Source organism: Rhizobium sp. S163 (assembly GCF_030380805.1).
Classification (GTDB): Bacteria; Pseudomonadota; Alphaproteobacteria; order Rhizobiales; family Rhizobiaceae; genus Rhizobium.
Window position 1 is genome coordinate 1 of the sequence record NZ_JAUDSA010000006.1, and the last position, 113,417, is coordinate 113,417.

At 59.5% G+C, this 113,417-nt stretch carries 108 protein-coding genes, 1 tRNA gene, 3 pseudogenes and 1 riboswitch (1 of these 113 running past the window's edge); of the genes and pseudogenes, 49 read left to right on the forward strand and 63 right to left on the reverse strand.

Translation table 11 applies throughout. The features are described 5' to 3' along the window. On the forward strand, window positions 1-499 hold a 499-nt coding region (locus tag QTL96_RS07735), incomplete at its 5' end, for an ATP-binding protein (protein WP_289727295.1). A gap of 22 nt (window positions 500-521) precedes the next feature. On the opposite strand, the pseudogene QTL96_RS07740 reads toward QTL96_RS07735, so the two are convergent. The 3 genes and pseudogenes from QTL96_RS07740 to QTL96_RS07750 all read right to left on the reverse strand — a co-directional run. Continuing rightward, window positions 522-731 (reverse strand): annotated as a pseudogene (locus tag QTL96_RS07740) (LysR family transcriptional regulator); the annotation flags it as partial. Window positions 732-992: 261 nt separating this feature from the next. Then, window positions 993-1,175, reverse strand: a complete 183-nt coding sequence (locus tag QTL96_RS07745; RefSeq protein WP_289727296.1) for a hypothetical protein — start codon at window positions 1,173-1,175, stop codon at window positions 993-995. A 110-nt stretch (window positions 1,176-1,285) separates the two neighbouring features. Continuing rightward, window positions 1,286-1,495 (reverse strand): cold-shock protein, encoded by a 210-nt coding sequence (locus QTL96_RS07750; RefSeq protein WP_113198021.1) that lies wholly within the window; start codon window positions 1,493-1,495, stop codon window positions 1,286-1,288. A 770-nt stretch (window positions 1,496-2,265) separates the two neighbouring features. On the opposite strand from QTL96_RS07750, the gene QTL96_RS07755 reads away from it, so the two are divergent. Next, entirely contained in the window at window positions 2,266-3,972 is a 1,707-nt protein-coding gene (locus QTL96_RS07755; RefSeq protein WP_289727297.1) for an adenylate/guanylate cyclase domain-containing protein, read from the forward strand. A gap of 284 nt (window positions 3,973-4,256) precedes the next feature. Here the strand turns inward: QTL96_RS07755 and QTL96_RS07760 are convergent, their stop codons facing one another. From QTL96_RS07760 to QTL96_RS07780, 5 genes are all read right to left on the reverse strand, one after another. Further along, window positions 4,257-4,727 (reverse strand): nuclear transport factor 2 family protein, encoded by a 471-nt coding sequence (locus QTL96_RS07760; RefSeq protein WP_289727298.1) that lies wholly within the window; start codon window positions 4,725-4,727, stop codon window positions 4,257-4,259. A gap of 104 nt (window positions 4,728-4,831) precedes the next feature. After that, window positions 4,832-5,158: a nuclear transport factor 2 family protein gene (locus QTL96_RS07765; protein ID WP_289727299.1), complete on the reverse strand. Its 327-nt coding sequence runs from the start codon at window positions 5,156-5,158 to the stop codon at window positions 4,832-4,834. Window positions 5,159-5,171: 13 nt separating this feature from the next. Further along, window positions 5,172-6,155, reverse strand: coding sequence for a saccharopine dehydrogenase NADP-binding domain-containing protein (locus QTL96_RS07770; protein WP_289727300.1), 984 nt, complete (start codon window positions 6,153-6,155; stop codon window positions 5,172-5,174). Between the two features lies 1 nt (window position 6,156). Continuing rightward, window positions 6,157-6,552 (reverse strand): VOC family protein, encoded by a 396-nt coding sequence (locus tag QTL96_RS07775; protein WP_289727301.1) that lies wholly within the window; start codon window positions 6,550-6,552, stop codon window positions 6,157-6,159. A 14-nt stretch (window positions 6,553-6,566) separates the two neighbouring features. Continuing rightward, window positions 6,567-7,310: an SDR family oxidoreductase gene (locus tag QTL96_RS07780; protein WP_289727302.1), complete on the reverse strand. Its 744-nt coding sequence runs from the start codon at window positions 7,308-7,310 to the stop codon at window positions 6,567-6,569. Between the two features lie 136 nt (window positions 7,311-7,446). Between QTL96_RS07780 and QTL96_RS07785 the strand changes: the two genes are divergently transcribed. Both QTL96_RS07785 and QTL96_RS07790 read left to right on the forward strand, forming a co-directional pair. After that, a complete protein-coding gene (locus QTL96_RS07785) occupies window positions 7,447-8,328 on the forward strand; it encodes an AraC family transcriptional regulator (RefSeq protein ID WP_289727303.1) in 882 nt (293 codons plus the stop codon). Between the two features lie 174 nt (window positions 8,329-8,502). Then, complete coding sequence (locus tag QTL96_RS07790; RefSeq protein ID WP_354669119.1) at window positions 8,503-8,655, forward strand: hypothetical protein; 153 nt, start codon at window positions 8,503-8,505, stop codon at window positions 8,653-8,655. 158 nt (window positions 8,656-8,813) lie between these two features. On the opposite strand, the gene QTL96_RS07795 is transcribed toward QTL96_RS07790, so the two are convergent. After that, window positions 8,814-9,482: a hypothetical protein gene (locus QTL96_RS07795; protein ID WP_289727304.1), complete on the reverse strand. Its 669-nt coding sequence runs from the start codon at window positions 9,480-9,482 to the stop codon at window positions 8,814-8,816. 511 nt (window positions 9,483-9,993) lie between these two features. Between QTL96_RS07795 and QTL96_RS07800 the strand changes: the two genes are divergently transcribed. The 3 genes from QTL96_RS07800 to QTL96_RS07810 all read left to right on the forward strand — a co-directional run bounded on the left by QTL96_RS07800 (window position 9,994) and on the right by QTL96_RS07810 (window position 12,226). Next, the gene (locus tag QTL96_RS07800) at window positions 9,994-10,191 is read left to right on the forward strand and encodes a hypothetical protein (RefSeq protein WP_113198009.1); all 198 of its coding nucleotides are present in this window, start codon (window positions 9,994-9,996) and stop codon (window positions 10,189-10,191) included. A gap of 116 nt (window positions 10,192-10,307) precedes the next feature. Continuing rightward, a complete protein-coding gene (locus tag QTL96_RS07805; RefSeq protein WP_289727305.1) occupies window positions 10,308-11,072 on the forward strand; it encodes an SDR family NAD(P)-dependent oxidoreductase in 765 nt (254 codons plus the stop codon). 188 nt (window positions 11,073-11,260) lie between these two features. Beyond that, window positions 11,261-12,226, forward strand: a complete 966-nt coding sequence (locus tag QTL96_RS07810) for a VOC family protein (protein ID WP_289727306.1) — start codon at window positions 11,261-11,263, stop codon at window positions 12,224-12,226. 34 nt (window positions 12,227-12,260) lie between these two features. Here the strand turns inward: QTL96_RS07810 and QTL96_RS07815 are convergent, their stop codons facing one another. Beyond that, window positions 12,261-12,824, reverse strand: a complete 564-nt coding sequence (locus QTL96_RS07815; protein ID WP_289727307.1) for a manganese efflux pump MntP family protein — start codon at window positions 12,822-12,824, stop codon at window positions 12,261-12,263. A gap of 77 nt (window positions 12,825-12,901) precedes the next feature. Beyond that, a riboswitch (yybP-ykoY riboswitch) is annotated at window positions 12,902-12,997 on the reverse strand. A gap of 700 nt (window positions 12,998-13,697) precedes the next feature. On the opposite strand from QTL96_RS07815, the gene QTL96_RS07820 reads away from it, so the two are divergent. The 3 genes and pseudogenes from QTL96_RS07820 to QTL96_RS07830 form a co-directional block, all read left to right on the forward strand. Beyond that, window positions 13,698-14,579, forward strand: coding sequence for an aldo/keto reductase (locus QTL96_RS07820; RefSeq protein ID WP_289727308.1), 882 nt, complete (start codon window positions 13,698-13,700; stop codon window positions 14,577-14,579). A 333-nt stretch (window positions 14,580-14,912) separates the two neighbouring features. Continuing rightward, window positions 14,913-15,122 (forward strand): cold-shock protein, encoded by a 210-nt coding sequence (locus QTL96_RS07825; protein ID WP_112819104.1) that lies wholly within the window; start codon window positions 14,913-14,915, stop codon window positions 15,120-15,122. Between the two features lie 45 nt (window positions 15,123-15,167). Continuing rightward, window positions 15,168-15,428, forward strand: a pseudogene (locus QTL96_RS07830) (mechanosensitive ion channel family protein); the annotation flags it as partial. Window positions 15,429-15,627: 199 nt separating this feature from the next. Here QTL96_RS07830 and QTL96_RS07835 read toward each other — a convergent pair. The 4 genes from QTL96_RS07835 to QTL96_RS07850 form a co-directional block, all read right to left on the reverse strand. Continuing rightward, the gene (locus QTL96_RS07835; RefSeq protein WP_289727309.1) at window positions 15,628-15,891 is read right to left on the reverse strand and encodes a hypothetical protein; all 264 of its coding nucleotides are present in this window, start codon (window positions 15,889-15,891) and stop codon (window positions 15,628-15,630) included. Window positions 15,892-15,909: 18 nt separating this feature from the next. Next, a complete protein-coding gene (locus tag QTL96_RS07840) occupies window positions 15,910-17,247 on the reverse strand; it encodes a S8/S53 family peptidase (protein ID WP_289727310.1) in 1,338 nt (445 codons plus the stop codon). Between the two features lie 76 nt (window positions 17,248-17,323). Next, entirely contained in the window at window positions 17,324-19,105 is a 1,782-nt protein-coding gene (locus QTL96_RS07845) for a heme peroxidase family protein (protein WP_289727311.1), read from the reverse strand. A gap of 530 nt (window positions 19,106-19,635) precedes the next feature. Further along, window positions 19,636-19,758 carry a hypothetical protein gene (locus tag QTL96_RS07850; protein ID WP_289727431.1) on the reverse strand — a complete coding sequence of 41 codons (123 nt, stop codon included), beginning with the start codon at window positions 19,756-19,758 and terminating at the stop codon, window positions 19,636-19,638. A gap of 378 nt (window positions 19,759-20,136) precedes the next feature. Between QTL96_RS07850 and QTL96_RS07855 the strand changes: the two genes are divergently transcribed. Further along, window positions 20,137-20,697, forward strand: a complete 561-nt coding sequence (locus QTL96_RS07855; protein ID WP_354669123.1) for an SDR family NAD(P)-dependent oxidoreductase — start codon at window positions 20,137-20,139, stop codon at window positions 20,695-20,697. A gap of 142 nt (window positions 20,698-20,839) precedes the next feature. On the opposite strand, the gene QTL96_RS07860 is transcribed toward QTL96_RS07855, so the two are convergent. The 5 genes from QTL96_RS07860 to QTL96_RS07880 all read right to left on the reverse strand — a co-directional run bounded on the left by QTL96_RS07860 (window position 20,840) and on the right by QTL96_RS07880 (window position 23,393). Further along, complete coding sequence (locus QTL96_RS07860) at window positions 20,840-21,028, reverse strand: hypothetical protein (protein ID WP_289727313.1); 189 nt, start codon at window positions 21,026-21,028, stop codon at window positions 20,840-20,842. Window positions 21,029-21,165: 137 nt separating this feature from the next. Further along, entirely contained in the window at window positions 21,166-21,519 is a 354-nt protein-coding gene (locus QTL96_RS07865; RefSeq protein ID WP_289727314.1) for a PAS domain-containing protein, read from the reverse strand. 136 nt (window positions 21,520-21,655) lie between these two features. Continuing rightward, complete coding sequence (locus QTL96_RS07870; protein WP_113197998.1) at window positions 21,656-21,970, reverse strand: metalloregulator ArsR/SmtB family transcription factor; 315 nt, start codon at window positions 21,968-21,970, stop codon at window positions 21,656-21,658. Between the two features lie 506 nt (window positions 21,971-22,476). Next, on the reverse strand, window positions 22,477-22,677 hold the full coding sequence (locus tag QTL96_RS07875; RefSeq protein ID WP_289727315.1) for a hypothetical protein: 201 nt from the start codon (window positions 22,675-22,677) through the stop codon (window positions 22,477-22,479). A 446-nt stretch (window positions 22,678-23,123) separates the two neighbouring features. Next, entirely contained in the window at window positions 23,124-23,393 is a 270-nt protein-coding gene (locus QTL96_RS07880) for a BON domain-containing protein (RefSeq protein WP_289727316.1), read from the reverse strand. A 440-nt stretch (window positions 23,394-23,833) separates the two neighbouring features. Between QTL96_RS07880 and QTL96_RS07885 the strand changes: the two genes are divergently transcribed. Continuing rightward, window positions 23,834-24,268 carry a hypothetical protein gene (locus QTL96_RS07885; protein ID WP_289727317.1) on the forward strand — a complete coding sequence of 145 codons (435 nt, stop codon included), beginning with the start codon at window positions 23,834-23,836 and terminating at the stop codon, window positions 24,266-24,268. Between the two features lie 675 nt (window positions 24,269-24,943). Here the strand turns inward: QTL96_RS07885 and QTL96_RS07890 are convergent. Then, window positions 24,944-26,392 carry an aldehyde dehydrogenase gene (locus QTL96_RS07890; RefSeq protein WP_289727318.1) on the reverse strand — a complete coding sequence of 483 codons (1,449 nt, stop codon included), beginning with the start codon at window positions 26,390-26,392 and terminating at the stop codon, window positions 24,944-24,946. 437 nt (window positions 26,393-26,829) lie between these two features. Between QTL96_RS07890 and QTL96_RS07895 the strand changes: the two genes are divergently transcribed. Next, window positions 26,830-28,731, forward strand: a complete 1,902-nt coding sequence (locus QTL96_RS07895) for a potassium transporter Kup (RefSeq protein ID WP_289727319.1) — start codon at window positions 26,830-26,832, stop codon at window positions 28,729-28,731. Between the two features lie 659 nt (window positions 28,732-29,390). On the opposite strand, the gene QTL96_RS07900 is transcribed toward QTL96_RS07895, so the two are convergent. Further along, window positions 29,391-29,681 carry a DUF982 domain-containing protein gene (locus QTL96_RS07900; protein ID WP_354669120.1) on the reverse strand — a complete coding sequence of 97 codons (291 nt, stop codon included), beginning with the start codon at window positions 29,679-29,681 and terminating at the stop codon, window positions 29,391-29,393. A 355-nt stretch (window positions 29,682-30,036) separates the two neighbouring features. Here QTL96_RS07900 and QTL96_RS07905 point away from each other — a divergent pair, with 355 nt between their 5' ends. Together QTL96_RS07905 and QTL96_RS07910 are read left to right on the forward strand one after the other, a co-directional pair. Further along, entirely contained in the window at window positions 30,037-30,174 is a 138-nt protein-coding gene (locus QTL96_RS07905; RefSeq protein ID WP_289727320.1) for a hypothetical protein, read from the forward strand. After that, a complete protein-coding gene (locus QTL96_RS07910) occupies window positions 30,175-30,375 on the forward strand; it encodes a hypothetical protein (protein ID WP_113197989.1) in 201 nt (66 codons plus the stop codon). Between the two features lie 260 nt (window positions 30,376-30,635). Here the strand turns inward: QTL96_RS07910 and QTL96_RS07915 are convergent, their stop codons facing one another. The 5 genes from QTL96_RS07915 to QTL96_RS07935 form a co-directional block, all read right to left on the reverse strand. Further along, window positions 30,636-32,390: a penicillin-binding protein 2 gene (locus QTL96_RS07915; RefSeq protein WP_289727321.1), complete on the reverse strand. Its 1,755-nt coding sequence runs from the start codon at window positions 32,388-32,390 to the stop codon at window positions 30,636-30,638. Between the two features lie 118 nt (window positions 32,391-32,508). Continuing rightward, window positions 32,509-32,859 carry a hypothetical protein gene (locus tag QTL96_RS07920; protein ID WP_289727322.1) on the reverse strand — a complete coding sequence of 117 codons (351 nt, stop codon included), beginning with the start codon at window positions 32,857-32,859 and terminating at the stop codon, window positions 32,509-32,511. A 132-nt stretch (window positions 32,860-32,991) separates the two neighbouring features. Continuing rightward, on the reverse strand, window positions 32,992-34,221 hold the full coding sequence (locus tag QTL96_RS07925; protein ID WP_289727323.1) for a cytochrome c: 1,230 nt from the start codon (window positions 34,219-34,221) through the stop codon (window positions 32,992-32,994). Continuing rightward, complete coding sequence (locus tag QTL96_RS07930; RefSeq protein ID WP_289727324.1) at window positions 34,218-35,984, reverse strand: GMC family oxidoreductase; 1,767 nt, start codon at window positions 35,982-35,984, stop codon at window positions 34,218-34,220. Before QTL96_RS07930 ends, QTL96_RS07925 begins: the two co-directional genes overlap by 4 nt. Before the next feature lie 3 nt (window positions 35,985-35,987). After that, a complete protein-coding gene (locus QTL96_RS07935) occupies window positions 35,988-36,692 on the reverse strand; it encodes a gluconate 2-dehydrogenase subunit 3 family protein (RefSeq protein WP_289727325.1) in 705 nt (234 codons plus the stop codon). Between the two features lie 342 nt (window positions 36,693-37,034). Between QTL96_RS07935 and QTL96_RS07940 the strand changes: the two genes are divergently transcribed. From QTL96_RS07940 to QTL96_RS07950, 3 genes are all read left to right on the forward strand, one after another. Beyond that, complete coding sequence (locus tag QTL96_RS07940) at window positions 37,035-37,499, forward strand: MarR family transcriptional regulator (protein WP_289727326.1); 465 nt, start codon at window positions 37,035-37,037, stop codon at window positions 37,497-37,499. A 175-nt stretch (window positions 37,500-37,674) separates the two neighbouring features. Beyond that, window positions 37,675-39,006, forward strand: coding sequence for a sensor histidine kinase (locus QTL96_RS07945; protein WP_289727327.1), 1,332 nt, complete (start codon window positions 37,675-37,677; stop codon window positions 39,004-39,006). Continuing rightward, window positions 39,003-39,677 (forward strand): response regulator transcription factor, encoded by a 675-nt coding sequence (locus QTL96_RS07950; RefSeq protein WP_289727328.1) that lies wholly within the window; start codon window positions 39,003-39,005, stop codon window positions 39,675-39,677. The genes QTL96_RS07945 and QTL96_RS07950 overlap by 4 nt, the downstream gene beginning before the upstream one ends. Before the next feature lie 581 nt (window positions 39,678-40,258). Here the strand turns inward: QTL96_RS07950 and QTL96_RS07955 are convergent. After that, the gene (locus tag QTL96_RS07955) at window positions 40,259-40,636 is read right to left on the reverse strand and encodes a hypothetical protein (RefSeq protein ID WP_289727329.1); all 378 of its coding nucleotides are present in this window, start codon (window positions 40,634-40,636) and stop codon (window positions 40,259-40,261) included. 296 nt (window positions 40,637-40,932) lie between these two features. Here QTL96_RS07955 and QTL96_RS07960 point away from each other — a divergent pair, with 296 nt between their 5' ends. Further along, window positions 40,933-41,943, forward strand: coding sequence for an iron ABC transporter substrate-binding protein (locus QTL96_RS07960; RefSeq protein ID WP_112941933.1), 1,011 nt, complete (start codon window positions 40,933-40,935; stop codon window positions 41,941-41,943). 322 nt (window positions 41,944-42,265) lie between these two features. On the opposite strand, the gene hutC is transcribed toward QTL96_RS07960, so the two are convergent. Beyond that, entirely contained in the window at window positions 42,266-42,985 is a 720-nt protein-coding gene (gene hutC, locus QTL96_RS07965) for a histidine utilization repressor (RefSeq protein ID WP_289727330.1), read from the reverse strand. Between the two features lie 81 nt (window positions 42,986-43,066). Continuing rightward, window positions 43,067-44,428, reverse strand: coding sequence for a formimidoylglutamate deiminase (locus QTL96_RS07970; protein WP_289727331.1), 1,362 nt, complete (start codon window positions 44,426-44,428; stop codon window positions 43,067-43,069). A gap of 121 nt (window positions 44,429-44,549) precedes the next feature. On the opposite strand from QTL96_RS07970, the gene hutI reads away from it, so the two are divergent. The 9 genes from hutI to QTL96_RS08015 all read left to right on the forward strand — a co-directional run bounded on the left by hutI (window position 44,550) and on the right by QTL96_RS08015 (window position 55,200). Further along, on the forward strand, window positions 44,550-45,812 hold the full coding sequence (gene hutI / locus QTL96_RS07975) for an imidazolonepropionase (protein WP_289727332.1): 1,263 nt from the start codon (window positions 44,550-44,552) through the stop codon (window positions 45,810-45,812). Further along, window positions 45,809-47,344, forward strand: a complete 1,536-nt coding sequence (gene hutH / locus QTL96_RS07980) for a histidine ammonia-lyase (RefSeq protein WP_289727333.1) — start codon at window positions 45,809-45,811, stop codon at window positions 47,342-47,344. Before hutI ends, hutH begins: the two co-directional genes overlap by 4 nt. Window positions 47,345-47,396: 52 nt before the next feature. Further along, window positions 47,397-48,194 (forward strand): N-formylglutamate deformylase, encoded by a 798-nt coding sequence (hutG, locus tag QTL96_RS07985; RefSeq protein WP_289727334.1) that lies wholly within the window; start codon window positions 47,397-47,399, stop codon window positions 48,192-48,194. 60 nt (window positions 48,195-48,254) lie between these two features. Further along, window positions 48,255-49,943: a urocanate hydratase gene (hutU, locus tag QTL96_RS07990; RefSeq protein WP_113197973.1), complete on the forward strand. Its 1,689-nt coding sequence runs from the start codon at window positions 48,255-48,257 to the stop codon at window positions 49,941-49,943. 170 nt (window positions 49,944-50,113) lie between these two features. Then, a complete protein-coding gene (locus tag QTL96_RS07995) occupies window positions 50,114-50,698 on the forward strand; it encodes a HutD family protein (protein ID WP_289727335.1) in 585 nt (194 codons plus the stop codon). 189 nt (window positions 50,699-50,887) lie between these two features. Next, window positions 50,888-51,913 carry a taurine ABC transporter substrate-binding protein gene (gene tauA / locus QTL96_RS08000; RefSeq protein WP_289727336.1) on the forward strand — a complete coding sequence of 342 codons (1,026 nt, stop codon included), beginning with the start codon at window positions 50,888-50,890 and terminating at the stop codon, window positions 51,911-51,913. A gap of 64 nt (window positions 51,914-51,977) precedes the next feature. Next, complete coding sequence (locus QTL96_RS08005; protein WP_112973556.1) at window positions 51,978-52,769, forward strand: ABC transporter ATP-binding protein; 792 nt, start codon at window positions 51,978-51,980, stop codon at window positions 52,767-52,769. Then, window positions 52,766-53,620, forward strand: a complete 855-nt coding sequence (locus QTL96_RS08010; RefSeq protein ID WP_289727337.1) for an ABC transporter permease subunit — start codon at window positions 52,766-52,768, stop codon at window positions 53,618-53,620. The genes QTL96_RS08005 and QTL96_RS08010 overlap by 4 nt, the downstream gene beginning before the upstream one ends. 101 nt (window positions 53,621-53,721) lie before the next feature. After that, window positions 53,722-55,200 carry an FAD/NAD(P)-binding protein gene (locus tag QTL96_RS08015; RefSeq protein ID WP_289727338.1) on the forward strand — a complete coding sequence of 493 codons (1,479 nt, stop codon included), beginning with the start codon at window positions 53,722-53,724 and terminating at the stop codon, window positions 55,198-55,200. A gap of 25 nt (window positions 55,201-55,225) precedes the next feature. On the opposite strand, the gene QTL96_RS08020 is transcribed toward QTL96_RS08015, so the two are convergent. The 5 genes from QTL96_RS08020 to QTL96_RS08040 form a co-directional block, all read right to left on the reverse strand. Further along, on the reverse strand, window positions 55,226-55,756 hold the full coding sequence (locus QTL96_RS08020) for a hypothetical protein (RefSeq protein ID WP_289727339.1): 531 nt from the start codon (window positions 55,754-55,756) through the stop codon (window positions 55,226-55,228). Window positions 55,757-55,871: 115 nt separating this feature from the next. Continuing rightward, window positions 55,872-56,888: a GGDEF domain-containing protein gene (locus tag QTL96_RS08025; protein WP_289727340.1), complete on the reverse strand. Its 1,017-nt coding sequence runs from the start codon at window positions 56,886-56,888 to the stop codon at window positions 55,872-55,874. 506 nt (window positions 56,889-57,394) lie between these two features. Next, a complete protein-coding gene (locus QTL96_RS08030; protein ID WP_289727341.1) occupies window positions 57,395-57,658 on the reverse strand; it encodes a DUF2934 domain-containing protein in 264 nt (87 codons plus the stop codon). A gap of 129 nt (window positions 57,659-57,787) precedes the next feature. Continuing rightward, window positions 57,788-58,867, reverse strand: coding sequence for a Gfo/Idh/MocA family oxidoreductase (locus tag QTL96_RS08035; RefSeq protein ID WP_289727342.1), 1,080 nt, complete (start codon window positions 58,865-58,867; stop codon window positions 57,788-57,790). 1 nt (window position 58,868) lies between these two features. Next, a complete protein-coding gene (locus QTL96_RS08040) occupies window positions 58,869-59,894 on the reverse strand; it encodes a Gfo/Idh/MocA family oxidoreductase (RefSeq protein ID WP_289727343.1) in 1,026 nt (341 codons plus the stop codon). A gap of 796 nt (window positions 59,895-60,690) precedes the next feature. Between QTL96_RS08040 and QTL96_RS08045 the strand changes: the two genes are divergently transcribed. Then, window positions 60,691-61,236, forward strand: a complete 546-nt coding sequence (locus QTL96_RS08045) for a hypothetical protein (RefSeq protein ID WP_289727344.1) — start codon at window positions 60,691-60,693, stop codon at window positions 61,234-61,236. A gap of 81 nt (window positions 61,237-61,317) precedes the next feature. After that, entirely contained in the window at window positions 61,318-62,694 is a 1,377-nt protein-coding gene (locus QTL96_RS08050) for an FRG domain-containing protein (protein WP_289727345.1), read from the forward strand. 404 nt (window positions 62,695-63,098) lie between these two features. Here QTL96_RS08050 and QTL96_RS08055 read toward each other — a convergent pair whose 3' ends face one another. The 3 genes from QTL96_RS08055 to QTL96_RS08065 form a co-directional block, all read right to left on the reverse strand. Beyond that, entirely contained in the window at window positions 63,099-63,287 is a 189-nt protein-coding gene (locus tag QTL96_RS08055) for a hypothetical protein (protein ID WP_289727346.1), read from the reverse strand. Continuing rightward, complete coding sequence (locus QTL96_RS08060) at window positions 63,284-63,505, reverse strand: hypothetical protein (protein ID WP_289727347.1); 222 nt, start codon at window positions 63,503-63,505, stop codon at window positions 63,284-63,286. The genes QTL96_RS08055 and QTL96_RS08060 overlap by 4 nt, the downstream gene beginning before the upstream one ends. A gap of 364 nt (window positions 63,506-63,869) precedes the next feature. Further along, window positions 63,870-63,945, reverse strand: a tRNA-Ile gene (locus QTL96_RS08065). Between the two features lie 335 nt (window positions 63,946-64,280). Here QTL96_RS08065 and QTL96_RS08070 point away from each other — a divergent pair. Further along, window positions 64,281-64,478 (forward strand): hypothetical protein, encoded by a 198-nt coding sequence (locus QTL96_RS08070; RefSeq protein WP_289727348.1) that lies wholly within the window; start codon window positions 64,281-64,283, stop codon window positions 64,476-64,478. Window positions 64,479-64,769: 291 nt separating this feature from the next. On the opposite strand, the gene QTL96_RS08075 is transcribed toward QTL96_RS08070, so the two are convergent. From QTL96_RS08075 to QTL96_RS08095, 5 genes are all read right to left on the reverse strand, one after another. Continuing rightward, on the reverse strand, window positions 64,770-65,096 hold the full coding sequence (locus QTL96_RS08075; protein ID WP_289727349.1) for a hypothetical protein: 327 nt from the start codon (window positions 65,094-65,096) through the stop codon (window positions 64,770-64,772). A gap of 77 nt (window positions 65,097-65,173) precedes the next feature. After that, window positions 65,174-65,884: a hypothetical protein gene (locus QTL96_RS08080; RefSeq protein WP_289727421.1), complete on the reverse strand. Its 711-nt coding sequence runs from the start codon at window positions 65,882-65,884 to the stop codon at window positions 65,174-65,176. A gap of 50 nt (window positions 65,885-65,934) precedes the next feature. Continuing rightward, window positions 65,935-66,210 (reverse strand): hypothetical protein, encoded by a 276-nt coding sequence (locus tag QTL96_RS08085; protein ID WP_289727350.1) that lies wholly within the window; start codon window positions 66,208-66,210, stop codon window positions 65,935-65,937. A 28-nt stretch (window positions 66,211-66,238) separates the two neighbouring features. After that, window positions 66,239-66,718: a DUF992 domain-containing protein gene (locus QTL96_RS08090; protein ID WP_289727351.1), complete on the reverse strand. Its 480-nt coding sequence runs from the start codon at window positions 66,716-66,718 to the stop codon at window positions 66,239-66,241. A 15-nt stretch (window positions 66,719-66,733) separates the two neighbouring features. Then, the gene (locus QTL96_RS08095) at window positions 66,734-67,054 is read right to left on the reverse strand and encodes a hypothetical protein (RefSeq protein ID WP_354669121.1); all 321 of its coding nucleotides are present in this window, start codon (window positions 67,052-67,054) and stop codon (window positions 66,734-66,736) included. A gap of 168 nt (window positions 67,055-67,222) precedes the next feature. On the opposite strand from QTL96_RS08095, the gene QTL96_RS08100 reads away from it, so the two are divergent. Together QTL96_RS08100 and QTL96_RS08105 are read left to right on the forward strand one after the other, a co-directional pair. Then, a complete protein-coding gene (locus QTL96_RS08100; protein ID WP_289727352.1) occupies window positions 67,223-68,332 on the forward strand; it encodes a L,D-transpeptidase in 1,110 nt (369 codons plus the stop codon). A 25-nt stretch (window positions 68,333-68,357) separates the two neighbouring features. Continuing rightward, complete coding sequence (locus QTL96_RS08105; RefSeq protein ID WP_289727353.1) at window positions 68,358-69,842, forward strand: long-chain fatty acid--CoA ligase; 1,485 nt, start codon at window positions 68,358-68,360, stop codon at window positions 69,840-69,842. Window positions 69,843-69,946: 104 nt separating this feature from the next. Here the strand turns inward: QTL96_RS08105 and QTL96_RS08110 are convergent, their stop codons facing one another. The 3 genes from QTL96_RS08110 to QTL96_RS08120 all read right to left on the reverse strand — a co-directional run bounded on the left by QTL96_RS08110 (window position 69,947) and on the right by QTL96_RS08120 (window position 73,482). Continuing rightward, on the reverse strand, window positions 69,947-70,150 hold the full coding sequence (locus tag QTL96_RS08110) for a hypothetical protein (protein WP_289727354.1): 204 nt from the start codon (window positions 70,148-70,150) through the stop codon (window positions 69,947-69,949). A gap of 8 nt (window positions 70,151-70,158) precedes the next feature. After that, window positions 70,159-70,341 carry a hypothetical protein gene (locus QTL96_RS08115; RefSeq protein WP_289727355.1) on the reverse strand — a complete coding sequence of 61 codons (183 nt, stop codon included), beginning with the start codon at window positions 70,339-70,341 and terminating at the stop codon, window positions 70,159-70,161. Window positions 70,342-71,106: 765 nt separating this feature from the next. After that, on the reverse strand, window positions 71,107-73,482 hold the full coding sequence (locus QTL96_RS08120; protein WP_289727356.1) for an autotransporter domain-containing protein: 2,376 nt from the start codon (window positions 73,480-73,482) through the stop codon (window positions 71,107-71,109). Window positions 73,483-73,874: 392 nt separating this feature from the next. On the opposite strand from QTL96_RS08120, the gene QTL96_RS08125 reads away from it, so the two are divergent. Continuing rightward, a complete protein-coding gene (locus tag QTL96_RS08125; RefSeq protein WP_289727357.1) occupies window positions 73,875-74,180 on the forward strand; it encodes a hypothetical protein in 306 nt (101 codons plus the stop codon). Between the two features lie 2 nt (window positions 74,181-74,182). Here QTL96_RS08125 and QTL96_RS08130 read toward each other — a convergent pair whose 3' ends face one another. The 6 genes from QTL96_RS08130 to QTL96_RS08155 all read right to left on the reverse strand — a co-directional run bounded on the left by QTL96_RS08130 (window position 74,183) and on the right by QTL96_RS08155 (window position 80,932). After that, a complete protein-coding gene (locus QTL96_RS08130; protein WP_289727423.1) occupies window positions 74,183-74,479 on the reverse strand; it encodes a DUF2147 domain-containing protein in 297 nt (98 codons plus the stop codon). A 258-nt stretch (window positions 74,480-74,737) separates the two neighbouring features. Then, window positions 74,738-76,741, reverse strand: a complete 2,004-nt coding sequence (locus QTL96_RS08135) for an aldo/keto reductase (RefSeq protein ID WP_289727358.1) — start codon at window positions 76,739-76,741, stop codon at window positions 74,738-74,740. Window positions 76,742-76,796: 55 nt separating this feature from the next. After that, complete coding sequence (ugpC, locus tag QTL96_RS08140) at window positions 76,797-77,882, reverse strand: sn-glycerol-3-phosphate ABC transporter ATP-binding protein UgpC (RefSeq protein WP_289727359.1); 1,086 nt, start codon at window positions 77,880-77,882, stop codon at window positions 76,797-76,799. A gap of 14 nt (window positions 77,883-77,896) precedes the next feature. Further along, complete coding sequence (locus QTL96_RS08145) at window positions 77,897-78,733, reverse strand: carbohydrate ABC transporter permease (protein ID WP_018901638.1); 837 nt, start codon at window positions 78,731-78,733, stop codon at window positions 77,897-77,899. After that, the gene (locus QTL96_RS08150) at window positions 78,730-79,590 is read right to left on the reverse strand and encodes a sugar ABC transporter permease (protein ID WP_018901637.1); all 861 of its coding nucleotides are present in this window, start codon (window positions 79,588-79,590) and stop codon (window positions 78,730-78,732) included. Before QTL96_RS08150 ends, QTL96_RS08145 begins: the two co-directional genes overlap by 4 nt. Before the next feature lie 67 nt (window positions 79,591-79,657). Beyond that, complete coding sequence (locus tag QTL96_RS08155; protein WP_112819054.1) at window positions 79,658-80,932, reverse strand: ABC transporter substrate-binding protein; 1,275 nt, start codon at window positions 80,930-80,932, stop codon at window positions 79,658-79,660. Between the two features lie 86 nt (window positions 80,933-81,018). On the opposite strand from QTL96_RS08155, the gene QTL96_RS08160 reads away from it, so the two are divergent. From QTL96_RS08160 to QTL96_RS08180, 5 genes are all read left to right on the forward strand, one after another. After that, entirely contained in the window at window positions 81,019-81,930 is a 912-nt protein-coding gene (locus QTL96_RS08160) for a helix-turn-helix domain-containing protein (RefSeq protein WP_113197951.1), read from the forward strand. 133 nt (window positions 81,931-82,063) lie between these two features. Then, on the forward strand, window positions 82,064-83,908 hold the full coding sequence (locus QTL96_RS08165; protein WP_289727360.1) for an IlvD/Edd family dehydratase: 1,845 nt from the start codon (window positions 82,064-82,066) through the stop codon (window positions 83,906-83,908). Window positions 83,909-84,104: 196 nt separating this feature from the next. Further along, a complete protein-coding gene (locus QTL96_RS08170; protein WP_289727361.1) occupies window positions 84,105-85,265 on the forward strand; it encodes a fumarylacetoacetate hydrolase family protein in 1,161 nt (386 codons plus the stop codon). 155 nt (window positions 85,266-85,420) lie between these two features. Further along, window positions 85,421-85,705, forward strand: a complete 285-nt coding sequence (locus tag QTL96_RS08175) for a hypothetical protein (protein ID WP_289727362.1) — start codon at window positions 85,421-85,423, stop codon at window positions 85,703-85,705. A 167-nt stretch (window positions 85,706-85,872) separates the two neighbouring features. After that, complete coding sequence (locus QTL96_RS08180; RefSeq protein WP_112941962.1) at window positions 85,873-86,310, forward strand: helix-turn-helix transcriptional regulator; 438 nt, start codon at window positions 85,873-85,875, stop codon at window positions 86,308-86,310. 141 nt (window positions 86,311-86,451) lie between these two features. On the opposite strand, the gene QTL96_RS08185 is transcribed toward QTL96_RS08180, so the two are convergent. The 5 genes from QTL96_RS08185 to QTL96_RS08205 all read right to left on the reverse strand — a co-directional run bounded on the left by QTL96_RS08185 (window position 86,452) and on the right by QTL96_RS08205 (window position 91,354). After that, window positions 86,452-87,633 (reverse strand): M20 aminoacylase family protein, encoded by a 1,182-nt coding sequence (locus QTL96_RS08185; protein ID WP_113010691.1) that lies wholly within the window; start codon window positions 87,631-87,633, stop codon window positions 86,452-86,454. A 105-nt stretch (window positions 87,634-87,738) separates the two neighbouring features. Further along, window positions 87,739-88,518, reverse strand: coding sequence for an amino acid ABC transporter ATP-binding protein (locus QTL96_RS08190; RefSeq protein WP_113010690.1), 780 nt, complete (start codon window positions 88,516-88,518; stop codon window positions 87,739-87,741). Continuing rightward, complete coding sequence (locus QTL96_RS08195; protein ID WP_289727363.1) at window positions 88,515-89,447, reverse strand: amino acid ABC transporter permease; 933 nt, start codon at window positions 89,445-89,447, stop codon at window positions 88,515-88,517. The genes QTL96_RS08190 and QTL96_RS08195 overlap by 4 nt, the downstream gene beginning before the upstream one ends. Next, the gene (locus tag QTL96_RS08200) at window positions 89,444-90,334 is read right to left on the reverse strand and encodes an ABC transporter substrate-binding protein (protein ID WP_289727364.1); all 891 of its coding nucleotides are present in this window, start codon (window positions 90,332-90,334) and stop codon (window positions 89,444-89,446) included. The genes QTL96_RS08195 and QTL96_RS08200 overlap by 4 nt, the downstream gene beginning before the upstream one ends. Before the next feature lie 39 nt (window positions 90,335-90,373). Beyond that, window positions 90,374-91,354, reverse strand: coding sequence for a nitrate ABC transporter substrate-binding protein (locus QTL96_RS08205; RefSeq protein WP_289727424.1), 981 nt, complete (start codon window positions 91,352-91,354; stop codon window positions 90,374-90,376). A gap of 101 nt (window positions 91,355-91,455) precedes the next feature. Here QTL96_RS08205 and QTL96_RS08210 point away from each other — a divergent pair, with 101 nt between their 5' ends. The 7 genes from QTL96_RS08210 to QTL96_RS08240 all read left to right on the forward strand — a co-directional run bounded on the left by QTL96_RS08210 (window position 91,456) and on the right by QTL96_RS08240 (window position 101,941). After that, window positions 91,456-92,784, forward strand: coding sequence for a PLP-dependent aminotransferase family protein (locus tag QTL96_RS08210; RefSeq protein WP_289727365.1), 1,329 nt, complete (start codon window positions 91,456-91,458; stop codon window positions 92,782-92,784). A 541-nt stretch (window positions 92,785-93,325) separates the two neighbouring features. Beyond that, entirely contained in the window at window positions 93,326-94,162 is an 837-nt protein-coding gene (locus QTL96_RS08215; RefSeq protein ID WP_289727366.1) for a carbon-nitrogen hydrolase family protein, read from the forward strand. Between the two features lie 214 nt (window positions 94,163-94,376). Further along, complete coding sequence (locus QTL96_RS08220; protein WP_289727425.1) at window positions 94,377-95,660, forward strand: extracellular solute-binding protein; 1,284 nt, start codon at window positions 94,377-94,379, stop codon at window positions 95,658-95,660. Between the two features lie 85 nt (window positions 95,661-95,745). After that, window positions 95,746-96,678: a sugar ABC transporter permease gene (locus tag QTL96_RS08225; protein WP_113197945.1), complete on the forward strand. Its 933-nt coding sequence runs from the start codon at window positions 95,746-95,748 to the stop codon at window positions 96,676-96,678. Beyond that, entirely contained in the window at window positions 96,675-97,517 is an 843-nt protein-coding gene (locus tag QTL96_RS08230; RefSeq protein WP_112819043.1) for a carbohydrate ABC transporter permease, read from the forward strand. The genes QTL96_RS08225 and QTL96_RS08230 overlap by 4 nt, the downstream gene beginning before the upstream one ends. A 26-nt stretch (window positions 97,518-97,543) precedes the next feature. After that, window positions 97,544-100,564, forward strand: coding sequence for a glycoside hydrolase family 38 C-terminal domain-containing protein (locus QTL96_RS08235; RefSeq protein WP_289727367.1), 3,021 nt, complete (start codon window positions 97,544-97,546; stop codon window positions 100,562-100,564). Window positions 100,565-100,747: 183 nt separating this feature from the next. Then, window positions 100,748-101,941, forward strand: a complete 1,194-nt coding sequence (locus QTL96_RS08240; RefSeq protein ID WP_289727426.1) for an ROK family transcriptional regulator — start codon at window positions 100,748-100,750, stop codon at window positions 101,939-101,941. A 4-nt stretch (window positions 101,942-101,945) separates the two neighbouring features. On the opposite strand, the gene QTL96_RS08245 is transcribed toward QTL96_RS08240, so the two are convergent. Beyond that, window positions 101,946-102,995 (reverse strand): ROK family transcriptional regulator, encoded by a 1,050-nt coding sequence (locus QTL96_RS08245; RefSeq protein WP_289727368.1) that lies wholly within the window; start codon window positions 102,993-102,995, stop codon window positions 101,946-101,948. A gap of 457 nt (window positions 102,996-103,452) precedes the next feature. On the opposite strand from QTL96_RS08245, the gene QTL96_RS08250 reads away from it, so the two are divergent. Continuing rightward, window positions 103,453-104,589: a hypothetical protein gene (locus tag QTL96_RS08250; protein ID WP_289727369.1), complete on the forward strand. Its 1,137-nt coding sequence runs from the start codon at window positions 103,453-103,455 to the stop codon at window positions 104,587-104,589. An 87-nt stretch (window positions 104,590-104,676) separates the two neighbouring features. Here QTL96_RS08250 and QTL96_RS08255 read toward each other — a convergent pair whose 3' ends face one another. The 4 genes from QTL96_RS08255 to QTL96_RS08270 all read right to left on the reverse strand — a co-directional run bounded on the left by QTL96_RS08255 (window position 104,677) and on the right by QTL96_RS08270 (window position 109,991). Next, window positions 104,677-105,762 carry a glycine betaine/L-proline ABC transporter ATP-binding protein gene (locus QTL96_RS08255; RefSeq protein ID WP_289727370.1) on the reverse strand — a complete coding sequence of 362 codons (1,086 nt, stop codon included), beginning with the start codon at window positions 105,760-105,762 and terminating at the stop codon, window positions 104,677-104,679. After that, a complete protein-coding gene (locus QTL96_RS08260; RefSeq protein WP_112819040.1) occupies window positions 105,755-106,642 on the reverse strand; it encodes a proline/glycine betaine ABC transporter permease in 888 nt (295 codons plus the stop codon). Before QTL96_RS08260 ends, QTL96_RS08255 begins: the two co-directional genes overlap by 8 nt. Before the next feature lie 109 nt (window positions 106,643-106,751). After that, window positions 106,752-107,753, reverse strand: a complete 1,002-nt coding sequence (locus tag QTL96_RS08265; protein ID WP_112941978.1) for an ABC transporter substrate-binding protein — start codon at window positions 107,751-107,753, stop codon at window positions 106,752-106,754. A gap of 195 nt (window positions 107,754-107,948) precedes the next feature. Beyond that, window positions 107,949-109,991 carry an NADH:flavin oxidoreductase gene (locus QTL96_RS08270; protein WP_289727371.1) on the reverse strand — a complete coding sequence of 681 codons (2,043 nt, stop codon included), beginning with the start codon at window positions 109,989-109,991 and terminating at the stop codon, window positions 107,949-107,951. Between the two features lie 218 nt (window positions 109,992-110,209). Between QTL96_RS08270 and QTL96_RS08275 the strand changes: the two genes are divergently transcribed. After that, the gene (locus QTL96_RS08275; protein ID WP_112973582.1) at window positions 110,210-110,455 is read left to right on the forward strand and encodes a DUF982 domain-containing protein; all 246 of its coding nucleotides are present in this window, start codon (window positions 110,210-110,212) and stop codon (window positions 110,453-110,455) included. An 85-nt stretch (window positions 110,456-110,540) separates the two neighbouring features. Here the strand turns inward: QTL96_RS08275 and QTL96_RS08280 are convergent. Next, window positions 110,541-111,750 (reverse strand): annotated as a pseudogene (locus QTL96_RS08280) (MFS transporter). Between the two features lie 104 nt (window positions 111,751-111,854). Between QTL96_RS08280 and QTL96_RS08285 the strand changes: the two are divergent. Continuing rightward, entirely contained in the window at window positions 111,855-112,763 is a 909-nt protein-coding gene (locus QTL96_RS08285; RefSeq protein WP_289727372.1) for a LysR family transcriptional regulator, read from the forward strand. Window positions 112,764-112,849: 86 nt separating this feature from the next. On the opposite strand, the gene QTL96_RS08290 is transcribed toward QTL96_RS08285, so the two are convergent. After that, window positions 112,850-113,417, reverse strand: the 3' portion of a protein-coding gene (locus QTL96_RS08290) for an AraC family transcriptional regulator (protein WP_289727373.1). It continues 41 nt past the right edge of the window; 568 of the gene's 609 nt are visible here — the last part of the coding sequence; its start codon lies beyond the right edge, outside the window; its stop codon occupies window positions 112,850-112,852.

Sequence of the window (113,417 nt, forward strand, 5' to 3'; positions counted from 1 at the left end):
TACGACCGAGCTCGTTCAGAAGCTGCAGGTGGCTCGTCGCGAACTCCAGCTCGAATCCGCCATTGCCAAGCTCGACAAATTCGATCTGCTCATCCTCGATGATCTGGCCTATGTAACCAAGGATCAGGCCGAAACGAGCGTACTCTTCGAGCTCATCTCCGCGCGCTACGAGCGGCGATCAATCATGCTCACCGCCAACCAGCCCTTCGGTGAATGGAACAGGGTTTTCCCCGATCCCGCCATGACACTCGCCGCCGTTGATCGTCTCGTCCACCACGCGACTATCTTTGAGATGAATGTCGAAAGCTACCGGCGTCGATCCGCGATAGAAGCCAAACGCCAGCGTGGTAGGCCCGCTTACTTCGCGACAATGAAAAATGCCGCCGAGACTGACGCTGCGCGACAATCAGAACCCAACGAAGCGCTTGCCAGCGACAATCACGATGATACCGTCGACGATGACCGCGACACTAGAATCTCATCCAGATTGTCGCGCTGATCTCATCCAGATTGTCGCCCTACATGTCGGGATAGTCGCAGAGAAGCGGACGCAGTTTCGGCCAGACGACACTCTCCAGGGCATGATCTGACAAGGTAATTCGTACAGTACCCGACGGCTTGTCCATGATCTCAATCAGTTCGTCGATCTCGGTCTCGAGTTCTTCGATGGGCGAAAGCGATCGGAGTAGCCGTTCCCCGGCTTCCGTCGGAGAAACGCTGCGGGTCGTCATTCTGGGACTTCACTTCCACCGTCGCACCGTTTTTCGCCCACTGGATTGGCGTCGTGGCGCTGCCCGCAATGGCAGCGTATTACGCGTCTTTGCGGAAGAGAAAGCTGCAGGCCGGCTCGTCCAAAGGTGGGCAGGTCCGCTTAGGGCGACTGCGGTCTTCCGCTTCGCGGCAAGCTGCGACATCACACAAATGGATCGCATCCCGATCTCTCTGCATGCGTCCGACGACACCACGTCACTGTAACTGCTACCAAAGCTAACTCAGCGAGTTTGATCCCTCGCCTCGTCGCGAGCGAGCCGTGCTTCTCGAAGCCGTTGGGTTTTGGCTTGTCGTGCTTGTTCTTCGGTCTGAAGTTCCTCGACGGCTTGGCCGTGTGCGAAGAACGAGGACTGGACGCGGTTGAATGCGTTTTCGGCTTGCTGCCTGGATTTGCTCTGGGTCATGAAACCTCCTTGGGTTTCGGGGCTATAAAGTGAAAAGCCGGAGTGTCCGGCTTTTCAAACGCGCTGTTCCATTGCCAGTACATCCGTGGTCAATGGGACTGCACGTTCAATTATGCGGCCTGCAGGTTGCAGGCAGACATCTTGCCGGACTTGGCGTCGCGCTCGAGATCGAAGCTGATCTTCTGACCTTCGACGATTTCGCGCATTCCCGCACGTTCGACAGCAGAGATATGGACGAACGCATCGGCGCCGCCATTGTCAGGCTGGATGAAGCCAAAGCCCTTGGTGGAATTGAACCATTTTACTGTGCCTGTGGTCATGATGAACCCTTTCAAAGCATAGAGTGAGGGACCGCGGAAGCGATGCTTCGCGGACGGTGATACGACTATTTTTGAAAGAGAAGATTCGAATAGAGCGCGGTGCCAATCGCGCGGTAGACAAAGCTCGGCAAGCAAAAGATCGATAAAACCAAAAATAGAGACTTTGCGCACAAAGTCAACCAATAGTTTTTCCCGTTGCCGTTCGGCGCCAACGCATGGTTCGTTCACAGAACAAGGCGGGATGATCGAATCGGGGTCGATAGCAGGCGATATTTTCGCCACAAGAAGTCAAATTACGTAAGTGGCATTGAAGAATTGCGCGCGCAAAACCAAGCTTCTTACAGAGAGCCGCAGCTTCTGCCTTATCAGTAAATATCCGAACGCCGGAGAACGATGTTCGCGCTGATTCCGGAAAATAGCGAGCATCACGAGAGGCGACCTTGTCGGCTGTTGCGTGCGAGGCATATTAATGGCGCAGGCAAGCCATACCGATTTTCCTGCGGCCTCCGCTACTTGATAAGTTTTTCATAAAACGGAAACCCGCGCGGGAGGCCTCGATCAGACGAAGCTGTTATCAGGCGCCAACTCCAGGACGGACTTGATTTCGATGGGTAGGATGACCGTCTCATCACTTTGTTCGCAATTGCTTTTCTGTCACTATACCTCAGTGGCTGCAACGGGCTGCTGATGAACATCGATAGTCTACAATTTGTTGACTCACCCACGGCTGAACAATACCCTGCGAGTTCAGTCGTTAGGCTTGTCCTCAGATGACAGATCCATCTCTTCAGCGGCGTCTTGCCGCCATCGTCGTTGCCGATGTGGTGGGATACTCTCGCCTGATGGAGGCTGATGAAGTCGCGACGGTGGAGAACCTCCGGGTACTCCGTTCCGGCGTTATCGAGCCCGCCGTGACGTTCCACAACGGTCGAATCTTCAAGATCGTCGGCGACGGCTTCCTAATCGAATTCGCTAGCGCATTGGATGCGGTCAAGGCAGCGCTGGAGATACAACGGGCCACCACTGCCACCGAGACCCCGGGAGACCGACGCCTGCTTTTACGCGTCGGCGTCAATGTGGGAGATGTCATCGGCGACGGCTCGGACATCCTCGGCGACGGCGTAAACGTCGCCGCGCGCCTTCAGACGCAAGCCGCATCGGGAGGCATCTGCATTTCAGCCGGCGTCCACGGCGAAATCGTCGGCAAGATCAACGAGCGGTTCTTCGATGCAGGCGAGCGCTACCTGAAGAACCTGACCCGCCCGGTCCACGTGTGGCATTGGCCGGATGCGCTGCAAAGCATATTGCAGCTCCCCGAAGGTCCCTCAATCGCCGTATTGCCGTTCACCAACATGAGCGGGGATGAAGCGGACACCCACTTTGTCGACGGCTTGACCGAAGACCTGATCACCGACCTGTCCCGTACGGCTGGCCTGTTCGTCATCGCGCGCAATTCCGTCTACGTTTACAAGGGCAAAGCTGTCGACGTACGGCTGGTCGCCCAGGAACTCGGCGTCCGCTACGTCCTTGAGGGGAGCGCCAGACGCGCGATGGGGCGTGTCCGCATCAATGCGCAATTGTTCGACGCGCTTTGCGGCAAGCACCTGTGGGCCGACCGGTTTGACAGGACGGTGGAAGATGTTTTCGAGCTGCAGGACGAAGTCAACGCCAAGATCGTCGAAGCCCTCGTCGGCCGGCTGACCGCACCCGCGCAACGCAATCGTCCGAAGAACGTCGAGGCATACGACCTGTGTGTCCGCGCCCGCCTCCTGACGGAAGAGTCACCTCAGACTGAGCGTGAGGCACATATGCTGCTCCAGCGCGCCGTTCAACTTGAGCCGTCATATGCCGAGGCCCTCGGTCTTCTCGCATATAACCGTTGGCTTGCCTGGACTCATTTCGGCGAGCCCGAAGATCCAAACCGGGCGATGGCAGTGACGTTCGCGCAGGAAGCGGTCGACCTGGATCCCAACGACGCAGGCTGCCGATACATTCTGGGGACCATCATGGCCTATGAGCGGCGATGGGAGGAATCGGAGGGAGCCTTCACCAAGGCCCTGGAGTTGGACCCCAACCACGCCGACACCTGGGCCGCCATGTCGGACATGTCCGTGCTTGATGGCAAGGTTGCCGCCGGCCTGGCGCAGATCGAAAAAGCACTGCGGCTCAATCCCTATCCAGCCTGCTGGTACCTTTGTCATCTCGGGCAGGCGCAGTACGCCGCGCAGGACTATCAGGCAGCGAAGGTTACCCTGCGCAGGGAGGAGACCTATCGTACAAACTCACGCAAATTCCTGGCTGCGACGCTCGCGCAGTTGGGCGACGACGAGGAGGCGCACCGGGAAGCAGAATTGTTCCTGATCGCCCATCCCCATTTCACGATCGACCATTGGCTCAACTCCCAGCCGCTCCGCGACACAGATGTGGGAGACCACTTCGCCGATGGCTTCCGCAAAGCCGGCCTGCCGGAGAGGTGATAGCGGGGGAAGTCAACGTCGAGATGGCAACCTCCGCAATGATCGCAAATTTGACCTATTCAATTATCAATTACGGCATTGGCAGAGAACCACTCTCCGCCGCTTCCCGTTATGGCGCAGACGCGGCCGATGCGGAGAGGTAGACATGGCGCCACTCCACGCCACCATAAGCCTATGTGCCACCCGGCTAAACAGATTGCTGCAGCGTCTGTTTGGCTATTGAACGAAGCGATATGGAGATGGAGACAGTGTCTCGCCGCCGCCTTGAGCACAGACAAAGTATGTTAGATGCCGGAAAGAACTCCGATGTCGCCGGAACGCCAGATATTGTCGACCGTGTTGCGGGTGATGACCCAGATGTCGCCGCTCCTCTTCAGTTCGACGTCGTAGCGGTTCTTCATCAGGTAATGACGTGAGGGATCGCTGCGCGGAACGTGCTGCGCCTCGACGAGAACATTCATGCGTGCCGTGTCGCCATCGATCGTCATCCGCGGATTGCTGACGGAATGCGTGGTGTCCAGGGCGGCAAGCGATGTGGTCAACGCCGAGACGATGACATCCCGGCCCTCGATCACAGGATAGTCGAAGCCGGCCTTGGCGGCAGCCGGTCGGAAGTCGGAGACGGCATTTTCCGCCAAAGATGACACGAGGAGATTGTTGTCGCGAAGATCGATACCGGCGGCGAAGCGATAGAGAGCCTCGACGACGGCCAGTCTGTCTGCTGCGTCCTGTGCGAATGATGGCGATGTGGTCATGAACGTGTTCCTTGTCGTGCCGGAGGCCTGCGGAATGCAGACCGTCACCGGCGTGGGCGCGCTGGGCGCCAATGGTTGTGGTTCGATAGGACTGATGGGGTCTGCTATTCGAGATCGGCGTCGATGCGCTCGATCAGGCCGGTGGAATTGATCGCAATCTTCAGGATGCCGATCTCGTGTCCGAAATCGCCAGTGAAATCGAGCCGGACGCTCGAATGGACGGTGTCCAGTTCCTCCATGGACAGCAGCTTGCTTCTGGTGTTGTAGCCGACGAAAAACCGCTCGAGGTACTGGCGGACACCAGCGTGGCCAATGAAGGCGTCGCCGACCGAGATATCGTCAATGACGGCGTCGGTTGCGAACAGGGACAATGCCCCTTCGACGTCGAAGGCATTGGCGGCCGCGATGAAGGATTCGACGAGCTTTCGCATGGTGCCGGCTTCCTCAGCCATCGTTGATCGAGGTGTCGGCGATGGTCTGCGCAAAGCCGGCGCCGAACAGGGCCGCGGGCGTCTGGAAACCGGGCCGGACTTCGCCGCCCAGCACACGTAGTCCGGCCTCGGCTGCCGCCATCGCCGTGAACGTGTAGCCGTTGACTGTATCCAGGACGGAATGTGTGACCTTTCCATCCGCGCCGGTGACTTCGACGGACGCCTGATAGCGGTTCGCCAGCCTCTCCTCTTCACTCGGGCCGTCTGGAAGTGTCGAAAGATCACCCTGTGGGAAACCGTCGCCAGTGACATGCACAAAGGTTTCGACATCGGGAACGCCCGTCGCCCGCCAGATGGTGATGAGGTCGGGCAGCGTGACCGGGAAGCAATCGACCTGACCCTTGCCGAAATCGAATTTCCGAATGCCGTCGGCGGCAATGGCGACAAGCTCGCCGTCCACCCGCGCCAGGGTCTCGACGGTGACGTTCTCCATGGCGCTGATCGCCGATCCGCGTGACAGTCCGCCCGCCACATGCAGCGCGATCCTAATTTTGCGAGGGTCGTTCACACGCGACACCGCATGTCCCGCGAGGCTTCCGAGCATGGCGACGCTTCCGCCGCCACCCGGCATGAGCATGACACCTGCAGCCTTCGCTTTGTCGTCCAAACTCTCGGCCAGACGATAGCTGTCGAGTTCGGCGGCGGTGTCGAGATAGTGCACACCGTTACGAATCGACGCCGTCATGAGGGTGTTGGCTGTGCGCATAAACGGACCGGCGCAGTTCAGTAGGACCGAGATGCCGGCCAGACCGGCATCGATCGCTCCAGCATCGTCGAGACCAAAGACGCGGTATTCGACGCCGAGTTCTGCAGAGAGCTTGAAGAGGGTCGCTTCGTTGCGGCCGGCGAGAACAAGCGGCATGCCTGCTTCCTTCGCATGCTCCGCCGCCATGCGGCCGGTATAGCCGGTCGCGCCGTAGATCATCAGTTTTTTCATGTCAGTGCTGCCATTCCTTGTAGACGAATTCGAGGCTGTAGCCGTCCGGATCACGGACCTGGGCGGCGTAATAGCGGGGGTCGTAGTGGAGCTGTGCTCCCGGCGGATGGATTTCCGAGGCGCCTGCCATCATGGCGGCGGCGAAGGCTGCGTCGACCTCAGAGATGCAGTCGGCGACGAAGCCGAGATGAGCTGCGCGGCCTTCGACCACGCCTTCGCGGAGCCAGACGAACACCCGGCCGTTCGCGCCGAACCCTTTCAGATCCGGATGACCGGGAGGGCCGTTCTTCCCCTCGTAGTCATGGGCGTGAACGATGCCGAGCGGGGCAAGCGCCGCCTCGTAGAAGGCGATCGAGCGATCGATGTCGCTGACGGAAATGAAGACATGGTCGAGCATATCGCTCTCCTTGTTCAGATGATGTAGCCGCCCGCGACCTCGATGTTCTGGGCGTTGATCCAGCGGTTCTCGGAAGACAGAAGGCTTGCGACGACGCCACCGATCTCTTCAGGCTCGCCGACGCGGCCGAGTGCGGTCTGGCCTGCAAGCATCGCCTCGAACTCGTCTTTCAGGCCGCCGCCGAGTTCAGTGCGGATTGCGCCGGGCGCGATCGAGTTCGCCCGGATGCCCCGCTGGCCGAATTCCTTGGCCATGTAGCGGGTCAGGACTTCGAGACCACCTTTGAAGGAGGCATAGGGCGCGACGCCTGCAGTCGCCACGCGCGTGGTCGCACTGGTGATGTTGATGATCTGGCCGCCGTCCGCCATCAGCGGCAGCAGGATCTGGGTCAGGAAGAATGGCCCCTTGAGATGGACGTTGAACAGCCCATCGAACTGTTCTTCCGTAACAGTCGCGATCGGATTGAAGAGGCCGTATCCCGCATTGTTGACGAGATAATCGAAGTCGTCCCGTCCGAAGACGGACCGCAGTTCCGATGCAACAGCGTCGCGAAACGCCGGAAACGCGCCGATCTCGCCGACGTCGAGTTTTAGGGCAGCGGCCTGACCGCCGCTCCCCGTGATCGTCTTCACGACATCGACCGCTTTTGCCGGATTGTTGTTGTAGGTCACGACGACGCCCATTCCCTTAGCCGCGCATTCGATGGCTGTGCTGGCTCCGAGACCCCGGCTTCCTCCGGTGACGATGACGATTTTCATGGCTGTTTCCTTGGCTGTTTGCTGTGCCCTGAAGCTAGGCCTGCGCCGTGTTGCCCGCTCACCTATTCCTCTCCGAAGCTTGCCTATTTCTGCTTCCCTGTTGCGGAGGCGATCCTGACCTGTCACGGTCACCTTCATGGAAAAGCAACTTCAGGAACTGCGCGCTCTGGCGTCGACGGCGGAAAACCGCCGCACGGAAACAGGAATTCCCCGTGTTGCGATGGTCCAGGGCGAGATCCCGGAGCATCGGCTCTCGGCCGTCTACGAGCCGATGATCAACCTGATCCTGACTGGGTCGAAGACGATGACGGTCGGCGAGCGGACTTTTGCCTACGACCCGGCGACGTATTTCGTCATGTCGGTAGACCTTCCGGCGGTGGGATCGGTTCACCCTTCAGTGGCGGGAGAACCCTATCTCGCGGTCAGCCTGACACTCCACCCGCCGACGGTCGCAGCCCTCATCAGCGATCTGCCCGTGCAGGTGTGCAGCAAGCTGTTCGGCTCCGGTTTTTCAGTGGCGCCGGTCAACGACGAGTTCCTCGACGCCTGGGTGCGGATGCTCCGGCTGATGGACCGTCCGGACGAGATTGCCGTGCTGGCGCCTGCCTACGAGCGTGAGATCTTGTTCAGGGTGCTGCAGGGCCCGTTGGGCTGGATGCTGCGCGACATTGCGGCGCCCGATGCCGCATTGTCGCGGATCGGCGTTGCGATCCAATGGATCCGGGAAAACTTTGCCAAGCCGCTCAGGGTCGAGGCTCTCGCGGAGATGGCGGCGCTCAGCGTCTCGGCGTTCCATCGACACTTCAAGGCCATCACGGCGCTCAGCCCGATCCAATATCAGAAGCAAGTCCGGCTGCTGCACGCGCGCAGGCTTTTGATGGCCGGAGAAGGAACCGCGACGTCGGTCGCCTACGGCGTTGGCTATGAAAGTCCGAACCAGTTCAGCCGGGAATACGCAAGGCAGTTCGGGCTACCGCCCTCGAAGGATGTCGTGCGTCTTCGGGCCGGGGCCGTGTGAGGGAATTCTCTCCTGCAACGACCGCTTAGGGTCGCCTGCGGTCTTCCCCTTCGCGCCAAAACCGGTCATTCAGCGATCAGACATAGCTTCCACAATTTTGGCTGCGTCCGCTCAACGACAAAATCAAGCGACCGTTTTTGGGAGCATATCCCCGGCACGACACAGATGGCGCACATGATCGAAAACATCGGAGGTCCGGGCGTCTCCTTTACTGCGACGGAACTGGCCGATCTGAACGCCTCGCTTGCTGCGACCGAAATCAGAGGCGCCAGACTACCTGATGCGGTGCAGGCATTTTCAGATGTCGAGGCTCCCGCCAAGTTATGACCAGCATCGGCTTCGCTCACTCGGCTCGAATTCAGCTACCGCTCCTGCAATGGCAAAGCTTCGTGATGAAGACAACCTTATCGAAGCTTTCTACATGCTCATGAGGAACGTCGGCTGCTGACTGCGGCCGATCTCGAATTCAAGAAGCGCTTTAGAGGTCAAGTCGACACACTTTCCGGAACTGCATTTCGTCCAAAAATTGGCGTGACGTTCGATGGTTGATCCGGGACATGTCGAGCGCTTTGAGCGCGGCGTCTCCAGAATTCGTCCATTTCCCGTATCTTCTCAACGAAATCGCTTCGAGGATCGTAGTAATCGGGGCGGATCGGCAACGGCAGGCGATGTTCGGCACAGATACGTTCTACCAGGTCCATCGCCCTTAAGCCAAGGCGGGCATAATCGTCTTGCCTGTGCTCAAAAAGGTCGTTGAATTCGGGTGGCTCGATTTCGATGGACTCCAAACCATCTCGAACATTGCGCAGACGATTGGGCAGCCATCTGATTTCATCAGCAAGTTCGCGACTGAGCAGCGACCAGTTCGCGTCTTTTGGAAGCATGATCACCGGATCGTCGGAATGTAGGAAGAAATTTTCAGGGTCATCGACGTCGTATTCGGGAAAATCGTGCGCTGCAATGTAACAGGCGCCAACGAAGTCATCGATGGCCAACACAGACTGCATTGCGAGATCGCGTGCTGCATCGTCGGTATGCGGCCCTTCACGTCGTCGTAGGATTTCTCCCCTCACCCAAACGTACACACAAAGCGACAGCGCGCCGGTTGCGGCTCCACTTGCAAATGTCACTGCAGCTAGATCGAACGGGCTCATGAGACGTCCTTTGAATGTTAGCTGTGGTGGACCAATAGCAGCACGATTCTCTGAAACGGCAAATCCCAAATAGCGACCGGCTACGACAATTGGACGTGCGCCACGAGATAGAAGACAAAAAACCAGGCGAGAGACGTCAAGGACGCCAAAGAAAACAGGAATAGCCGCACAAAATTTCCAATCCGTACATGCCTGTCACAACGAGCGAGAGACGAAATCGTTCAGAGCGGGCGAGATTTCCGGTTTTATTCGAGTGGCGCAGCGAAGAGAACCACCTAGGGCGGCAATCCAACAGTTGCCGTAACGTGCGTCCTGAACGCAAAGCAGCGTCTGCAGCAATCGGCGAAGCGACCATAACGACCGAAAACATGGTTGGAGTTCGATAAACTCGCCCAGCTGTTGCCGCAGCGATAGGAGAACTCGATATTAAAGCGCCGAGTAGAACTCGCGATGCACCTGTCACGCCGCAGATATTCTTGTCAAAAGCCCGGCCAGCGCTATCCTCCTGAGTATGAGCCACAAACGCTATTATTCTGGCAAAAACACATCGGATCAGTACTGGTCCGTCATCGACCTGTTTACCGGGCAGCCCGCCGATTTTTTCGGCGCGGTCCTCGACACGCTGGAAGCGGACGAGGTCGAACGTCTCGTAGGCGTCTTGAACGACCGGGACAGAATACGGCGCAGCCAGCTTGGCGTCGCGTACTGATCCAACGCTGTAGCAATCAAACTCAATGCATTGTTTAATTGGTCTTTATTCCGATCTCACAATTGAGTTCGCGAACATCATAAGCTCACAACACTCGCCGTCCGAGGGAGGATTCTTTGGGTAAGATTTTCATCACGGGCTCAGCAGATGGACTTGGTCTTGCGGCCGCCCAGAACCTGGCACGCGCCGGACATGACGTCATCCTGCATGCTCGATCTCGCGAACGTAGCAAAGCCATTTCCAGCGCTCTTACGGGTTCGCCTCGTATCGTCATCGGTGACCTGAGCAGCGCAGATGACATCCAATCACTCGTCAAGCAAGTCAACGATATTGGACGCATGGATGCAATCATTCACAATGCGGGCGTCTATCTCCAATACGAGCGAGGCAGCACGATAGAGGGTCATGCAACGACGCTGGCCGTGAACACGCTTGCTCCCTACATGCTAACCGCGCTTATCGAGCGGCCCGATCGGCTGGTATACCTTAGCAGCGGAATGCACCGAAGTGCGGATAGCTCGTTGGCCGACATCGATTGGCAAACCCGGAGCTGGCAGGCAAGTACGGCATATTCGGAAAGCAAGCTGCATGTGGCGGCACTTGCGTGCGCCGTTGCGAGATTGTGGCCGGGAACGTTGAGCAATGCCGTCGACCCTGGTTGGGTACCCACGAAAATGGGTGGGCCGAATGCGTCGGACAATCTCGAGATGGGTCACCAGACCCAGGTGTGGCTGGCTGTCGAGAACGATCGCGAGGCGATGACATCTGGCGGGTATTGGTACCACCGACAACGCCAACAGCCCTCACCCGCGGTCGAAGACGTGCGGTTCCAGGACAGACTGATAGCGCGCCTTGCAGAAATGACGGGAGTTCAACTCTAGCATTATCGCAGCGCCCATGCTCGACCTCACTACAGGCCCAGCTTCACCCTCGACGCTGGACCCTTCCCTATTGCTGCCCCCGAAGTTTTTCATTCATCCTTGAGAACACATAGTTTTGACTTGATGAACCGGCCTAAAGACTAGAAGCGATAGGCGGGGAATGAACACGCAGCCACCGGATCGTCTCAATGGTCATCAGCCGTCGCCACCTGCTGCAACTCGCGGGCATAACCTCGCTCGCAGCCGCATTCAACAATGCCGTAAAGGCCGAAGCGGGCGCAATGCCTGTAGCGGCTAGGTTGCCTTATGGAGTAACCACTGCCGCGCATATCAAGAGCGCTTGCCTGCGCGTGCGCGATCTCGCCGGCATGAGCCGCTATTACCAAGACACGCTGCGCCTTAAGGTGCTTGCACAAAGCGCCGAGGAAGTCATGCTCGGCGTTGCCAACGAGCCGCTGCTTTACTTGACCAGCATCCCGGACGCTGGCTTCGAGGATCCGACGTCGGCCGGCCTTTTCCATATCGCCTATCTGATGCCGTCCAGGGTCGATCTCGCGCGCTGGCTGGTGCACGCCGCAGTGGCCAAAATCCCGCTCGACGGGTTTGCAGATCACAGTGTCAGTGAAGCCATCTATCTGACCGATCCCGAAGGCAATGGCATCGAGGTCTATTCCGACCGGCCACGAGATCAATGGCAATGGAAGGACGGTATCGTCACCATGGGCACAAAGGAACTCGATATCGATGCGATCGCCGCTTTGACCGACACGTCAAAGGATACGTATGACACGGCACCCGAGGGGCTGCGCATCGGCCACATTCATCTGCGCGTCGGCGACATCGATGAGGCAAACGGCTTCTATCGCGATCTGCTGTGCCTCGCCGCTACCAGCGCCGAGCGTGACAACGCTGCTTTCCTGTCGTCGGGTGGTTATCACCATCACGTGGCGGTCAACACATGGCGCAGCGCCGGCGCCGGTGGCCGGGACAGCTCAAAAACCGGGCTTGGCTGGTTTTCGCTAACGATATCCGAACCACTGCTCTACGAAAAGCAGATCAAGCGCTTCAACACTGCCGGCATCGGCGGCCATGTTGCCGGCGGCTATATCGCAATGGATCCCTGGGGAACTGAAGTCCGGCTGATCAAGGCATGACCGTGCAGGTCGCGACGGCTTGCGCCAGACCGAGTCATCCAGCCAACAGGTGCTCGTAAAGGATCGATGAGCCTAGAATGATCAGTGCAACGCCGGCGACGCCCTCGGCGTAGCGCCCGAAGCGCTCACCGATCAGGCGACCGACGAGCATTCCGCCCGATGCCATCAGGAAAGTTGCGGCACCTATCGCAACCGCGATGACCAGAATGTTGACCTCAAGGAACGCCAGCGAAACGCCTACTGCCATGGCATCGAGGCTGGTGCCGATTGCAGTTGCGATCAGCATGGCCAAGGACATCCCGGCTTTCTTGTCTTCTTCCTGCTCACTGCTCATCGATGCGCGCAGCATGTTGATACCAACAGCAGCAAGCAGACCAAACGCGATCCAGTGATCGACCGCCGTCACGAACCTGGCAGCGGCAACACCGGCCGCCCAGCCGATAAGTGGCGTGATCGCCTCGACGATCCCAAAGACAACACCGGTGCGCAGCGTCTCAGCCAAGCGCGGTCGACCAAGAGCTGCGCCCCGACCGACGGAGACGGCGAATGCGTCCATGGACATGCTGAATGCCAGCACGATGATCGATAGCAGTGACATGGTTAAACCCTTCGGAGAAACGTAGCTGAGCCAATTCACCCTGTTTTGGCCAGGTGAAGTCTGCCACGGTCTTGCCGAGCCGATCTTTTCGGCCGAACGCGCCACGTGCTCTTGCACGAGTATGTTGACACGCTCCCGCCATCAGGCGGTGGCTACTCCCCGATGCGCGCTGGGTATGCGAACCGCCTGAGCCTGTCAACGCGAAACACAAGATCGGAGCACAAAAAGCTTTAATTAACAATGACTTGCAAGTGCATCTTCTAGTTTTTAATGCGGCTGAGACGCATTCGCATGATCGGCAGACCAACTGTCATACTCGAGACCTCTTCGCGCAGAAGCCGAGCTTGTCGCAGAGCCGGATCTCTTGTTCCAAACCGGAGAATGGGGGGAGGCCTGCTCTTCAATCAATAGCGTGACGCCGGTCGGCAAAGCGGGAGCGAGCGCCACCCGTCGGCATTTCCCGTTTTCGGGTCCGATCCATATGATCGTGGTCGCGCCGAAAGCATCCAGAATTAGTGGCGTCGGCTGCGAGCCGTTTTGCAGCCAACACCACCAAAGAATTGTCGCTGCCATTCCGTGAAATGTCCCTCACCAAGCAGCTTTTCCATGCGCTGCCGGAAGAAGGGAATTTCAGTGTCGCTCAGTATTTGCAACAGGTTGAGGCTATTAAATTTCGTGCAACGAGACCCATAAGGGCCGGGGCGTCCCGTGGGGAGCGTCGTAGGCGGGTACCCGGGAGCATTCGAAGAAGCAAACGTTTGGTTATGAACTTGCGGCTTTGACGACAAAGCTTGGACGGGCTGCCTTTAACTCCCGCCACGAACCACTACCTTGATGTTGTCAGGAAACACAAACCGACGGCGGAGTTTGATCATGACGGACTACAGCGCAGCGAAATCAGGAACGTTTAGAATTAATGGTGATTTGGAAGTCAATCGTCTGGGTTTCGGAGCTATGCGTGTCACGGGATCGGGCATTTGGGGCCCGCCAGCAGACCATGACGAGGCGATCCGGACTCTCAAAAGGCTTCCCGCACTCGGGGTGAACTTTATCGACACGGCCGATTCCTACGGTCCAGACGTCTCTGAATGGCTGATTAAGGAAGCGCTTCACCCCTACAATGAAGGCTCAATCGTCGCCACAAAAGGCGGACTGACGCGGCATGGCCCTAATATCTGGCTCCCTGTCGGGCGACCGGAGTATCTCATCCAGCAGGTCCATAAGAGCCTGCGTAATTTAGGTGTTGAGCGGATCGACCTTTGGCAACTCCATCGGATCGACCCAAAAGTCCCGGCGAATGAGCAGTTCGACGCGATCAAGTCGCTCATCGATTCAGGGCTCATCAGGCACGCAGGTCTCAGCGAGGTATCGGTCGACGAGATCAAGGCAGCATCCAAAGCGTTCAAGGTCGCCACTGTCCAGAACCGCTATAATTTGGTTGATCGCACGAGCGAAGACGTTCTCGACTACTGCACAGAGCACGGTATTGGGTTTATTCCGTGGTCACCACTCGCGGCTGGCGATCTTGCCAGGGCGGGGTCTTTGCTCGATTCAGTGGCCGCCAAGCACGGAGTGTCCCCCAGTCAGATCGCACTGGCTTGGGTTCTAAAACGTAGTCCGGTAATGGTTCCCATCCCAGGTACTTCCAAGGTCATGCACCTTGAGGAAAACATACGTGCTGCAGGCGTTGACCTCACCGACGATCAGTTCACTGCGCTTGATGCCGAGGGTCGGAACGCCTTCAAATCCGGCTAGCGCTGTGCGAGCTGATTGACATTCGATCGGGTCATTTTTTTGAACGATACTGGCATACCAGCCGTCGTATACCTGCGCTGCGAAAAAGTCGGTTCCCCGGCTCGGTCCGGTTCCGTACATGGCCGGTTAGGCAACTGGCCCGCCATTCAGTTGGCTTCTGCCACCAGCAGCAACACGTGCGCTGCCCTAACGGGTTAAGCGCTCGTAATCGTTTATGCCTCACGTTCACGGCGCGTGATTAGAGCAGGCGACGCCCACGAAACGTCATTCTGGACCTTGATATCTCGAGGCCCACGGCTATTTTTCACTTCGCAAATCAACCGAGGATCTACATTGGCTACTGGTACTGTAAAATGGTTCAACTCTGAAAAGGGTTATGGCTTCATCGCTCCGGACGATGGCGCTGCGGACGTGTTCGTTCACATCTCAGCGGTCGAACGTTCGGGCCTTTCGGGCCTAAAGGATGGACAGAAGGTGAGCTTTGAGCCGACGCAGGATCGCCGCTCTGGAAAGACAGCTGCTGAGGACCTTCGAGCTCTTTAACCGATAGCTGCCGCGAGTTAAGCGGCAGCTTTTTCTACGGGACGGTCGCGCCTTACCGCGATCGTGATCGGTCTGCCGATCCAGAGAACACTGAACGACCGTCTTTTCTGGCATCACCCTCAACCTGGGATGTCCCTACACCGTTGGCGACTGGATCGGGGTGAGGGAAGCGTTCGGGGCCGGGTGGTGGAAACAAACTGGCGATTGACGCACGTCCTCAACGACACCAACGACCTCGTCATCATCAAGGTCATCGTCGTCGTCCCTAACAGCACTCTCGCCAAAGTCACGTTGACTAACCTTACCGGACGCACCTTAAAGCCGCTGGCAATGCCGGCACCAAGGCTCATCCCGTCTCACTAGCGGCCAAATACGCCACCTGTTCAGACTTCCGCACTAAAATGGACGGCGTTACGATCCATCGTTCGTTTGCAGCCGTGCAATCCACGGAACACTGGCGATATGGTTGATCCAGCCGAGCGGCACCGCGGGAAATTCGGCTAGGCTATCGTTTACCTTCCTTTGGGCCGTAACCCTCGATACGTGGGTTTGAGTATGGTCCACTAGAACCATCCGAAGAGTTGCGCGGACCTGCAGCAGCGTCAGCGCGCACTTGCACCGCGTACTTGCCATTCTCAGGGTCGATCGGCACAACGCCGAACGCGGCATCCATCTCTGACGTGTCAACTCCAAGCAGACCTGCTGCGCGGGCTAGGTCTGGAACGTTGCCTGGTGACTCAATCATCATAAGGACAAACACGTCAGCCATTTCGGTCTCCAGACACCATTACAAGCCAAAGTGGCTTGCGACCGCCATGGGTCGTATTATCCCCGCGCCATAGTCCTTGTTCCATCCCGCGCCAGGTCCCGGCCGAACAAGCGCATTGGCCTGGAACTGTGAGAATAGATCTTTCGATGTCGTATTTCCAGCTGGAAGCTTGGCTCGGATCGCCGCGATACATCCTGCAGCCACTGGGCAGGCAGCGGATGTTCCGGAGTCAGGCGTACCTTGTCCAAACGCTTCGGAGCCCACGAAGTGTGTGTAAGCCGTCAAGTCCGGTTTCTGACTTGCCATTCCGGCAATCCCGGGCCCTTGCGAAGAATAGCCGACGCGGGTGTCTGAGACATCACAACCCGTGATCGTCAGGACATCGGGATGTGCGTTCGCACCACAAATGGTTCCGGTCGTCACCCCCTGACAACGCCCGTCAGGACAATCGGCCCCGCAGTTTCCTGCGGCGAACAGCACATCAGCGCCTGATCTTGCAAGCGTTCCCACCATTATGTTGAACGGGTGATTGGGATTGTCGGCGTATCGTCCGGGATGGCCGACTGGAAAATCCCAGCTCGGATGGTACATTCCCCAACTATTGCTGACCACCAGAGCCTTGTACTTGCGCTGGAACGAGGCCGTGCTGCGCTGTGTGTTCAGATAGGAGAATGCAAGCAGTGCGTCACTCAAGAAGCCTGCCATGGCGCTGCCGCCAGGTGTGGTGGATTTCAAAATGGGAAAATCAAGCAAGGTGCAGGCAGGGGCTGCAATCAACACATCGAAGGCACACATCGTGCCATGGTCGACCGCGAATTGACCCGGCGTTTGGGCAACACCAGGCGGCGCCCAGAACACCTGGCGATCGAGCCTGGGTTTCAAACCGTGTCCTCTTAAATGTGCGATGTTGATCCCGGTGTCCATCACCGCAACCGCCACACGGCGGCCGTCCAGTCCTTTGGCAAGCAGACCCTTTACGTCGAGCTTGGTTTCGACATCCGACTTCATACCGACAGCGGTCGATCCGCAATGCGGCGTCTCGAACAATCCGATTTCCGGATCGGCAAAGATCTCGATCCCGCGATTTTCCTGTCTCAGTCGATCGATGCTTTCCGTGTCGATTGTTCCTCGGGTCACGAAAGTCGGCGCAACGTCGGCAGTTGCCATCGCAAGATCGATGCGGTCAGCACGCTTGGCAGACAACGGCAGCGGCGGAAACTTCGGATCGATATAGAGGTCCGTTGGTCTCACTGTCGTAAAAGTAGGTGCCGCAGGTCTGCCTGGTGTAAACGCCGCCAGACTGAGCGAGCGTAGGTTCTGTTCCGCAGGCATCGACACGATGACCGAAACGCGCATGACATCCTCCACAGAAAGCGCGACAGCTGAAAGCGAAAGGCGGCCGCGCGGCTAGGTTCGCCGCGCGGCCGATGGATTACTGCATCACCGTGGCAAAGCGCATCCATTTCGCGATGGTATCGATTGGCGAGTTATCTGGCATCCGTAGGGGGCTCTGATCGGGCGTGAAGCCGCGGGAGAGCGCAGAATCCGGGTCGGCAAGCAACACACCCACGAAGGTGAGCGCAACCAGACAGCTTCCAACCTCGCCCAACCTGTTTCCACCTGCGGCTTCCGCCTCCGCAAGGATGTAGAACCAGAGCGGTGTCCGTTCATGGAACTTGGCATTCGTGTTCTTGAGGAAATCCCGCAGGTCGGGCTTTGCATTAAAGAGCGCGGAGACGTCGGCGATCGGCGAGGATTGGACGGCACCGATTTGTTTGAGATGCTTGTGCAAAGCCTGTCCGGTGGGAAGACGCAGGTTATAGCCGCGACGCAGGTTTCGTCGCGCCAGGCTTTTGAAGAGTTTCTTCAAGTTGTCGTCCGTCTCGTCATTGCCCTCCTTGACCATCAGCCGTAGTGGTGGGGCGATATCGGTGTCGATCTTTCTCGCCAAGCGCGCCGGCTGGCCGTCGGAGGTATCGTGCGGGGCAACGCCGGTGAAGCGTGTCCAGTCAATCACCCAGTTCTTTGGAAGTTTCTTGTCGGTGTCCAGACGACCGCCGCCTCCGGTGAACTGAAAGATCAGATCGAGCGTCGCATGGGGAAGGATACCGCCGGGCCGCCCGAAATTCTTGTTGTAGTCGTAGACTGCTCGAACCATCGAATGGCCGAAGCGATACCCAGCAGAGGAGAATTCCAGGGGCAACGCGTTGCCGAGCCTGGTGTTTTGTCTACGCGCATCGAACTCCGCCCTGAACTTGAAGAAGTGCGAGGCCCGGTCGTCGACCACGCGCTGCACCACGGCAGGGTCACACACCCCCTTCAGATAGCCTTCGACGATCAGCCACTGGTAGTGGAGGCGCGTTAGCGTCTGGGCGGAGTTGAAATCGGCGACCCATCCCGTGTCATGGCTCGAAAGAAAATCGACCACCTTGTTGTGAAACCTGAGGAAGCTCAGGTGGAACTGCGCGACAATGAGGTTCTCATCATTGCGATTGTCACCGATGATCGCCCTTTGCGGTAGACTTGCGGCATATTTCTGAAACGCATCTGCCGGCATACTGGCCTGGGCGAGACGCAACGCGGCGTCGCGAACACTGGCCTGGACCTGCCCATAGCGGGGCAGATCGCGGTGTTCATCTATCGTGTCGGGCAATGGACCGGGCTCGATCGCAGTCCCCACCCTCATTTTGTTCTTCAAGGTTGGGTGGCGAAGGCCGGAAATGACCTTTACCACATCTGCCGTGATCCCGGCTCCGACAACCGATCCGCCATAAACGCTGTCGAGGTCAAACCGCGGTGACCGCGCGTTTCTCAGTTGGCTCTCGACCTCAGACGAGGCTGCAGGCGGGTGCGCGTTGACCATGCTCGACACCGCACTTTCTCGATCGGTGCGGGCGGTCAGCTCATGGTCGAGGAACTGGCCCCAATAGGTGAATACAGGAGGCAAGGTTGAATCCTCGTCGGGAGCCTCCAGAGCATTGGGGTCCGCGACCACATCGATCATGATGTCCCCGAGTTCATCGAGCTCTCCGACCGTTTCTCCGGTCTCCGGAAGGTAATTCTCAGGCGCGTCCAAAGGCGGGACGAAGTACCCGAAATCGGCCTCCTCATCTATGGCAACGTCAGTCCCGGCGGGTGGCCCTGCTCTTAGATCGACCGGTGGAATTTTGCCTTCTTTTTCTGTTCCTCCATGCGACTGAAACAATATACTCATAGAACTCCCTCCACTTTCAGCCCGCGAGAATAATCCCCGCAGCCAAAGCGCGAAGTCAACCAATCAAAAGTCGCCATAAAATTGATTATCGTAGAGTTACCAGAGACGATAATCGCCGCAATAATGAATAATACTGAAGCACATTCGGATACATCGAATTCAATCTGAACACTTGCTACACACGGATGGTTTTATATTAATTATATTTTCTGCAACCGCGAAACGTTCAACGACAATATCGGCACACCCCCTCGATCTGCCTTTCTCACAACCATACTGGTTCGATGTTGGGATGTCGCCCGCTACTGAGCGGATCATTCGATACTGCGGTGTTTTGAAATACCCGGAACCAACAACAGAGAACGGGGCCATGTGAACATCTGTACTTCGAATTCACAATTCAACCTTTCAATTTGCGGCAGCCACAGCAAGGCGGCCGTTTAGGCGATCTCGTTGTCCTTGCTCTTAGTCCTTGCGACACTGGTGGCATCTGTCTGGCATCAAATATGAGCGCCTCGGCGAGATGTGCACTATTTCGGTTCCGGCTGCTGGATGACGGCCGGCGGTGCATCGTTCTTGTCGCTGCCACGATCGAAGGGTTTGATGGCGAGGATGCCAAAGATCGAGGCAACCATCGCTCCCACAATGAGCAACATTAGCATCCGAATATCGAGGCCTCCGTCATATTATTTGAACACCGGGGGCCGCGCATCGTTCCCTCACCTGCAACGACGCGGAGACAATTCGATCGATGACCTTTTCTGGGTAGTCTGATTTAAAGCGCGCTTCGTAAGACATATGGGTTGAGCGTCGCTTCCTGTTCTAGCCGTCGGTAAGCGCAGTCAGTCCGATAAGTTAGCAAGCCGCTGGGTGGTAGTGCCATGACAACCGGACCAGAATCTCATCTACAATCCCTGCCAGATGGCTTCCGCGCCGTTGTCATTGGTGCCAGCGGAGGGATCGGAGCTGCCGTTTGCGCTCGTTTGAAAAGCGAGCCACATCTCGGCGAACTCGTCGAAATCGCACGCAAATTGGACGGGTTCGATCTGCTGTCCGAGGCAAGCGTCGCCGACCACGCAAACCAACATTCAAATAGCCCGATCCATCTTCTGATATGCGCAACAGGCATGCTGACGACGCATGGTTGCCCGCCTGAGAAGTCGCTGCGTCAGATTGATCCCGAGATCATGTTGTCGCAGTTCCGCGTCAATGCGGTCGGACCAGCACTGGTCGCCAAGCATTTTCTGCCGCTGCTCGATCGCAAGTCCCGCACGGCGGCAGCGTTTCTGTCTGCACGCGTCGGCTCAATCGGAGATAACGTGAAGGGTGGCTGGATTTCATATCGCGCGTCGAAGGCGGCACTCAACCAGATCGTGAAAACAGCATCCATAGAGTTGGCGCGAACACATCCGCACGCGGTGGTAGCGGCGATGCATCCGGGCACAGTTCGTACGCCGCTCTCAGATCCCTACTCGAAGGGCCATCCGACAGTCAGCCCGGAGCAAGCAGCCGCATCGCTCCTTCATACGCTGGGTCGGCAAACTCACACGGGGACATTCATCGCCTATGATGGAAGCGTTATCGAATGGTAGCGCGGCACAATCAAACGTCGCCGAGGCGATCGACCGACATCAGATGACCTCCCACTAGCGTTCGACACGGCTTTTAGCGACTTGGCGGGGCGCATCGCGTCGTTGGACACTACGGCGAGCGAAAACATCAATCGATTGCGGATCAGGCACGCCCTTCTAGTGCCTGGACCATCATCAGGGAGAGGTGATCTAAGTCCCCAGCGTCAGCCTTGACTTCGGATCGCGTGGGTGCATGTCGTGACTGCGGATTGCCGCCGGCGGCAAACTGCATCTTCGAGGACATCTGGCGTGGGGCGTATTCGGTTTCGCGGTCACTCTTGTTGTCGGACATCTCAAGCTCCGTGCGTTTAGTAGGATTGGAGCGTGAACGATGCAAGGGACGAGTTGTTCCCTTGCACGCAGTCGATCGTGCCCGTCAAAATAGGCTGCTGATCTTCGAAGCTGCCTCAGAGACCATCGAATAGCCGCTCAATGATGTGAGGGGGTTTCAGTCGCCTCTGCGAGTACGACAATACCTGCGTAATATACGGGATTGTCGTGGCGGTCGCGAAAGCATCTGCCAAAGGCAGAAACACAAACGTAAGACCCGTCCGCATTCATTGACCGATAATGCTGAACGGTCGGATGTTGTGCAATAATGGCATCACTTATTTGCTTGGCTAGTCCGGCGACGTCATCAGGATGCACCCGATCGAGATAGGCTTGTACTGGCAAACCTCTTTCAGTTTCGGCTGCATCGAGGCCAAAAAGCGAAGCGAGAGCGCTATCGGCATAGACAAGATCCGCGTTCATGTCCCAGGTAAAAAGGCCTGTGTCAGGCATCCGGTCCCCGAAGATCCGTGTGACGAATAAGGCTTTCGCATCTGACACCCTTTGGTCTCCCAGCCTTTTCTTTCAATCGTGCTGGCGCCATACATCACAAGTTGCTGAAACAAGCAAGGTTCCCGACATCCAGACCTTACAATGATTTTCTGATCCGAATAGCCGCGCTCGGCTCAAACAACTCCTCGAGGACTTCCAGAACCTTCTGAATACCTTCGTGCGCGGTTGAATAGTAAACTGTTTGGGCATCACGGCGCGTCGTAACAGCTTTGGCAGCGCGGAATTTCGCAAGGTGTTGGGAAAGTGCTGACTGCGAAAGCGAAACCTTTTCCGCCAGCTCGTTGACGCTAAGCTCGCGGTTTAAAATATGCGTGGCAATGAGCAGCCTCTTCTCGTTTGCAAGAAGAGCGAGGAGTTCTGCCTGGGCGGCAAACGCTGTTTTATCGTTCATGTTATCGAACCAAGACCAACTAAATTACAGCTTACTTAAACGTAAGATGTCGCCGTGGCTAGAACAAAACTATTACAAGTTAGAAAACTCACTGGGGAACGCTTCCGCCACAAGCAAAGAAAAAATCCTTTGGTTGCAATCAGCATAATGTAGCGATTTTATCGAGCCGGGGGGGCGCCGCGCTCAATGGAGCTAGGCGGCTGGGCAGCAGAAATCGGATGCAGATTCTGGCGCCACCTTGTCATGAAAGGATACTTGGTGTGTTTAGTCGCACGATCGCCCCGCGGCAGCTGCGAAACTGCTCACCCGTAAGCCGCCTTCCCTACACGGCAAGCGAGCCAGTTGGGATCTAGGGGCGGCGGCAACGAATTCGCTGGATACCACGGCGAAGAGCTTCTGCTTGATGCTCGCAAGTGCCACTTAGAACGCTCCGCGCCGCTGCAGTCGGCCATATGAATGGCCGCCATTCGGTCTTTTCTGCGCCAGCACCCGGCTCCGTCCTGAAACTAAGAGTGCAGCCGTCGATCAAGATCGTTCAAAAGATTTTTGGTGCTGCGTTTGTGCTCAATCAGCTCGAGTGCAGTCGTGATGGTCCGCCTGCCTTGTGGACTATGAAGGTCATAGCCATGGTCTCCGCAATATTTGTGAATGGCAGCGATGACTATCGAAACGTCCTCGTCGGACAGGCTCATCAGTGATTGCAGCATATCGTCTACCTCCTACAAACGGCGGAGCGCCAGCAGATTAAAAGCCGTTGAGGCGATGATCATATTTTGGTTTGTGGGCTCCGCACCGAACCTGAAGATACATTAAGCAAACCTTATATATCTACGCAAGATATTCCGTTATCTTCGGCACGATTTTGGCTGATCGATTGGACGAGGAGAAAATCGAAAAAGCTGACTGACCCGATCTCTTTGGGGGTTACCCTTGCAGGGCAATTCGATCCAGCCAGCCAGCTCGACAAGATTTAGATAGTCTTGCGGTCGGACCAATTGCAAATTCTTAGGGACGAGGACCTGTAGTGCGCACGACGCTGGCCCGTTTGAGCTGACCATTGCGCTAGGAGGCCAAACCTCTATGCACTCGTTTCGAACCCAAGACCTGGGTCTGAGGCAGATCGCAGTCTCATCCGTCTAAAATCATTGATCTACTATGACGTCACACGGCTCAACATCCGGTCGTGGACGTTCTCAAAACCCACGATCATTGCGGCGATTGAGATCGCCTTATTGCGATCTTGAGCGTCAGAAATGTAGCCTTCGAGAACTGCGACGGGTCCTAGCATGGCGATGGTGATCGCACTGCTGTCAAACGTGGCATCCGCCGCAAGTGCCGCCTGGATGGTGGCAATCGTCGAGGCCGAACTGTGACCTTGTGAACAGCAGTCTTCGTGACTGAAACTATCGGAACCGAATTTCATGGCGACGCTCCTTCCGGCTTCACTCAGAAAAGCCACGGGTCAATTTCCAAATAAGTGTGCCGTGATCCGTTAAGTTCCACGGGTCAGACTTAGGTCCCACCCGAAGTCCGCGATGCTACGATTACCTCCTTCTCCGAAAGCGTACGCTGCCTAGCTAGCCACTATTATACGCTAGGCCAAGCGTTGGCGGCACGGCAAATACCGAGGTGCTGCGCGATGAGGTCCAGTTTCTCGCCGCGACCCGCTGCTTAGGCTTCCGCGTTCGTAATAACCTGTCTCATCCATACGCTCGCGCTAGCCGTCGTCCCGGCGCGCCACCATAGAGGCGCGACACTTTGCGTGCATGGACAGATCGTGATTGGACTTCCCCGCCGCTCAAGCGGAATATCGTCAGGGGATGGCGCGGAATGGACATAGTCAAAGTCTGAACGGAGCCAAAGATGAAACACCTTACACTCGATGAATTGCGGGCCGTAGCTGGCATCGAGACCCGTGCGATCAGTTCAATGTCTGCGAGCGAACGTCTCGAGCGCTGGGCCGAACTGCTGGAACGCAATCCCCATTGGCGTCTCTCGACGCTGCATCAGACAGAGTTTCAGTCAGCAAATTCGCGCGACACCATGCGAGCGGACAACTCGCCTTTATCGGTAGCATTCAACGATCCTCTGCTTCGCTCAGAAGGTCTCGAAGGCGACACCTATGGCGAGGCAAAGCGGTCCTTCGGTTTGGAAGACGCTCAACTACACGAAATCATCTGTTACTGCCATTTTGGCGCGAGTGTACCCGCTGCGTCAGCCGCGCGAGAAGTCCGCGCTATCCTGTCACCACCACCCGCAGGGCTATTTGAAAGACTGCGGCGGGTAATTTTCCGCTAACGGACAACACGATATGGCGCCTTGAGAGCGCGCAACCCGTCCCGTCGCAGAACCAAACGAGACTGTCTGGAGCCAGCATCGCGGCGATCGCTGTTCGTCCGGATCATGGGCGGGGTTGTCGTTTTGGTGTCTGCCGAAGAGTGTTTTTCCTGCGAACATCATCGAAAACCGCTATGGTCACGTCGTCCACAGAAAGCCCCGGAATAACTGCGGTGTTACAGACAGGACACGAACACCAACGGAACATAAGTGGGCCTTGTCCAAAAGGTGTACAGCGTCTGAGGAATTAAGATCTGTAACATTGCTGGCGCTGGATCGGCTTCTCGTTAACGTGGCGTTGGCATGAGCGCCGGTCCAGCAACTGCCCGCCATGGCCATGACGTTCATGGCGGGCTTTGATTTCCCGAAGATGCCTATGTCAGACCGCGACCAGACGCTCGGGCTAGATTTCGTGGCTGTCCGAAGCGTTTTCGATACGTGGGCGATAGGCACCCTCGCGTGCTGCGGTAGTCCATGATGGACGCGAGGTCGACTGTAGCCGCTATATTGGCATTCGCGACGGCGCAAGAAGCGCCGGTTGCAAGCTTCTCAAGCTATTGAGGTATGTTCCACTGTTACAGGAAATGCGTTTGAAGACGAGTGCGCGCTCGAAACCGACCAAGCTCGTCCCGCGAACTAGAACGGATAGTGCTGGTGTGGATCCTCAATCGTGATCCACCGAAGATCCGTGAATTCGTTGATGGCAGCCTTGCCGCCAAACCGACCGTAACCGGAGTTTTTCATGCCTCCGAACGGCATTTGAGCCTCATCATGAACCGTCGGACCGTTGATATGGCAAATGCCTGCTTGGACCTGGGCGGCGACCGCCATAGCGCGCTGGACATCGCGGCTATAAACCGATGAAGCCAGACCATATTCCGACTGATTGGCGATCTCGATCGCCTCGGCTTGGCCCTTTACCCGAATGATGGGCTTCACAGGGCCGAACGATTCCTCGTCATATGCCCGCATGCCAGGTTTCACATGATCGAGCAGCGTTGCATTTACGACGGAGCCCTCTCGCTTCCCGCCTGCGACCAGCGTGGCGCCTTTGGCAACACCATCCGCGATAAAATCCTCCATCTTTATCGCGACCTGCGGGGTGACGAGTGAACCGAGAACGACATGACCTCGCGGGTCACCTGCGGGAAGCCTCGCCGCACGCGCCGCCAGCTTCTCAACGAATTCGTCTGCGACCTTCTCGTCGACGATGATCCGTTCGGTCGACATGCAGATCTGGCCCATGTTCGCGAAGGCACCGAAAATTGCACCGTTGACGGCAGCGTCGATGTCTGCGTCGTCCAGCACGATAAATGGCGCCTTTCCTCCCAGTTCGAGGAGAGCTGGCTTAATATGGCGCCCGCAAAGCTCACCGATTACGCGACCGACCTTGGTCGATCCGGTGAAGTTCACGCGGCGCACCTCTGGCGCTGCTATCAAGGCTTCGACAATTTGCGCAGCGTCTTCTGGCGCATTCGTAATGACGTTTACCACGCCATCGGGAAGCCCAGCCTCTACGAGTGATCGACCGATGAGGAGATGGATCCCCGGGCAGGCTTCCGACGCCTTCAAGATCACCGTATTGCCGCAGGCAAGCGCCATTGCGACCGCCCTCGTGCCGAGAATGACCGGTGCATTCCAAGGTGCGATTCCAAGGCAGACGCCCGCCGCCTGCCTCACGCCCATTGAAAGGGTACCAGGTTTGTCCGAAGGGATGATCTCACCCTGGATCTGGGTGGTCATGCTTGCCGCCTCACGCAAGATCCCTGCAGCGAGCATCGTGTTGAAGCTCGCCCAGGGTGCTGTACCTCCGGTCTCTTCGACCATGAGACGTGCGAATTCATCGGCTTTTGACGACAAAACGTCGGCTGCCTTCATCAATAACGTCCGACGCTCGCTGGGACCAGTTTGGGACCAAGCCGGAAATGCCATGGCAGCCGCCGAAACAGCAGCTCTCACATCATCTGTTCCAGAGGCTGGCGCCCGGCTAGCAACCTTGCCCGTATAGGGATCGATACGATCATATGTACGACCCGATTTTGCCGACACGAGCTTGCCGCCAATGATCTGCTGAAGTTCGAACATGATATTTTGTCGATTCCGATGAAGGCGCCCCGGTTGTGAGGCTGGGTCAGTTAGCCACTATTGTTGTCAGTTCATTCGTGCGACGAGTCAAGAATGGACAACAAAAAGCAAGCGACATGCCCAACAGCACAAAAAGATCAGCCGCGGTCCATTGTGGGGCGGGACAGACGAAGGACGCCGATCGCGACTTGTTCACGGCAATTGGTGGGTCAACCCTGCGGAAAAACCCGGCTTCTTCACCAGAGAGCCAGATAGAACCAGACATCGCGCTTGAGTGGCTTGAGTAGCAGAAACCTCGCCGCCAACGACTTTTTATCCAGCGCCCTGGCACAGGCAAATACTGTGGTTCACCCAATCGAACCAATCGAACATTCCGGCGTTCAGCGATATCATCAGCTACAACCCTGAAACAAAGCAGCTCCCATCAGGACCGTCCGGTGACCTATCCTCAACTCCGCTCCGAAGACCCAGAACTCGCATCTGAAACCCGCAGCGGTATGCCTTCACTGGTGCTTGCGGCACTTGGTGTTGTCTACGGCGACATCGGCACGAGCCCGCTCTATGCATTTCGAGAGGCATTGCACGCCACAGCCGGGTCGGGAACGCATCGGGAAAATGTTCTCGGCATTCTTTCCCTCATCGTATGGGCACTGACCATCGTCGTCACGGTGAAATACGTGACGTTCGTACTCAAGGCCGACAACCGGGGAGAAGGCGGAACACTTTCCCTGATGACACTTGCGCGACAGAGTTTTTCCGAAAAACCCGCATGGATCCTCGTTCTGGGTGTTGCAGGGGCATCGCTGTTTTTGGGCGACGCGATCATAACGCCCGCAATCTCGGTCTTGTCGGCTGTCGAAGGGATCCAGGTGGTGGCTCCAGGTCTATCGGCATGGATCGTTCCGATCACCGTCACAATCATCGCCGTGCTTTTCTTCATTCAGCGCTTCGGCACGGGCGGCGTTGCTGCAGTTTTCGGGCCGGTCATGGCTATCTGGTTCCTGGTTCTGGGAATAAGCGGCGCAATCCATATCATGGACGACCTCGAGATATTCAATGCAATCAACCCGCTCCATGGCGTTCTTTATGCTTCAAACAATGTGGGGCACGCCATCGCCGTCCTCGGCGCGGTTTTTCTCGCCGTGACCGGAGCTGAAGCGCTTTACGTCGACCTTGGGCACTTCGGTAGGCGGCCGATCGTAATCGCCTGGTTTTCGCTTGTCTTTCCTTGCCTACTTCTCAACTACTTCGGACAAGGTGCCTTCGTCCTTGCCAATCCCGGCATGACCGACCACCCCTTCTTCGGCATGCACCCAGAGTGGGCGCGTGTGCCGATCGTGTGCCTGGCAACAGCGGCAACCGTGATCGCGAGCCAGGCAGTGATTTCGGGCGCATACTCGCTTGTTCGTCAGGCCATGCACCTCAACCTTCTGCCACGCCTGCAGATCTTGCATACCTCGCAGACGCATCAGGGGCAGATTTTCATGCCACAGGTAAACGCGTTCCTTTTCATATTTGTCATCGCACTCGTCTTGTATTTCAGGAACTCGAGTGGGTTGTCGGCCGCTTATGGGATTGCCGTTACCGGCGAGATGCTGATCACCAGCGTCCTCTTGTTCGTAGTTATGAGACACATCTGGCGATGGACGATGTTGAGCACCGCAGCGGTAATTGCTCCGCTTTTCTTGATCGACGCAGCGTTCTTCGTGGCAAACATCGCCAAGTTTCCCGAGGGAGGATGGGTTCCCGTTACCGTTGCATGCACCATGGGCCTTATCATGCAGACGTGGATGGCGGGGCGACGGCTTCTTGCTGCGCGAACACGCGCTGATGAAGTTCCCCTCGAAGGGATCATACAGAGACTCACGACAAAGCCACCGACGACGGTGCCGGGAACGGCCATCTTTTTGACCAGCGACGTCGAAGGCGCACCCACTGCGCTGCTGCACAGCCTCAAGCATTATAAGGTCCTGCACGAACACAACGTCATACTGAGCGTGATCACCGCAACGGAGCCGTTTGTGCCGGACGACGAGAAGATCTTCCTCGAAAGCTTCAGTCCGCTCTTCAGCCGACTGGTGATCACCTTCGGATACATGGAGACGCCCAACATTCCGCGAGCCCTGGTGCTCGTGCGCAGGCTCGGGCTTAAGTTCGACATCATGTCGACGTCGTTTTTCCTGTCGCGTCGCACGATCCTACCCTCCAAGAAAGGCGGGATGCCCTTCTGGCAGGATCGCCTATTCATTGTGCTTGCGCAAAACGCTGGCAACGCTACGGATTATTTTGGCCTTCCAACGGGGCGGGTCGTCGAGCTTGGACTGCAAACCGTCATTTGACTGCAAGAGCTGCACGGCGCACCGGCGGTGAGAAGATGACACGAGATGCGCGCGGAACCGCGACTAGGCGCGAGGCGTTTTTCTTGCGGAGGAACCGATCAATGGCGAGACATGGCCACGGCGACACCACAAACAACGATGCACTCTTAAAAAACGAACCCTCCGTGTCGAGAGAGGTTTCATCGTTATCTCCGTAAAGGATAGGGTGCTGGGCGTGGCGAGAAAAGGCGAAGGGGTCCGTGGTGCAGCAACCCTTCGCCGCTCTTCTCCCGATACGATGTGGAACATATTGAGGCCGAGCAGGTTTCTTGCATGCCGAGCTGGCCTCCATGCTTGCGCCGCAGGTGGAGGGCTTGAAGGTCCCTCAACGCTGGTTGGCCCTCCACAACCTCCCTTGGGAGACACAATCAAATGGCCGTTTGCAGTATGGATGGCTGCCGCGGCCCCCATAAATGTTCTTTGCCGAAGCCGGAGGGGTTCTTTCGTCCCTCTAGAACCTATCGACCACAGGAGCTTTCGCCGGCAAAAGGCCGCGGAATAGGCGCATTCTTCGTCATATCGCTCAATGACTTCACGAGGGATAATTTCGAGCCGCGGCCGCCTGACGTAGCGATGGAGACGGTCGATCTGACATAAGAGCCGGGCGCGTAGAACGCCGGTCAGCTCGCCTTTTTGATCTCGGTCATATCATCTGGAATAATGTGCATGCCGGCGGCGTGGGCCGCATCGACGAATGCGGCGCGAGCCCGCTCTGGGGAGACGGAGTTGTCTAGCGCCTCGAGCGAGGTGACGAGCGCCCGATGAAAAGCAGGAAGCTTCTTGTCCGGCCACTCGACGCTGATCAAAAGGGCCGCCATCCTCTCGACGTTGTTCGCTCCAATGTATCTGCCAGCGCCCCCTATATCCACGTGGAGTGGAGCAATTGGAATTGGTTCATGCATGGCATTCATAACGCTCTACCTCGATGACTGCTGACCCGACTCAACTGTCGACGAAGTGATTCGTTCCGAGCCAAACCAAGGGTTTGAACGGCAACGACCGGAAAGCTATTCCCACTCGGAACAAATCGACGCCATGTGGATTAATATGACGGCTGCGAAATGTCCCTCGTAGCCACACTTCCCCTATTTGCTCCGCCATGTGCGGGGCTTCTTTTTGAGAAGAGCTTTAGCGAATTAAGAGCAGCCTTAAGTAAATACCGCCACCTCCACAGATGCAAATGCGTGTCGTCGATTTTGGAAAATCACTCCAATCGGAACTAACAATTGTTTTCAAGGTTGAGAGGCACTCAATATGGAGAGATTGATGGCGAGCAGCCACCAAGAAAACAGCAAGGTCGATGTCCGTATTCATGAGAGCGATTTACATACATGGATAGTCGCAAGTGCGATCATCGTTATCTCGACGATGTTCTGTGCTGCAGTTCAGCTGGGATTTTTGTGAATGTTTGTCGACTTCGCCACAGACGACAACGGAACGCCTCGGTCGCTTCGCGTCAACCCAAACCAGGTTGCCGCATTTGTGGAGGTTTCCGCGCAAACCACCTTGCTCATTCTGGTCGGCGGCAAGGAGTTCACGCTTGCCGAAAGTGCGCAAAGAGTGCAAGCGAAGCTCGAGGCAGCCTACGGACCAGTATTGGTCTGAGCGCGAACACAATTGTCCGCACTCAACTCGTTGACTGAGGGATCACCGCAAAAGAGGTCGCAATCCTGATCGCGGCGAAACCACGTGGATCACCCAACTCCAGCTCTGCGCGTTGCACCAGCTCTAAGCATTGCGAAAAAGTCGAGTGTCACCTGCTACCGCGCTGAAAGGCGCAGCGGGCGTCCAGCACTGTGATTGAACCCTCGTCGTCCCCGGGAACGCCTGTCGTTTCGGGGCTCATCGCAGGCATTTGGTTGTGGTCAGTAGTCCGCGAGTAGATACTGAGCATCGGGGCTACCGAAGCGTGGTGCGACCCCAAGCAGTGGCGCTGCGCGGCCAATAATCGATTTGATCATCGGGGCTGCCGTCGATGCCGCCGTGCGGCCGCCATGTTCTCCCGTCTCCGGCGCGTCGATGATGGTCAGCACGATGTATTTGGGGCGGTCCATCGGAAAGGCCGCAACGAAGGCATTGAAGTTCTTGTCGCTCGCATATCGACCATCGACGACCTTATCGGCTGTTCCTGTCTTGCCTCCAATATTGAAGCCTTCGACCTGGGCGCTGCGGCCCGATCCCTTGATACCGTTCCAGGCATAGAGATAGCGCATGTCCTGGCTTGTCTTGTCGCTGAGAACAAGCTTGGCGATATCGCCTGCCTGCTCAGGGCTGCGCGGAAGGAAGGTCGGCGGGACGAGCTTGCCGCCGTTGATCAACGAGGCTGCCGCAACGGCCGTTTGCAAAGGCGTCGTCGCGACGCCGTGACCGAAGGAAATCGTCACCGAGTTGATCTTTTTCCATGTTCGCGGCTGGGTCGGCGTCGCCACGCCCGGCATTTCCGTCTCCATCTTGGAAAGCAGCCCCAGCTTGGTCAGAAATTCCCGGTGCCGGTCGATGCCGACCATGTCGGCGACGGCAGCCGTACCAATGTTCGATGAATACTGGAACACCTCGGGAATGGTGAGCACGCGGTTCTTGCCTTTGAAATCCCGAATTATAAAACCGCCCATGCGGATTGGCCGGGTGGCGTCGACGACGGAATTGAGGTTGATCTTTCCCTCGTCCAGCCCCATCGCCAGCGTAAAGCTCTTGAAGGTCGACCCCATCTCGAACGTCGCGTTGCTGATGCGGTTGAACCAGCCCTTTTCGTATTCTTTGTCAACCTTGCCGTTGGCAAGTGTGCGCGACGGCTGGTTGGGATCGAAATCGGGCACCGATGCCATCGCCAGAACCTCTCCGGTCTCCACGTCGACGATCACGGCGCCTGCGGCTTCCGCCCGATATTTGACCATGGCTTCTGCGGCAACTTCTCGCACGATGTTTTGCACGCGCAGATCGATGGATAGCTTGACCGGCTCGAGCGGCATGTCGCTTGTCAGACCGGCGGCTCGAAGATCAAGGAGCCCCTGCTGATCGAGGTAGCGTTCCATCCCGGCAACGCCACGATTGTCGATATCGACATAGCCAAGCACATGCGCGGCCGTGTTTCCACCTGGATAAAACCGCTTCTTTTCCGGCCGGAAGCCGACACCTGGTATCCCCAATTCAAGGATCTGACTCTGCTGGCGAGGGGTGATCTGCCGGCGAAGCCATGCAAATCGTGATGATTTGACAGAGAGCTTTGCGTAGGTTCCCTTGCGATCGAGATCCGGAAAGATGGTGGCGAGCTTTTCCACCGCATCATCAACATCGACGATCTTGTTGGGCTCGGCAAACATCGAGACGGTCCGAACGTCGGTGGCAAGCAATTGCCCGTGCCGGTCGAGAATGTCTGGCCGCGATGCCATTAGCTTGTCGGACGGCAGGATACCGGATGTGGCCTCGGGATCACGAACCCCATATTCGACAAGCCGTACGGCACTCGCCCCAAATCCCATGACGAGTGCCAGCGCAACCAGAAGAACGCGCGTCTTGCCCTGCCTGTAGAGATCGACCTTCTTTCGGCTTCTCCCGTTTTGTGTCGAGACGTTGAGATGGCCGCGACGTTTCGCGAGGATAATTTTCGATACGAGGCTCATCGTGCGCGCGCTCCCGGTATCCGGGCATATCGCGGCGATGCAGGCAGGCTCTTGGGTGCGTCAGCGATCAACAACATCAGGGCTCTCTCTCGAGCAGCCCTCAATCAACAGGAGATCGTCAGGCTGCTCTGGCTATTGGATTGGGATGAGAAAGCGTGCCGCCGCCGATTGGCGGCCGATAGATGGGATCGAGCGCCCGGCCTTCCAGTTGGATCGGGAGATTGGGATAGTAGCTCACGTCGGCTAGCTCCCAGGCATCGGGCCAGCCTTCAACAGGTAACCGCCTTGTCCAGTGTTCGGCGTCATTGGCATGGCTGATGTCGCGGTTGTCAGCGCCGGACAGGGCGTCGCCCTCGGTGAGGACTTCGGTTTGGCAGGGGGCTACGAAGGACGTGTTAGCAAGGCACAGCTGCGCACTGCCGATCGTGGTCAGCATGATCATCACAATAATGAGGATGCTTCGAATCATCTTCTACCGAGTAAGGCTTCGTTAACGCTAACCAGCCTAGCGCCAGAACCTTACCCAATTCTCAATAAGTCAGAAGACGTGCATGCCGTCGGGAAGTTGGGGGCGGCATATCAATGTCGACCCCCATCAGTTTTATTGCTGCAGGCTCTCGCGCAGCTTGGCGACTTCGCCCGCCGATACCGCCGGCGCAGCGTTACCCCAGTCGTTTCGGACGTAGGTCACGACGTTGGCGATATCCTTGTCGGACAGGTTCCACGCGAAGGATGGCATGGATGGCCCTGTCGGAGCCACATGCGTACCGCCCGACTGGCTGCCGGCCAACACGACACGAATGAGGTTGGTTGCGTCGTCGCCGTTCACGAGCGGCGCCTTGGCAAGCTGCGGGAACAGCTTGGGTATGCCCGCTCCATTCGGCGTGTGGCATGCGGAGCAACGGTCGGCATAGATCGCGGCGCCCGCGACCATCCGTCCGTCTGTAGCGGTAATGGGCTGCGGAACCGCCGCGGCTTTCGCATCGGTGTCTTTCAGGTAGTTTGCTACGGCCTTCAGGTCGGCATCGGTCCAATGCTGGCTCGACTTCTCGACTTCCTCGGCCATCGGTCCGGATGCGATGTCGAAGCGATTGGCACCGGTCTTAAGATAAGCGACGATGTCGTCTACTGACCACGAGCCGATACCCCTATGGGCATCCGCAGTGATATCCGGCGCATACCAGTTGTCGAGAACGCCGCCCTTCAGGAACTCACCGCTCTTGTCACCGCCAAGCATATTCTTCGGCGTGTGGCAGGTCCCGCAATGCGCCAGACCCTGGACGATGTAAGCGCCGCGGTTCCATTCCTCGGACTTGGACGCGTCCGGCTTGTAGACGCCCTTGTCGAAGTTCATCGCGTTCCATACCGAAAGGCTCGCGCGAACGTTGAACGGAAACGGCAGGAGGTTGGTCTCGACCTTGTTGTGGACGGGTTCGAGGCTCTGAAGATAGGCGTAGATCGCAGCGTTGTCTTCGTTTGTGACCTTGGTATAGGCCGTGAATGGCATCGCGCCGTAAAGATGGTAGCCACCCCTGCCCTCGCCCTCGGACATTACCTTCTGGAATTCCTCGGGCGTCATCCGTCCGATGCCCGTTTCGAGGTCGGGTGTGATGTTGGCACCGACAAGATCCCCAAACGGGGTCTTCAGCGTCACGCCCCCGGCAAATGGCTTGCCTCCGGGAGCGGTGTGACAGGCGGAACAGTCCCCGAGCGTCGCGAGGTAGCGGCCCTTCTGGATCTGCTCGAAGGAATCTTCGCGGGGTGACTGAGCCCCTGCGGATTGGGCGGCAAGTGTCAGAGCACTCGCTGCAATCAGAAGAGCTTTTCTCATGCTTGCACCAGGGGGCCAGGGTTTTTCAGATACTGGTTGCGGATTGCATCGGCTGCCTTGAAGGCGAGCGCGCCGACCGTGCCCGTCGGGTTGTAGCCGGGGTTTTGCGGGAATGCGGATGCACCGACGACAAAGAGGTTCGGGACATCCCAAGTCTGCAGGTACTTGTTGACCGAACTGGTCTTCGGGTCGGCCCCCATGACAAAGCCGCCGACGACGTGCGAAGACTGGTAAGGCCCTGTGTTCCAATGTCCCTTCATCGGGTTCTTCACGATCTGCTTGGCGCCCATCGCCTGGGCGATCTCGCCAACCTTGTCCGTGCAGTACGCCGCCATCTTCAGGTCATTCTCGGGGAAGTCGAAGGTGATGCGCAGCAGCGGCCGGCCGAGATGGTCGGTATAGGTCGGGTCCAGCGACAGGTAGTTGTTGCGCGTTGTGTAGCTCGAGGCCTCGCAGCCGACGCCAGCCGTCGAAAGATAGTTGTCGACCGTCGCCTTCTTCCATTCCGAACCCCATTTCGGCGTGCCCGGTGGCGTTGGACGGTAGCCGATGGGAGCCGCGCCGATCGGCGTGATGCGGATGCTGCCGCCGCCGAAGAAGCCGAGCCCCGAGTGGTCGAAGTTGTCGTTGTTGAATTCGTCGATCCCCATGCCGACAGCACCGCCGCCGATGAACGGATTGAAGTTCTTGTCGTCGAAAAACATCTGGACGCCGTTTGCCGTCTGGTAGGCGTAGTTACGGCCGGTGGTTCCGACATTTGTATTGGGATCGTAGGGCGTACCAACGCCTGAAAGCAGCATCAGACGAACGTTTTCGAAGGTGAAGGCGGTGACGACCACCAGATCGGCGGGCTGTTCCCACTCTTCACCGGACGAATCCACGAAGACGACGCCCGTCGCCCTTTTGCCCGTCGCATCGAGCGTGATCTTCAGCACCTCGGAATTGGTACGCGCCGTGAAGTTAGACTTGCGCACGAGGGCCGGAAGGATAGTCGTGATAGCGCTCGCCTTGGAATAGTTGGCGCAGCCGTAGTTCGTGCAGAAGCCGCAGAAGGTGCACGGACCCATCGTGACACCGAGCGGATTGGTGTAGGCCTCGGAGATCAATGCCGATGGTACCGGGAATGGATTGTAGCCGAGTTCCTTTGCCGCCTTGGCAAACAGCGTCGGGCCATAGGGCTGCCGCATCGGTCCGGTTGGATACTCGCTGGAGCGCGGGCCCTCGAACGGATTGCCGCCTTCCTTGATCTCGCCGCGTAGATTGCCGGCTTTTCCGGAGATGCCGGCGATCTTGTCGAAGGCGTCGTAGAAGGGCTCCATCTCGTCCCAGTCGGTGCCCCAGTCCTGGAGAACCAGTTCTTCGGGGATGGCGTTGGCGCCGTATTTCTCCGTCAGGTGGCTCTTCAGCCGGAACTCGTCGGGCTGGAAGCGGAATGTTATGCCTGCCCAGTGGTTGCCGGCACCGCCGGTGCCGTTACCGGGATGGAAGGATCCCCAGTTGCGCATCGGCAGCGCGGTCTGCGAGGGGTTGTTTCGCGCCGTGATGGTGTTTTGCGCGGTGCGCAGCATCAGCTCCTGGCGCTGTGCGTAGCGAAGTTCGTCGGCGACCGACGCGACATTGAAGTCGGCCGCGGTATCGCGCCACGGGCCACGCTCGAGCGCCACGACCTCAAGGCCCTGGTCGGTGAGTTCGTTTGCGATAATCGCTCCGGCCCAGCCGAGGCCGATAACCACGACATCTGTGGAAGGAAGTTTGCGAGCCATGTTCTAGTTCCTTGCTGTCCATTCCGGCCGACCAGCGATGCTGAGCGGCGGCAGGTCGATCTTCTCGTTGTGACGTTCGACATAGTCGCGGTAGTCGTAGCGGGCGCCGGGGAAACCGATCATCCGCCAGGAGACCATGTCGCGATTGCCGCCGTAGATCGGATCGCCAAAGAAACCTTCCATGGTGTTGGACAGGAGCTGGCCGAAGAACATTTTGGAATCGATGCCTTCGAGCTTGATCTCGCCGCTCTCGAGGCCCTTAAGGACCTTGTCCTGGTCGGTCTCGCCGAGCTCGGCAAAGACCTTCCCATTCGCGCTTCGACAGTGCGCGTTGATTGCTGCGAGGCCGATCCGATAGCGCTGCTGCGGCACGAGTTCGGACTGATCGCCCTGCTCGGGCGTTCCCGCCATGAACGGACCCTTCATGTAGAGCCGCTCAAACGTGCCGTAGGAGCCAGCCAGCTGCCGGTCGATGAATACCGCGCAGCCCGCATCCTTGCCGGAAACGCTCAAGTTGTCGGCGGGGATGATCCGCGACACCATCGCTTCGACGGCGGTCGCTTCTTCGGCCGTGAAGAAATACCAGCCGCCCGGACCGAGTGTCTCGGGTGGGTTGTAATCGAAGGGTTTGAAGGGAGCCGCGCCACGAATGATGGTTGCCCCCGCGCTGCCCGCCGCCGCGACGAAGAACGCCGCCGCGCTGCTCAATAGGAGCTTCCGGCGGCTAATCCCGGTGTGAGCCTTTTCAGTCATCGAACGACCTCTCTGTTACAAATTCAGGAACGAATTGACAGGATCTGCGTGCAGACCCCGGAGATATGGCGTCCGCGCGCGCCGGGTCGATAGGTCGCGTAGCCGCCACCTGTCGGGATGCGCGCGCGGGCGCATTATTCAAAAAAGGATGATGAGCGGAGGGGAGCCAGAGAGGGCTCTCGCGCTTTTGCGAGGGTTTGTCGCGTCACATTTGCCTTTCAAATTGAAAGATAGTTTGTTAGCTGAATTTCAGCTATGACAGCATTTAATCAATGTCAACTTCTGGGAGGATGAAGAATGACAATTTCCTACGAGGACATCGCCAAGGCGCCGGGTTTCCTGATCCGTCGATGCCATCAGATTTCGACTGCTATTTTCCTTGAAGAGATTGGCGATGCTGATCTTTCGCCGACACAATTTTCGGCGCTCGCAACCATCAACGCCTCACCAGGCATTGATCAGACGACGCTCGGCGACGCGATCGCGCTCGATCGGTCGTCGGTTACGAAATGCGTGGAGAGGCTTCAAAAGCGGGGTCTCATTCGGCGCACTGTCAGCAACTCCGACAGGCGTGCCCGCAAGCTCTCCTCTACGCAGAAGGGCGCGAGCCTGATCGAAATGGCCGGCCCTGCCGCCAAACGCGCCGGCGATCGCATTCTTACAGCAATGGATCCCGACAAGTCTGCCATCCTGCTCTCGCTGTTGGTTGAGTTGAGTGACAGCCTCAATGCCACGAGCAGGTCGCCACTGAGCCAGGCATGAGCCCCTCTCGATCGCGCGTTGATCGCCCTGGCCTCTGGGACGAAAGACGTATCTTCAAGCCCTGATCGAGTGGCCATTGGTCCTTCTTCATCTCGCAAGGAAAGATCGATATGGTAGCGCGATGAATGTCGTTTCGCTCACCCCACCTCGCAGGATGTTGCGCCAAAGGCTTAGCTTGGCGTGGCAATTCGCCATCGTCGGTGGTCTCGTGCTTCTGCTTGGCATGGCGCTCATTGGACTGTGGGTCACGAGCCGGATCGAGGGCGCGGCAGTGCGCAACACCGCCAGCGCCACGGCACTCTATGTCGATAGCATCATCGCGCCGCTCACACAGGAACTTGCCTCTGCAACCTCGCTCGGCGAAGGCGCCAAGCTGGCGCTGACAGAAACGTTGCACCAGGGTGTCCTGCGCGGCAGGCTCTATTCATTCAAGATTTGGCGCCCGGATGGCACGGTGCTGTTCAGCAGCGAGCCCAGTCTCGTTGGAAAGCACTTCGCGATGACTGAAGGGCTTGCCACGGCGCTTGCCGGTTCGGTTCATGCAGATTTCGACGACCTCGAGGGCGAGGAAAACCAGCTGGAGCAGAATAGCGGCCAGCCACTCCTGGAAATCTACAGCCCGATCCGCGAACCCTGGTCGGGCGACATCATCGGCGTTGCCGAGTTCTACGAAATCGCCAGCGACCTACGCTCCGATCTCGCGGTTGCCAGGCTGCAGAGCTGGCTCGTGGTCGGCACGGTGACCGCCGGCATGCTGGCGCTGCTCTTTATCATCGTTGCCAGAGGCAGCCACCTGATCGACGTCCAGCGGCGGTCGCTCGACAAGCAGGTCATCGAACTGTCGCGGATGCTCGACCTCAACCGGGCTCTGCGACGACGCGCCGACACGGCAAACCAGCGCACGGCAACACTGAACGAGCGCTATCTCCGCCGCATCTCCGCCGAACTGCATGACGGCCCGGCGCAACTGCTAGGCTTTGCAGCGCTGAGGCTGGAAGCGATTGCCAAGGGCAAGGCACAGGGCGACGATGAATCGCTCGTCAGCAGCTCGATCACTGAAGCCATCCAGGAGATCCGCGACATCTGCCGGGGCCTGACGCTGCCTGAACTCGAGATGCTCTCGGGCGACGATGTCGTTCGCCGCGCCATCCAGGCGCACGAGACGCATTCGCGCACCAGGATCATCTCGGATGTCGGACGGCTCGATATCCCGGCCCAGGCCGCCAAGATCTGCGCCTATCGCTTTATCCAGGAGGCGCTGAGCAATGCTACCAGGCATGCCGGCGCGTCGAAAATTTCAGTGACGGCGACTGAAGATGACCAGTACATCAGGATCGCGGTCGAAGATAACGGGACCGGCTTCGTCCGGTCTAGTGACGAGGACGGCCTTGGACTTGCCGGTCTGGAGGAGCGACTTGCAGGGCTTGGTGGACATCTCCACATCGCATCTGACGCAAAGGCGGGCACCCGCATCTGCATGACACTACCGAAGAGGACGGGGGAATGACTTCAGACATGCTCAGGGTCGCGATCGTTGACGATCACCCGATATTCCGCAACGGTCTCGCCCGCAGCCTCTCCGACGAGCCGGGTTTCGAGGTGGTTGGCGAAGGCGCCACCGCGGCCGACGCCGTAGCGCTCTTCAGCCAGCACCGACCCGACGTGCTTCTGCTTGATCTCTCGATGCCCGGAGGCGGTCACCACGCGCTGAACACGATCATCAAGGCGGATGCGGCCGCAACCGTGATCGTACTCACGGCCTCGGAAGAAGACAGCGATCTGTTCGACGCGCTGAAGGAAGGCGCCAAGGGCTATATTCTAAAGGGGGTGAATGCATCGACGCTGGTATCGGCGGTGCGCAACGTCGTGGCCGGAGAGCGTTATGTGTCTCCAAGTCTTGCCGCGCGCATCCTGACGGAAATGAAGGGGGAGGCCTCCCAACCGCAACCGAGCGCAGTGCGCAACCCGCACGAAGATGCTCTGTCCTCGCTGACGCCACGCGAAGAACAGATCCTGCGCCTGGTCGCAGATGGCAACAGCAACAAGGAAGTTGCCCGCCAGCTCAACCTCCAGGAAAAGACGATCAAGCACAACATGACGCGCATCCTGCAAAAGCTGAAAGCGCGCAATCGCACCGAAGCCGCGATGTTCCTGCGCGATGCGCAATCACGGTCCTGATCATTCCGGATTTCGTTCAGCGGAACCGTTCGACATCGCTATTTTTGGCGGCACGGCGGATAACGAGGCGGCCCTCGGGATCGAAAAGTTCATAGCGACCGTTGCGGATGCGCTCGCGCCAGCCACCATCATAAGAACGGTCCTCGCGTTGCGATATCGAGCCCGTGCGATCGTCTCGGCGCCCGTGCCTGTCGCTTCCAGATCGGCTGTCGCCATCGTCATCCTGCGATCGCGAACCGGATGAGCCTGACGTGCCAGACCCTGACGAGCCCGAATGCCCGGAACCGGAGGATCCTGAGTGGTCAGAGCCAGAGCCAGAGCCGGAACCAGAAACAGAACCCGAACCAGACCCCGATCCGCTCCCACCAGAGCTACCACTACCGCTGCCGCCAGAACTCCCACTTCCACTCGAACCGCCGCCGCCGCTTCCCTTGTCTGCCCATGCGCAGACTGGGCCCGCCACGACTGACATCGTGCAGAAAATGACAGTGCAGGCGATTTTCAGCGACGTGTTCACGATCAATCTCCTTGAAGGACGATCCCGGCCCATCAAACGGGCCGGGATATGATTGCCAGCGCGACTAGCGGCGGCCGCCATGATCGTCGCCGCCACGACCCCCGCCGTGATCGTCGCTGCCGCCACCACCATGGTGATCGCCGCCACGGTCGTCGCCACCGTGATGTTCGTGGCTCGCGCCGTCATCGGAGCCGCGTCCGCGCGACGAGGATGCCGAAAACGAGGTCGAGCTGTGGCGGACGTGGTCGGGACCGTCATCGAGCCCGCGACCATGGCGCTTGTGCTTGACGAGATCGTCGGCGCCCTGGCGCACGAGTGTTGCTAGCGGCGGTTTGGAAGCGACTGCTCCGAGGTCTAGAGACAAAGGCCCGGCCCCGGCCGAGCCAATCGCCAGCAAAAGCGATCCGGCGATAACGCAAGTGTGAACGATAATCTTCTTCATGCGTATGCTCCTTGGTTTTCCGACCGATACGGTTGCCATTGATCGATGATGGCCGGCCGGATGGTCCAATTGTCGACGATTGCGCATCCATTCCTAGCGGCCCCGGCCTTCTACGACGCCACTAGGGACTTTAGTCCCCATGGTAACGACACAAAGCCCACGATAAGTGGAGTGTGTTGGAATAGTTTTGGCCGACACAGTTGGCCCTGACGTCCAGACGCATTGGAAAACCAATTCATAGCGACCGAAAACTTGAGCCCATGTGCGCTTGGTTTCGCTCCAATCGGGAGTTTGACATGAAGAAATCCATCAGCCTGAAGCTGGTCTCCGCCGCCGCGCTTCTTGCCGCTACAGCCTTCGTAAACGGTGCGCTCGCGCAAGATGCGGACGGCATCGTTGTGTACAATGCGCAGCACGAGGGCCTTGGCACCGAATGGGCAGAAGGCTTCACCAAGGAAACAGGCATCAAGGTCACCGTCCGCAAGGGCAGCGACATGCAGTTCGCCAACCAGATCGTCCAGGAAGGCGACGCTTCGCCGGCCGACGTGTTCCTGACGGAAAACTCCCCTGCCATGGCGCTGGTCGCCTCCGCCGGCCTCTTCGCGCCGGTCGACAAGGAAACGCTGGCCCAGGTTCCGGCCCAGTTCCACCCCGCCGATGGCACTTGGACGGGCATCGCTGCCCGCTCGACCGTCTTTGCCTATGACAAAACCAAGCTCACGGAAGACAAGCTGCCAAAGTCGATGCTTGATCTTGCCGATCCGGCCTGGAAGGGTCGCTGGGGCGCTTCGCCTGGTGGCGCTGACTTCCAGGCGATCGTCGGTGCACTTCTCCAGCTCAAGGGCGAAGAAGCAACCACGGCGTGGCTGAAAGCCATGAAGGAAAACGCGACGCCCTATAAGGGCAACAGCGTTGCCATGAAGGCGGTGAACGCCGGTGAAGTCGAAGGCGCTGTGATCTACCACTACTACTGGTTCGGTGATCAGGCAAAGACGGGTGAAAACAGCAAGAACGTTGCCCTGCACTACTTCAAGAACGAAGATCCGGGCGCTTTCCTCAGCGTTTCGGGCGGTGGCGTGCTGAAATCCAGCAAGCACCCGAAGGAAGCCCAGGCCCTGCTCAAGTGGATCACCTCCAAGGCTGGTCAGGATGTGCTGAAGAACGGCACCTCGTTTGAATATTCGGTCTCGGGCGATTCGAACGCCAAGCTCGTCCCGATCGCCGACCTGAAGGCACCGAAGGTCGAAGCTTCCAAGCTCGACAACAAGAAGGTCGTCGAACTCATGACCGCCGCTGGCCTGCTCTAAGTTATTCGAGCTCCCAAGATTGACGAGCCGCGCGCTGAAAGGCGCGCGGCTTTTTGTTGTCTCTTTTCATCGGTATGAGCAATTTCCGGGTGCCGGCTTTTCGCCTCAGTGCCAGACGAAAATTCGACAGGGGTGAAAAGGCGGCTGGCTGCAACCGCCTCTTTGCGCGTTCGACCAAGAAGAGTGCATTTGTCACGACCAGGAATAGCTCGTGATCGAAGCACGCGCACGGGACTGGCGGCCCCGCCGGGCGCCAGCGTTCCCGCACGAAATCAGACCCGATCGGACCGCCACGCTAGCAGGCCTCCCGCGACCCCGGATCTCACGAGGCCGGCGTAAACCGCGCCACCAGCGCATGCTTGTCACCGGGATAGGTGAAGCGCACATGGGTAACGGGGCCGATATTGCTCCAGGTGCGGCGCTCGACCACCAGGCAGGCTGTGTTGCGGGGGATGTCCAGCAAGGTCGCTGCCTCGCTGCCTGCACCAACCGCGTGGATGCGGTGTTCGGCGCTAGACCACGGCACCTGATTGATCAGCCAGCTGCCGGGCGGAACGGTCGAGAAGTCGGCGTCGTTTGCCTCAGGCACGGTTGCAAGGCTGATCAGCCGCTCCTCCAGGCAGAAGGGACGGCCGCCGGCATGATGGATGCAGACGACTTCGACGAGTGAGGAGCCCGGCTCCAGGTCGAGACGCAGTCTGTCGTCAACGCCCGCCTTGCGCCTGGTGCGCCTGGTCACTGAAAACGAATAGGCAAGGTTCAGCGACGTTACTTCGGCGGCGATATCGTGAATTTCCAGCACGGCGGACTGCGCCTGCGGCTGCGTGACGAAGCTGCCTGACTTCTTGCGCCGCTCGATCAGCCCAGCCTTGGCAAGCTGGGTCAGGGCCTTGTTCACCGTCATGCGCGAGCAGTCATACTCTTTGGTAAGGTCGAGCTCGAACGGAATGCGGTGACCCGGTGGCCACTCGCCCGAGACGATGCGGCCTTCGATGTCGTTCACGATCCGCTGATGCAAGGTGAGATCCCTGCCCTGATCCATCGTTACGCTCCGCTTTCTTCTCGGTCTACCGGCAATGCCTGAGTCGCGAAAGACTATCGAGCACCGTGGGCAAGAAAGGCTTCAGGCCGCCAGCAACTCGCCCATCGCCTTCACAAAACGACGGTTGATCGCTTCGCGGCTCCGATGCCGCCCGCCCTCGACCGTCTTCTTGCCGATCGCCCAGACAGTATCGACTGAAACGCCGCCGGCAAACATCCAGTGGTCGAGCAGTTGATCACCGGCGAGGTAGGGAACGGCCGACGTATCGAGTGCGACAATGTCGGCGTTATGTCCAACCGCCAGGCCGCCCGGCGCTTTCAGCGCGGCACCGCCGCCTGTGATCGCGTGATCAAAGAGGCTGCGCGCAGTGGAGCCGCCGGACGCAGCGATGACGTTGCGAGCTCTAAGTGCAAGACGCTGTGAATATTCAAGCTGCCTCAGCTCATCTGGAAGCGAGATCAGCACGTTGGAATCAGAGCCCACGCCGTAGCGTCCGCCTTCCTCCAGAAACAAAGGCGCCGGAAAAGTGCCGTCGCCGAGATTGGCTTCGGTGATCGGGCAAAGACCGGCGATTGCGCCGCGCCGTGCCATCCGGCGTGTTTCATCGTCGGTCATGTGAGTGGCGTGGATCAGGCACCAGCGACCATCGACATCAGCATTGTCGAGGAGCCATTCAACGGGACGGGCGCCAGACCAGGCGATACAGTCCTCGACTTCCTTGACCTGTTCTGCGACGTGGATGTGAACAGGCCCCTTGCCCGCCATCGCCACAGCCGTCGCGAGCTCGTCCGGCGTTGCCGCCCGCAGGCTGTGTGGGGCAAGGCCGAGTTCGGCGCCGCTCAGCTGCGACGTCACCCTCCGGCAGCCGTCCATTAGCGCCGCGAAGCTGTCGAGCGAATTGATGAACCGGCGCTGGCCGTCGATCGGCTCTGCACCGCCGAAGCCCGAATGGGCGTAGAAAACTGGCAGCAATGTGAGCCCGATGCCGGCCGTGGCGCTCGCCGCACCGATCCGCTCGGCCAGCTCGGCGATATTGGCGTAAGGCCGTCCGTCCTTGTCATGATGCAAATAGTGAAACTCGCCGACGCGGGAAAAGCCGGCCTCCAGCATCTCCATGTAGAGCTGCGCTGCCACGGCCTCAACATGCTCTGGTGTCATCGACAAGGCGAACTTGTACATAACGGTGCGCCAGCTCCAGAAGCTGTCATTGGCGGGGCCCCTTACCTCGGCAAGGCCCGCCATGGCGCGTTGAAAGGCATGGCTGTGAAGGTTCCCCATGGCCGGCACGAGCGTGTGATGGCGTTCATCGGCCGGTTGTGCGGCAACCGCGGTCTCGATGCTGGAAATGCGCCCGTCCTCAAGGGTCAGCCGGACATTATCCTGCCAGCCTTCCGGCAAAAGTGCTGCGCCTGCGTGGAGTGTCGTCGCAACCGTTCGAGCCATGACCGTTTGTTCCCTTCTGGCGAAGGCGCCTCTTTCTTTTCCAGAGATACGCCCAAATTTTTCCTTGTCACCTGTTTATTATGTATATACATGTTGAGGCATAAGGAAAGGCGCAAAGCTGATGAACGGGAACAATTTTTCAGATGAGCAGGGATCTGGTGAGCGGCGTCCGCACCTGTGGCGCAATGCGCGCCTGGCAACGCTTGCCCCGCATAAAGACGGCCTCGGCGTCATCGAAAAGGGAGCGATTGTCGTCGAATTGGGCCGTATCACCTTTGCCGGCCCGGAAACCGAGTTGCCGATCCTGGCGATCGAACGCGCCGAGATCACCGATCTCGAAGGTCGCTGGGTGACGCCAGGTCTCATCGATTGCCACACCCACATCGTCTATGGCGGCAACCGCGCCCGCGAGTTCGAGATGCGCCTGGAAGGCGCTACCTATGAGGAAGTCGCCCGCGCCGGCGGCGGCATCGTTTCCTCGGTCAAAGCCACCAATGCCCTTTCCGTCGATGGCCTCGTGGCCGCCTCGCTCCCCCGCCTTGACACGCTGCTGTCCGAGGGAATGACAACGATCGAGATCAAGTCCGGTTACGGTCTGAACATCGAGGCCGAGCTAAAGATGCTGCGCGCCGCCCGTGCGCTGGGCAATATTCGCCCGGTCCGCGTCGTAACCTCCTATCTTGGCGCCCATGCTACGCCGGTCGAGTACAAGGGCCGCAACGGCGATTACATCACTGATGTCGTGTTGCCCGGCCTCGAGCAGGCGCATGCCGAGGGCCTTGTCGATGCCGTCGACGGCTTCTGCGAGGGCATCGCCTTCTCAGTCGAGGAAATGCGCCGCGTCTTCGATCGCGCCCAGAGCCTCGGCCTCCCGGTCAAAATCCATGCCGAGCAGTTGTCCAACCTGGGCGGCGCTCGGCTAGCGGCCTCGTATCTGGCGTTGTCGGCCGACCATCTCGAATATCTGACCGCTGACGATGCCGTTGTCATGGCCGCGGCTGCAACCGTCGCCGTGCTTTTGCCGGGCGCCTTTTACGCGATCAACGAAAAGCAGAAACCGCCGGTCAAGGCACTGCGCGAGGCCGGCGCCCACATCGCCATCGCCACCGACTGCAACCCCGGCACCTCGCCGCTGACCTCGTTGCTGCTCACCATGAACATGTCGGCCACCCTGTTCGGCCTCACCGTCGAGGAGTGCATTGCAGGCGTCACCCGGGAAGGCGCGCGTGCCCTTGGGCTCCTCGACGAAACCGGCACGCTCGAAGCCGGAAAATCCGCCGATTTCGCGATCTGGGATGTCGAGAGCCTCGCTGAGCTCGTCTACCGCATCGGCTTCAACCCGCTTCACGCACACGTCTTCAAGGGCGAAAGGATCGACCGTTGACCATCACTCTTAATCCCGGCTCCGTATCGCTCAAGCATCTGGAAACGATCTACTGGACCGGCGAGCCGGCCGTGCTCGACCGTTCCTTCGACGCCGGCATCAACAAGGCCGCCGCCCGTATCGCCGAGATCGCCGCCGGCAATGCGCCGGTCTATGGCATCAATACCGGCTTCGGAAAGCTCGCCTCGATCAAAATCGACAGCGCCGATGTCGCCACGCTCCAGCGCAATCTCATCCTGTCGCATTGCTGCGGCGTTGGCGCACCTCTTGGTGAGAACATCGTCCGCCTCATCATGGCTTTGAAGCTTGTCTCGCTCGGCCGCGGCGCCTCTGGCGTGCGGCTGGAATTGGTGCGGCTGATCGAAGGCATGCTGGAAAAGGGCGTCATTCCCGTCATTCCCGAAAAGGGCTCCGTTGGCGCCTCTGGCGACCTTGCACCGCTGGCGCATATGGCTGCCGTGATGATGGGCGAGGCAGAAGCCTTCTACAAGGGCGAGCGCCTTGAGGGTGCTGCAGCACTCGACAAGGCCGGGCTGACGCCGGTGGTTCTCGCAGCCAAGGAGGGCCTGGCCCTGATCAACGGCACGCAGACCTCAACCGCGTTGGCGCTCGCTGGTCTCTTTCGCGCCCACCGCGCCGCCCAGGCCGCGCTGATTACCGGCGCGATGTCGACCGATGCGGCCATGGGGTCCTCGGCACCGTTCCATCCCGATATTCACACGCTGCGCGGCCACAAGGGCCAGATCGACACCGCCGGTGCGCTGCGCGCACTTCTCGACAACTCGGTCATCCGCCAGAGCCACATCGAGGGCGACGAGCGCGTCCAGGATCCCTATTGCATCCGCTGCCAGCCGCAAGTCGATGGCGCCTGCCTGGACCTGCTTCGCTCGGTCGCCCGGACGCTGGAGATCGAGGCGAACGCAGTCACCGACAACCCGCTGGTTCTGTCTGACAACTCCGTCGTCTCCGGCGGCAATTTCCACGCCGAACCCGTCGCTTTTGCCGCTGACCAGATCGCCATCGCCGTTTGCGAGATCGGCGCCATCGCCCAGCGTCGCATTGCCCTTCTCGTCGATCCCGCCCTCTCCTACGGCCTACCAGCCTTCCTCGCCAAGAAGCCCGGCCTCAACTCCGGCCTGATGATCGCGGAAGTCACATCGGCAGCACTGATGTCGGAAAATAAGCAGATGTCGCATCCGGCCTCGGTGGATTCGACCCCGACCTCGGCCAACCAGGAAGACCACGTCTCCATGGCCTGCCACGGCGCACGACGCCTGCTGCAAATGACCGACAATCTCTTTTCGATCATCGGCATCGAGGCACTGACGGCAGCCCAGGGTGTCGAATTCCGCTCCCCGCTCGCCACCAGCCCTGAACTTGCCAGCGCCATCGCCGCGATCCGCGCAGTCGTACCGACGCTTGAAGTTGACCGCTACATGGCGGGTGATCTGCAGGCGGCCAGCGATCTGGTGGCATCGGGTGGGCTCAACGCGGCGGTATCTTCCGGCATCTTGCCGGTGCTGGAGGGATGAAAACGATGTGCCACGACGCACCCAGCCCGGCCATCAGCGGAGCCTTCAGCCAATGACCACCCACCAGATCCGCCAGGGCACATCCCCTGTCATCCTTGCCTTCCCGCATACCGGAACCGACGTGCCGGCCGGCATCTGGGAGCGCCTGAACGACAACGGCAGGCTGCTTGCCGACACCGACTGGCACATCCACGACCTTTATGATGGCCTCATTGACGGCGTGACGACCGTGCGCGCCACCTTCCACCGCTACGTCATCGACGCCAACCGCGATCCATCGGGAACGAGTCTCTATCCTGGCCAGAACACAACCGGGCTGGTGCCCGCTACGGATTTCGACGGCCTTTCGATCTGGAAGGAGGGCCAGGCACCGAATGAGGCTGATATCGGGGAGCGCCTGCGCGATTTTCACGCACCCTATCATGCCGGCCTTGCGGCCGAAATCGAGCGGGTGAAGGCAATCCACGGTATCGCTATCCTCTATGACTGCCACTCGATCCGCTCGCACATTCCCTTCCTGTTCGAGGGCAAGCTGCCGGATTTCAATATTGGCACGGACATGGGCAAGACCTGCGACGCAAGGATCGAGGAGGCAGCTGTCGCGGTCGCCGGCGCCGCCGAGGGTTATGACAGCATCCTCAACGGTCGCTTCAAGGGCGGCTGGACGACACGTCACTATGGCCGACCTGAGACCGGCGTACACGCAATCCAGATGGAGCTGGCACAGTCCACGCACCTTCAGAGCGAAATTCCGCCATTTGCCTATGACGGTGCCAAGGCCAATCGCCTGCGCATCCATCTGAAAGACATCCTGGAGCGCATCGCCGCGATCGGGCAGAACATCAAATAACAAGCCTCAGACAGCAAGCCTGAAACAATACGCCATCCAACCCGGATAAGGGGAACCGCAATGACCAGCAATCCACGTCATAACATTCGCGATGTCAGAAGCCCGCGCGGGCCCGAGCTCAATGCAAAGAGCTGGATGACCGAAGCGCCTTTGCGCATGCTGATGAACAACCTCGACCCGGACGTGGCGGAAAACCCGCACGAACTTGTGGTCTATGGTGGCATCGGCCGTGCGGCGCGTACGTGGGCCGATTTCGACCAGATCGTTGCAACGCTGAAGACACTGACGGAAGAAGAGACGCTTCTTGTCCAATCCGGCAAGCCGGTCGGCGTGTTCCGCACCCACAAGGATGCCCCGCGCGTCTTGATCGCCAATTCCAACCTCGTGCCGCACTGGGCGACCTGGGATCATTTCAACGAGCTGGATAAGAAGGGTCTTGCCATGTACGGCCAGATGACCGCCGGCTCGTGGATCTATATCGGCACTCAAGGGATCGTACAGGGCACCTACGAGACCTTCGTCGAAGCCGGCCGCCAGCACTATAATGGCGACCTCAAGGGCAAGTGGATCCTGACGGGTGGTCTCGGTGGGATGGGTGGCGCGCAGCCGCTCGCAGCCGTCATGGCCGGCGCCTGCTGCCTCGCAGTCGAAAGCGACGAGACGCGCATCGATTTTCGCCTACGCACCCGTTATGTCGACGCCAAGGCCAAGTCGCTGGATGAGGCGCTTGCGATGATCGCCGAATGGACGGCGAAGGGCGAAGCCAAGTCGGTCGGCCTGCTTGGCAATGCCGCCGAAATCTTCCCGGAACTCGTGGCCCGCATGAAATCAGGCGGCTCGCGTCCCGATATCGTCACCGACCAGACCTCGGCGCATGACCCGCTCAATGGGTATCTGCCGATCGGCTGGACCGTTGCCGAGCACAAGGCCAAGCGGGAAAGCGATCCGAAGGCGGTAGAGGCCGCCGCCCGCGCCTCGATGAAGAAGCACGTCGAAGCCATGGTTGCCTTCTGGGATGCCGGCGTGCCGACGCTCGATTACGGCAACAACATCCGCCAGGTCGCCAAGGATGAGGGTCTCGAAAACGCTTTCGCCTTCCCGGGCTTCGTGCCGGCCTATATCCGCCCACTGTTTTGCCGCGGCATCGGCCCGTTCCGCTGGGCAGCCCTTTCGGGCGACCCTGAAGATATCTACAAGACCGACGCCAAGGTGAAGGAGCTGCTGCCCGACAACAAGCACCTGCACAACTGGCTCGACATGGCGCGTGAGCGCATCTCCTTCCAGGGCCTGCCGGCGCGCATTTGCTGGGTCGGCCTCGGTGATCGCCACCGCCTGGCGCTGGCCTTCAACGAAATGGTCAAGAACGGAGAACTCTCGGCCCCCGTCGTCATCGGACGCGACCATCTCGACAGTGGCTCGGTCGCCTCGCCAAACCGCGAGACGGAAGCGATGAAGGACGGTTCGGACGCCGTGTCCGACTGGCCGCTCCTCAACGCGCTCCTCAATACCGCATCCGGCGCCACCTGGGTGTCGCTGCATCACGGCGGCGGCGTCGGCATGGGCTTCAGCCAGCATTCGGGCGTAGTCATCTGCGCCGATGGCTCCGACGACGCGGCAAAGCGGCTTGAGCGCGTGCTGTGGAACGATCCTGCGACCGGCGTCATGCGCCACGCCGACGCCGGCTACGACATCGCCATTGATTGCGCCAAGGACAAGGGCCTGCGTCTGCCGGGCATTCTCGGAAACTGACGATGCAAAAACCGGGCCTCAGCCGAGAACGAGGCCCGGTTCTTGAAGCAGGGTCTCATCCCCTTGCTCGCGGTGCCGGGCGTGTCTCTCGCCAGGCCCCCATACACTTTGAACGCAGACATCAGCTGTTAGGCGCTGCGCGCCTGTCACTCGCAAGCACCGGAGATCGCATGACCCGCGCCACAATCCTTGCTGCCAGTCGCTACCGCCGCATGCCGTGGAAGAACGGTGGTGGGGAGACGGTGGAGATCGCGATTTCACCCGCAGGCTCTGCACTTTCAGACTTCGATTGGCGCATCAGCATGGCAACGGTTGCAACCGATGGACCGTTTTCGATCTTCCCCGGTATCGACAGGACCTTGTCGATCCTCGATGGCGAAGGAATGTCGCTTGAAATCGGCGGCAGCGCGCCGGTTGCTCTGACGCAGACGAGCGCCCCGCTCGCCTTCCCCGCCGATGTCCCGGTGTCGGCAACGCTCAAATCCGGACCGATCACCGATCTTAATGTCATGACCCGGCGTGGCGGCATGGGACACCAGGTCGAGCGTCTTGTTGTCGATGGCGAGCTCAAATTTTCCGGTGCGGCTGATACGCTGCTCGTCTTTTGCCATCGCGGCACACTTAAAGTGGCTTGGACGGACGGCCAGGCCTCACTTGGTGAGGGCGATACGGTGCTGCTGCAGGATGCAACAGGCACGCCACTCGAAATCGATGGGCAAGCCGTTTGCTACGTCATCACGATCGACGCCGCCTGACGGACGCCAGACGCGGCCTTCTCACGACAAGCCGCAATCGTCCGCCCACCAAATCAGACGCAAAACAATATTGTCAGCATAGTCTATAAAATAGATAGTTTTATCTGTGTGCCGATCATGGGCCGCCTTAGTGTTTTGCCGTCGAAACAAGTTGAGCCGACGCAAAGGCGCGGCATCTGGGGGCGAAACATGAACATCAAGGGTCTTATTGCAGGACTAACGGCAGGACTTACACTTGGCGTGGCTGTCGTAGCCGCGCCGTTCTTGGCACAGGCAGCCGACAAGAAGGTCGTCGTTGCCTACCAGACGGACGCATTGCCGTCGTCGGTCGCCATCGCCAATGGCGAGTTCGCCAAGGCGACAGGCTATGACATTGACTTCCGCAAGTTCAATTCGGGCGCAGAGATCTTCGCAGCAATCGCTTCCGGCGACGTACAGGTCGGTTATGTCGGCTCCAGCCCGTTCGCGGCCGCCACCTCGCGGGGCCTCGCCGTCAAGGCCTTCTACCTCTCGTCGATCTCGGGCATCGACGAGGCGCTCGTTGTCCGCGACGGTTCGGGCATTTCCTCGCTCGACGACCTGAAGGGCAAGAAGCTTGCCGCGGCCCCCGTCTCCACCGACCACTACCAGCTTCTCGCGCTGATCAAATCGCTTGGCCTCAGCGAGAAGGATGTACAGGTCTTCGCCATTCCGCAGCCCGAGATCGTCGCCAGCTACAATCGCGGCGACATCGATGGCGGCTTCGTCTGGGATCCGGCGCTCACCGAATTGAAGAAGAAGGGTAAAGTGCTGGTCACCTCCAAGGATGTTGCCGACAAGGGTGCACCAACCTTTTCCGCATGGGTCGCAGCGTCGAAATTCGCCGATGAGAACCCGGCCTTCCTGAAGGGATTTGCCGGTGTGATCAACACCTATTACGCCTCCTTTGCCAAGGACAAGAAGGCCTGGGAGGCCGACAGCGAAAACGCCAAGCTGCTTGCCAAGGCGCTCGGCGGCACGCCCGAACAGCAGGCGGCGGCGCTGAAGAACCTGACGCTTCTGACGCCGGACGTCCAGGCATCCGAAGCATGGCTCGGTGGCGGCGAAAAGGCTGGTGCGGCCAAGATCCTCAAGGACACCGCCACTTTCCTCAAGGAACAGGGCAAGGTCAGCGAAGTGCTGCCGAGCTACGCTGCCTTCGTTACCGCCGACGCGCTCAGCAATCCGAGCAACTAAACCATCGCGGCAATGACGCTGGCGCGATCCGCGCCGGCGTCCCTACTTTTCAAAGAGACCTGACATGCTCAAAGTCGATCACGCGAGCGTCTACTTCAAGACACGAGACGGCAAAACGGTCCATGCGCTCGACCGCGTCTCGCTCGCCATTCCCGAAAACAGCCTCATTGTGGCGCTCGGCGCTTCCGGCTGCGGCAAGTCCACGCTGCTCAACGCCATTGCCGGTTTCCTGCCACTGTCTGAAGGCACGATAACGCTCGATGGGCGACCCGTGACATCGCCCGGTGCCGATCGTGGCGTCGTGTTCCAGAAGGACACGCTGCTCCCCTGGAAAACGGTAATCGACAACGTCGCCCTCGGCCTCAAATTCGCCGGCGTGCCGAAAAGCGTCCGACGCGAACGCGCCGAGCGACTGTTGCACCTGGTCGGCCTCAAGGACTTCGCCGCAGCTTTCCCTTACGAGCTCTCAGGAGGCATGCGCCAGCGCGTTGGTATCGCAAGAGCGCTCGCGACTGAACCCGCTGTGCTCCTGATGGACGAACCTTTTGGCGCGCTCGACAGCCTGACGCGAGAGCAGATGCAGGAACTGCTGGTCTCGATCTGGAAAGAGACGCATACCCGCATCTTCTTTATCACCCACTCGATCGAGGAAGCGCTGTTTCTCGGCACCCAGGTCGTGGTGATGTCCCCGCGCCCCGGCCGCATCGTTGCCCGCTTCGATCTAGACTTCGTGCGCCGCTTCGCCGAGACCGGTGACGCCAGGGCGGTGAAGACATCGCCGGAATTCGCCAATCTGCGCGAGGAAATCCGCGACATCCTGCATGGATCGGAAGAGCTGAGGAGTGCCGCCGAATGAGCGATTTCACCGAAACCGGCCGCGTCGTCATCGGCTCGCCTGCCGAACAGCCGAAGCTCGTCAAGATGAAAGGCTTCGGCGCCGGCGAAAAGCCGACTGTGCTGATCAGCATTGCAACCGCGCTTGTGCTTCTGGCTGCCTGGTGGCTCGTCGCCAAACTGGCGCTGGTTCCGCATCTCTTCCTGCCGACGCCGCAGGAGGTCTGGACGCAGGTGGGTGCAATCTACAATGACGGTTATGCCGGCGCCTCGCTTTACGAGCATGTCTCCGCAAGCCTTTTTCGCATCGTCACCGCCGCCGCTATCGCCACCGTCGTCGGCATTCCCGTTGGTCTGCTCATGGGGCTGAACCGCTGGATCAAGGGCGTGCTGGATACGCCCATCGAGTTCTACTGGCCGCTGCCGCCGCTTGCCTATCTGCCGTTGATGATCATCTGGCTCGGCATTGGCGAGACCTCCAAGGTAACGCTCCTGGTGCTCGCCATGTTCGCGCCGATCTGCCTCTCGGCGCAGGCTGGCGTCCGCTCGCTGCCGATCGAGCGCGTCAACGCCGCCCGGTCGCTTGGTGCCGGTCCCTGGCAGATCCTCGTCAGCATCGTGCTCCCCTCGGCGCTGCCGGAAATCTTGACGGGGCTGAGGATCGCGCTCGGCATCGGCTGGGGCACGCTGGTCGCCGCCGAGCTCATCGCCTCCACCCGTGGGATCGGCTACATGATCATGTCGGCGTCGCAGTTCCTGGCGACCGACGTCGTCTTCGTCGGCATCGGCATCATCGCCGCCTGCGCCTTCTCATTTAGCGCCGCGATCCGCATCCTAGAAGCCGTGCTGGTGCCGTGGAAGGGGAAGAGCTAGCATCCGCAACAGTTCATCTCCCCTTCGCGGGGATCGGGTACTCTACCCGTGAACAAGCTTCGGCCGCCGTTGCCAGACGCCCGGCCGATGCCTAGATTGCGATGCCGCAGACAGACCGAAATGGACAGCAGATCTTGAATGACGACGATACCTTCCCTTCCCCGGCGGAACTGAGCGGTACGCGCCGCCGGCCGCTGGTCGCCATTATCGGCGGCGGCATTTCGGGCGCGGGTGTCGCCTATCACCTGGCGCTCGCGGGGCGGGATCGGCCGCCTGCGATCACCGTCTTCGAGCCGCGTGCTGAGCTTGGCCGTGGCCTCGCCTATGACACGAACGACCCCGCGCACCGCATCAACGTGCCAGCAGCCAGAATGAGCCTTCTGCCGGAGCATCCCGGAGATTTCCTCGAATGGATCGAGCTTAACGATGCGATCGCCGACGACCCCGCCGCACGTCGCGCCGATGGTGCGATCTTTCCGCGCCGTGAGTTGTTCGGCCGATACGTGGCAGCAGCCTTGCTGCCGCTGGTCGAGACCGGCGCCGTCAGGCACCGACGAGCGGTCGTCACCGATGTCGAGCGCGACGGCGCCTTCTGGCGGATTTCCGATAGCCAGGGCGGCCAGACCTTCGCGGACTATCTCGTGATTGCGACAAGCCACCCCTCACCATCGCCACCCTTGGCGCTGCTGGCGCTTGCCGGTCATCCGAAATTCGTCGCCGATTCCACCGTTCCGGGCGCGCTTTATGCCATCGACCCTGATGATCGCCTCCTCGTCGTCGGCAACGGACTGACGGCAGCAGACGTCGTGGCGTCGCTAGAGATCACAGGACATCGCGGCCCGGTCACGTCGATCTCCCGGCGAGGCTTGAGGTCGCGGGGCCACCCCGCGGTCGCGCAGGATCCGTTTGGCGCGTTCGAGACGGTGCCGGTGGAGAGCGCCACCCAGCTCTTGCGCCTCTTGCGCCGCACCATCAGCGAGGCCGAACAAGCGGGGCTCACATGGCATGCCGTACTCGATCAGGTGCGTGGTCACGGGCACGCGATCTGGCGGGCACTGCCTGTGTCGGAACGCCGCCGGATCGTCCGCCACCTTCGTCCCTTCTGGGACGTGCACCGCTTCCGCATCGCGCCGCAGGTGGAGGAGGTTCTGGACCGCGCGGTCGCCAACGGCCGCATGGAAGTGCTGGCCGCCTCCGTCGCGAGCATTAGGCGTAAGGGCGATGATATCGGCGTCGTGCTGCGACAGCGCAACGGCGGGCTGCTGGAACGGGTCTACGATGCGGTGGTCGCCGCCACCGGCCCTGCCCATGGCGTTATCCTGAACAGCCAGCCGTGGCTCGCGAAGCTACGCGATCTCGGCCACCTTGGGTTGGATCCGACCGGGCTGGGCATCGCCTGTAACCTCTCGTCTGAAGCGCTTGCCGCCGACGGCCGGCCGGAGCCGACATTGCTGATATCAGGTCCCCTGGCGCGCGGCGCGTTCGGCGAGCTGATGGGCCTGCCGCAGATCACCGAACACGCGGTCTTCGTCGCGAGCGAGATTGATCGAAAAGTCGAGAAAGATCTCGAACAGAATTGATATCGCTTGATAAACGATAACTACCTTATCGAGCGGCACCCTCGGCGAATGCCTCAAGCTCGGGGTCAAAATCGACCTCAACGACATTGTTGAAGACGGCGGTGGCGATCATGATGCCGGCGAAAGCGACGAGATTGACCAGCGTCTTGGCGTCGTAGCGCTGCTTCAGCGCAACCCAGATTTCGCTCGGGATGGCGTTGGAATCAGCGACGATCGCCTTGCCGAACGCGTCGAGCAGCGCCTCTTCCTCGGAGAGCTCAAGAGCATCCGGATCGAAGCCGTTGTTGATCAGCGCGCGGCGGAAAAAGGTGATGGCGATCTTCGACTTGCAGGCCTTCGAAATTGCGTGGGAGAAAATCCAGATCGGCCGGTCGCTGATTGCGGCCAGCTCGGCGCGCAGCGTGAACCATTCCGCATAGATGCGATGCGCCTGTGGCGAGTGCAGCAGCGTCCGCTTCATGTTTGTCATCCGGCCGCGAACCCTGACTTCCTCGTCGTGGGCCGAGCGGATCTCTGCGGAAGCCGTGTCGTAGTCAATCTGCGGAATATGGCTCATGTCTCGGTGCTCGTTTGATCATGTCGATGCCAAGCTGTTAGCTCAAAAGCGCATGCTGTGAAAAGCGACAAGCGGCCGCACGTGATCACACATTCAGGAGAAACTTGCCGGTGCCCTAAGCCGCGTGGGTCTGCGACGCAAACGACGGATGGGCTAGGCTGAAGCGGTTTCGGCCTCCGCTCTTGGCGGCGTAGAGCGCGCCGTCGGCGGCCGCGAAGATGTCCTTCGGTGCAAGATAGCCCGCGGCCATCGCCACGCCGACCGAGCCTCCGATGCCGATATGGCGACCATCCTCGCCGCAGGATGCGGCAAGCGCAGTGACGATCGAGCTGGCGATACGGGCCGCCTCGTCGCTCGACCCACAGCGATGAAGCACGGCGAATTCGTCACCACCGATGCGCGCCACCAGCTCGGCGCTGCCGAGCACGGATCGCAGGCAGTTGGCCGCCACGCGCAGGCATTGGTCGCCGGCCTGATGGCCGAGCCGGTCGTTGACCTGCTTGAAACCATCGAGATCAACGAGGAACAGCACGACAGTCTGACGTGACGCCTCGGTCGTGCACAACGTCTCGAAGGTGGATTGGAACTGAACGCGGTTCGGCAGGCTGGTCAGGAGGTCGAACTCCGCCAGATAGCGGATCTCGTCAAAAAGCTTCTTTTCGGCGGTAATATCCTGCTTCATCCCAAATATGCGGACCGGGCGGTCACCCTCGCATTCGACCGTGGCGGTGATCCGGATCCAGCGGTGATTGCCCTTGGCCGTAATGATCTCGGCATCCAGACTGAAGCCGGACCGATCCTTGATCGCCCGATCACGCAGCATGGTCAGTTCGATGCGCGATCGCTCGGTATAAAGCTTTACGGTCTCGTCACGATTGAGCGGGTGGCCGATGGGTAGGTCGAACAGCTCGTAGACCATGTCGGTCCATACCAAGGTCTCGTCTGGAAGACTACATTCCCACACGCCGATACGGGCAGCGCGCGACGAGTGATCGAACAGCTTCTTCAGGTGGACGAGTTCGGCGGATGTGTCGGTGGAAATCGCGTCGGCGCCGATCTCGGGGCGATCAGGACGAGCGCACAGGCGTCCCGTAAGCCGTGACCTGACTTCGCGTACAATCGATGAGAACATTCGCCGCCTCTGCCATGCAAGAAGGCGATCATGCCTTCCACTGTGCATATTCTTCAGCAAAGGTTTACGTTGTACTCCAGAGGTTGCTTTCCCACTGGAATAGAGTGGAAACAGATGATCGTGCCTAAGGAAGCCTTAACGAGCGGCGCCGCCGAATGGCAGCTGTGTGCCAACATCGTCGAAAAGATCATTCGTCACGCCGAACACCTTCGTCGATGATATTCCGCTGCGCAATGATCCGATCAACGCGCTCTCGCAGCTTCGCATCCTGCCATATCGCCCATAGTGCCAGAAGAATGACCAGTAGACACAGCAGACGGAATATCCAAAGTGCTCCAACCGGTCCCAATATGGCGACAATCATTACAGACCGTCGTGACGAGCTTATATCGTCGATCAGCAGAAGAACCAAAGCCGAGGCGGCAATGACTGGAATGGCAATGAATCTTAGGCTGCAAAGTCTTTTCATAGCACCACAGATCACGCCGACGACTGGCTGGAACTAATCAGCTTGCCGAACGGCGAGAGGACGTTGATTTCCCCGGTGTCTCGGAGCGATCGTCGCGGTCCGCTTCGCGCATGATCCGGCCCATCGTCTTCAAGCGCTCGATCAGGTCGCGGCCATCGGCGGAGGCTCGCGTCCGCTCCAGCATCTGATACTCGCGGGCCGCCTGTTGCCAATGCTCGCCGCCGCGCCCATCGGGCCGGCCTTCCGCTTCCCACAGCGCATAGGCGCGCTGATTGATCCAATCGTCTTTACTCAAAAACATGAAAGACCTCGAACAACGGATTATGAAAATCAATAGCTCAGAGGCTGACAAATGGAGCTTAGGAAGTCGTTACTTCAGCACGACTTTCATCGCCTCAACAACGATATTCTTCGTTGGCCTTCTCTTTGGCTAACGGGCACCCTCGGGTAGCCAGGAATGGTAAAGCGTGTGGTCGGGAAGGATCGGCAGGGATGTCGGCAGTCCGGTGCGTTGCGACTGGTAGGCGGCGGTGACCAACTCCAGCGAATTGCGAGCGTCGGCAAGCGTCACTGGCGGATCTTCGTTGCGCATCAGTGCATGATAGAAGAGCTCGAACTGGCGGGTATAGCCATCCTCCTTGACCTCGAAGCGGGCGAGCGCGGCATCCACCTTCTCCTGGTGCTCGTCGTTGCCCGCCTTGAAGGTCCAGGGATCGCGGCCCATCGTATAGGGCTCGACAATGCTGTCGGCCACCAGATTTCGGAAGCAGAACCGCAGGCGCGAGATCTCTTCGCGCGAGCCGAGCGTCATCGACAGGCTGGCGAGCGATCCGTTCTTCATTTTCAACGAAAGTGCTGCGGTGTCTTCGACCTCGATCGGATTGACCAACGTGCTGCCAAAGCAAAAGAGTTCGGCGCAGGGACCGTGAATGTAGTTCAGCATGTCATGGGCGTGGATGGCGTGCCCGAGCAGACCGCCGCCAAGCTCAGTTGCCCATTTGCCGCGCCAGGGCACGGCGTAGTAATCCGGACCGCGCCACCAATGGGTCTCGATTGTCGTCAAAAACGCCTCGCCGGCAAGCCCGAGATCGATCAGCATCTTCAGCTTCTGAAGACCGGAGCCGTAGCGATACTGGAAGATCGGCATCAGATTCGGGCCGTTCGCCTTGGCGACGATGCCGGCCATCTCGTCCACTTCGGCAATCGAACCGAACAACGGCTTCTCGCAGATGACATGCTTGCCGGCCTCAATTGCCTTGCGGCAGAGGTCAAAATGCGAGCTCGGCGGCGTGCAGATGTCAATGATATCGAGATCGGCGCGGCAAATCATTGCCTCGGCATCCTGGGTATACTCAGGGATTGCGAACTCCTCGCAAAGCGCCTTGCCCCGGTCCGCATCGAGCGAACACAGAACCACGACGTCGAACAGCTCCTTGTTCCAGGCGAAACCGGCCAGATGGCGAGCGGCGATACCAGCCCCGATCACGCCTACGCGAAATTTCCTGCTCATATCAGCGCCCCTGCCCGTCGCCCTTGCCGATCCTGACTGCATTCGCCTGCGCCTCCAGAGAGAGCCGGCAAACCTCAAAGACGTGCGCCTGCGACATCGCCGTCTGCGTGCGGTCGCGCACGTCAACAAGGAGCGCCTCGAAATACTCGAGCTTCTCGTCGCTGCAATCGATGTGGGTCATCTCTTTGCCGTTGACGAGGAAGAGGTGATCCTTGCCGGGGCGACCAGTGATGTCGATGTATTTGCGCAGCTCGATATAGCCTTCGGTCCCAAGAATAGTGAGACGACCATCGCCCCATGTCGGCAGGGCCTCGGGTGTGAACCAATCGACGCGGATGTAGCCGGAGCCCTTGTCGGAGCGCAGAAGCACCTCACCGAAATCTTGGAAAGCCGGCCTGTCGGGCATGCCGAAATTGCCGATCGAGCTTGCAGCAACCATGGCCGATGTCGAACCGGTGTAAAACAGAAACTGATCGACCTGGTGTGAAGCGATGTCTACGATGATACCACCGAATTTCTCCGGGTCGAAGAACCAGTCGGGCCGCGTCGGTAGTTGCAACCGGTGCGGCCCCATACCGAGCGTCTGGATGACGGTGCCGATCGCACCCGCTTTGACCAGCTTGCCGGCCTTGACTGCTGAGCGCACGCAATGACGTTCGGAAAAGCAGATCGAGAAGATCCGGCCTGTCTCGGCCACCGTGTCTTTCACCGCCTGCAGCTGCGCTGATGTCGTCACGCCGGGCTTGTCAGTCATCACGTCCTTGCCGGCCTTCATGGCGCGGATGGCGAGATCCGCCCGGTCGGCCGGGATCGCCGCGATGCAAATCACGTCGACTGACGGATCGGCCAATAACTGCTCACGGTCGATCTGCGGTGCATCGGGATAGGTTTTCTCGAACATCTCGCGAATGGCAGGAACGGATGTCTTCGGGCAATAGCCGACGAATTCGGCGCCGGCGGCCAGCAATCCCTTCACATGATCGAAGGTATGCCCATGGTCGATCCCGACAACGGCAAATCTCAACATAAAAACGCGTCCTCCTCACTTGCGATGTAAAGCTCGACATACACCGAGCTTCACCGCACTCCTCGCGACAAGACAGACAGCGAAAGCGATTTCCTGTCAAGATCGCGCAACCGGCCCGGCTCGTCGAAAGTAGACTTAACCATCTGTTTTTAATCAATAATATTTGTATCTAAATAGTTATTTATCACAGCAACCAGATCAAGACGACATCATCAGCCGTGCATTGACATGGTAAGGCCGCGGAGGTTTGAACCCACAGGAGCTACTCTTCCCTTTTTTCGCGTTAGGTTTGAACCTAGCGTTTTTCACGCTTTAGTCCAACGCCGGCTGACGGAGGCCTGCCATCGGTCGGCACCGCGGCGTTCGTGGCGGCGAAAACTGCAGCGCCGGATGTGACGAGATCGTTCGTGCGACGGATCGTTCAGTGGAAATGGAAATCTCGACTCGATCGAGCAGCAAGTACCGCTCGCACAGGCGTCTACTGAACTACTGGGTATGGACGACTTTCGTGGCGATACTACAGCGTCGCGCGGGCCTTGCTGGCTCCCGACGAAGGGACGCTGACAATCCTAGGGACGGAAGACGGTTAGGCTGCAGCGTTGCTGTCGGCAATCATGGCCTCCATTAAGGCCGCGGAGGCTTGAATGACTGTGAGTACGCGCCGCGCCTAAAAGATGAGAGAACGTGCATTCAACTTTGTCTGCAATCTGTGCTCTGCCTCCCCATGCCAACAGAACACGAGAAACAGTTCGGCGCCTATCGCGCCGATCTATCAAGAGGGGAGCATGAACTCACAATGACGGCGACCGACGGCACCGGCCTGAAGCAAGCCTCAGGTTCAGAACTCCTCAGTCTATACACGCATCAACACAACATGGCGGACAGCAATCTCGCGGTAGAACGGGACATCACGGTTAAAAACTTTATGGCCTTTGGAACGGTGCTGCTGCTTCAGACAGGCTTCTTTGCAACGCACTTGAAGCCCCACGTAATCATTGCCGTTTGTGGTCTCGTGATAATGAGTATCGCGCTAGCTGCGCGTGCGATGATTATCTTCTACGGCAAATATAGTAGCCGTCTTTTCGCGCTCGCTTCGATCTATCGTAAGGCTTACCTAAGAGGGCGCGATGGACTCTACATCATCGACAGGGTCGACCGCCTGCAGGACTCCGGGCGATTGCCCGACGCTGAACACCTTTCGCTGAAGGAGTATTTCACCCACTGGGGGGCATTGGCGACCATCAATACGATCCCCGCGATCATCGGCGCTATCCTGACGATTGTGGGTGCGGCGATTTGGCATACCGATGTCAATCCATGGGATCTGATGGTTGCAAGATGATGCTCATCATCCTGAAGTCGACCTATAGTGCCGCACCTCTTCGATGTTTAGGTCGTCGACCGCACGGAAGGAGTAAACGCCATGTTCAACCTTATAATGTTGTACGATGGATCGGACTGGCAGGCGCCACTCAATACGATCCGCACGGCAACCTTTCCCCTAGCGCGTCTATTTGAGTATACGATCCCCGACATCGAGGGGCAGTTTACACCCGTAGTCGCTTCCTCGCTGGCGCGCCTCGCAGGTCTCCCAACGGTATTCATGACCGAGCTTCAGTCGGACCGACAGAAGCCGGGCGGAACAGTTTGGGTAAAGATCGGTCGGGTTTTCGCCTTGTCCATCGAGAGCACCGAGATCCGATATTCCTTCGTGATTGAACGTGATTTCGGTCCTCGGACGGTTCCCGATCTCAAGCCGTTCGAGAACGCCTTCGGGATGGGAAAGCTCGAGATCCATCGCAGCCATTGGGCAGTCAAGAGCCATGATGTTGTCGGCGCGCTGCGGGCAGCCGATCTTCTGACTCAAAATGAAGATTGGCCTGCCCCCGCACTGAGCCTCGCAGTGCCGTTGAACCCAGCTCCACCGTTGCCAGTGGAGCCAAGGCCGGCATCCACCGTTGTCGAGAACCTTGAACAGTTCATACAGGTCGTGATGACCTTGGAAGTGCCATCTGATCACGAAGTTTTCTACCGAGGTCACTCGGACTCCCGCTACAAGCTCGAGCCATCCCTTTATCGGAAAACGGCCTCGGGCGAGTATAAATATCTTCAGAACGAAGCGCGCATGATTCTGGAACTATTAAGTGCTCAGTCCTCCGCGTTCAGCAGTGACGCCTATATGCTGGATCGACTCGTACGCATGCAGCATTTCGGCCTCCCAACACGACTGCTGGACGTGACTTCGAACCCACTCGTGGGGCTTTATTTTTGCTGCTCCACGGCCCAATTCGACCAATCCGACAACGAATTGGACGGGGAGGTCATCATCCTCGCGACGCCGAAGGATCATGTTCGCTTCTTCGAGTCCGACACTGTTAGCTGCATCGCAAACCTTGCGATGCTCGAGGAGCAGGCGAAAGACCGTTTGGATACAGGCCGGTCACTCGAGGATTTCAACCTACTACCTGAGTGCGGGAGGCTGTTGCACTTCATCAGACGTGAGAAGCCGTATTTCGAGGCCCGCATAGTGCCGAGCGATCTGGAAAGCATTCAATTCGTTCGCGGCAGAAGCACACATGAGCGTATCATGTCGCAATCAGGCGCCTTTCTCATCTTTGGCAAAGACGCCGTCCTTCCCGAGACCGGGCACAGCGGGCTCAACATCAGGCGCGTCACGGTGAGAAACAAGCAGTCGATCCTCGAACAGTTGGCCAAGCTGAACATCAAGTCCAGCACAATCTATCCTGGCCTCGAGAAGACCACCGCAGAGATTGCCAAGCAGTACGAGCTCCTCGGGTAAGGCATGGGATGTCTGTGGACTGATTGGTGGGCCCGGAGGAACCAAGGAATTGGCCTTAGAGCGTTGTTATCGCTCAGCTTTCTTCCCTGGTCAAGCGTGCCGTACCAACACCCATACCAACACTTTTTTGGGATTGCATGGGATTTCTGTGGACTATTTACCTGTTCGGCCACCGCATCCGCAATGGCAGGGCCCCGCATCACCGCGAGGCATATCTTGCCAAACCAGCTGGTACGGAGCGGTAGTTACTTCGCGGTTCGGACGATAAAGGCCGTGCATACCCTTAGCGTGTGCGTCCGTCACGCAACCCATTGGACCTGGAAGGCCCGTGCGCACGTTAAGTCTCATGTCCCGACTCTGACCGTCGAGGGGACCGCCTGTCAGGCGGACTTTGACTTTCACACTCATGGCATCGCCCTCCGGGAGCGTTCAGCCTCCCATGCAGCCTTACGCGCCGTCTGATAATCGCGATCGAAGAAACGCCCCTGAGCCATTCGCGATTCTGCGTCTGCAATCTCAAATCGGACAATCGTATAGCTGACGGAGGCAAGGTAGGCGGGGTCCTCCCAGGCGGCGTAGTATTTCCTTTTCATGGAACCAACCTCCTGCCCTCGGCAGAGGCACGCACAAAATCCCAAAGCGACTCGTACGCGTCCTCGGTTGCGGAATGGAGTTTTTGCTCCTTTTTCCTCTGGCGGTCGTTCATGCCGACAGGCGCGATAGCGTCCCACTCGTCTTGTTCCTTTGACGCCGTTACGTAAGTCCTAAGCCTCGCCCTGAAATCCGCCTCTAGCAATTCGCGATCTTCCAATTTCCTTTCCTAGGCGGGTCATGCCCGCGTCTGTGGGTGTGGTTTGATTCTACATCACGGCCAGAAGCATATTCAACTGATTGTGGAATATCCGACGATCAGCCAGCGCCTCGGATGAGACGGCTGTACCAACAATTTTCAAAGGTGCCGGGGATAGGTGGGACTCGAACCCGTAGTAACTCAGGACTCGGAATATTAGCGGTGCAGCAGATTCGTCAACGTTTTGAATCGCTTAGGAGAATCTGAAAGTTGTTGGTACGATGGCTTGTGGGTACTTTCATACCAACAATCGTACCAACATTTTTCAGGAGCTGGACCCATATCAGGTCGCTAAGTCATTGATTTTATTGGAGAAAAAAGTCGATGGTGGGCCCGGCAGGACTCGAACCTGCAACCAATCGGTTATGAGCCGACGGCTCTAACCATTGAGCTACAGGCCCGCCTCCGCCTTCTGTATCGTGCTTAGCGCGTGGGATCAATGAGGGCGCGAGACGGGCGGCGATTCCGCTGGATCACGACCTGTTCCGCAACTCTGCCTCTCGACAGCCAATGTTCCGCTTTTCAGGAGAGAAGGGAGCAAAGGCAAGAATCCGGCAGCCGCATAGCCGCGTTTCGGTGTCTATATTGTCCCTCGACGGCGCCTTTGCACGCGCTGTCCCGCTGCCCCTCTATACCGCTTGTTCCAGTTGGAGCCCTTCCCCCGCTTCCGAGGATCAAACCACTCTCCACCGTAACGGTCTAGGAAGCCCTGCGCGTTCGCCTTGGTAGCGAAGCAATGCACGACACAGCTCTTGTCTTCGAACGTGACAAAGTGAAACCGCTGGCAGCGAAGCAAGCGGTTTCCGTGGCAGAAATCGTCCTGCTCCGCGCCAAGCTTGCCAAGGAACAGCTCGGCAAGGTGCGCGATCTGATGAGGCCAGCTTCTATCAATGCCAGCCGGTGTGAGTTCACCTTTGCGTCGGGTCATCGGTAATTGTTCTTGTTTTGTTCGTCAAAGTCAAGTGGAAGGGAGCCTTCCACGACCACATGGCGGAACACGCCAGCTAGTGCCGCGCTACGTTGCGTCGCGCGAAACAGCAAAACCATCCGTCCGCGTCGTACCTACCGGCATCGGTCAAGCCGCCGCTGACCATCGCAATGGCCTCCTCCGCCTCATAAGCGTCGGGAGCATTCTCACGCACGAGCCGAATAATCACCGCCATTGGGAGTCCCGCGAGGAGATCTAACGATGGGGTCGAGATCGCAAATCTGTAAAGTTCATGGCTCATCGCGCGAGGATGCATACGCTGATGAGGATGCCGGAAACCGCGATCGGTTCGCCGTGTAGTCCAAGCGATCTGTAGAGGATGCGCAAGGCGGAAGCACCTTGCTGTGCGAACGGCATGGATTCCGATTTGATGATCGATCCAGGAGGGCCAGCGAGTTCGCCGTTTTCCGGTTGATAGAAATGGTCGTCCGCCTTTGCGGGGCCGTTGTAGAACACCACCCACATGGCGAGCGCCGCCAATGTGTATCCGACGATTAGTCGAAGCGTTTCCCTGATGCCGATGCGTCGGCGCTTGGAAGGCTCGATGTAACGAATGCGTGTCATGACGGCGATCCAGAAAGGCATCAGGTTTGTTAGATTAGAACAGGTGTGAAAGGGGCGGCCGAAGCCGCCCGGTCCTGTTACTGCCACTGCCCATCAGGCAGGCGACCATGGTAAGGGGTATCACGGCAATGACCCCATGGGCCGAGCCACCAGCCCGGAGGGCATGCCGCGGCGACTGGCGGGTAATACGCGGGCGGATAGTATGGCGCGACGTAGCGTGGAGCTGCCAGATCCGCACCAATAGCGGCGCCCGAAGCTGCGCCGAGCGCGTACCAGCCAGCATTGTTCCAGCCGCGCCAATGGTCGATAAAGAGAGCCGCCGGGCCAGATGTGCCAGACAGGTTCCCTTCCAGCACAGAAACGTCGAACGTCAGCGTCGCGCCATCAAGCTTGGGAGACTTGAGTGTGACCACGGCGTCGCTGACATTCGACCCGCCGCCAAGAACCGAAACCGTTGCGTTCGGCGGATCCTTGTCGAAACTGTCAGCGCCAGCGCCCCATTGCTTGACGATTTCGTCGGTCGCGATGTGTCCGGCTGCGCGTGTCGGACGATCGGAAAAGATGATCGAGTTGGCGGCAACCCCCGTCAGGACCAGCTTGTCGCCTTCCAGCTTCGCACCGTCGGCGTTGACGACAAGAAGCGATGCGACAGGCGCCTGCTGGCTGACCTGACCCACGGTTTTTTGCAGGGGCACATGCGGTGCCTTGGCCATATCCTGGCCCAGCGCGGTTCCCGCCAGCAGCGTGAGCGAGCCGGCCAACAGCAGTGCTACTTTATTCATGCGCATCATTGTCGAATTCCTTTTTGAGTACCGTTGCGTTGCGGAAGGCTCGGAGATCAGCCGCCACCGTGTTCGGCTGCATAGTCGATGCCGGCCTGGACTTCGGCCATGGCCTGCATGACCAGTTCGGCAGCGCGTTCTTTGTGTCCGCCCTTGTTCGGGGTCGCGCGGTGAAGCGAATTCAGTGCATTCTGGAGCTGGCGCAATGCAGCATCCATATTGCCTTGATCCGCCATGGCAGGAGACGATACGAGGGCAGCAGCCGAGCCTGCGGCGAGCACAACGCCTGCAGCTGCAAGCATGTTTCTGCGTGAAAGTGTGAAGTCGGTCATTTCAGTTCTCCAAGTTTGCGAGGGTTCTTCAGTTGGCGGCTGTCAGGGTGACCTTGGCAACGCCGGTTGCGATGTTGATGCCGGTCTCACCGTCGACGGAGATCGGCTGTAGCGAAAACGATTGATTGCTACCGCCGACCAGAGCGTTTGCTCCGGCGCCTACTCCGAGCGCGGCACCTGCGGCGACGCCGACATACGTGCCCGCAAGTGCACCCTGCGCAATACCGCGCGTTGCTGACGCGACGCCCCAGATCAGGTGCCCTTGATCGACCTTGCCGATCTCGACACCGTACTCGTCGATGTTACCGACATAGGTCTCAGATTGGCCGCCGTCCGGCTTGAACTGGCAGGTCAGCGATTGCTTGCGAGCGAGGATTTCGCCGATGCCCTTCGACACGTCACAGGACAGGATACCGATCTTGGCAACGTCTGCATGGCCGGGGACAACAGAGGCGGCCACCAGGGCCAGTGCGAGCGCAAGTCCGCCAGAGAGTTTCGAAACAGTCATCTGTCGGCTCTCCGTTTACTTCCACATGCCGTTGGGCAGACGACCGTGATAGGGCGTGTTGCGGCAATGGCCCCAAGGACCGCGCCAGTAGCCGGGCGGGCACGCGTTACTGGCGACGGGACGCTCCTGGTAGTAGCCGTTCGGAAGACGACCGTAGAATGGGGTGGTGCGGCAACCGCCATAAGGACCGCGCCACGCATTGGGGCCGCAGCCGCCGGCGACCAGCGTGATCTCTGACGGCGCCTCGATCGTCGGCATCAGCGGCGCTGCGGTAGACATAGACGGTGCTGCGAACAGTGCGGCAGCGCCGAGGATGACTGCAAATTTCGTGTTCATGTTCACTCCAGATGTGTTGAATGCTGCGGGCGGTTACGCTCGCTCGATGTGCATTTCGATTGGACTGCTGTTGAATGCTGGTCTGTCGGACGATCGTCGTCTTTGGGAGAGCGTCGGCTGCCGACCGGAGTGCGTCCCAGACCATCAGTGGCCAGTCGATGTGCTCCGATGGCCGGGGGATTAGCCGATATCGATCCATTGCCGCATCACCACTTCTGGGTATGCGATGAAAACGGGATCAGATTATTTCGCTCCCATCGGCCGACACAGGGCAAAAATCAGACATTGGAGCAGGCAATGACATTTACAACGACGCGCAGGACACTGCTTGCGGGCATCGGGGTCGCCCTTTTGCCGACATCGCTTTTCGCGCAATCAAGCGCCCTCATTGAGATCGAAAATCTGCGGCCGGGAGAATTTACTTGGCACCCTGATCGATCACCGAATGGGCCGGTCGCTGTCATCGTCTCCCTGCCGCGTCAGCTCGTTCATGTCTATCGCAACGGCATACGCATCGCAGTATCTACATGCTCCAGCGGCAAGGCGGGCCATGAAACGCCGACTGGCGTCTTCGTCGTCCTACAAAAAGACGCGATGCACGAATCCAACATCTATAGTGACGCGCCGATGCCGAACATGAACAGGCTTACCTGGTCGGGGATCGCTCTTCATGCCGGGAACTTGCCTGGCTATCCCGCCTCGCACGGATGCGTGCGCCTCCCGCTGGCCTTTTCGCAAGACCTCTTCACGGTAACCCACCTCGGAACGCCAGTCATCATCGCTGGCGCGACAGACGCGCCTGGGCTGATCGACCCCGGCCTCGTCCTTGGAGGGGGAGCGGCAGGACAGTTCGACCAGGCGGTGGTCGCTAAGGACGGGCCGAAGCATCCGGCAGACTGGGCTGCCTCAGAAGTTCACCCGATTGTCTCGGTGATTGCATCGTCGGCGGACAGCAAGATCATGCTCATCGAAAATGACGAGTTGAAGGGAGAGGCGCCGCTATCGATCGATGGCGGAGGAAAGCTTGGTAGCCGCGTGTTCACGATGCAGAGCATCGACCCTACGACGGGCCCGCAATGGGTCGACGTCGCTCGAGGGGGAGCGGAACCCGCCGCAGCGTTTTCCGCAGACGCCCGTTTGATCAAAAGCCTGCATACGACCGATGAGTTCGCGGGGCTCATGCGATCCTCGCTTCAACTTGGTTCCGTTCTGGTTCTCACCGACGCGCCTTTATACCCGGACACACGCACCGGAAAAGACTTCGTCATCATGTCGTGAGCTGCCACGCCTGGCTGGAGAGAGTATGACCTACATTGAAACGCTCATCCGAACCCTGGAGGAAGCGCCAGCCGAAAGACCGGTACTTCGTTTCCAAAACAGGGATATGACTGCTTCCAAGTTCCTGGACCTGATCAGCGGTTTGGTCGACCGGCTCTCCATTTACGGTATCGCTCCGGGACACCTGGTGGGGATCATCGCACCGAACAGGCCCGAAGCACTGGCGACGCGATATGCCGCTCACCTGCTTGGTGCGGCAACATGCTTCCTTTCGTCACCCTCCAAAGCCGAGGTGAGGAAGCAGTTGATCCACGACATCGCTCCCGACCTCCTCGTCGCCTTCCCCGGAACCGATCATCTGGTGCCCACTGGCATGGATTGCGCTACGCTGGTTGTCGACATCGACGTCGTCGTTGGCGCGCAACGGAGACCGTTTGTGTCCCTGGCTCAGAATGACGACCTGGCTGTCGTGGTATCGTCGGGTGGCAGCACGGGCGTGCCAAAGGGAAGCTGTCGCGATTTCAGATCCTACACCCATGCCGTCAGCGCAGTAAGTCGTCCAGATCGTCGCCAACTCATCAACGGCCCCTTGGCTTATCTCTCCCAAATCCTTGTCGATGTGACGCTGATGAACGGCGGATATGTCGTCATGCGGAACTGCTTTGACGCCGCCGATACGCTTGCACAGATCGAGAGCCAGAAAATCACCGACCTGTTTCTGGTCGAACCGCAACTGTTCGAGCTTATAGACCATGCTGATGTTGCGATGACTGACCTGTCTTCGTTGCGCTACCTCGTTCATATCGGTGCGTCGGCACCCGAGGTACTTCGCAAACGCGCCTTCGCCAACCTCGGATCGCGCCTGATGCACACATATGGCGCAAGCGAGATGGGCCTGGTCAGTGCCCTGTCCCGGGACGACTACGATCAAGACTTCACGAGCGCGGGACGCCTGATGGCCGGCGTCGCCGTGCGACTGCGGGGATTGGACGGGGCTCTGACGGATCGGTGGACGCCCGGTATCATCGAAGTCAACGCGCCGGGGATGGCTCAGGGATATAGAAATCGGGCCGATCTGGCGACAAAGGCATTCGAAGGGGGTTGGTATCGGTCAGGTGACCTTGGTTATCTTGATGACCAAGGACGCCTTCACATCATGGGTCGGGCGACGGAAATCGAAAAGATCGGTACGCGTTGGATTACACCGACCATGATGGAAAACGTTCTATGCGAGCTTGCTTGTGTTCGCTACGCCATTGTCCTGATCGACCTTGCGCAGAACCGGCGTATTGCAGCGATCGAACCGAGACCGGCCGGCGCTCTGGGCGAAGATCAATGCCGCCGCGTTATCGAGGAACGCTTCTCGCGTGAGATAGCCAACTCCATGGAGTTTCTCGCCTACACGCGCGTGCCACGTACTGAACAGGGGAAGCCAGACAGAGCTCAAATATGGGCGGATGCCAACTATGCGCCGAAACTATCCGCATCAGAATCGCTCGAACGAAGGTAAACGGGGAAGATGAATTCTATCTTCTAAGTTCCGACCTATCTTCTCGACAAGTCTTATCCCTCAACCTGGATGCAAGGGTAAATCTCCAGCGAGCGCGTAGAAGGTTATGCGGTATTGTCGTTAAAGGGCAAACCTCGGCTTTGCCAAGTATCGCGCAGAATGTCCTCGAGGTCCTCAACGCTGAATTCGTCGAAATTAGCCCAGAGCTGAACTGCGAGCGAGCTGAGATCTGCAATCGTCTCCGGCTCGGCTTCGGCAGCTGCGGCCAGGGCTTCAACGCGCTGGCGGAGGTCGTCTTGCTCGGTCATCGACCACCTCACAGAGCCGCGCCGGTGATGGGATTGACGATCGGTCGCTCGCTCTCATCCTTGCTCCCTGCGGGCTGGACTGTCGTCGGGGCAAGCGAGCCCTTATCGGCGCCCTCAGGCTTTTCCGAAAGCGGTTTAACATCCTTTGGGCGACGCTGCTCGGGCGTGGCATTGGTATCGTTGGTACCCATCATGTCCTCGCTATGTATAACACATCTGCGATCAAACGACCGTGGTGATCGGAACGCTGCGGTGTGGCCTGTCGAACCTCAAGATAACCCATTCGTCGGTCGATCAGTTCCATTACGCCGCGTTCAATGGCAGCCGATTTGGCCGCCTGCAGAAACCGGGCTGACTGTTGTGGCCGCCAGTCGCCCAGACGGGCGGATCGCTCCTGTCCATTGAAACCAAGGTCGACATATGGCGGTGACCGCCATCCACGCGCCTTGAATGATCGATGACCCAGCCATCTGTAATCCGGCACTCCAAGCTGAGCAAATATGTCCCGTTGGGTGCCCCTCTCGACCTGAAGACCAGCATCGCCGGACAATCCAGTCTCCAATGAGTTGATGCCTGGCGCGGTAACACGTTCGGCCAAGCCGCTGCGCGAGGCCCGAGGCCTATCCGGCTTTAGCTGCGCGTTGGATAACATTCTGTTCACGAATTCACGCTAGCTTTGAAGCGTCACGGGGATGAGATACCGAGATGGAGATTAGAGAGGCTGTGTTTGTTGATAGTCGCAGCCCCTCGCCTTCTGCCAAAGACACAGCTCCGACCGCCTGACTAACATCCATCAGAAGCGCCAATTTTGATGTGGTCGCTGCCTTTTCTCGGCGCGTTGATCGGCCGATGCCCGAGTAAAAATTCCAAACGCGGGCAATCCTGTCCTTGAAGGGCCGTTTTATTGCGCGCCAGACGGGGAAGTCGAATTCGCTGAACGTTCGGGATGGAGTTCGTCAGAACGTCACCAACAGCCGCGCATTCACAGCCTGATCGACGACGTCCCGGGACAAGGCTGCATTATAGGACAGCCCAAACCTCATATTGTCCGAGACAAGGGCATCAAATCCAAGTTCGACGAGCGCGGCATTCCTGGTCGCGGCGAGCCCGCTCACACCGAAGGCCGAACCGCCGGAAAAGGCGACAACCTCGACCGGCGCGAGATCGCCGAACGCATAGCGCCAACCAATCATTCCCCTCGCTTCCACCGTCACATTCTCAAGGGAAAAGGCCGAGGTTGTTCGCAGCCCCAAGGTGGTGAGCCCGACATTGTCGTTGCCATCGCCGACCTGAAGCGCCGCATCCCCACCGCTTTCGGTGAAGTCGTTGGAGCGCACATTGACGTAGGCGGCGCCGGCGAAAGGTTCGAGTGTTGCCTGACCAAGCTCAATCTCGTATCCGGCCTCGCCGAACAGCTGAGCGGTTGCAGCATTGTAATTGCCTGAGAGCCTTTCGTTGAAGCCGGGGAAGACAACATTGCGTGTCGTATCGACGTCGTGCCAGGCGTAGGCAAGGCCGCCTCTCACCCTGACCCTGCCGAGGTCCGCCCCCGCGTAGGCTGCGATATACCAGTCGTCACTGTTGGCGCGGGCACCGCGACCATCATCGTCGAAAGCCGATCTGCTGTAGCCGCCGGAGAGGCCGATCCTGACGGTGTCGCTCATCTGACCATCGCCGCCGAGGAAGAAACCTCCAATGGAGCGGTCGAGACCGGAGGCCTCCGAGGTTGCGTCACGGTTGGCCCAAGAGCCAACGCCTTGAACCCAGAAGCCGCTCGCAGATCCTTCGCTCTCACCCGTCTGTGCGGTTGCATACAGACGATCGTTGATAGTGTCCCTGATGAAGCGGCTGTCGTCAATCATCGATGAGCGGATGGATGCGTAACTCTGACCCGAGAGCTGATCGAGGGCAGCGTCGATGGCAGTCGTAGAGACTTGCCCCACGATCGCATCGAAAACCTCATTGCCCGAGCCCAATGACTGCACGCCGGTTCCAGTGCCAATGCGTGCGAAGGTTCGCGCTGCAATGACGGATGTGATGGGCTGGCCGTTATAGGTAACGTCGAGATAGCCGCTGGAGGCATCGTAGGCGAAGGCGAGGTCGGCCAGCGGGAGCTGCTGTGGCGTATTGGCGAAGAAGCCGCTGATGCCGCCGGTCGCCGTGATCAGCGTGTAGCGGTCCGGACGAAAGAAGGACCCGACGAGGTCGAGGGAGGAGCCGCCGATAGTGGCCACGCCAGTGACGTCAAGAAGATCGCTCGTGCCGATAGGGCCGATAAAGCCGATGTCCGCGCGGTAGGTCGAGCCAGGCGCCAGCAGCAGGTTGCCTGCGATAGACAGAAGGCCGATATCGTGGCCGGTGCTACCAGGGGAGATAAACCCGCCTGAGTTTACAGTCGTCGACGGCAAGGTGCTGTCATAGCCGGCGATCGTGCCGCTGGAATTCACCGTGAGCGAGCTCGAGCTCGACAGGTCCATGCCGTTGATGGCCAAGGTACCGCCATTGATGATGGTCGAGCCGGTGTAGGATGCCGTTCCCGAAAAAACCTGCGTGCCGGCGCCCGTCTTGACGATCCCGAGCGGACCCGCAGAGAAGCTGCCAAGAAACGCGACTTGTCGCCACGCTGCCGTATCGATGGTCAGTGTCGCTGCACCGCCCGAAGTGCCCACGCTTCCGGCACCCGAGAGCGAGCCGACTGTCGCTACATGTCCTAAGAGGTCCAGACTACCGTTGACGATAAACCCGCTCACTGGGGACAACACATTATCGGCGCCCGCCTGCAAGGTAGCGGCGGGGCTGATGGTCGTATCTCCTGCGTAGCTGTTGGCACCCCCAAGGGTCAGCAGGCCGCTTTGCAGGGCAAGCGCGCCGCCGCCCCTGATCGCGCCTGCTATGGTCGTGTTGCTTGCTGCGACACTCAGTTCGCCATCTGAAATCAGAATACCGCCAAGAAGCGTCGCGCCGGTCGAAAATCCGAGGAAAGTCGAGCCGCCTGTCTGCAACCCGTCCGCACGCGCGGTGCCATCACCGCTCAATCCGCCGTTGATCGCGCCACCATTGATGATCGAAAGGTCCCTGCCGATAATGCCGACACCGCCCGCACCAGCCGCCCCTGCCGTGCCGAATGCACCACCAGATCCGCCGGCTCCGCCGGCACCACCTGTAACTGTCGCGCCTGCGCCGATTGTGATCGCGGTCGGAACGTTTGCGAGGAAACCGGGGCCGCCCCCACCGCCTGCGCCGCCAGTGGATCCCGGCGAACCACTCGCCGCTCCGCCCGCGCCCCCTGCACCGCCCGAGACCGTGGTGCCTGGCGCAACATCATAAGGCACGCGCTCTTGTGCCTGCAAATTGGCAGGCGCCAGAAGGGCGGCGGTGCAAAGCAGGAGTGCTAGCGGATTTTGGAGGCCGCGGAGGGAGTGCGCCCCGACGATATGCTCGCCGTAGCCGGTCTTGTGATGACGAAATAGGCGCCAACGATTGATAATGGACTTGTCCCCTCTGCCCAGAATCACAACGTAAAAAAGTATTTGCGAATTGTCTAATGGATAGAGGCCAAAATCGCGGCCTGGACCTGCCAATCTATCCTGATGGTAAATTTCGATGGCCTGCGGGCGGGTCCGTCCCAGAGGATTTCATGCGGCCGGCGCCGCCTGACCGAAAAATTGCGCTTGGCACGAGATATGCATCGTCTTCTTCGGGTTTCCTTTGCTTGGAGGGAAGAATGACGGCTTTGGTCACTGACATCGTGAGTGCCACCGGACAGCTTGAAACCGCCATCTTGAACGCGACGATTGCGTCGCCGAATATATGGATCAGTTCCAAATCCATGAAAACGAAAGCAAAACTGCTTCCGCAGGTGCTTGTGAAGCAGTATCCCGAACTGTCCGAGATCGAATGCGAGCTGCGCGGACTGTTCGAGACATGCTCAAAGGCGATTGACCGGAATTCGATCAACCCCGTGGTTGCAAAAGCGGCAATCTCGCTTGCGCACGAATATCAGGCCGTCATCGAGGGGCTGCGGCGCTAGTCCTAGAGGCGCGTCCAGATCAGCGAGCGGCAGATGACCTTCATGGTGCAGCCGCGCATTTTCACGGTGTCGCCGGAGACGGTCAGAACCCCGTCAAACGTCTTCTTGCTGTCGGGCTCGATGATCGTGCCGGTGAAATTGCCGTTCTCGCCGGTAAACGAGCCGATCTTCTGGCCGGCATGATCGCCGGTCTTCATGGTGATGCAGTAGCCATTGCCGCATTCCGCGATCGTCGCCGTCGTTCCGACCTGCGTCTTCCAAACACCGACGACCGGCTCCTGGGCCGAGGCTATCGGCATCAACGCCAGCTGCGTCACGAGCGCCAGGGGCGCTGCGATTGAAAAGAGCGATTTCATGGGATGCTCCTGTATCGTTCATGCCTGAGCGCGGGGTCGCCGGGCGGCCGATCGCGCGAATTGCGCCCGTCCGGGCGCTGCTCCAACCCTTCGTCGGAGCGTTGACACCGATATAGGTCGAATGGCGGCGAACGCCAGAAAAAAAGTGGGAATCCGGAGCCCGAATTCCCGCTTTCTCACATCATCTTGAAAGACGATCGATTATGCCTCGAGCCACTTCACCTGTTCCGGTGTCAGCTTGATATCAAGCGCCGAGAGGCTGTCTTCCAGCTCGGCGATCGTGCGTGGTCCGATCAACGGAATGACCGGGAACGGCTGCGCGATGACATAGGCGAGCGCGATGTGGATTGGGCTGCGGCCAAGCTTGGCCGCGAGCTCGATTGCACGGTCGCGGCGTACAAAGTTGCGGTCGGAATACCAGCAACGAACGATTTCCTCGTCGTCATGCTTGTCGCGACCGGCACGGTCTGTGAAGAAGCCACGGCCCTGGCTGGACCATGCAAAGTTCGGCACCTGCCGCTCATTGAGCCAGGTCTTCCATTCGTCGGTCGACGACGTCACGCAACCGGCCCAGATCGGATCGAGCATTTCGGCGAGCGAGTAGTTATTCGACAGCGCTGCCGGCGCCAGCTTGCCGTTCTTGGCCGCGTAGGACGCCGCCTCGTCCATGCGCTCGCGGGTCCAGTTGGAGCCGCCGAAGATGCCGCGGATGCGGCCACGCTTGACCTCGGCGTCCATGGCATCGACAAACTCGCCGACCGGAACGTCGGTGTTGTCGCGGTGCATGAAGTAGATGTCGACGTAGTCTGTCTTCAAACGGTTAAGCGACTGGTCGAGCTGCTTGGCGATGACATCGGGATAGACGAGTGGCGAATGCGCGCCCTTGCCGATCAGCACGATCTCCTCGCGATTGACATTGCGGCTGGTGTGCCAGTCGCCGAAAATGCTCTCGGTCTTTCCGCCGCCATAGACGAAGGCGGTGTCGAAGACGTTGCCGCCGGCTTCATAGAAGGCATCGAGCGTAAGCGAGGCGGCGGCGAAGTTCGGGAAGAACTCAAAACCGAGGGTAACGACTGAGGCGGGCTTGGAGATGCCGGGGATAGCGCGCTTGGGAATGCTGTTACCGAGCGCGACCTTGTCGCCGGCAAGATTGTTCACCCGCTTTGCCGCCTTCTCGACGCTGTATTCCAGGCCGATCGAGGCGCGCCACTGGTCGAGCACGCGCAGATTGCCGACGGAATCGGCCCAGCCCATGCCCGGAGAGGTGAATTCCTGCTGGCCGGCGCGGATGGCATCGCCTGCCGCATCGACTTCGAACGAATAGAGCCAGCGGTCCTCGTTGACCTCGATCGTCTGCTGCTCGTTGCCCTTGAAGAGCTCGATCTTGCCGACGCCGCCCTTGTGGCCCGAAGCAAACCAGAAGTCCTTGACCTCGATGCGGCCCTCCGAGCCAATGATGCGCAGCGTGTTGTCCTGGTTCGCCATGATCGAGCACGAGACCTCGGCGATGACGCCGCCTGGAAACTGCAGCACGGCGGACGCCCACTCGTCGACGCCAGACTGGCCGAGATGGCCGACACCCGCGACCTTCTCCGGCTCCAGGAACGGCTTGCCTTCGGCAGCGCCCGCGATCAGCCGCGCCATGGAGACCGGATAGCCGCCGACATCCAGAATGCCGCCGCCGGCCGTCTCGTTTGCAAACAGGCGGTGTTCGGGGCGGAACGTACCCATGTTGAAGCCGAAGCTGGTTCGGATAATGCGCAGCGCACCGATGGCGCCGGATTTCACCAGTTCTACGATCTTGGCCGTCTGCGGATGGACGCGGTACATGAAGGCCTCGCCCGCGAAAACGCCAGCCTTCTTGGCTTCATGATAGATGGCATCGGCATCGTAGGCGGTAAGCGCGATCGGCTTTTCGACGAGCACATGCTTGCCTGCCCGGATCGCCTTGATCGCCCATTCAGCATGGCCGGTGTGCGGCACGGCGATGTAGACCGCATCGATCTCGCTGTCGCTAAGCAGAGCGTCATAACCCTTGACGATGCGGGCGCCGGGGAAGTTTTCGGCAAGACCCGGCTTTTCGGGGTTGCGGGTGGCGATAGCGACGAGCTTGCCGGTGCGCGAATGGGCGATGCCATCTGCGAAGGTGCGCGCAATCGTGCCCGGGCCGATGATACCCCAGCGGATCGGTTGATCTGAGCTCATGGGAAAGTCCTCTTCTTTCATGTCAGTCAGTTGCAAGTCTTGGGATGGAATTGTCTTAGCGCAGGCGTTTGCCCGCGCTGTCGAACAGGAAGACGCGTTTTGCCGTCAGCCCGACCGTCAGCGTGTCTCGCTCGGCGGCTGTGCGTGATTCCGGGCGCTCGATGATCATCTGCTCGCCGCCTTTCGTGGTGGCGTAGATGTAGCTGGTGTTGCCGAGGTGCTCGGCGACATCGATGGAGACGGTCAGATCCGTGTCGCCCTGCCCGGCATCGCTGAAATGCTCCGGCCGGATGCCAATAGTGACGTCAGCGCCCTTCTCGACCGCCGAAGTGACCGGCAGCGTCAGGCGAAAGTTCGGCTCGCCGGCGATGGCGACGGTGGCCGTTCCGCCCCCCGTCTCGATCACTTTGGCCTTCAGGAAGTTCATCTTCGGCGATCCGACGAAGCCGGCGACGAACTGGTTGGCCGGATCGTCGTAGAGATCGAGCGGCGCGCCCACCTGTTCGATGTTGCCGGACCGGAGCACAACGATCTTGTCGGCGAGCGTCATCGCTTCTGTCTGATCGTGGGTGACGTAGATCATCGTGGTGCCGAGCTGCTTGTGCAGTCGCGAGATCTCGACACGCATCTGCACGCGCAGCTCCGCATCGAGGTTGGACAGCGGCTCGTCGAACAGGAAGACCTCAGGTTCGCGCACGATGGCGCGGCCGATCGCGACGCGCTGGCGCTGGCCACCTGAGAGCTGTTTTGGGCGCCGCTGCATCAGCTCGTTGATCTGCAGGATGTTGGCGGCATGCTTCACACGCTTTTCGGTATCCGCCTTGGGATTGCCGTTCATGCGCAGGCCAAAGCTCAGATTCTCCTCGACCGTCATGTGCGGATAGAGCGCATAGGACTGGAAGACCATGGCGATGCCGCGGTCAGCTGGCTCGACATCGTTGACAACCTTGCCGCCGATGTTGATCTCGCCGCCGGAGATATCCTCCAGCCCGGCGATCATGCGCAGCAGCGTGGACTTGCCGCAGCCCGACGGGCCGACGAAGACGACGAACTCGCCATCCTTTACGTCGAGATCGGCACCATGGATGATCTCGAGCGCGCCGAAGCGCTTGACCACATTTTTCAAAGAAAGTTCAGACATCAGGCGTTCCCCGACTATTTGACTGCGCCGGCCGAAATGCCGGCGATGAAGTGACGTTGCAGGAACACGAAGACCACGAGGATCGGCGCGGTGAGCAGCATGGCACCGGCCATGATGCCGCCCCATGAAACCTTGGTGAGACCGATCAGCGATCCGAGCGCCACCGGCGCGGTCATCATTCCAGGCTTGGAATTGATGAGCAGCGGCCAGAGGTAGTTGTTCCACGACGCCAGGAAGAGGATGATGGCGAGAGCCGCCATCGTCGGGCGTGCTAGCGGCAAAGCGATCCGCAGGAAGATCTGCCGCTCCTTGACCCCTTCGACACGCGCGGCATCGAAGAGTTCGGCCGGCATCATCGAGAAGGCCTGGCGCATGAACAGCACGCCAAGCGAGTTGAACAGCGGCGGGACAATCAACGCCACCCAGGTGTTGGCGAGCTTGAACTCGCGCGCCACCATGATGAACTGCGGGATGACGACGACGGCGAACGGGAGCGTGATGGTGCCAAGAATGATGGCAACGACCATCGACTTTCCGACGAAGCGATAGCGCGCAAGCGCCCAGCCGGCCATCGACGTCAAGAGCACCGACAGGAAGGTATAGACCGAGGCGACCACCACCGAGATGAACATGGCACGGACGAAATCGGTATCAGCCTGCAGGTTCTTGAAGTTCTCGACGAAGTTCGTCGACGGCCAAAGCACGATGTCAGGGCTGAAGATGCCGTAATCGGGCATGGTCGAGAAGACAAACATCATCCAGATCGGAAACAGCCAGACGATGGCAAGCGGCGTCAGCACGACATGCAGCAGCACGGTCTGCAGCATCTTGGATTGGGACTTGGACTTCATTTCTGTTCCCTCCCGACCCACAGATTGAGCAGCGAGATGGTGATGGCGAGGATGGCCATGGTGTAGGCGATCGCCGACGCGTAGCCGAAGTTCAGCGACAGGAAGCCTTGGCGATAGAGCAGCAGGCCAAGCGTCTCGGTGCCGCCGCCGGGACCACCGCGATTGGTGATCAGGAAGGGTTCGGCGAAGAGCTGCATCGTGCCGATAACCGACAGGATGACGCAGAACAGGATGATCGGCTTCAGGAGCGGCAGGGTGATATGAATGAACTGCTTGGTCTTCGACACCTTGTCGAGGGTTGCCGCCTCGTAGACATCGTCAGGGATCGATTGCAGACCGGCGAGCAGGATGATGGCGTTGTAGCCCGCCCAGCGCCAGGTAACAGCAATGATGACGAGTGCCATCGCGGCATTGGCGTTGTCGAACCAGGAAACGGGAGACAGGCCGACCGAGGTGATTAGCTTGTTGACGATGCCGAAATCGATGCTGAACATCAGCCGGAACACGGCGGCATAGGCCACCTCACCGACGACGACGGGCGCGAAGAAGGCAAAGCGATAGAGCGGGCGCGCCTTCAGAAGCGGCGAGTTCAACAGGACGGCCATCAGTGTCGCAAGCGCGATCATGACGGGCACTTGGATCACCAGAATGATCAGCGTGTTGTAGAGCGCATTGTAGAAAGCGGGATCGCCGATCAGGCGTCCCCAATTGACGGAAGCGCTAAATTTCCAGGGATTTACGCGCGTATTCTGAAACGAGATCAGAAACGAGCTGATGATGGGCCATAGCCAGAAAGTGGCGAAGACGAGCAGATAGGGCGCAAGAAAAAAGTATGCGCTCCGATTGCGGATCGGCATTTCATTCTCCTCAAAGTCGAAGCGAGAGATGGAAGCCGGGCACCCAAAGGATGCCCGGCATCGTCACTCATTCCGCAATGGGAAGACCGGTGGCGGTCTCGATCTGCTTGGCGGCGTCATCGAGTGCCGCCTTTGCATCGGGATAGCCGCCGGCGAAGTACTTGGTCTGCGTTGCCTTGTAGATCGCGTCAGCATCCGTCTGGAACTGCGTGCCACGGCTCGGCTTGATCTTGGGCAGGGTCGAGAGAATATCGGCCCAGACCTTCTGGCCGCCCCAATAGGGCTGCGCCTCGTTGACGAACGGATCCTGCACCGCCGTAAGCAGCGAGGGAACAAGACCGAAGGACTTCAGCATCGCGACCTGGCCTTCATTGGTGCCGAGCGCATAATCGACATAGGTCCAGGCGGCTTCCTTGTTGGCCGAGTTGGCGGCAATCGCCAGCGACGAACCGCCGAGGTTGGCAGCATGCGGCCCATCCGGCGTCAGGCTCGGCATCATGTAGACGCCCCACTTGCCCGACAGATCGGGCGAACCCGATCGCACGGTGCCTTCGTACCAGCCGCCATACATCTGGCTGGCAGCCTTGCCGGCGGTGTTGGCCTGGATTTTTTCGTCCCAGATGGCAGCCGTCAGCGTACCGGCGTCCTTCATCTCCTTGACCTTCTCAAGGGTGGCGACGCAGGCGGGCTGGTTGATGGTGATGTTCTGGCCATCGGTCGAGAAGTAGCCGCAGCCCTGCTCGTTGGAGATCATGCGGAACCATTCGCTGTCGCCGTTGAAGTCGGCCTGGGCCATGACGACGCCTGGATTGGCGGCCGAGATCTTCTTGCCGGCGGCAATGAAATCGTCCCAGGTCTTGATCGATGCCGGATCGACGCCGGCCTTCTCATAGAAGTCACGACGATAGAAGACGGCGACCGGACCGGAATCCCAGGGCATTGCGTAGGCGACATCGCCCACTTCAAGCTCGGTGCGCTTGAATTCAGGGAATTTCGCTTGAATTTCAGCCGTATAGCCGAGGTCCTTCAAGTTGGCGAAGCAATCCGGGAAGCGATTCCAGAAGATTTCGGCCTCGAAGTTTTCGACGGTCACGATGTCAGGAAGACCCTCGCCGCCGGCAGCACATGCTGCCAGCATCTTGTCGAAAACCTGTTGGTTTCCAAGATCTTCCACGGTTACCTTGATATCTGGGTGGAGCTTGTTGAAGCCCTCGAGCGTGGACTTCAGCGCCGATGCGGCGACGTTCCAGCTCCAGATGGTGAGATTGGCCGACTGCGCGAATGCGGAGCCGGATGCAAGAAGTGCAACAGCAGCGGTTGCACCGATAAGTTTGAAGCGCATTGAAAATCCTCCCTTTTCAATTGCCGTCCCTTAGCGAACGTGACTACACTAACCGCAAGGGAGCCGCTGTCTCCTAAAAAGGGAATATGGATTTGGCGGAAAGTAAGATTGAACAGAGGGCTGTCTATCAGCCGGGAGCGAGCAGCATCGAGGGATTGCCGACGGCACTCCAGATGTTTCACAACCATCCGCCGCCAATGCTCATGCCGCATTGGCATGTGCAGGTGGAGCTGAACTACATCATGCGTGGTGAGGTGCACTACCGCATGAACGGCCACGACATCAGCATGAAGGCTGGAGACATGTGCCTGTTTTGGGGCGGGCAGCCGCACCAGATGGACGAGAGCAGCGATGATTCGATCTATGCCGGCGGGCATCTGCCGCTGGTCTATTTCTTCCGGATGCGCGTGCCGATCAACATTTCGAGCCGGCTTATGAAGGGCGAGATTCTCTTCACCTCCGCCACCGATGCCGCCGACGTCGAGAACTTTCCGCGCTGGGTGGCCTATGCGAAATCCGGCGATGCCGCCAAGGCGCAGCACGCCGTGGAGGAGATGCTTCTGCGCATCGAACGCATCGTGCTCGAGCCCTATTCGATGCTGGCGCCCAACGGGCTTTCAGCGACTGATGATGTCGAGCAGGCCTATCCGCAATCGTCGCGCAGCGTCGCGCGCATGTGTGATTTCATCGCCTTGAACTTTCTGCACGAGATCGATTCGGTCGATATTGCGCGGGCGGCGGACCTGCATCCGAAATACGCCATGAACCTCTTCAAGAAGACGACGGGCATGACGCTCAGCAAATACGTCAACCTGCTCAGGCTGTCGCGCGCGCAGGCGATGCTGATGAACGAAGAGGCGAATGTGCTGCAGGTGGCAATGGATAGCGGCTTTGGCTCGATCAGCGCCTTCAACAAATCCTTCCGCCATATCGCAGGCATGTCGCCTTCCGATTTCCGTCGCGACTCGCGCTTCATCTCGCAATACGTTCCGGCCTGAGGAGGCAACGTCGTAAACGTTGCCGGAATGACCTCAGTCCGTTTCGCGCGCCGACAATCCGCCATGTTGCCGATGATACTTGGAGGTACCGATCGGCTAACCGCATGACAATACCGCAGCAAAACCAAGGAAAATGATCGTGGTCGAGAAAACACCCGCCTCATCCAGTGACACTGCAATTGACGAGAAGACCGGGGCGCCGCAGCTTCGCTCCAGGGCCTGGTTCGACAATCTGGCCAATCCAGATATGACGGCACTCTACCTCGAGCGCTACATGAACTTCGGGCTCAGCCAGGAGGAACTGCAATCAGGCCGGCCGATCATCGGCATCGCACAGACGGGCTCGGACCTGTCTCCTTGCAACCGTCACCATATCGAGCTTGCCAAGCGCGTTCGCGAGGGCATCCGCGATGCAGGTGGCATCGCCATCGAGTTCCCGGTCCACCCGATCCAGGAAACCGGCAAGCGCCCGACCGCCGGCCTAGACCGCAATCTCTCCTATCTCGGCCTTGTCGAGGTGCTCTACGGCTATCCGCTCGATGGCGTCGTCCTGACGATCGGCTGCGACAAGACCACGCCGGCCTGTCTCATGGCCGCGGCAACCGTGAACATCCCTGCGATCGCGTTGTCCGTCGGCCCGATGTTGAATGGCTGGTTCCGCGGCGAGCGCACAGGCTCGGGCACGATCGTCTGGAAGGCGCGCGAGATGATGGCGCGCGGCGAGATCGACTACCAGGGCTTCGTCAAGCTCGTCGCCTCCTCAGCACCCTCGACCGGCTATTGCAACACGATGGGCACGGCGACCACGATGAACTCGCTTGCCGAAGCGCTTGGCATGCAGCTGCCGGGTGCAGCCGCCATCCCCGCGCCCTACCGCGATCGCCAGGAGATCTCCTACGAGACCGGCCTGCGCATCGTCGAGATGGTACGCGAGGATTTGAAGCCATCCGACATCCTAACCAGGGAAGCCTTCATCAACGCGATCAAGGTCAACTCCGCGATCGGCGGCTCGACCAACGCGCCGATCCACCTGAACGCCCTTGCCCGTCATGTCGGCGTCGAACTCTCGGTCGACGACTGGCAGACTCATGGCGAGGAAATCCCGCTGCTCGTTAACCTCCAGCCGGCCGGCGAATATCTCGGCGAGGATTACTACCACGCCGGCGGCGTCCCCGCCGTCATGGGCGAGTTGATCAAGCACGGCCACCTCGATACCAACGCGATGACGGTCAACGGCAAGACGGTCGGCGAGAACTACACGGCCTCGATGATCGAAGACGAAAAGGTCATCCGGCCTTTCGACCGGCCGCTCAAGGAGCACGCCGGCTTCCGCGTGCTGAAGGGTAACCTCTTCTCCTCTGCGATCATGAAGACCAGCGTCATCTCGCCGGAGTTCCGCGACCGCTACCTCTCCAATCCCAATGACCCGGAAGCCTTCATTGGCCGCGCCGTCGTGTTCGACGGGCCGGAGGATTATCATCACCGCATCGACGATCCGTCGCTTGCCATCGACGCCGCGACCATTCTCTTCATGCGCGGCGCCGGCCCGATCGGCTATCCTGGTGCTGCCGAAGTTGTGAACATGCGCGCGCCGGATTACCTGTTGAAACAGGGCATCTCATCTCTCCCCTGCGTCGGCGATGGCCGCCAGTCGGGCACATCAGGCTCACCCTCGATCCTCAATGCCTCGCCGGAGGCGGCCGCAGGTGGCGGGCTTGCGATCCTGCAGACGGGCGATCAGGTGCGTATCGACCTGAAAAAGGGAACCGCCAACATCCTGATCAGCGACGAGGAAATCGCCAAGCGGCGCGCGGAACTGGTGGCGGCCGGCGGCTATGTCTATCCGGAAAGCCAGACGCCGTGGCAGGAAATTCAGCGCTCCTATGTCGGGCAGATGGAAACAGGCGCGGTGCTGGAGCCGGCGGTGAAGTATCAGCGGATCGCCCAGACAAAGGGCATCCCTCGCGATAACCACTAATCTGATCGTCTTGTCCCGTCGTGGGCCGATGCCTTGGTGGGCACCGGCCCATGCGCGCCATCAAACGACCGTCCTCCGTGCAATCCGGCCTTGCCCGGCGCTCACGAATGTGATCGATTTTGCTGCCGCTGGGTTGGAGGGCGGCGCATCCCTGGCTCATAGAGCGCGTCCATCGCTCGCGTGACGGAACAATATCATGTCTTATACCCTTCTCGACGCCGCCGCCTCGGGTGGTCTGTTTGTCGGCCGTGTCTGGAACCCTGACGTTGGAGGCCCGAGCCTCGTCACGGTCCGCGATCAACAGGTGATTGATATCACCTCGAAAACTGTCGCCACGATGAGCGCGCTCCTGGAGAGACCTGATCTTGTCGCCTTCGTCCGCTCGGCGAACGGCAAGTCACTTGGAACGCTCGAGGAGATCGCCGCAAACAGCTCTGGCAAACCGGATGAGACTCACCCCTATTTTCAAGCACCTGTCGACCTGCAGGCGATCAAGGCCTGTGGTGTCACCTTCGCGCAGTCAATGATCGAGCGGGTTATCGAGGAGAAGGCTGCGGGAAATCCTGATCGCGCAGCCGCTATCCGTGAACGTGTCAGCACGCTGATCGGCGGCAGCCTCAACAATTTGAAGGCCGGCTCTCCCGATGCTGCCAAGGTCAAGCAGGCGTTGATCGAGGAAGGCATGTGGTCGCAATATCTCGAGGTCGGCATTGGCCCGGACGCAGAAGTCTTCACCAAGGCGCCGGTGCTCTCCTCCGTCGGCTGGGGTGCCGATGTCGGACTGCATCCGGTCTCGACCTGGAACAATCCGGAGCCGGAAATCGTGCTCGCGGTCAATAGCCGCGGCGAGATCCGGGGGGCGGCGCTCGGCAACGACGTCAACCTGCGCGATGTCGAAGGGCGATCGGCGCTGCTGCTCGGCAAGGCGAAGGACAACAACGCCTCATGTGCGATCGGACCCTTCATTCGCCTGCTCGACGACAGCTTCGATCTCGATGCGGTCCGCAGCGCCGAGCTCGACCTGAAGGTGACCGGTGAAGATGGCTTTGTGCTTCACGGCACAAGTTCGATGTCGAAGATCAGCCGCGATCCGACCGATCTCGTCCGCCAGACCTGCGGCGCGCATCACCAGTATCCCGACGGGTTCATGCTGTTTCTCGGGACGCTGTTTGCGCCAACCAAAGACCGCGACACGCCGAACCAGGGCTTTACCCATAAGATCGGTGATGTCGTGGAGATTTCGTCGCTCGGCCTCGGCTCACTCGTCAATACGGTTCGCCGCTCGAATGACTGCCCGCCCTGGACGTTTGGCATCGGCGCCTTGATGGCCAATCTGGCAAAACGCGGACTGCTCTAGCCGTCGACCGCATGTTTGGACGCTCGAACAAGCGAGCCTCGGTGGCGGCGTGCGACCGCCATCAAAAAACAACCGGTACAAGCCTTGAGCGCCTGTCTATTCCGGACCGCAACCATATATGCAACGGATAAGCGAAGCAAAGATATGAGAGCGCGATGAAACTGACTGCGGTTGCAATGATCGCCCTGGTCGTCTTGGCAGGATGCACGACGGGTAAGGACTATTCCGCCCCGGGGCTGACGCCAATTCCCGGCAGCATCATCTATAGTGGCCAGCCGCGGACGAAGCTCACAAAGTCGCCCATTGGTTCTACGTTCCCGCACAGCTTTATCGACCAGTACGGACAGGAGGTCGAGGAGACCTACATGATCCAGCCCGACCGAACGCTGAAGATTGTTCACCGGGTAATCCGGCCTATCCGCTTTCGCGGTAGAGATTGAAAGCAGCACACGTCGAGCGCGCATCTTCAGGCTTTTTTTGCACAGATCACCTTATCGTCATAATCCTGAGGTTGAAATTGAACGCTTGCTAAGACAAACTGTTGTTGCTGGATAGAGCCGGTTTGCCGGGGACTGTTTCGCTTTGGTTCCAGCATAGGAAATACAGGATGAATGCAAAGACACCGAATGCAATCGATAGCTATGTGGGTTCTCAGGTCAGAATGCGCAGGCAGTTGCTGGGACTGAGCCAGGAACGGTTGGCCGAGCAGATCGGCGTGACGTTCCAGCAGGTGCAGAAGTATGAAAAGGGTATGAACCGGATCGGGGCGAGCCGCCTGCAACGCATCGCCGAGGTTTTGAACACCACACCAAGTTTCTTCTTTCAACAGGACCCTTCAGAGCCTTTGTCGCTCGCCGGTCTCGATCTGGCGGCGACGACAGATCCTGTCGCGGAATTCCTGCATTCCAAGGAAGGGCTCGCGCTCAACAAGGCGTTCATCAAGATCACAGACACACAGCTGCGCGAAAAGATCGTGGCTCTCGTTAAGGCGATGGCGCAGACGCAGGTTGCTGCCGACAAGTCCGGCGCCTCGTCCAGCCAATAATGGATGTCCCGGCCGACCGCGCATCAGCGCGACGACCTGTATGACATGGAAGAAGGGGCGCCTGTTTGGGCGCCCCTTCTTCGTTTCTTGGGAGGAACCGTGCCGCACCGCTTTATCATGGACGGCTCGGCGAGCGGACGACTAAGCGTCGAGGTAGCGTTCGGTAAGACGCGCCCACATCGCCGCGCCCGCCGTCAGGCTATCGTCGGCGAAATCATATTTTGCGCTGTGCAGGATTGCCGAATTCATGCCGTTACCGAGGCGCAGGAAGCTACCGGGCTTGTGCTGGAGAAAGTGAGAGAAATCTTCACTACCCGGAATAAGCGGGCAGAGCGCAACATTGCCCTCGCCGACAAGTTCCTCGGCCACCATGCGGGCAAACTCCGTCTCCTTTTCCGAGTTGACCACGACCGGATTGCCATAGGCGTAGTCGATCTCGACGGTGGCACCAAAAGCTTCGACGAGCGACGTCGTCAGTGCGCGGATGCGCTTTTCGAGGATCTCGCGGACCTTGGGATCGAACGAGCGCACGGTCAAAAGCATGTTTGCGCTTTCGGGGATGACGTTGGCGACTTCACCGGCATGGATTGCGCCGACCGTGACGACAGCCGTCTGTGTCGGATCGACGTTGCGCGAAATCACCGACTGCAGTGAGACGACGAGATTGCACGCGACGACGACTGGGTCGATTGTCAGGTGAGGACGCGATGCGTGGCCGCCCTTGCCGGTGATCTTGATCTCGACCGTATCAGCCGCCGCCATCAGCGGGCCCGAACGCATGAGCCAGCTGCCCTCGGGCGCGCCAGGGTGGTTGTGCAGACCGAAGATGGCATCGAACGGGAAGCGCTCAAACAGGCCGTCATCGATCATCGCCTGAGCGCCGCTAAAGCCGCCAGCCTCTTCGGCCGGCTGGAAAATCAGATTGACCGTGCCGTTGAACTTGCGGGTGCGCGCCAGATACTCGGCAGCACCGAGAAGCACGGTCGTGTGGCCGTCGTGGCCGCAGGCATGCATCTTGCCGGGAACCTGGCTGGCATAAGGCTTCCCCGTCTGCTCTGTGATCGGCAGCGCGTCCATGTCGGCGCGGATCGCGATGCTTTTCTTGCCGGCGCCCTGTGTCATGCGGGCGACGACGCCGTTGCCACCAACGTTGCGCGTCACCTCATAGCCCCAACCCTCGAGCTTTTCGGCGACGAAGCGGGCGGTTTCCGTCTCTTCGAACGACAGCTCGGGATGGGCATGAAGATGCTGGCGGATGGCACGCAGTTCGGCGTCCATAGGCTCGAAATCCGAAAGGCGGGCGAAATCGTTGTCGATGGTCATGTCCGTTCCAATTCTTTGCGTGCGTGGTCCGTTACCGGCCCCTTGACAGGGCCGGTCGGGTCTTCGTTTGCGTCAAGAGTGGCGCTCGGCCGGATTAGCCGGACGTCACAGAAAGCGCGACAGGAAGGACTGCGTGCGCGGATGCTGTGGATTGCCGATCACGTCTTCGGGCTTGCCCTGCTCGACCACGACGCCACCGTCCATGAACACCACCCGGTCGGCAGCTTCGCGGGCGAAGCCAATTTCGTGAGTGACGACGATCATGGTCAGTCCCTGCTTGGCGAGATCGCGCATCGTCGACAGCACCTCACCGACGAGTTCTGGATCCAGTGCCGAAGTCGGCTCATCGAAAAGCATCAACTTCGGCTTGATCGCAAGCGCTCGGGCGATTGCCACGCGCTGCTGCTGGCCGCCGGAGAGCTGACGGGGATAGGCATCGGCCTTTTCCGACAGGCCGACACGCTGCAATAGCTGCTTGGCGTTTTCGATCGCGTCCTTGCGCTTTTCACCGTGGACGCCCACGGGCGCTTCGATGATGTTTTGCAGAACCGTCATGTGCGGATAAAGATTGAACTGCTGGAACACCATGCCGATCTTGCGGCGCTGCCGGGCGATGCCGTTGGGCGAAAGCCGCTCCAGCCGGTCGTTGTGCACCCGGTAGCCAATCTGTTCACCATCCACCTCGATGTAGCCCTTCTGGATGGACTCAAGGTGGTTGATACAGCGCAGAAATGTGGACTTTCCCGAGCCCGACGGACCTAGGACAACGACGACTTCGCCTGGCATGATGTCGAGGTCGATGCCCTTGAGTACTTCTAGATGATCGAAGGACTTGTGGACATTGCGCGCCTGGACCAGCGGCTTGGTGTTGGAGACGGCGGTCAATGACTTGCCTCCTCTGCAGCAGCGACGGCTGCCGGCTTGGCCGTTGCACCGTTGCGGCGTTCGCTACGGCCATAATAGGCTTCGATGTAGCTCTGTCCGATATTGAGCACCGATGTGATGAGCAGGTACCAGATGACTGCGACCAGCAGCATCGGTATGATCTCGAAGGTGCGGTTATAGATCGACTGCACCGAATAGAGCAGATCGGCCATGGCGATGACACTGACGAGCGAGGTCGCCTTGATCATGCTGATTAGCTGGTTGCCGGTCGGCGGTACAATTGAGCGCATCGCCTGCGGTATAATGATCCGCCGAAGTGCCCTGCCCTTAGTCATACCGAAGGCTTCAGCGGTTTCCGCCTGGCCGCGATCGACCGACAGAAGGCCACCGCGAATGATCTCGGCCATGTAGGCCGCTTCGTTGAGTGCCAGGCCGACAATGGCGGCCGTCATCGGCGTGATCACCGCGTTGGTGTCCCAGCTAATGAGCGACGGGCCAAATGGAATGGTAATCGACAGCTGCGGAAACAGGGTCGACATGTTGTACCAGAAGATCAGCTGCACCAGCAGCGGCGTGCCACGGAAGAACCAGATGAACAGCGAGGCGAAGCCGCTAGCCAACCGGTCGTTCGACATGCGCATGATTGCGATGATCAGGCCGAGCGCGACGCCGAGGATCATCGCGACAACCGTCAGGCCAAGGCTGACATAAAGGCCGCTGATCACTGTCGGGTCGAAGAAATACTGGGCAACGACCGGCCAGCCGAAATTCTCGTTGTTGGCGACGATCCAGACGAAATCGAGGACGACGATGGCGATGATCGCCCAAAGAACGAGGCGTCCCGTTCTGAACGGCGTATGCGCGGTAACGACGTCGCGGAAGTCAGCACCGCCCGAAGGCGGTGCATTTGTGTTGGGGTTGGTGCTCATTTTGGAAGCTGTCCGCCAAGGTTGAGACCGGGTTCCTTGATCATGTTGTTCTCAAGGCCCCACTTTTTCATGATGGCAGCATAGCTGCCGTCGGCCATCAGTACCTTGATGGCGTCGATCAGGATCGGTCCGAGCGGCGAGCCTTTGGGAACGACGGCGCCCTGGAAGATATCCTCGAAGCCATTCTTCTGGCCGACACCAGTCAGTTCGAGCTGGCCGTTGGCCTGGCTAACGAAATAGGTGAGCGGCGCCTGGGAGGAAAAGAAGGCATCTGCGCGCTTGGAACGTACGGCAAGGATCGAGCTCGGCTGGTCGGTGTAGGACTGGACTTCAACCGCGTCCTTGCCGTCTGCCTTGCACTTGTCCGACTGGGTCTTGATCACGCGCTCGGCAGAACCACCAGCCATGACCGAGATGCGCTGGCCACAGGCCGTGTCGAGCGAACTGATGCCCTTGGGGTTGCCCTTCAGGGTCGCGAAGACGACGAATTCCTGCACCCAGTCGACGAAGTCGTTGGACGCTTCGCGGTCCTTGTAGTCGCCGACAGGGCCGAAAGCGAACTGGTAGCGACCGGAGTTAACGCCGGCGAGCAGCGCCGGCAGGCCACCGACCGTCTCATGTTCGATCTTGACGCCGAGGACCGCGCTCAGGGCTTCCGTCAGATCAGCACTGGCGCCGGACATGACGGTGCCGGTGACGATTTCGTAGGGTGGGAACGAACCGTTGTTAACGGAGATCATCTTGCCCGAGGTCTTAATCGCGTCAGGCAGCTTGTCATGCAACGCGGCGTTGAGCGCGGGCTTGGGCAAGGCGGCATCCTCTGCCAATGCGGCACCGGTGGCCACGGCGCTTGCCAAGACGAGATAGGTCATTTTCTTCAGCAACATGTTCATTCCCCTTATTAATGCTGTCGTGGTTGCATGCGGTTAGAGGTTGGCATCCGTGCGGCTGCCGTCGGTGTCGAACGGGAAGAGTTCCAGGGGCGTCATCTCGCGAGCGAGAATGCCCTGGGCGTGCAGCTCGGCCGAGAAATCGGCGATCATCTTCTCGTTGGCGGCAAAGCCGTTTTCATCCCAGTTCGCAGGGAGTTCGAGAGAGGTCTTCAAGAGCTCATCGAACATCCACGGCGACGTATCTGCATATTTGCGGCGCTTGTTCAGCCACATGCGCTGCGATTCCTCGATCAGCTGGCTAAGCTCGGCAATGATCCAGGGGTTCTCTTCCACGATCTCCGCCTTGATGCCGATAAGGTGCATGCCGGGTACATATCCCACCTCGTCGAAATATCGACGCTCGGCGCCACGGAAATCAGAAAGAACCTGCCGGAACGGCGAACCATTGGCAAAATAACCATCCGGCATGAACGGCGTGAAAATCGCGTCGAGCTGACCGTCGCGCAGCAGATCGACCATCGGACGTTCGCCGGGGGCGGCTTCAATGAGCCCAGGGCGGCCAAAGCCATCGAGCCGATCGACAACAGGATGCGCTTCCGTCAGGCGACCAGCATACCACATCGCATCCTCGACCTGAACGCCTTCACGGCGCACCGCAGCGCGTGTCCAGGTATTGCCAGAGTCGCGCCAGCCGGTGACGCCGATACGCTTGCCGGCAAGTTGCGACAGCTCGGTAATCGGGCTGTCCTTCATGGTGATGACACAGCGATGGCGGAAGCCACGCATGATGAAGTTCGGGATGCCTACGACACTGTGATCGCCGTCATAACGTAGCTGGGTGTAACGGCTGAAGGACATTTCGGCCGCGTCGCAGGTGTCGCTCTTACCAACATGCGAGACCAGGGTACCGATGCGCTCGACCTTGACGTCGAGCTTCGACGACGAGACGTCGCCGAGAATGAGAGGGGTCATGTAGTCCCAGTCGCGAAGGGCAAGGCGAAGTGTGATCGGCATCTGCATTCACTCTCAAAATTTCTTGTCTGGCGCATCGTTAAATGTTCAAATAGACCTGATCAAATGTTATTACGTTATTGAACATTAATTATGGTGCGAAAATGAGCGACATTCGGGATGCAACCTGGTTTGCCCAAAAAATAACCGATCGGACGATTCGGGGGATCGCACTCGAGACCAGCGCCCTGATCCGTGGCGGCGCCCTGCCCGTCGGCACCAAGCTCCCGGCCATTCGCGATCTCGCGTTTGCTTTGGGTATCAGCCCGGCAACAATCTCCGAGGCATGGAGCGAATTACGGCGCCAGAAGATCATCAGCGGCCGTGGGCGAAATGGGACATGGGTCAGCGGCGACCGCTTTGTCGCCAAGCCGGAGCGCTTGGCAAGTTCCGGTAACTACGGTGAGGAGGTGCTGAACCTGACGGCAGCCGTTCCAGACGTCACTCTTCTGCCGAAACTTGAGGCTGCCATGGTGTACGGCGCATCGGCAGAAAACCTGAATAGCTATGAGCGCAACCGCATTCTGCCCGAGCTCGAGGCGGCGGTCCGAGAAACATGGCCTTATGAGCCGGAGGCATTTCTCGCCACCAACGGCGGCTACAACGCGGTCTACACTTTGATGAACGCACTTGTCATGCCTGGCGCAGCGGTTGCGATCGAGAACCCCACGGCGATGCGCCTCCTTGATATCCTGGAGGATCGCGGCGCGCGTATCATCCCGGTCGAGTGCGACCACGAAGGCCCACTACCTTCATCATTGCGCCAAGCCATGGCCTATCGTCCCGTCGCCTTTGTCTTCCAGCCGCGTATTCATTCGGTTACTGGCCAAACCGTCACGGTTGCACGCATGCAAGGCTTGGCCGACGTGCTGCGCGGCGCTGATACGCTGATCGTTGAAGATGACGGCGTCGGGGACATCTCCGATGCGCCACGGCAATCTATGGGAGACATCTTCCCTGACCGGGTGATCCACATATTCTCCTTTTCAAAGACCCACGGCCCTGATCTACGACTGGCTGCACTGTCGAGCTCGCGGGCGATCGTCGAGCAGATCCAGTCGTTCCGAAGCTTCAGCGCGGGTTGGACAAGCCGCATCCTGCAGGCAGCGGGCGCCTGGCTTATCCGCGACCCTGCCACGCAGGAGACTGTGCGAGCGGCGCGCGAGATTTACGCCAGGCGTCGCCACGACCTGGTGCAGGCATTGCGCGACCGAAACATAAACGCCGCGCACGGTGCCGGTCTGTCAGCCTGGGTGCCGGTCTCCTCGGAGCCATTCGCGATGGTAACACTCGCGGCGCGCGGAATTGCCGTGCATCCGGGCGCAAAATTCTCGCTACTGCCGGGAAACTTCCTGCGCGTGGCGACCGCGACACTGTCCGATCGCTGCACCGAGGTCGCCGATTCGATTGCGCTCGCGGCATCGCATGACTAATTCGTGGCTTAGCCATGCCAATTTTTTTGCATCTCACAACGGGTCCGCGTAGATGCCCATACGGCCGATGATTAAAAGAGTGATTGCAGCGGCGTGGACGTCAGTAGCTGCATGTCCAGTTGTTGGTCGGCCTGAACCCAGCGTCGCAAGCCGGGTTCGCTGACGTTCGCGGGTTGTAGTAATTGTCGGCCGGATTATGGTTGGGCCCCGTTGTGCAGGCGGACGTGAGCGCGGCCAAGATTACTACGACACCGCCGGATACGAATCGGTGAACTGCGCCCATCTGACTTCTCCACCATGACTTTGAGCATGTCTCAAAATGCTCTGCTGCTGCGGCAGATGCAAGGGCGGAAGGCTTGTCCACCGGATACTTGGTTTAATCGGTTTGCCCGGTGGGTTGAAATCCTTAGTCTATTGTTCTGAGAACCTTCCTGAGATCAACAACTCGTATGGGCTAACGGTGCGGCATGCTTCAATTGGGGTTTCATCGCCCGTCGAACGGGGAGACATTGCGCGTTGACACACCACGAGGAGAGACGCATTGAGACTTGCCACGACGCAGACCTTTGTCTCCCCCGATATCGAGGCAAACGGGCGCACGATACGATCGATGATCGCGCGTGCCGCCGATAGTGGCGCTCGACTGATCACCTTCTGCGAGGGCGCATTATCGGGCTACTCCAAGTTCCAGATCGAAACCCCGCAAGAGTGGGCGCGCTTTGATTGGCGAACACAGGAGGTGGAGCTGCGGGCCATTGCCGCGCTTTGCCAGCAGCGCGGGATCTTTGCGGTCATCGGCGGGGCGCACCGGCTTTCAAACGGCGTCCCTCCGCACAACTGCCTCTACGTCATCGGCGAGCAAGGTGATCTGACAACGCGAAATGACAAGCGCTTTCTGTCGAACGCCGAGCTAGGAGGGTGGTATACGCCCGGCAACGATGCCGTGACGGTGGAAGTCGATGGCTATCGGTTTGGCTTTGCCATCTGCATCGAATCGCAGTTTCCAGAAGTCTTCTCCAGTTATGAGCGAATGGGCGTGGATGGCGTGCTCTTCTCGTCTTACGGAGTTGCCGAGTACTTCCAGATCGCACTCAGGGCACATGCCGGGCTGAATTGCCTGTGGATCGGCGCATCAACGCCCACACAGAAATCCCACAAAGGTCCAGCCGGGATCATCGGACCGGATGGTGAATGGACGGCGCGATGCATCCCGGCCCAGGAACTGGATCTTACGATCGCCGAGCTGGACCGCCGCGATCCACGCTACGAGATTGCCCTGCAAAAGGCACGGCCGTGGCGTGCACTAGCGCGAAAGGGCGACATCTATCGCCTTAAAATGGTCTCCGATCCGAGAAGCAGCGACCGCTCCGACTTCTAGATCAACCTGGGTCGGACCTTTTCCGACATCGCACGCACCCGCGTTTTCTCACTTGTCGTCGTGCGTGCAATCACGGAGCGTTTTCGACCTGCTTGACACAAAAGAAAAGCGACTTAATCTAGTCAACGGATCGGAGGAGATCCGTTGTTGTGGAGGCAGCGGCTCGGATGGGATCCTGAATCGGGAGGAAATACTGGTGAAGAACAAGGCAATCATGCTCGCCCTTCTGGCGGGTTCGTTCCTGGCCGCGCCTGTTATCGCGGCGGCTCAGGATCTGATCACGGGCGACATCGTCGGCAAGGCCGATGCGCCCAACAAGCTCATTTTCCGCATGACGACAGACGGGCCGCGCAACAACGAGCCCGTTTATGCCGAGGGTTACAGCAAGCTCTTCAACGACTTCATCGCCAAGCGCCCGGACTGGCAGATCGAGCTACAGATGATGTCTGGTGATATCGGCCAAGAGCAGGCGCGCATGCTCGAGCAGGCGAAGTCCGGTTCGGCGCCCGATTGCGCTGCGGTCGATTCCTTCGTGCTGCCACTCTTCAAGAAGTCCGGCGTGCTGCAATCCTTCTCGCCCTATTTCAGCAAGGAAGAAATCGGCCAGTTGTTCCCGTTCATCCGCGAGGGCATCACCGGCGATGACGGCAACATCTATGCCTGGTGGTGGTCGACCGACCTGCGCGTCCTCTACCGCAACAAGGAGATCGTTCCCGACGCGCCTCAGACCTGGGATGACCTGAAGAAGGCCGCGCTGCATTCCGTCGAAGAGGGAATGGAGGGCATTCTCTTCAACGGTGGCCGCTACGAGGGCACGACGTTTGACTGGCTCGCCAACTTCTGGGGCCAGGGCGGCAAGCTGGTCGACGATCAGGGCAAGCCGATCTTCGGCGAGGGCGAGAACCGCGAGAAGTTCATCAAGGCCGTGAACTACTATCGTGATCTGGTGGAATCGGGTGCTGCTCCCAAGCGCGTCGCGACGCTCGGCAGCTATGACGACTTCAATGCGGCGGCCGCAGCCGGAACGACGGCACTCTTCGTTGGCGGCAACTGGCAGTATGCGCAGCTGAAGACGGCGCTCGACGAGGACGAGTTCGCCAAGTGGACCTTCACTCCCCTTCCCGGCCCGACCGCCAATGAGCGCTCGACCGGCACCGGCGGCTGGACAGTCGCGGCCTTCAGCAAGGATGCCGCCAAGGTGAAGGTCTGCGCCGACCTTGCCCGCGAAGTCTATATGGGGCCGGCCAACGCGCTGCAGGAACAGCTGCCGACGCGCGCCGACCTCTATGACAAGTATGAGGTCTTCTCGACGCCGGCAAATAAGACCTTCGCCGAAGCCCTGAAGGTCGGGCAAGCGCGGCCGGGTGCTGCCGTCTATCCCGAAATCTCCAACCAGATCCAGATCATGATGGGCAAGGTGCTAACAGGCACGCAGGCAACGGATGCCGCCGTCGACGAAGCCTTCACCGCCTCGCTCAGCGCCTTCAAACGGAGCTGAGCTGATGATCGGTGGCGTGGGCTTACCTCACCCGCGCCACCGATACCGACTGCCTGATCTCAATGACACATGACCGGACGGATCGATGACCAATCTCAGCATTGCGGCCGAGACTGCGCCTACCGGAAGCAGGCTTGCCGCGCGAAAGTTCTACCCCTCGCCCGCGCCCTGGCTGATGCCGCTGATCCTGGTTCTTGGGGTCTTCTATCTCTATCCGCTGATCGACGTCTTCCGCTTTGCCTTCACCAACATTTCGCTCGTCGGCAACGACGAGGAATACACGCTGCGAACGATCGCCAACACGCTCTCGAAGCCGGAACTGCTGCAGATCCTCTGGGTGACGCTCATCTTCACCGGCTCCAGCGTTGTAGCTCAGCAGGTGCTCGGCCTGTTCATTGCGCAGGTGGTCGTGCGCAGCGAAAAACGCGGCCTGTTCGGCTCGACTATCGTGCGCACCACGGCGCTGGTCGCCTGGGTTGTTCCCGGGATCGCCGGCGGCATCATCTGGAAGATGCTATTCAACGAGGCGCCCTTTGGCGGCCTCAACAGCCTGCTCAGGATGCTCGGGGCCTCGCCCGTTCAGTGGTTGTCCGACCCGAACATGGTCATGTGGTCGGTCGTTATCTCCAACGTGTGGCGCGGAACGGCTTTTTCGATGGTCGTTATGTACGCCGCAATCAAGGCGATAGACCCGGAGCTTTATGAGGCCGCGGAAATGGACGGCGCCAATCCCTGGCAACGGCTGATCTACATCACCCTGCCGCAGTTGCGCGCTGCGATCCTCGTCAACATGATCCTCATCACCATCCAGACGCTGAACACCTTCGATGCGATCATCTCGCTGACCGGTGGCGGCCCGGGCCGGGCGACCGAGGTTCTGTCGCTCTACACGTTCAACGTCGTCTTCCGGAATTACGATCTGGCGGCCGGCGCGGTGCTGTCGATCCTGATGCTTGTCATCAGCCTCAGCCTGGCGCTCGTCTATGCCCGCTTTCTGCCGAAGGGAGAACCGGTATGATCAATTCGAGACAGGAACGCATCGGCGACCTCTTCAGCTATCTCTTCATGCTGATCACCTTCCTCTTCTTCGCCTGGCCTCTGGTCTGGCTTTTGTCGCTGGCGCTGCGCACCCGCAAGGAGGTGTTCCTCGGCGTCTCCAGGCTGATCCCCAAGTCGCCGACGCTCGACAATTTCATCGCGATCCTCTCCTCCGACAAATTCGCTGGCTATCTTTGGAACGCGCTCATCCTGTCGACCTCGAGCGCGATCGGATGCCTGATCGTGGCATTGCCGGCTGCCTACGCCTTCTCGCGCTTTCCTTTCCGCGGGAAAGGCCCATGGATGATGGTACTGCTTGCCTTTCAGATGATCTCTCCACTCGTCATCATGGTCCCGCTTTATCGCTACATGGCCAAGATCGGTCTCACCGACAGCCATTTCGGCGCGACGATGGTCTATATCGCGCTTGCCGTGCCGATGGTCACATGGATCCTCAAGGGCTTCATCGACGGCATCCCGCGAAGCCTCGACGAGGCGGCACTGATCGACGGGTGCAGCCATTTCGGAGTCTTCTGGCGCATCATTCTGCCGCTCGCGAAACCAGGGATTGCGTCTGCCTTCATCATCTCGGTCATCGCCGGCTGGTCGCAATTTCTTGTGCCTTTCCTCTTGATCAGCAAAGAGGCGCTGATGCCGATCGGTGTCGGCATCTTCCAGTACGCCGGCACCCAGAACGACAGCTCCATTCAGTTGTTGGCGGCCGCCTGCCTTGTGTCTGTCGTGCCCGCCATCGTCGCATTTCTTTCGCTCCAACGCCTCATTCTCGGCGCCATGACGGCTGGTGCCGTCAAGGGCTGATTTCTTTCAAACATCAGGATATGATCATGACGCTTACGCTTGCCCAACGCCTCGACCGCATCCGCGTCCGCATGTCGGAACTCGAACACTGGCGCTCCCGTGAAACAGTGCAGATCAGCGGTTGGACCTTTGACGGCGAACCGATCGCGATCGGCGCCGCATGGCCGCGCAAGGACGGCACGGTGAGCTTCTCCGCCTCGGCGCGCGTGCCGGAACATTGGCCGGTGGAGGAAGCCCGCCTCAGCCTCAATCTTGGCGGCGAAAGCCTCATCACCATCACCAACGAGGCCGGTGACGAAACGCGCCTTGGTCTTGACCCATATCACCAGGAATTCCGCCTGACGTCGCGCCGGCTCGCGATCTCGTCAGAAACGGTCGCACGTCTGCCGTTCGGCGAGCCGGTCCGCGCGCCCCGGCTCGAACGGGCAAACCTTTTGTGGCTGGACGAGCCGGTCGACCGGCTTTGGCTGCTCTTGCGCCAGATCTCGGAGGCGGTCGATACGCTTGAGGGCCATGAGGTCATTCCACATTTGATCGATATCGCCGAGGCCGCCATGCGCGGGCTCGACTGGCCGTCATCGACGGCAGCCTATATCGCGCGCATGTCGCCATCGACCGGCCAGCAGAAGATCTGGCAGTTGCCCGAACTCGAAACCGCGCCCGAAGGCCTGAACCAGGGACAGCGCGCCAGCGTGGTCGCGGCCTACGACACGCTGATCAAGGAGCTGAAGCAACTGCGCGAACGCTTCCCGCCGCAGGGCGAGATCGCGCTGACAGGTCACGCGCATATCGACCTTGCCTGGCTGTGGCCCTACCGCGAGACCCGCCGCAAGATGCGCCGTACTTTCCACACCGCGCTCTCGCTGATGGAACAGTCGTCCGACTTCCGCTTCAACCAGTCGACGGCGCATTATTATAACCAGATCGCCGAGGATGATCCCGAACTGCTGAAGCGCATCGTCGAGCGCGTGAAGGAAGGGCAATGGGAAACGCTCGGCGGCATGTGGGTTGAGCCCGACACCAACATGCCGACAGGCGAAAGCCTCAGCCGGCAGATCCTCTATGGCCAGCGCTACTTCGAAAAGACCTTCGGCGTTCGCCACACCGTCTGCTGGCTGCCCGATTGCTTCGGCTTCTCCGGCGCCCTGCCACAGCTTCTGCGCCAAGGCGGGATGAAGAGCTTCTTCACGATCAAGGTGAATTGGTCGGAGACCAATAAATTCCCTGCCGACCTCTTCTGGTGGGAGGGCCTCGACGGCAGCCGGGTGCTAACGCACACCTTCGACAACCCGATGCATGGCTATAACGGCTTTGTGCAGCCGGATTGTTTCGTGCCCACCTGGCGCAACTTCCAACAGAAGGACAAGCACGGCACGACGCTTCTGGCCGTCGGCTATGGTGACGGCGGCGGCGGCGTGACACCGGAGATGATTGCCCGCGAAGAGCAACTGCGCGCCTTCCCGGCATTGCCCGCAGCGCGCTGGACCAAGGTGCACGACTTTTTCGAGGGTGCTCACAAGAGTGCCGCTGAAAAGGAGCTCACCACCTGGCAGGGCGAGATTTATCTCGAGCTGCATCGCGCAACGCTGACCAGCCAGAGCGTGGTCAAGCGCCTGCACCGCAAGGCCGAGCGTAGCCTGATCACTGCGGAAACCCTTGCCGGACTGGCGCATCTCATGGGTGGCGAGAAGCCGGCCTCGCTGGAGAAAGAATGGCGTGTTGTTTTGAAGAACGAGTTCCACGACATTCTGCCGGGATCTTCAATCGCCGAGGTCTATGCCGACAGCGCGGAAGAACTCGACGGCGTGATCGCCGACGGCCAGGCCGCGCAGGCAAGCGCTTTGGCGGCCATCGCCAAACAGTTGCCATCGGGAGGCGGCAGCAACGTGCTGGTGGTCAACCCGTCGCTGGATGAGCGACCTGTCAGGCTGACGCTTGCCGATGGCAGCCACGTCGCGTCACGCGACAGCATCGCCCCGCTCGCCATCGCGGTCATCGACATTGCCTCGCTGAAGGCGCAGCCGGGCCTTTCGGCCAGCAGCAGCCACCTCGAGAACGAAACGCTGAGGGTGACGCTAGCCAAGGACGGCTCGATTTCGAGCATACTGCACAAGCCCAGCGGCCGCGAAGCGCTTGAAGGCGCGGGCAACCGGCTCTTCGTCTACCCGGCCGACAAGCCGCGCAACTGGGACGCCTGGGACGTCGAGGAGGATTACGCCGCGCGTGGCGAGGAAATCACCGCGCTTGATAGCATCGAGCTGATCGAAAACACGGCTCACCGTGCCGCGATCCGCATCGTTCGCAGCTGGCGCCATTCGCGCATCACACAGATCCTGTCGCTTGGCGCCAATTCCCGCCGCCTGGATATCCAAACCGAGCTTGACTGGCACGACCGCCGTGCCTTCCTCAGGACCTTGACGGCGGTCGCCGTTCGCAATGCGCGTGCCACCTGCGAATGCGCATATGGCGTCGTCGAGCGGCCCACTCACGCCAATACGTCATGGGACGCGGCTATGTTCGAGGCCCCTGCGCATCGCTTTGCCGATCTGTCCGAGCCCGGCTTCGGCGTCGCAATCCTCAACGACGCCAAGTATGGCCATAGCATCAGGGGTAACGTACTCGGCCTTTCACTTCTGCGTTCGCCCATCTATCCCGACCCTTTGGCCGATGAGGGGTTGCAGAGCTTCACCTATTCGCTGATGCCACATGAGGGGCCATGGCACGAGGGTGGCGTGCGAGAAGAAGCCGACGACCTCAACCAGCCGCTTCTTGCCCTGGCCGTATCGGATCGTGCCGTGGGGGCCTGGCAGCCGATCACGACGGATGGCATCTGCGCGGCTCTCTCGGCGATCAAGCCGAGCGAGGATAATGATGGCTTGATCCTACGCGTCTACGAGCCCGCCGGTCGGCGTGGTGCCTTTGAGCTGACGCTACCGCAAGGATGGCGTAACGAAGGGCCGGTGAGCATTATGGAGGAACCTATGAGCGACGTGCCGCTCGAGGGATTGATGCCTTTCCAGGTCAAGAGCTGGCATATCTCGCGCTAAGTCGAGACCAAGGCATGGTGAAAGCCCGGTCACGACGTGACTGGGCTCTTTCCGTTTACGCCACAATGACTTAGTCTCGATAGATCTGGTGGCAGTTCAACATGTCCGACACGGTCAAGGAGAAGAGTGGAGTTGCAGGTTTCGGGTTCCAATCCTGAGCAGGCGGCAGCGGCCAACCGGGCCATGATCGTGAGCGCGATCCATCGCGGCGGGCCGATTTCGCGTACCGAACTGGCGGCGCAATCGCGGCTGACTAAGCAGGCTGTGACACGGATCGTCGAGCGCCTGCTCGACGAGGGCCTCGTCATGGAGGCGCGGCGCCGGCACGGGTTGCGTGGGCAGCCGGCCATCGAGCTGGAGATCGATCCGGAAGGTGTTTTTTCGATCGGCGCCAATATTGACCGCGATCACCTTACCATCGTTGCTGTCGACGCTGTTGGTACGGTGCGTGGCCGCATTCATCACGAGGCGCGGTTTCTGCTGCCGGATGATTTCGCGGCTTTGATGGCTGATGCGCTCTCCTCTTTCCGGCGACGCAAGATCATCGAGGAAAGCCGGCTGGCCGGGATCGGCCTTGCTATCCCCGATTGGCTCGGTGAAGTACCCGTTATCGGCTTTCCGCCGGAATACCGACGCTGGAGCGGCTATGATGTGCGCGGCGCGCTCGAAGCGATCTCCGACCATCCTGTATTCATCGACAATGATGCGAATGCTGCTGCTCTGGGCGAGATTGAATACGGTCTCGGCACCGAGATCGGCAGCTTCTTCTACATCCTGGCGAATGCCTGCCTTGGGGGCAGCCTGGTAATCGACGGCATCCGCCACAAGGGGGCCAGCGGCATTGGCGGCGAAATCGGCTGGCTGCCGGTGCTGTTTGATGATGGCCCGTTTGCCGGCAGCACCCAGCCGCTTGGCGAGATGTTTTCACTGTTCATCCTGCTCGATCACCTGAAGCGGAACGGCGTCGAGGCGTCCACGCCCGCTGATCTCCTGACGCTCGATACGAAGGGACGCGCAATCGTCAGCGCATGGCTGCGCAAAGTGAGTGTCAAGATCGCCCAGGCGATCGTTCATATCGGCATGATCGTCGATCCGGAGGGCGTTCTCATCGGCGGCCGCTTTCCCGTCCGGATTATCGACGAGCTGTTGCTCTACGTTCACGAGGAGATTGGCCGTCTCGGCGCAAAGGCGCCGTCGCTGCATCGCGCGGCCGGCTCGGAGGATGCGGCAGCCCTCGGCGCTGCGGCCATTCCGCTCGCCCATCGTCTCGGTCTGCCATCGGCCGAACCCGCGCAGCGGTTCCGCAACCCGATAGGTGGCCTGGCAAACAATGTGGGACGGTGGCCCGAAGTGGTTTCCAAGGTTGCTGCCGGTTGACGCTTCAAACGGGAAATAGCGTCTCATTGAACGGTCGAAGGGCAGCGCCCAGCACGACGCCGTCCTTCGGGTGGGTTGCCGGTTGAACCACCGGGATCCAGGGAGCGATCACAAGGTCGCGGATTTTTTCCTCTCGCTCCCGCACCATGCACGATATCACTGACGCCAGAATGTCGTCAGGCAACGACCCGCCTATGAGGATCGCCCCCGGAGCGATGAAACCGGAGATCGTCAAAACCGCTTCATGAAGGTGGCGCGCGGCCACGACAGTCCACGCATCCACCGAAGCGGATTGGGCCGCCAGGTGATGCTCAAGCGAGGGCAATGTCGCAACCTCGTTCAACGTCGCGCCGTCCACGCCAGATCGCATATTGCCGATCTGGCCGGCAAGTCCGTGAATGCCACGAAACGGTCTGCCCCCGATGAGTAGCCCCGCGCGAACGGTATCGTCGATCAGGATGGTCACAAGCCCCCCATCCGGATCGCCGATCCCAAGCGTGCGTTCCGCGCCGACGGCGGCGTCGCTGTCGTCGAGGACATAAAGCGGCCCGACCATCTCGCCAATGCAATCCTTTAGCACCCGATGGTCGAAGGACGCTCCGGGTGCAAGTGCGACGCCACAGCCGACAAGCTTGCCCGACGCCGCATGCCGGATGCCTCCCACCGCCTCGCCGACCTCATCGATATCCGTGAAGCCGACGCGCGCGCGGATCGAGCAAGAAAGGTCGATGACAATGATCTCCCCACCTTGCGCCGCGACCGAGATCCCGAGCGAGAAGGCAGCGTCGGGACAAAGCGCGAATTCCAGCGCCGCGTAGCGCGTCGCGCTAGCGCGCTTTCGCCCGGCGACCAGCCCGGCACTTGCCAGGCGCTGCACGATGCCTGCGATTGCGGGCTCCGTCAGCCCGAGGCGTCGTGATAGCTCCTGGCGCGTAAGCGGTCCGAAGCGGCGGATGAGCCCGAGCGTTGTACGGGAATTGTGATCAGCGATGTCGACAGGGCTGATCCCAGGCCGTGCATCTGACGGATCGCGTGTCCTCGGCGAACCAGACACAGAAAGGCGCCGCGCCGTCTTCAACCGTGCGTTCCTTGAACCATGTCCTTGGCGCAGGTCACTGACGAACTCCCTCATATGCGCAATACAGTCTGTTGAAATATCGCGCAATTTTCCATGAGCAGCAAGAAACCCGTCTCCGATATGCCACGCGAGAGCGCAAAAATGTCGGAACCATCCTGACAAGCCACCGGTTTTGATGAAAAGAAGGGTAAAAGGCCTTGTTGTTTCCATAGTCGGCTCATAGATGAGCCATTGAAGCGACCACTCATTTTTTAGGGTTTTCTATTTTAGTTCTCAGGACTGGATTGACGCGCACCCCGGAATGTTAGTGGTCTACCGTCCATCATCGTCCGTAAGAGCGACATGGCCAAGAGGCCGGCTGCCGCATTTCGATTTTCCGCCAGGGTCATAAATATTGAATCAAGAAGCTGCCATCAACCCCGTGGCCAACCCAATGGTGGAAAGACGCGTCGTTCTGCATTTTCCTGGTTTCGAGCCGCTTGATTCGAAAGCCCACCATGCACGCTACGTGCGGTCCGGCAATCTGAGTGCCAGGGCCTGGAACCTCGACCTGACTGTCGGCGCCTGCAAGGAGGACGGTCAATTTGACGTCAGCTGCAGCTTTCAGGCGGAAAAAACGGCAAGCCGCGTTTTCGTCTTCGACCATAATGACCTCGTCCGCAAATATAGTGACAAGAGCCTGCTACAGCGTCTCTTGTCAGGTTATGCGAGCGCTGGCCGCGTCGTCGCTCAGGGCGGGTTGTTCGGTTACTTCAAGCACGCATGGCGCTTCGGCCTGTTCTTCGTCTTTCCCTTCGCCTTGGTTCTGGTCGCACTTGTCCTTAGCACTACGATCACTGCTGCTCCCTATGTCCTAAGCCTTGAGCGCTGGAATTTCCTCTGGAGCGCGCTGCTTGGCATAATGTTCTTCCGCTTCGTCTTCCTTCCCTTCGCCGCAAGGTTCCACACGCTGCATCTCTTTGCGGATTGGGACTTGGCGGTGGCGCTGGCAAAGCTTGACGATCCAGCCATTGTTCAGTGGCTCGAGCGGTGCAAGGCGCGGGTGCGCGATGCGATGCGCGAGAATGCGGACGAGTATCTGATCACCTCGCACAGCATGGGATCGAGCATTGCCAGCCATGTCATCGGCATGCTGGTCGAAGAAGAACCAGAGCTCTTCGCCAATAAGCGGGTGGTCTTCGTGACGCTCGGCGGCGCGATTTTGCAGTGCGCCCTACTTCGATCGGCAAAGAGCCTGCGGGCAAGAGTTGGCGCGATTGCGCGCACACAACAGATTTTCTGGCTGGAGATCCACTGTCTGACCGACGTGATCCATTTCTACAAGTCGCGCGTCGTGGCCTGCTGCGGCCATGCCGACGCGCCTCAGGCCTCGATTGCTACGATCCGCATGCGCCATATGCTGACTGGAGAGCACTATCGCAAGATCCGCCGCGATTTCTTGCGCGTGCATCGACAGTACGTACTGGGCTCGGATCTGCGCTCCGCCTTCGATTTTACCTTCATGACCGCCGGGCCGCTTCCAGCCGCATCCTTTGCAGACCTCAACCAAGACTGGATCGTGAAGGCGTAAGCGCTTGTTTTCATAGAACAATGCGCGGCCGAAACTTCGTCCGACCGCGCATGCTTCAAGCTCAATGCAACGCTGTATCCGCGCCGATTACGGGATGGCCGACATGGCTTTAGCCGCAGCCGCGGGCGCCGCCGCTTGCGGCGTGCCCGGCTCGTGACCGACGAGGCAACGGATCAGCTCGCTCATGCTGACGCTGCCGATCTCCTGACCGTCTTCAGACACGACCGCTGCTGCCGACGCGTTAGCGGCCGATAGCTGCCGCAAGGCTTCCTCGACGGCTGTCCCGGCAGGAATGCGAAGGCCAGACTTCGCAAGCGCTGACGGCGGTGACATGACGGCGTCGACCTGGATAACCCTGGCGCGGTTCACTTCCTTGACAAAGGCGGTGATGTACTCGTCGGCGGGCCTGAGCACGATATCGGCCGCGGTGCCCTGCTGGATCACCTCGCCGTCTCTAAGGATCGCGATGCGGTCTCCGAGCCGCAACGCCTCGTCGAGGTCATGGGTGATGAAGACCACGGTCTTCTTCAACTCCTTCTGTAGATCGAGCAGCACCGTCTGCATATCCACGCGGATCAATGGATCAAGAGCCGAATAGGCTTCGTCCATCAACAGGATTTCGGCATCGTTGGTCAGCGCACGGGCAAGGCCGACGCGCTGCTGCATGCCGCCCGAGAGCTGATTGGGGTAGTGGTTGGAGAAGCCTTCAAGCCCGACACGCTTGATCCAGTGCTGCGCGCGCTCTTCGCGGTCGCCCTTCCCCACACCTTGGATCTCAAGCCCGTAGACGGCGTTCTGCAACACGTTTCGATGCGGCAGCAAGCCGAACTTCTGGAAGACCATGGCCGTCTTCTTCTGGCGGAACTGGCGCAACTGCTCTTTGTCCATGCGACAGACATCAACATCGCCATAGCGGACCTCTCCGGATGTCGGGTCGATCAGGCGGTTGATGTGGCGGATCAGCGTGGACTTGCCGGAGCCTGATAGCCCCATGATGACAGTGATGCCGCCGCCTGGGATTGTGATGTTGATGTCCTTCAGGCCAAGGACATGACCGTGTTCGCGGTTGAGTTCGGTCTTCGACATTCCCCGCATGACGGGCTCAACAAAATCACGAGCTCGAGGTCCGAAAATCTTGTAAAGATTACGGATATTGATCGATTGGCTAGCCATGAACGACCTCCCGATGCTTCTGAAGACGCAGACCGTATGCCTGGCTGATACGGTCGAAAATGATGGCGATGCCGACAATGGCGAGGCCATTGAAGACGCCGAGCGTGAAGTACTGGTTGGCGATGGCCTTCAATACCGGCTGGCCGAGGCCCTGTACGCCGATCATCGATGCGATGACTACCATGGCGAGCGCCATCATGATCGTCTGGTTGATGCCGGCCATGATCGTCGGCAGTGCCAGCGGAAGCTGGACATTGCGCAGTTTCTGCCAGCTTGATGACCCGAAGGCATCTGCGGCCTCAAGCACATCGCGGTCGACCATGCGGATGCCCAGATTGGTCAGTCTGATCATCGGCGGAAGTGCATAGATGACGACGGCGATGACGCCGGGCACGCGACCGATACCGAGCAGCATGACGACGGGAATGAGATAGACGAAGCTTGGCATCGTCTGCATGACGTCGAGGATCGGGTTGACGATCCTTTGAAGCCTGTCCGAGCGCGACATGGCAATGCCGATCGGAATTCCGATCGCGATCGAAAGCACGGTACAGACGAAGATCATCGAGACCGTCTTCATCGTGTCTTCCCACATGTCGAAATAGCCGATGAGAAGCAGCGTGACGATGCAACCGATGACAATGCGCCAACTGCGCGTCGCCAACCACGCGATGGCGCCAATCAGCGCAATCACCAACGGCCATGGCATGCCCGTCATCAGGCGTTCAGCCCAGATCAAAAAGCTTTGCAGCGGACTGAACAGATTTTCGATGCCACTGCCATAGCCGCGCGTGAAGGCGCGAAATCCTTCGTCTACGCTCTTTTTCAAGGCGCGCAGCATATCCTCGTCCATCGACGGAAATTTCCAGAGCCAATCCATGTCGGTTCCCCATGACAAAATCGGCGGCGGCTTTGATTATTGTTGACCGTCCTGCCGGTGTGTAGGCGGGCGATCCCTTGATCGGGGCCGCCCGCTGTCGATGCGGTGCTTACAGCGAAGCCTTGATCTTCGTGGCGACCTCGGGAGAAACCCAGGTGGTCCAAAGCGCTTCATTGTTCTTCAGGAAGTATTTGGCACCTTCTTCGCCGCTGGCCTGGTTATCCGACATCCAGGCGATCAGCTTGTTGACGGTGTCGTTGGTCCAGGCGCGCTTGTTGAGGTAGCCGACGACATCGGGACCGGCGCGATCGGCGAAGGTCTTGGTCACCAGCGTCTCGACATTGTCGGCGGGCCAGGCGTTTTCCTTCGGATCAGCGCAATCGGCAACCGAGGTGCAACGCTTCCATTCGGCGGCGTCATATTCGGCGCCGTAGCCGAGCTTCACCATCTCGTACTTGCCGAGGAGCGCGGTCGGTGCCCAGTAGTAGCCGACCCATGGCTGCTTGGCTTCGTAGGCCTTGGCGATCGAGCCATCGAGGCCGGCGGCCGAGCCGGTGTCAACGAGCGTGAAGCCGGCCTTGTCGCCGCCGTAAGCCTTGAAGAGCTGCGCGGTCACAACCGTGCCGCCCCAGCCCTGCGGACCGTTGAAGACGGCGCCCTTGCTCTTGTCTTCAGGTGCCGGGAAGAGTTCCGGATGCTTCATCAGGTCGGGGATCGTTTTCACATCAGGATGAGCGTCGGCGAAATACTTTGGTATCCACCAGCCCTGGATGGCGCCATCGGAGAGAATCTTTGCGGCCTTGATGAACTTGCCGTCGGTCAGGCCGCGGTTGACGATCTCGGGCTGGAGGCTGACCCAGGCCTCGGGCGCGATGTCGGGCTGGCCCTTTTCGGCCATGGAGGTGAGCGTCGGGACGGTGTCTCCGACAACCAGTTCGGCCTTACAGCCGTATCCTGCCTCAAGGATCAGCTTGTCGATGTTTGCCGCCACTTCGGCGGACTGCCAATTCATGTTGGCGATTGTGACATCACCACATTCGGCGGCGGATGCAACACCGCCAAGGCCAAGCAGGCCGGCAGCGAGGACGGTGGAAGCCAAAAGCATTTTCATTTTCTTGTTCCCTCTGGTCGCGGTGCAACGTGAACCCGGGCGCCGGCAGCACCGCGTCCGCCAGCCTCCCCATTGAGCCGTCATTGGCTCGGCATGCGCCATTCCGATTGCGTCAAAAAATGGCGCATTGGAGCTTTCTTTCAATGTTCTCATGTATTGGCAGTCGCAATAAGATCATCCTTGTCGCTCCTGATCTCAAAGAAGTGATGCAAAACGGAACGCTTCGTAAATCGCGGCGTGGATATTGCGGCTCGCCACCGCGTCACCGATTCGAATGAGATCGAAACGGCCCTCCGGATTGCGCAGCGGCAACGGCGCTCGTCTCGCGATCAAGGCGCCATAGTCGACGGCGCCGAGATTGCGCGACAGCGGCTTCAGCTCGAAATAGAGATCGGCATTGGCCATGGTGCCGTGCTCGACGACAACTTGCGATACCCGGCGCTCCAAGACGGTCTCTTCCGCGTAATCGGAGCCCAGCATGGCCACGAGCTGATTGCCATCGCGGCGCACCGATTTCAGCCGCGTGTTGATCGTGACCTTGACGTTCTTTTCGGCGAAGACCTTGGCGTAGGGCACATGGTTCATGCCGCCGATCTCGGGCGCGAAGAAACGCTCCGGTGACACCAGTTCCAGCTCGGCGCCGGCACCGGCGATAACCTCGGCCGCCGACATGCCGGGATGGGCGCCGTTGTCATCGAACAGAAGCACAGTCTCGCCCGGCTTCGTCGAGCCGGCCAAGATATCCCATGTCGAAGTGACCAGTTCATCTCCGGCATCGAGCGCCGGCGACTGCGCGATACCGCCGGTTGCCACTACCACCAGATCCGGCTCGAAGGCCAGAACGTCGTTGCCACCTGCAAAGACGTTGTAGTGTATCGTGACGCCCAGCCGCTCAAGTTCCTCCAGGCGCCAGTCGACGATCCCAACCATCTCGCGCCGCCTTGGATTGCGGACCAAAAGATTGATCTGACCGCCCGCCTCGCCGCTCGCCTCAAGGACATCCACCATATGGCCGCGCTCAGCCAGCACACGGGCCGCCTCAAGCCCGGCCGGCCCTGCGCCCACAACCACAGCCCGCCGCGCCGACGCAGCAGGGGCGATCTCGTGCGACATTTCCGTTTCGCGGCCCGTCACCGCATTGTGAATACAGAGCGCCTCGCCGCCCTCATAAATGCGATCGAGACAGTAGGTCGCGCCGACGCAGGGGCGGATGCGCGCCTCTTCGCCGGCTTCGATCTTTCTGACGATGTGCGGATCGGCGATATGGGGCCGCGTCATGCCGACCATGTCGAGCTTGCCCTCGGCGATCGCGTGGCGGGCGGTCGCAACGTCGGAAATGCGGGCGGCATGGAAGACCGGAAATTTCGTGGCGGCCCTGATGTCGCCGGCGAAATCCAGATGCGGCGCGGACGGCATGCCCTGAATGGGGATGACGTTGTTGAGCGCAGCGTCGCTATCGATATGGCCGCGGATGACATTGAGAAAATCGATTGCCCCACCGGCGACGAGCCGCTTGGCGATCTCCACGCCCTCCTCGCGCGACAGGCCCTTGTCCCATTGCTCGTCGGCCACAAGCCGGATGCCGACGATGAAATCGGGGCCGACCGCCTTGCGCACGGCCTCAGTGACCATTGTTGAAAAGCGCATCCGGTTCTCAAGTCCGCCACCGAATTCATCCTCGCGGATGTTGGTGGCCGGCGACCAGAAGCCGTCCATCAGGTGGCCGTAGGCCTCGAACTCGATGCCATCGAGGCCGGCGGCCTGCATGCGCTCAGCAGCTGAAACGTAATCGTCGACGATCCGCTCGATATCCCACTCTTCAGCCTCCTTGGGGAAGGCCCGGTGGGCGGGTTCGCGGATCGGGCTTGGCGCAAGCACCGGCAGCCAATCGCCCTCGTTCCAGCCGGTGCGGCGGCCAAGATGGGTGAGCTGGATCATCACGGCCGCACCATGCTCGTGACAGTCGTCGGCCAGCCGCTTCAGCCATGGCACGATCTCGTCGCGGTAGGCGTGCAGGTTGCCGAAGGCGGGCGGTGAATCGGGAGACACAACCGCCGAACCGGCCGTCATGGTCAGCGCGATGCCGCCCTTGGCCTTTTCGAGGTGATAGAGCCGGTAGCGATCGGTTGGCATGCCGTCTTCGGAATAAGCCGGCTCGTGCGCGGTCGACATCAGCCTGTTCTTCAGCGTGAGGTGTTTCAATTGGAATGGTTGAAGTAGGGGATCCTGCGAAGCCATCGATCTGCACCACCAAACAAGAGAAAGGGCGATCTTCACCTAAAACGATGCGGGGTGCGATGAACAAAAACGCCATGAAACGCCCCCAATGCGTCGCACGGTGATTTTTATGCGACACAACTACCGCCAAACGGTCGCAACATGAGCATCGCCTCATCTAACATTATCGTTGGAACCAAATCCTCCAGCCGGCGTTTAGGCCGCCGATGAGGTGATGCATGACTGATGAAAAGCTTTGGAAGAAACCACTCACAATCGCGATTGGCTCCGTGAAATATGTGGTGAAAAGCACGCGAGACGCGGCTTGGCTGCTGGCCGATAAATGGCCGGTGTTGACCGGTGAATCCTTTGTTCGCGCACTCAAGGCCTGTGCCGCTGTGCTGGAAGGAAAGCGTGGCGGCGGGCATGCGAGGCAGGCCCTGATCGCCGCAGCTCGCGATGCCAACCTTCAGATCGAAGGCTGAATTTCACGTTTAATTGAATCGAAAGCGCCAGCCGAAAGCACGGCTGGCGCTTTTCCTTTGCGCATTGAGGTCTCACGTAGCGGTGTCACGCCGTCTTTGGCTGCGCCCAGTAATCGAGCAGCCGGACGCCGAGCGACACGATGGCGAGCAATCCGCCGAGAACAGTCACGGCCGGCCATGCGCCGTAGCCCCAGGCAAGGGTGGCAAGCGCTGATCCGGCGGCACCGCCGAGAAACATGCCAGTCATGAAGATCGTGTTCAGCCGACTGCGGGCCTCAGGATCCAGCGCGTAGATGATATGCTGATTTGAGACCAGCGCGCTCTGAATGCCGAAATCGAGCACGATGACGCCGATGATCAGCGCTGCGATCGACCACCACACGCCGAAGACGATCCAGGCGACGAGCGTTAAGAGAGCACCGAGCCACACCACGAAATGCGGGCCGCGTTTGTCAGCAATACGGCCCGCCACCGGCGCCGCAAAGACGCCGACCGCGCCGACGATACCAAACAGACCCGCGACATCAGCACCCAGCCCGAAACGTGGACCTTGCAGGTAGAGTGCCAGGATCGTCCAAAAACTTGTGAATGACGCAAACAGCGCTGCCTGTACGAAGGTGGCGGTACGCAGCGCAGAATGCTGCTTCCACAGTTGTGCCAGCGAACGGATCGCGTTGTGATAGCGCATGCGCGAGGTCGGGCGATGGTTTGGCAAGGCGGCGAACATCATGGCTGCACCCAAAAGCGCCATCGGAACGCCGATCCAGAACATGGCGCGCCATCCGGCATGTTCGCCGACGAAACCGGACAGGGTGCGGCTGAACAGGATGCCTGAGAGCACGCCCGCCATCACCGTGCCGATCGTGGCCCCTCGCTTTTTCAGGCGAGGCCAATGAGGCCGCGAAGGGCACGATCTGCTGGGCAACAGTTGCGCTCGCGCCGACCACAAGTGATGCCGCGACCAGTGTCCAGGCGGTGGGTGCGATCGCCGCAAGCGCTAAGGCGACGGCAAGTATCAGGAATTGGCTGATGATCAAACGCCGGCGATGAACGAGATCGCCAAGTGGCAGCAATAGGAAGAGGCCGAGCGCATAGCCAAGCTGAGTGGCTGTCGGGATAAGCCCAGTGGCGGACTGGCCTGGAAAATCGGCTTCGATGATCCCGAGCATGGGCTGGTTATAATAGATATTGGCAACGGCGATGCCACTGGCTACGGCCATTGCAAGCAGCCCGATCCGGCCTATGCCGGCTGGCGTGGCAGCTAAGGGTCTTTGAATAGTGGTCACGGTGGTCATGCTTGTAGCCTTTCTGGCTTCAGAAGATGGAACCTATCTATTATTTTCTCGAATTTCGGTGTACTGAGCGAAGATGATCAACCGGAATATCGAAATCTGATATAGTGAATACCGAGGATGTCAGGATCTTCGTTGCTGCATCAGCGGCCGGTAGTCTCTCGGAGGCCGCACGACGCCTCGGGATCGCACCGATGGTCGCGACGCGCCGCCTCGCGTCTCTGGAGGCGGCGCTCGACGTGCGTCTGATGCATCGTACGACACGATCCCTCTCGCTGACGCCGGAGGGTGAGACATTCCTGCCGTTTGCCCAGGCGCTGGTGGAAAACGAGGAGGAGGCCAGGGCCCGGCTGCGGACAGACGGCAAGGGTGCAGCGGGCCTGCTGCGTGTCTCGGTTCCCGTGGCTTTCGGCCTGAAGCTCGTCATGCCGCTGGTGCCGAAGCTTCTGCAGGACAATCCGGATTTTAAAATCTCGGTCGATATGAACGACAGCTTGCCTGATCTCGTTGCCTCGGGCACCGATCTTGCGATCCGGATTGCGCGGCTGAAGGACAGCAGCCTGATTGCCCAGAAGCTCGCCGACAATGCACGCTCGCTGGTCGCCGCACCCGCTTACCTCAAGCGGCGCGGCGCCCCAATGAACACGCACGACCTGCTTGAGCACGATTGCCTCCCCATGACCGGCGTCTCGCATTGGACATTCATGCGTGGAGGCATCCGTGGGGACGTGCGTGAGGACGGGGAAACCCATGTGCGATTGAATTCGCGCTTCTCGTCGAGCAGCATCGCCGGTTGCCACGCCGCCTGCCTTGCCGGTGGCGGCCTCGCCTTGCTTTCCAACTGGTATGTCGAAGACGACATTGACGCCGGCCGCCTGGTTCGCATCACACTCGAGGACGCAGTGCCGGAAACCAACGCGATCTGGGCGGTCTACCCGACGACCAGGCTGATACTGCCGAAAGTGCGGGTTTTTATCTCCGCGATCCGATCCACGCTCGCCGAACCGCCCCCCTGATCGCGGGACCGAACGCTCCGGTATCAGTCGGCCTGATGTCGCGTGCATCACTGGTCGCCGCCCCACTCGTGCTTCAAGAGCCTCGATCAGACAGCAAGCGCGAGCTCATATTCACCAGCTTCGCGCTTGGCGGCAGGGCGAAGGCGAAAGCGGCGCCAGGCGCTCGGTGTTGTACCGGTTGCACGGCGGAAAATCCGCGAAAGATGAGCCTGATCGGAAAGGCCGCAATCGAGCGCGATCTCACATAGGGGTGCGTTGGTGGAAAGCATCAGCTGCTTGGCGCGCTCCACGCGCTGGGCGATAATGTAGGTATGCGGAGACAGACCGAAACTCCTCTTGAAGGCCGCCGAGAAGTAGCTGGTGCTCAGGCTTGCCAGTTCCGCCAGTTCGTCGATCGCAACGCTCCGCGCCATGTTATCTTCGACGAACCGCTTGACACGCGCCACTTGCCATGGCGCCAACCCGCCCGATGCCGCCCTTTCGCGCGATAGCGGACCACCCGACACGACACGGGATGGCTTCAGAAGCATCGAGGCGCGTTTGACGAGATCGATGGCGATCGCCTCGTCCTGGTCGACACAATGTATGGCGCGTGCCAGGAGCTGTGATACGTTTGAGGCGCCTTGCTGGAAGACGCCGAGAGCGCCGACGTTC

Bases quoted from the DNA above. Each gene is read 5' to 3' on its own strand.
- QTL96_RS07745 (WP_289727296.1), bottom strand. From the start codon at position 1,175: ATGACCCAGAGCAAATCCAGGCAGCAAGCCGAAAACGCATTCAACCGC.
- QTL96_RS07750 (WP_113198021.1), bottom strand. From the start codon at position 1,495: ATGACCACAGGCACAGTAAAATGGTTCAATTCCACCAAGGGCTTTGGC.
- QTL96_RS07755 (WP_289727297.1), top strand. From the start codon at position 2,266: ATGACAGATCCATCTCTTCAGCGGCGTCTTGCCGCCATCGTCGTTGCC.
- QTL96_RS07760 (WP_289727298.1), bottom strand. From the start codon at position 4,727: ATGACCACATCGCCATCATTCGCACAGGACGCAGCAGACAGACTGGCC.
- QTL96_RS07765 (WP_289727299.1), bottom strand. From the start codon at position 5,158: ATGCGAAAGCTCGTCGAATCCTTCATCGCGGCCGCCAATGCCTTCGAC.
- QTL96_RS07770 (WP_289727300.1), bottom strand. From the start codon at position 6,155: ATGAAAAAACTGATGATCTACGGCGCGACCGGCTATACCGGCCGCATG.
- QTL96_RS07775 (WP_289727301.1), bottom strand. From the start codon at position 6,552: ATGCTCGACCATGTCTTCATTTCCGTCAGCGACATCGATCGCTCGATC.
- QTL96_RS07780 (WP_289727302.1), bottom strand. From the start codon at position 7,310: ATGAAAATCGTCATCGTCACCGGAGGAAGCCGGGGTCTCGGAGCCAGC.
- QTL96_RS07785 (WP_289727303.1), top strand. From the start codon at position 7,447: ATGGAAAAGCAACTTCAGGAACTGCGCGCTCTGGCGTCGACGGCGGAA.
- QTL96_RS07790 (WP_354669119.1), top strand. From the start codon at position 8,503: ATGATCGAAAACATCGGAGGTCCGGGCGTCTCCTTTACTGCGACGGAA.
- QTL96_RS07795 (WP_289727304.1), bottom strand. From the start codon at position 9,482: ATGAGCCCGTTCGATCTAGCTGCAGTGACATTTGCAAGTGGAGCCGCA.
- QTL96_RS07800 (WP_113198009.1), top strand. From the start codon at position 9,994: ATGAGCCACAAACGCTATTATTCTGGCAAAAACACATCGGATCAGTAC.
- QTL96_RS07810 (WP_289727306.1), top strand. From the start codon at position 11,261: ATGGTCATCAGCCGTCGCCACCTGCTGCAACTCGCGGGCATAACCTCG.
- QTL96_RS07815 (WP_289727307.1), bottom strand. From the start codon at position 12,824: ATGTCACTGCTATCGATCATCGTGCTGGCATTCAGCATGTCCATGGAC.
- QTL96_RS07820 (WP_289727308.1), top strand. From the start codon at position 13,698: ATGACGGACTACAGCGCAGCGAAATCAGGAACGTTTAGAATTAATGGT.
- QTL96_RS07835 (WP_289727309.1), bottom strand. From the start codon at position 15,891: ATGGCTGACGTGTTTGTCCTTATGATGATTGAGTCACCAGGCAACGTT.
- QTL96_RS07840 (WP_289727310.1), bottom strand. From the start codon at position 17,247: ATGCGCGTTTCGGTCATCGTGTCGATGCCTGCGGAACAGAACCTACGC.
- QTL96_RS07845 (WP_289727311.1), bottom strand. From the start codon at position 19,105: ATGAGTATATTGTTTCAGTCGCATGGAGGAACAGAAAAAGAAGGCAAA.
- QTL96_RS07860 (WP_289727313.1), bottom strand. From the start codon at position 21,028: ATGTCCGACAACAAGAGTGACCGCGAAACCGAATACGCCCCACGCCAG.
- QTL96_RS07865 (WP_289727314.1), bottom strand. From the start codon at position 21,519: ATGCCTGACACAGGCCTTTTTACCTGGGACATGAACGCGGATCTTGTC.
- QTL96_RS07870 (WP_113197998.1), bottom strand. From the start codon at position 21,970: ATGAACGATAAAACAGCGTTTGCCGCCCAGGCAGAACTCCTCGCTCTT.
- QTL96_RS07875 (WP_289727315.1), bottom strand. From the start codon at position 22,677: ATGCTGCAATCACTGATGAGCCTGTCCGACGAGGACGTTTCGATAGTC.
- QTL96_RS07880 (WP_289727316.1), bottom strand. From the start codon at position 23,393: ATGAAATTCGGTTCCGATAGTTTCAGTCACGAAGACTGCTGTTCACAA.
- QTL96_RS07885 (WP_289727317.1), top strand. From the start codon at position 23,834: ATGAAACACCTTACACTCGATGAATTGCGGGCCGTAGCTGGCATCGAG.
- QTL96_RS07890 (WP_289727318.1), bottom strand. From the start codon at position 26,392: ATGTTCGAACTTCAGCAGATCATTGGCGGCAAGCTCGTGTCGGCAAAA.
- QTL96_RS07900 (WP_354669120.1), bottom strand. From the start codon at position 29,681: ATGAATGCCATGCATGAACCAATTCCAATTGCTCCACTCCACGTGGAT.
- QTL96_RS07905 (WP_289727320.1), top strand. From the start codon at position 30,037: ATGGCGAGCAGCCACCAAGAAAACAGCAAGGTCGATGTCCGTATTCAT.
- QTL96_RS07910 (WP_113197989.1), top strand. From the start codon at position 30,175: ATGTTTGTCGACTTCGCCACAGACGACAACGGAACGCCTCGGTCGCTT.
- QTL96_RS07915 (WP_289727321.1), bottom strand. From the start codon at position 32,390: ATGAGCCTCGTATCGAAAATTATCCTCGCGAAACGTCGCGGCCATCTC.
- QTL96_RS07920 (WP_289727322.1), bottom strand. From the start codon at position 32,859: ATGATTCGAAGCATCCTCATTATTGTGATGATCATGCTGACCACGATC.
- QTL96_RS07925 (WP_289727323.1), bottom strand. From the start codon at position 34,221: ATGAGAAAAGCTCTTCTGATTGCAGCGAGTGCTCTGACACTTGCCGCC.
- QTL96_RS07930 (WP_289727324.1), bottom strand. From the start codon at position 35,984: ATGGCTCGCAAACTTCCTTCCACAGATGTCGTGGTTATCGGCCTCGGC.
- QTL96_RS07940 (WP_289727326.1), top strand. From the start codon at position 37,035: ATGACAATTTCCTACGAGGACATCGCCAAGGCGCCGGGTTTCCTGATC.
- QTL96_RS07950 (WP_289727328.1), top strand. From the start codon at position 39,003: ATGACTTCAGACATGCTCAGGGTCGCGATCGTTGACGATCACCCGATA.
- QTL96_RS07955 (WP_289727329.1), bottom strand. From the start codon at position 40,636: ATGAAGAAGATTATCGTTCACACTTGCGTTATCGCCGGATCGCTTTTG.
- QTL96_RS07960 (WP_112941933.1), top strand. From the start codon at position 40,933: ATGAAGAAATCCATCAGCCTGAAGCTGGTCTCCGCCGCCGCGCTTCTT.
- hutC (WP_289727330.1), bottom strand. From the start codon at position 42,985: ATGGATCAGGGCAGGGATCTCACCTTGCATCAGCGGATCGTGAACGAC.
- QTL96_RS07970 (WP_289727331.1), bottom strand. From the start codon at position 44,428: ATGGCTCGAACGGTTGCGACGACACTCCACGCAGGCGCAGCACTTTTG.
- hutI (WP_289727332.1), top strand. From the start codon at position 44,550: ATGAACGGGAACAATTTTTCAGATGAGCAGGGATCTGGTGAGCGGCGT.
- hutG (WP_289727334.1), top strand. From the start codon at position 47,397: ATGACCACCCACCAGATCCGCCAGGGCACATCCCCTGTCATCCTTGCC.
- hutU (WP_113197973.1), top strand. From the start codon at position 48,255: ATGACCAGCAATCCACGTCATAACATTCGCGATGTCAGAAGCCCGCGC.
- QTL96_RS07995 (WP_289727335.1), top strand. From the start codon at position 50,114: ATGACCCGCGCCACAATCCTTGCTGCCAGTCGCTACCGCCGCATGCCG.
- tauA (WP_289727336.1), top strand. From the start codon at position 50,888: ATGAACATCAAGGGTCTTATTGCAGGACTAACGGCAGGACTTACACTT.
- QTL96_RS08005 (WP_112973556.1), top strand. From the start codon at position 51,978: ATGCTCAAAGTCGATCACGCGAGCGTCTACTTCAAGACACGAGACGGC.
- QTL96_RS08010 (WP_289727337.1), top strand. From the start codon at position 52,766: ATGAGCGATTTCACCGAAACCGGCCGCGTCGTCATCGGCTCGCCTGCC.
- QTL96_RS08015 (WP_289727338.1), top strand. From the start codon at position 53,722: ATGCCGCAGACAGACCGAAATGGACAGCAGATCTTGAATGACGACGAT.
- QTL96_RS08020 (WP_289727339.1), bottom strand. From the start codon at position 55,756: ATGAGCCATATTCCGCAGATTGACTACGACACGGCTTCCGCAGAGATC.
- QTL96_RS08025 (WP_289727340.1), bottom strand. From the start codon at position 56,888: ATGTTCTCATCGATTGTACGCGAAGTCAGGTCACGGCTTACGGGACGC.
- QTL96_RS08030 (WP_289727341.1), bottom strand. From the start codon at position 57,658: ATGTTTTTGAGTAAAGACGATTGGATCAATCAGCGCGCCTATGCGCTG.
- QTL96_RS08035 (WP_289727342.1), bottom strand. From the start codon at position 58,867: ATGAGCAGGAAATTTCGCGTAGGCGTGATCGGGGCTGGTATCGCCGCT.
- QTL96_RS08040 (WP_289727343.1), bottom strand. From the start codon at position 59,894: ATGTTGAGATTTGCCGTTGTCGGGATCGACCATGGGCATACCTTCGAT.
- QTL96_RS08045 (WP_289727344.1), top strand. From the start codon at position 60,691: ATGACGGCGACCGACGGCACCGGCCTGAAGCAAGCCTCAGGTTCAGAA.
- QTL96_RS08050 (WP_289727345.1), top strand. From the start codon at position 61,318: ATGTTCAACCTTATAATGTTGTACGATGGATCGGACTGGCAGGCGCCA.
- QTL96_RS08055 (WP_289727346.1), bottom strand. From the start codon at position 63,287: ATGAAAAGGAAATACTACGCCGCCTGGGAGGACCCCGCCTACCTTGCC.
- QTL96_RS08070 (WP_289727348.1), top strand. From the start codon at position 64,281: ATGCACGACACAGCTCTTGTCTTCGAACGTGACAAAGTGAAACCGCTG.
- QTL96_RS08075 (WP_289727349.1), bottom strand. From the start codon at position 65,096: ATGACACGCATTCGTTACATCGAGCCTTCCAAGCGCCGACGCATCGGC.
- QTL96_RS08080 (WP_289727421.1), bottom strand. From the start codon at position 65,884: ATGCGCATGAATAAAGTAGCACTGCTGTTGGCCGGCTCGCTCACGCTG.
- QTL96_RS08085 (WP_289727350.1), bottom strand. From the start codon at position 66,210: ATGACCGACTTCACACTTTCACGCAGAAACATGCTTGCAGCTGCAGGC.
- QTL96_RS08090 (WP_289727351.1), bottom strand. From the start codon at position 66,718: ATGACTGTTTCGAAACTCTCTGGCGGACTTGCGCTCGCACTGGCCCTG.
- QTL96_RS08095 (WP_354669121.1), bottom strand. From the start codon at position 67,054: ATGAACACGAAATTTGCAGTCATCCTCGGCGCTGCCGCACTGTTCGCA.
- QTL96_RS08100 (WP_289727352.1), top strand. From the start codon at position 67,223: ATGGCCGGGGGATTAGCCGATATCGATCCATTGCCGCATCACCACTTC.
- QTL96_RS08105 (WP_289727353.1), top strand. From the start codon at position 68,358: ATGACCTACATTGAAACGCTCATCCGAACCCTGGAGGAAGCGCCAGCC.
- QTL96_RS08110 (WP_289727354.1), bottom strand. From the start codon at position 70,150: ATGACCGAGCAAGACGACCTCCGCCAGCGCGTTGAAGCCCTGGCCGCA.
- QTL96_RS08115 (WP_289727355.1), bottom strand. From the start codon at position 70,341: ATGGGTACCAACGATACCAATGCCACGCCCGAGCAGCGTCGCCCAAAG.
- QTL96_RS08125 (WP_289727357.1), top strand. From the start codon at position 73,875: ATGACGGCTTTGGTCACTGACATCGTGAGTGCCACCGGACAGCTTGAA.
- QTL96_RS08130 (WP_289727423.1), bottom strand. From the start codon at position 74,479: ATGCCGATAGCCTCGGCCCAGGAGCCGGTCGTCGGTGTTTGGAAGACG.
- QTL96_RS08135 (WP_289727358.1), bottom strand. From the start codon at position 76,741: ATGAGCTCAGATCAACCGATCCGCTGGGGTATCATCGGCCCGGGCACG.
- ugpC (WP_289727359.1), bottom strand. From the start codon at position 77,882: ATGTCTGAACTTTCTTTGAAAAATGTGGTCAAGCGCTTCGGCGCGCTC.
- QTL96_RS08145 (WP_018901638.1), bottom strand. From the start codon at position 78,733: ATGAAGTCCAAGTCCCAATCCAAGATGCTGCAGACCGTGCTGCTGCAT.
- QTL96_RS08150 (WP_018901637.1), bottom strand. From the start codon at position 79,590: ATGCCGATCCGCAATCGGAGCGCATACTTTTTTCTTGCGCCCTATCTG.
- QTL96_RS08155 (WP_112819054.1), bottom strand. From the start codon at position 80,932: ATGCGCTTCAAACTTATCGGTGCAACCGCTGCTGTTGCACTTCTTGCA.
- QTL96_RS08160 (WP_113197951.1), top strand. From the start codon at position 81,019: ATGGATTTGGCGGAAAGTAAGATTGAACAGAGGGCTGTCTATCAGCCG.
- QTL96_RS08165 (WP_289727360.1), top strand. From the start codon at position 82,064: ATGATCGTGGTCGAGAAAACACCCGCCTCATCCAGTGACACTGCAATT.
- QTL96_RS08170 (WP_289727361.1), top strand. From the start codon at position 84,105: ATGTCTTATACCCTTCTCGACGCCGCCGCCTCGGGTGGTCTGTTTGTC.
- QTL96_RS08175 (WP_289727362.1), top strand. From the start codon at position 85,421: ATGAAACTGACTGCGGTTGCAATGATCGCCCTGGTCGTCTTGGCAGGA.
- QTL96_RS08180 (WP_112941962.1), top strand. From the start codon at position 85,873: ATGAATGCAAAGACACCGAATGCAATCGATAGCTATGTGGGTTCTCAG.
- QTL96_RS08185 (WP_113010691.1), bottom strand. From the start codon at position 87,633: ATGACCATCGACAACGATTTCGCCCGCCTTTCGGATTTCGAGCCTATG.
- QTL96_RS08195 (WP_289727363.1), bottom strand. From the start codon at position 89,447: ATGAGCACCAACCCCAACACAAATGCACCGCCTTCGGGCGGTGCTGAC.
- QTL96_RS08200 (WP_289727364.1), bottom strand. From the start codon at position 90,334: ATGTTGCTGAAGAAAATGACCTATCTCGTCTTGGCAAGCGCCGTGGCC.
- QTL96_RS08205 (WP_289727424.1), bottom strand. From the start codon at position 91,354: ATGCCGATCACACTTCGCCTTGCCCTTCGCGACTGGGACTACATGACC.
- QTL96_RS08210 (WP_289727365.1), top strand. From the start codon at position 91,456: ATGAGCGACATTCGGGATGCAACCTGGTTTGCCCAAAAAATAACCGAT.
- QTL96_RS08220 (WP_289727425.1), top strand. From the start codon at position 94,377: ATGCTCGCCCTTCTGGCGGGTTCGTTCCTGGCCGCGCCTGTTATCGCG.
- QTL96_RS08225 (WP_113197945.1), top strand. From the start codon at position 95,746: ATGACCAATCTCAGCATTGCGGCCGAGACTGCGCCTACCGGAAGCAGG.
- QTL96_RS08230 (WP_112819043.1), top strand. From the start codon at position 96,675: ATGATCAATTCGAGACAGGAACGCATCGGCGACCTCTTCAGCTATCTC.
- QTL96_RS08235 (WP_289727367.1), top strand. From the start codon at position 97,544: ATGACGCTTACGCTTGCCCAACGCCTCGACCGCATCCGCGTCCGCATG.
- QTL96_RS08240 (WP_289727426.1), top strand. From the start codon at position 100,748: ATGATCGTGAGCGCGATCCATCGCGGCGGGCCGATTTCGCGTACCGAA.
- QTL96_RS08250 (WP_289727369.1), top strand. From the start codon at position 103,453: ATGGTGGAAAGACGCGTCGTTCTGCATTTTCCTGGTTTCGAGCCGCTT.
- QTL96_RS08255 (WP_289727370.1), bottom strand. From the start codon at position 105,762: ATGGCTAGCCAATCGATCAATATCCGTAATCTTTACAAGATTTTCGGA.
- QTL96_RS08260 (WP_112819040.1), bottom strand. From the start codon at position 106,642: ATGGATTGGCTCTGGAAATTTCCGTCGATGGACGAGGATATGCTGCGC.
- QTL96_RS08265 (WP_112941978.1), bottom strand. From the start codon at position 107,753: ATGAAAATGCTTTTGGCTTCCACCGTCCTCGCTGCCGGCCTGCTTGGC.
- QTL96_RS08270 (WP_289727371.1), bottom strand. From the start codon at position 109,991: ATGGCTTCGCAGGATCCCCTACTTCAACCATTCCAATTGAAACACCTC.
- QTL96_RS08275 (WP_112973582.1), top strand. From the start codon at position 110,210: ATGACTGATGAAAAGCTTTGGAAGAAACCACTCACAATCGCGATTGGC.